Origin of the sequence: Croceibacterium selenioxidans (genome assembly GCF_018599195.1) — a bacterium.
GTDB lineage: Bacteria > Pseudomonadota > Alphaproteobacteria > Sphingomonadales > Sphingomonadaceae > Croceibacterium_A > Croceibacterium_A selenioxidans.
The window spans coordinates 1,303,728-1,418,332 of sequence record NZ_JAHFVK010000002.1 but is presented as its reverse complement, the minus strand read 5'-3'; the positions used below and the strand labels follow the sequence as shown (position 1 = coordinate 1,418,332).

The following is a 114,605-nucleotide window of genomic DNA, read 5'->3' as shown; positions in this document are numbered from 1 at the left end:
GCCTCTTCGCCGAAGCGCTCAATATCACCAACGAAGTGCAGAGCACGCACGGCCGTTTCGACAACATGCTGCTCGACGTCTTCGCTTACGGGCGGCGCTTCACGGGCGGCGTCCGGTATCGTTTCTAGATCCTCCCCTGCCGGGGTTGTCTCCACGGCAACCCCGGGCTTTATGGCTGTCCGATGAAGCCGATCAAGAACATCGTAATCGTAGGCGGCGGCACGGCCGGCTGGCTGACTGCCGGAGTCATCGCCGCAAAACACCTCTCGCGACGGGAAGGGGGCTTCTCGGTCACGTTGGTCGAGTCGCCCAACACTCCCATAATCGGGGTGGGAGAAGGGACGTGGCCGACCTTGCGCACGACCCTTGCCAAGATCGGCGTTTCGGAGACCGACTTCTTCCGCGAGTGCGACAGCGCCTTCAAGCAAGGAGCCTACTTCGCCCGCTGGACCACGGGCGAGCCGGACGACGGATACTATCATCCCCTGGTCTTGCCGCAGGCGTTCTCTCGCTTGAACATGGTGCCTCATTGGCTTGCGCGGGGCGGCACGGACAGCTTCTGCGATGCCGTGTGTCCTCAGGGCCGGATCTGCGATGAGGGGCTGGCGCCCAAGACGATAACGACACCCGAATTCGAAGCCCTGGCGAACTACGCTTACCATCTTGATGCGGGCAAGTTTGCCGGGTTCCTCCAGCGCCATTGTACCCAGAAGCTGGGCGTCCGCCACATTCTGGCCGACGTTCGGTCGGTCGACCTGGCCGAGGATGGTGACATACACAGTGTCGTGACAGAGCAGGCAGGCCCCATCGAAGGCGATCTGTTCGTGGATTGCTCCGGGTTCAGGTCTCTCCTCCTGGGAGAGGCGCTCGGGGTGCCGTTCAAGGATTGCAGCGACGTGTTGTTCTGCGACACCGCCCTTGCGATCCAGGTACCTTACGAAAGCGAGAACAGTCCCATCGTCCCGCACACGGTGTCGACGGCCCAATCGTCCGGCTGGATCTGGGATGTGGGCCTCCCCACGCGGCGGGGCGTCGGCCACGTGTTCTCCAGTCATCACATTTCCGATGAGATGGCGGAGCGTGAATTGCGCGCTTACCTCGGCGCGGCGGGCGCTGACCTTCCGGTGCGCAAGATTCCGATCCGTTCCGGGTACCGTGAGACCTTTTGGAAACGGAACTGCGTGGCCGTCGGCCTGGCCGCCGGTTTTCTCGAGCCGCTCGAGTCATCGGCGATCGTTCTTATCGAACTGTCAGCAAAGCTCATCGCCGAGCAGATGCCGGCCTGCCGAGAAGTGATGGACGTCGTAGGCAAGCGGTTCAATGCCACGACCCACTACCGGTGGGGACGGATCATCGACTTCCTGAAGCTGCATTATGTGCTCAGCAAACGCACCGACAGCGCCTTCTGGCGTGACAACCGGCGCCAGGAATCCATCCCAGAGCGGTTGCAGGAGCTTCTGCTGCTGTGGACGTACCAAGCGCCCTGGTTCCATGACGAATTCGACCGGGTCGAGGAGGTCTTTCCGCCCGCGAGTTACCAGTACGTGCTCTATGGCATGGGTTTTCGGACCAAGGTCGAGCCCGAGTCGTTGAGCGCGGAGACGCAACTGGCGGAACGGGCGTTGCGAGAGAACTCCGCGCAGACAGAACGGCTCTGCAGCGGACTTCCCCGCCATCGCGACCTTATCAACAAGATCCGCGAACATGGCCTCCAGCCGATCTGAGTTCGCAGTCGAAGCATTCTTATCGCGCAAGCGCTGGCAGAACGCCCGGCTTGGGCTGATCATCGGTGCCACGCTGATGGCGGTTCCGGCCACTGCCGCCGCTTCGCTGCCGCCGGCTGTGGACATCCCCGACCTGGAGCGAGGGGATAGGCCTGACTCCGAAGCCGCCTTCGCCAGCGTTGAAATCCATCCGCGGCCGGAGCCGGTACCCGTGGTGTTACACGTATCGCCCAAGGGCTCGACAAAGGCGGATGGCAGTGCGGACCAGCCCTTTTCGATAGAGCAGGCCCAGCAGGCCGTACGGGAGATGGCCGGGACGTCTTCCGTGAGGATCGAGCTCGCCGACGGAACTTACTTCCTGCCACGCCCCTTGCGTTTTTCTTCGCTCGATGGTGGCCGCGACGGACATTTCGTCGAATGGCGAGCGGCCGAGGGCGCCCAACCGGTCATCTCAGGTGGGACGCTAATCACCGGCTGGCGCCTGCTCGATCAAGCGCGGAACATCTGGTCCGCCGAGCTGCCCAGCGGGCTCGATCCGCGCCAACTGTGGGTCGGCGACAAGGCCGCGCATCGCGCTGCGGTAGAGGCCCCCCGTTCATCGTTCTCCTTTCACGATTGGGGTATCCGGATCGTCGATCCAGACTGGGCCTTCCTGGCCGACTTGCCAGGTAAGGATCGCCTGGAGATCGAAAACACCGGATTTTTCACCGACCGTCGCGCCGTAGTGGAACGGATCGAGGGCGACCGGATCATTCTGCGGGAGCCCGGTTGGCGCAATAACATCATCGGTTATGACACCTTCGCTCGCCCCGTCTCGGGCGACCGTGCGCGGCTCTTCATCGCGAATTCCGCAGCCTTCCTGCGGCATCCTGGTGACTGGTTCGCCGACCCGGTGAAGGAATTGATCTACTACATCCCGCGTGACGGAGAAGACATGTTGCGCGTGGCGACGGTAGCGCCGCGCCTCGAATACCTCTTGTCGATCGCAGGTAGTCATGACGACCCCGTCAGCGACCTGCGTTTCGTGGGTCTGTCATTTCGTCACAGTGGATGGCGCGGGCCTTCCGGCCCGGAGGGATACGTCAGCCAGCAGAGCGGAGCCTATCTGGCCGGCACCATTGAGGGATATCCCGAGGACCCGATCCGCGATTGCAGCTGGGGTTGCCGTGCGTTCGAGCGGATGCGCAACAAGTGGCGCCAACAACCGGCGGCAGTCCAGGTGGCGGCCGCCCGGCGCATCACTTTCAAGGCGAACAGCTTCTCGAATATCGGTCAAGTTGCACTCGGAATCGGTAACAACGCCGATGCCAATGCCGCCGGGGTCGGCCTGGGCGTGCAGTCGGCCGAAATCACCGAGAATGTCTTTCAAGACCTATCCGGGGGCGCGATCATGGTGGGAGGGATCACTCCCGACGCACATCATCCGCCCACACCGGAGATGGCCGTCCGCGATATCGTAATCCGCGACAACACGGTGCGCTCAGTTTCTCAGGACTATCGCGAGCAGGCTGCGATCCTGGTGACCTATGCCAGCGCTCCCATCATCATTCACAACGAGGTTTTCGACACGCCTTACGACGGGATCGATGTGGGTTGGGGCTGGGGCATCAACGATCCAGGCGGGAACACGGACTACATGAGCTGGCAGCGCGGGTACTACGACCAGCCCGGCAATCTCGTTTACGACACACCCACGATCTTGCGCGACGCGGTGATCGTGGCGAACCGAGTCCACGGGGTCAAACGATGGTTTCCCGATGGCGGCGCCATCTACCACCTATCGGCGGATCCTGGCGCGCTGATCGCCGAAAACCACGTGTTCGACGTGCCCGGCGGCATCGGCGTGTATCTGGACGAGGGCTCTCGATACGTAACGGTACGCGAGAACGTGTTCGACGGCGTCGGCCTGTGGGTCAACCTCAACGCCCTGGACGGCGCCTGGCCGCGGCGTACCGCGATGGATAACGCAGCCCGAGGTAACTGGTACAACTCCGGCAAGGCCAACGGTAACTGGAGCGACTACGGCAATAACCGGTTGATCGATAACTCCGAGGTGCCGGACGGAAACTGGCCGGAGCGGGCACGGGCCATCATCGAAAACGCGGGGCCGCGCAGGGCCCCCAAGCCGACCCCTTGAGGATGCGGCGCGTCAGGCCGCGTGTCGGCAAAAGGAAAGAGGATGATCGAATGCTAAAGATCCGTTTGCGTTCAGGCTCGACCGCGCTGGCGTTGGCATCGGTCCTCATTTGGGCGGTCGGCGCTGGACCAGGCGAGCCACTTCATGCGCAGTCGGTGAGCGAGGTCACAACTGTCCGTGATCAGGCCGACGAACGTGCCGCGCAGATAGTGTCGCAGCTGACGCTCGAAGAGAAACTGCCGCAGTTGCTGAATACGGCTCCCGCGATCCCCCGGCTCGACATCCCGGCCTATAACTGGTGGACCGAATCCCTGCACGGCGCGATGGGGGCGCTTCCAACCACGAACTTCCCCGAACCGATCGGGCTTGCCGCAACTTTCGACGCCCCGCTGGTCAAGGATGTGGCCCGGGCCATCAGCACCGAAGTGCGGGGCCTGCATGCGTTGGCCCGGCAGACCGGCCGGATGGGCCGCATCGGCACGGGTCTGGATACCTGGTCGCCCAACCTGAACATTTTCCGCGACCCGCGCTGGGGACGGGGACAAGAGACCTACGGCGAGGATCCGTTCCTCACGGCGCGCCTGGGTGTCGCTTTCGTTGAAGGGATGCAGGGCGACAACCCCGCACTCCCGGATGTGGTGGCGACGCCCAAGCACTTCGCGGTGCATAGCGGACCGGAGTCCACGCGGCATCACGCCAACGTCTTCGTTTCCCGCCATGATCTGGAGGACACCTACCTTCCCGCATTCCGCGCCGCGATCGTCGAGGGGCGGGCCGGCTCGGTCATGTGTGCTTACAATCGGGTCGATGGACAGCCAGCCTGCGCCAGCGACGACCTGCTCGAAGACATCCTGCGCGGGGCCTGGAAGTTCGACGGATACGTCGTCTCCGATTGTGACGCGGTGCGCGACATTCACACCCAGCACAAATTCGCCCCGGACGCGGCCGCCGCCGTAGCCGCGGCGCTGCGTCTGGGCGTGGATCTAGAGTGCCATACCGCGACTTTGTCCGATACGGCCGGGCTCGAAGACCGTTATCGCGAGGCACTGGAGCGCGGCCTGATCACCGAAGCAGACGTGGACCGTGCCTTGGTGCGACTGTTCTCGGCTCGCCTGCGCAACGGCGACTTGCCCGGCGTCCGCGAACCGAGCGTGGGCGCCCCCTCGCCGGCCTCCTTCGAGAGGCCCGAACACGCGATCACCGCATTGACGGCAGCGGAAGAAAGCCTTGTCCTGCTCAAGAATGATGGCGTGCTGCCGCTGCGCACCGATGGGCTCAAGATTGCCGTGATCGGTCCCTTCGGCGACGCGACCCGCGTGCTGCGGGGGAACTACTCCGGGACCATCTCGGCCCCACCCATCTCGGTGGTCGAAGGACTGCGCTCGGTCATGCCGAAGGCGCAGGTGACTCAAGTCCCGTTCGGTGAAAGCTTCACCGACGGCGACCCGGTGCCCGAATCCGCGTTGCAGGACGAGGACGGCCAGCCGGGACTTACGGCTCGCTACTACAACGCGCTCGGATATCCGCCGCGTCTGTTCGGTCCTGGGGAGCTAGAGGCGTTCAGGCAGCAAGTCCGCTACGCGCAAGAACCCATCGTGACGAGGCGGGAGCGCAGCGTCGACGGGCGAAGCCTCGACCTAGGTGAAGTCTCAGACCATCATCGCGTGGTCTGGTCGGGCTACCTCGTCCCACCCGAAACGGGCCTCTATCGGCTCGGCCTGGCGGGGTTTCAGACCGGTAGCCTGTCGTTCCAAGGCAAGCCTTTCGTCGATCTCAAGGGCGTCCCATGGGGCAGCTTGCCCACGCTTCGGACAGTCCACCTGGAGAAAGGGCAACGCTATCCGATCGAAGTCATGGGGGTGTCCGAAACAGGCAACGCCGGCGTCGGTCTAGCCTGGAAGCGGATCAGCGCGGATCCCGTTGCAGCGCTGCACCAGATGGCCGCTGACGCCGACGTGATCGTTGCGGTGATGGGGCTGACCTCCGACCTTGAAGCGGAGGAATCCCCGGTAGCTATTCCCGGGTTCGCGAGAGGCGACAAGACCACGCTGGACATTCCGGCCGACCAACAGGCCTTGCTCGAAGCCGCCCAAGCGATGGGCAAGCCCCTGGTCCTCGTCGCGATGAATGGCAGCCCGATTAACCTGGCGTGGGCGAAGGACAAGGCGGACGCGATCATCGAGGCGTGGTATCCCGGCCAAGCGGGCGGTCTGGCTATCGCTAACGTGCTAACCGGCAAGGCCAATCCCTCGGGAAAGTTGCCCCTCACGTTCAATCAGAGCCTCGACCAGCTACCGCCCTTTGACGACTATCGCATGACAGGGCGCACCTATCGTTATTACGAAGGTGAGGCGGTGTATCCCTTCGGTCACGGGCTCAGCTACACGACATTCGCCTTTGGCCCGGTCACCGTCACGCCGGCCGCCGGAGGGGCGATGAACGGCGCGCGTGTCGAGGCGGAGCTGCGAAACACGGGTGACCGCCCGGGAGACGAAGTCGCGCAACTGTACCTCACATTCCCCTCTCTGCCGGGCGTGCCGAACATTGCGCTGCGCGACTTTCAACGTGTGCGCCTCGCGCCAGGAGAGTCCAGGCGAGTAAGCTTTGATCTCTCGCCACGCGATCTCAGCGCTGTGGATCCCGAGGGCGTGCGTCGCGTCATGGCAGGGGATTACCGGGTCTTTGTCGGCTCCGGCCAGCCCGAGACCGGCGCACCCGTTTCAGCAGGTGCGTTCCACGTCGAGCAGGCGGTCGAATTGCCGCGCTGATCAGCGAGATTCTACATGGAGATCAGGGCCGGAAAGGCGGAGGGCGCGGCCGGGTTCAAGCCAAACGACCCGGCTCTGCGCGCCCAGTGTCACCCGACGTTCGCCCGCAATGCCTGAGGTCAGGGTAGCGTGGCGGAGCTCCCCTTCGCGCCAGGCGAGGTCGACCTGGCAGGCTCCCCTCACGCGCAGACCGAGGACCCGGCCCTTGGGCCACGCGGTGGGAAGCGCGGGAAGCAGAAGAATGTCCTCGCCGTGACTTTGCACCAGCATTTCCGCCATCGCGGTCAAGCCGCCGAAATTGCCATCGATCTGAAACGGAGGATGGGAATCGAACATGTTGGGATAGGTCCGCGACGGACCCAGCAGGAATTGCAGGATGCGGTGTGCGCGATCGCCTTCCCGCAGCCGCGCCCACAACGCGATGCGCCAAGCGGTGGCCCAGCCCGTGGCTTCATCTCCGCGCATTTCCAGCGACTTGCGCGCCGCGCGCGCAAGCTCCGGGGTCGTGTCCGGATGGATCTGGTCGCTGGGGAATAGCGCGTAAAGATGCGACACGTGACGGTGATCCAGTTCGGGCGCCTGCGCGTCCCAGTCCTGCTGCCATTCTTGCAACTGGCCTTGCGCTCCGACCCTGTCGGGGGCGAGCCGTTCGCGTTCTGCCAGGAGCTCCGCGGCAAAGTCGGCGTCGATGTCGAGCAGCCGAGCCGCGCTGGCGGTCTGCGCGAAGAGGTCCCGCAGGATCTGCTGGTCTACTGCAGGGCCGGCGCAGACCGAGGCCCCCTTCGGATGGACGTTCTCGGGCGAGATCGACGGGCTCGTCACCAAATACCCAGTGACCGGATCGGTCTGCAGCGTGTCCACGAAGAACAGCGCCGCACCCCGCATCAACGGATAGACGGAGCGCAAGAGTTCGAGGTCGCGCGTGTAATCGTAAAAGTCCCACAGATGCGTGCAAAGCCAGGCCCCTCCGGTTGGCCACAATCCCCATTGCGCGCCGTCGATCGGCGCTGTCGCCCGCCACAGGTCGGTGTTGTGATGGGCCACCCAGCCCCGCGCGCCGTACATCGTCTTTGCCGTGCGAGCGCCCGTCACCGCGAGGTCCCGCACCAACTCGACCAGCGGCTCGGCGCACTCGGACAAGGCGGCCATGTGCGCTGGCCAGTAGTTCATTTCGGTGTTGATATTGATGGTATATTTGGAGCCCCAAGGTGGATCGGCATGCTCGTTCCAGATTCCCTGCAGGTTGGCGGGCTGGCTGCCGGGACGCGAGGAAGCGATCAACAGATAGCGCCCATAGTTGAAATAGAGTGCCGCCAACGCCGGATCGTGACTGGCCTGGTTCATGACAAGCCGCTCGTCGGTGGGAGACGTTGGAGTCTGGGCCGGCCCGAGATCCAGCGACATCCTCCTGAACAGGCGCCGGTGGGCAAGCTTCGTGTCTCGCACGAGTTGCGCAAAGCCGAGGGGCTCGGCCGCTGCGATCCGGGTCTGGGTTGCTTGCAGAGGATCGCCCGAGACATCGTCGAAACGGCGATAGCTGGTGGCCATGGCGATCAAGACAGTGACCTCGTGCGCTCCCTTAAGCACTACCCGATCGCCATCGGCCCGCAGAGTTCCCCCCCGAGGCAATACCTTGACCCGCGCCGCGAATGTAAGGGCCCCTTCGACACCGTGCGAGGCGCCGTTGCGGCCTGCGAGCAAGAGTTCGCCGCCGGCGACCGTAAGCTTGGCTTCGTGCGGCGACTTGATCGCGATGGCGCAGGATAGCGCCGCGGGCCGATTGGCAGACAGATGCAGGGCGATCACTTGATGATCGGGTGAGACAATGACGTCGCGACGGTAACCGATGCCCCCGAGTACGAACCGGGTCGAAGCCATCGCCGCATCGATATCGAGCTCGCGGCAATAGGAGCTCCAGTCCGGCTCCCCTTGACCGGCCATCGTCAAGGTCAGGTTTCCGAGCACCTGATAGGCCATCTGGGATAACGGCCTGGCCATGACCTGCTCGTCGGCCAGCGCTTGAGCTCGGGCGAATTCCCCCTGTTCGATCAGCCGGCGCACTTCGGAAAGCGCTGCGTGCGCCTTCGGATTTACCGGGTCATAGGGTCCACCGCTCCAAAGCGTGTCTTCGTTCAGCTGGAGACGTTCCTCGGCCACGCCGCCGAATACCATCGCGCCGATCCTGCCGTTTCCGACCGGCAGCGCTTGTTCCCAGGTCGCTGCGGGCTGCCGGTACCACAGCCGCGTGGAAGCGCTGTCCGTCTTTGCAGCGCCCGCGTTGGATATCCCGCCCGCGGCGTCCGCCACCGCGAGTGCCGCCGACCCCACGATAAACCCGCGCCGTGAACACCTGGGATCGAGACCCGATGTCGGCCCAGGCACGAAAGGGTCTGCCATTCGGTTGGTTCGCCTTCTTGCGATTATGTCGGAGTAATACCCGCGTTACGCCGGGCGGGAAAGGGGCCTGCGTCAGACGCGACTGCTGACGGCTCGATACGAAACGACCTCGGCGCACTTATCAATTGGCAATAAACGCTCTATTCCGAAAGCGTGTCAGCTAGGCAACGATCAAAGGGGTATGATGACCGAAACCGTGAAGCCCGACACTGCGAGCGACCCTGGGGTCTTGTCGACACCCACGACGGCCGGGCGGGGCTCCGGCAGGCGGTTGCGCGGTGCGATTGCTCACTATCTCGGAACAGCGATCGTCTCGGGTCGCATCCAGCCCGGTGCGCGCCTGACCGGCGAGGTCGCGAACTCCGAGGCCCTGAATGTGTCTCGTGGAGCCTACCGAGAGGCGGTCCAGGTGCTGACCGCGAAGGGCCTTGTCGCCAGCAAGCCCAAGGATGGCACACGGGTCTTGCCTCGGAGCAACTGGAATCTCCTCGATCCGATGGTCCTGGCCTGGGCTTTCGCCGGGGAACCCGATCCCGGCTTCGTCCGCGACCTGTTTGAGCTGCGAGCCGTAGTGGAGCCTGCGGTCGCGCGTATGGCGGCCGAGAGGCGCGACAAGGACGACATTCGAAAGATGAAGAGGGCGCTAACCGGGATGCGGCGGCACACCTTGGCGACCGAGGCAGGCCGGGCAGCCGACCGCGAATTCCACGACGCGCTGCTCCGCGCCGCGCACAACGAGGTCATGATGTCCCTGGCCGCGAGCATAACTTCGGCCGTAAACTGGACGACCATCTACAAGCAGCGATCACGAGCCCTGCCGCGCGATCCTGTTCCCGACCACGTGCGGGTGTTCGATGCGATCGTCGAGGGTGACGGCGAGAAAGCCGTGAAGGCGATGCAGACGCTCGTCGACCTTGCGCACGAGGACACGACCGCCGCGATGGAGGACGACGATCACCGTCGGATTTGAGGCTTGGGTGCGACGCTCGAACTTAAGAAGTTCGGCGGCTAGATGATGTCCGATCAACCGCGCCGAGTATCGCCCTTACAACTCAATCGTGATTTTCACGCTATCTACGGCGACGCCCGCCGCTGCCGCAATCCGTTGTTTTGCTGAGCGGATGAGGCCGTCGAGCGTCCTGGCGTTGTCGGGATCAACCTGATCCCGCTCGCTGAAAAGCGGGGCTCCGTCGTCTTCGGGAAGAAGTTCCCGTTCCGAGACGTCAAGCGCTCGAGCCAAAGCGAGCAGGTTCTTGCGACGGGGCGACACCCGTCCGGTCTCCCAAGCCCATAAGCTCGGCGCGCTGAGGCCGGCTCTCTCGGCCAAGGCGGTCCGGCTCAAACCCCGGCGACGGCGCAAATCCAGCAGGCGATCGGCCAGCATCTGGCGCGAAGTCGCGTCATCGGCTTCGTCGAGCGGGTGCGCTTCCAGCGAAGAGGGACTGCGCAACAGGGCCGCGCTCAGGACCGCTTTTCGAAGCGGCTGATCCAGGCGGCAACCCGAAATCCTCCCACTGGTCCAGACGACTGTCGCCCCAACCTGACCCGCTTCCGGCAGGTCGACCGCAATCCGCTGGTCGAGCGACAGCTCCTCGGTGGTTTCGATCAGGATGCCGGTTGCGGACAGATTGTGGATCAGTGCAGTCGTCTGACCGCCCTGCTCGAAGGAGCCCGAGACTTCCAGCTGCAATCGAACACGATGCGCGCCTCGAACTGGAGACGCGGCCTGCGGCTCAACGGGAGTGCGATTGGGCATAACCGAGCCCTCGCAGCGCTTGGTTGATGAATAGTTAAACGAACCCGGTCTCCGTCCTTTTTTGTGAGAGCGCGGGCAGGTCCGTGATTTCTTTGCGAATCTACAATGTACCGATGAAGAAGTCGAGAGTCCTCGATGCCCTTGAGCCGTTCATTAAAGTTAGTGAAACGAGTCCCTTCTCATTAAGATTCTTAACTTCAGCGTCTCGATTCAGGACGGATAGGTCTGCGAGGGACCCGCTGCACGACAGCTATTAACCATTAGCAGCCGCGGAACTCCTTGGATTACCAGCATTGCCTCCGTCGCAGAAGACTGCCTCAAAACCGTACAACTCGATTTTGGGACTACCCGTCGCAACTTAATGATGTACTAACTTTTTTTCATTGAGGGGGTTGAGTCGTAAGGGCTCTCCCATAGTTGAGAGGTCGTTGGGGCAGCGTTTGCGCAGCCCTGGCGTATGGGGTGGAGGGGTCAGTGCGGTTCCTGCTTATGGCGCTTGTCGCAACGGCGTTTGCGACGCCGGCAAGTGCGGACGAAATCCAGAACGTGCGTTCACTCGATGTCGCGGTAAACGGCTCGATCCGTGAGCATTGCGCGATGGGCAGTGTGGCCGACATGGACTTCGGTAACATCGAGCGCCGCGGCCTTGGATTCCAGACCCAGGTCGCGTTCGACTGCAACGTTCCCTTCACGATGACGATCAAAGGGGCGCAGGGCGCTCTCACTCATACGACGATGCCGAATGGCCAGGGCCCGTTCGGCGGCAAGCTGCCCTACTCGCTCGCGGTACAGATGCCCGTTCGGTATCCCGCGACCCAGGTCGTCAGCAAGACTTTCGGCAGCCAGCAGCTTCAGGCTGGCGGCATCATTTCCAGCAACGGCGGCATCGCCACGGACGGAATGGTCCTGGCGGTTCAGCTCGGCACGCCTTCGGGCGAAGCGGGCCTGCTCGCCGGAGAATACGCGGAGACGATTACGATCACCGTCTCCCCCATCTGACTGGAATCATGAATTCGGTCGCGGACCCATCCGCGGACGTAACCCCGGGGGAGCAGGCACCGATGCCCTCCCGGTCCCCACTACTACGGTGCAGATATCCCGCCGTTACCCTCGAAAGTGGGTGCGGCAACAACAGAGGAAAGTAAGCTATGAAGACGATCCTTAGCGGCGCTGTTGCCGCCATCGCCCTCGTCGGTATCGCCGCTCCGGCTGCCGCCCAGACTGCTGAACTGCACTATGCTGGCGGCATTGTCTCGCCGCTGACCAACCCGACCGGCCTTGGACTGCTCGGCGCGGCAGCCAACGAAGGCGCGATCCTGGCCGGCATCGGCACGCGCTACACCGCGCTTGGCGGTTCGCTCTCGGGCGACACCACCCCGGCGACGACCCGCGTCGACGTTGAATTCACCCTCAAGGGCAAGGTCAACAAGGACTGCTCGTTCTACGCCGGCAACACCGCCAGCGCGCGGACCATCGACCTGGGCGTCATCGGCGTTCAGACCGGCAACAACGTGAACGTCCAGTCGGCGTTCGAAATGGTTGCTCCGGCCGGCGCGCTCATCGACACGCTGACCGCTGGTTGCAACACCAACAACGTCGTCGAGATCAACAAGAACGACATCCGCGGCCTCGTGAACAACAACCCGGGTGGTTATGACACCAACCAGTTCCAGGCGAACATCCCGTACAGCGTCGAAGCCAGCTGGAACGGTGTTGCCCTGAACGCCCAGACCACCGGCACGACCCAGTCGCTGACCGTCGACACCGCTTCGAACGCTGCTCAGAAGCAGCAGGGCGCGTGGCGCTCGGCCATGTCGATCGACATCGTCGTCCCGACCGTGACCAACAAGGGCCTGGTCGCCGGTAACTACGAAGGCAAGACCACGATCACGCTGCGCGCGATCTAAGGTTCAACCTTAAGTTCGGAGAAAGGGGGAAGAGCAATCTTTCCCCTTTCTTCACGAACGCACCCTAATTTGCCGTCATTGGGTAGTGGGCAGGATACCATGACAGTGTTGAAGATGTTGAAGAGCCGCGCTTGCGCGCTCGCGGCGGCTCTTGCCGCTTTTGCCGCGCTGAGTTCACCCGCGGCAGCGATGCGCGTTTCGCCGATGGTAGTCGAAATGGAAACGCGCGGCACCGATGCCATCGCGCGTGTCGAGGTCCAGAACATTAACCAGGGCAACCTGGCGTTCGAGACCCGGGTCTTCCTCATGAACATCGACGAGAACGGAAACATCGTCGAAACCCCCGCTGACGACAAGTTCCTGATCTTCCCGCCGCAAGGCGTCCTGCCGGCAGGTGGCCGTCAGGTCATTCGCCTGCAATGGGTCGGAGAGCCCGACCTTGCGGCGTCCGAAGCCTACTATGTGTCGGTCCAGCAATTGCCGGTGTCGTTCGAACCGAACTCGACCGAGGGCGTCGCGGCGCAAGTGCAATTGCTTTACAACATGCGCGCTCTGGTCGTGGTCGCTCCTCCCGGGGCCAAGCCAAACGTAAGCGCGACCTCTGTTCACCAGCTCAATTACCAGCCGCCCGCCGCGCCGGGCACCGATGCCCTCCCGCCGATGCAGGATGGCGTCGAGATTACCCTGAAAAACGAAGGCCGCCGTCACGCGATGATGTCGAACTTCGGCTGGCGCCTCGAAGGCCTGGATACCAACGGCCAGCAGCTCCGCGTCGACATCTCGCCTGAAGAACTTAACCAGGCCGTGGGCACCGGCTATGTGCCCGCGCTCGGTGAGCGCACCTTCCGCGTCCCGGTTCCCGGCTTCGGCCAAGGCCCGATCTCACTGTCGTTCATCCAGTGAGACTCGGTTACGTCCTTTGTTCGGTCGCGCTACCGGCCCTATGGGCCGGGACCGCCTTTGCGCAGGCCCCGATCCCGCTGCCCCAGCGATCGAGCGCCGTAACGCAAGGCGCTCCGGCGACGATCCCGCTGCCCGGACATGAGCCGGTGCCCGCTCCCGCTTCAACGCCACTGATGCCTCAAGTGCCGATCGGACCTCACGGCCGCCCGGACATCAATCCCTACGACCGCGACATCGACATGACGGTGCCGCTCACGTTCCAGAGTCGCAGCTTGGGCGAAATCCCGATGCGACTCACGGCCGATGACCGCTTCCTGCTGGACTCTGAGACCTTCGTTCGTTTGATGCGGCCGATCCTCAATGACCCGGCCCATCAGACCCTGTCTGCCCGACTGCAAAACCTGCGGACTTTCGGTCCCGCGGATCTGGAGGGCGCCGGCGTGGAGCTCACCTACGATCCCAGCTCGCTGGCGGTCGTAGTGGTCGAAGTCTCGCCCGAGCAGCGCGCGATCCAGAACCTGTTCGCACCGCCCCAGGAAGACCGGAACGACGTCACGGTTCAGCCGGCAGACTTCTCCGCCTACCTCAACCTCAACGCGATCCAGTCCTATATTTGGGAGGACGGCGACACCAATCCGCCCACGATCAATTTCGACGGCGCGATGCGCTTCGGGAACGTGGTCTTCGAGGGCGATGCACAGTTCAGCCAACAGTTCGAGGACGCGGGCGAGAAGTACGAGTTCGAGCGTAACTATGCCCGCGTGGTCTACGACGAGCCGGAAGATTACCGACGTTGGATGGTGGGCGATCTCGATCCAGAGATCCGCGGTCAGCAATCATACGTCCAGATGGGCGGCGTCGGCGTGCTCCGCCAGCAGCGCCGGTTCAACACGTTCCGTTCGGCGATTTTGCAGGCCAACCGTCAATTGGTGCTGCAGCGGGAATCGACCGTTCGCTTCATTCGTAACGGCGCGCTCTATCGCGAAATGCGCTTGCAGCCTGGCCGCTACGATTTCAGCTCGTTGCCCCTCATCGCAGGCAGCAATGACATCGATATCCAGATCGAGGACAATACCGGCAGCCTCCAAAGCCTGTCCTTCCAGCAGTATCTTGATCCGATCGACCTCGATCCGGGTGACTACGAATACGGCGCCTTCCTGGGCCCGACGAACAGGAACTTCAGCACGGCACCCGACTACAAGGGGCCGGTCGCCTTCACGGGCTTTTTCCGCAAGGCATTCTTGAACAAGCCGGCACTTGGCGTCGGGCTGCAGTTGAGCGAGGACGTGCAGACGCTCAACGGGCAGGGCCAATTCGTGCTTGGCAACGGCGGCCGCATTCTTCTCGATGTGGCCGGAAGCAACTCGGAAACTGCCGACCAGGGCTTCGCCGGTGGCGTGAGCTACGAACAGTTCATGGATCGGGGAGGCCTGGCGGACAACTTTTCGTTACGCGCGGATTACGTCTCTTCCGGCTTTGCAACGCTGGGAAATCCGGAAGCGATCAACACGACCTCGTTCTCGTTTTCCTCTCAGTACACGCGGCAATTCAGCTTCCGCTTTCTCGCAACCGCGACCGCCTCGTACCTCAAGGGTCGCGATGCAGTGGGCGACAGCTATCGGATCGGGGCGAGCGGATACTATCGCCTCAACGACCGCTGGACGTTCCGCGCGGGAGCCGACTACGCCAAGTTCCCGTCAGCCTTCTCGGGGAGCGACGGCTTCAGCGTCAACGTTGGGCTGATTTTCCAGCCCGACTACCGGCGCCGGGCTGAGGCACGGTACGAAAGCCGCGACAACCTGGGCGAGCTTTCGTACAATCAGAGCGGCCTCAACGAGATCAACAGCCTTGGCTTCGGTGGCGTGGTCGCCCATCAGGACGACAGCGTCCGGGCGCAAGGCTATGCCTCCTATTCCGCCAATCGCTTCGACGCGGCGATCAGCCATGCGACTTACGGTCCGAGCTTCTCGAACTTCTCGGACGTCAACGCCACCTCCGTTCGCGTCGGCACGACCCTGGCCTTTGCCGACGGCGAATTCGGTATCGGCCGCCGGATCAACGACAGCTTCATGCTGCTTCATCCGCACGAAAACCTTGGCAAACGCAGTGTCGTGGCCGGCCAATCCCTGGCCGAGAACAACTTTATCGGCCGCAGTGGCGCACTCGGAGCAGCAGTGAACAATTTCCTCGCATCTTACGTCGTCCAGTCGGTCCAATACGACGTGGAGGACCCGCCGACCGGATACGACACCGGGCCGGGCGTGCTGCGAGTCAACCCGCCGTACAAGAGCGGCTACGTCTACAAGGTCGGGACCGATGCGTTCGTCAGCGCGATGGGTACGCTCGTCACCGCGCCGGATCGGCCGGTCGCGCTAATCGGCGGGCGGGTCACCCTGCTCGACGTGAAGGAAGGCGACACGCCCGAGCCGACGCCGTTCTTCACCAATTCGGTTGGACGCTTCGCCATTGCGAACCTGCTGCCCGGCCGACGTTATCTTGTGGAAACCTATGGCCCCAATGGTACTATCGACCGGAGCTTCGAATTCTCCGTACCGAGCGATACCGACGGCCTCGTCAATCTCGGCACCGTACAGCCGGGTTTGGCCAACTAGGAGACAAGCAATGCTCCGTCCCGTTTTATTCCTGGCCGCGGCCGCACTCGCTACGCCGGTGCTTGCAAAGGACAACCCCGGCTCCCCGGCGGAAACCGGCTGCATCGTTCGCATGAACGCCGTGCCCTCGGCCTGGATGATCCAGGGCTATGATCCGTTCGGCGGCTCCGTGCCGGAAGGCACGTTTGGCGTCACCTTCATGAATGAGGGTTCGGAAGATTGCCGCTTCACGCCGCACTTTGAGCTGAACCAGCCGCCTTTCGGCCTGTCGAAGGGAACGGGCAAACCGATCCAGTACGCGCTTCTCAATCTCACCGACACCGCGGACGTGACGCCGCGCGCCGGGCGTTCGCTGCGCAATTCCTCGCAGCGCGACATGGTTCTCGGCGCGAATCAGACGCGTACGGTCTTGTTCAAGCTGGTCGCGGACCCTGACGACGTGCGCGACGCAGGGACTTTCACGCAGGACGTGACGCTCGAGGCGCAAGACGATAACTTCAGGGCGCTGGCCGGCGCCCGGCTTGTCCTCGGCATCAACGTCCTTCCTTCCGCCCGCCTCGGGCTCGCCGGTGCCTATGCGATGCAGGACGGGCACGCGGTGGTCGACCTGGGCGAACTGAGGACCGGTGTCGCTCCCGTTCCGCTCCAGCTTCGGGTCAACAGCACGGGCCGTTACGACGTCAGTGTCAGTTCCGCCAACTCAGGCCGTCTGCGTCTCGGATCGAGCGAGTGGTACGTGCCGTACTCGGTCGCCATCGGAGGCAATTCCGTGAATCTCCTGGGCCCCAGTACGATTGCTGGCTCGCCGGAATCGGGCTTCCGCCGGGAGGCTCTGCCGATCCAGTTCGTGATCGGCGACGTCTCCAACCGCCGGGCCGGCACTTACAGCGATGTACTCTCTATTTCCGTTACGGCGAGATAAATTCCAGACAAATGGAAGTCATCCAGAGAACTCCCGATTGCCTGTTAACCGCAACTTAGCTATCGCCAACTAATCACTGCCCTCGAAGCCTTTGAGAAAAAAGGCGGAAGGGGTAGTTATGGTTAACAAGTTCTCGCTAAGCCTTGCAGGTGCAGCACTGGTGGTGGTGCCGACTGTTGCCTATGCGGCTTCGTCGTTCAGCTACAATCTGCGGGCAACTGTCCCGGTCCACTGTTCCGTGCAGCACAGCGCCGCGGGATTCGGCGGTGGCTCTGAAGGTAGCGGAATTTCGCTCGGGACGTTCCGCGAATATTGCAACGCGCCGGGCGGTTATGAGCTGTTGGTCAGGTATACGCCGGGCACGCTGCGCGGGGCCAGGATCATCGCTGGATCCGATACCGTCGTGCTAGACGGATCGGGTCAGGCAGTCCTCAGCCGTTCGACTGGACCGCGCATTCGCGAGCGGACGATTTCGGCCATTCCCGGCGAGCGGGGCTTCGACACGCAGCAGTTGCAGCTGGATATCCTTCCAACTGTGTGACGACGGCCCGTCGTTGACGAGCCCGCAGCAGCCTGTGAGCAAGCAACCGGAACGCCTTAAGCGCGAGGCCCGACCCTTCCCCAGCGGATCACTTTGCGCAGTTCGACGTGCCTTCCTGCCGCCGAAGGAAACCTCTCGTTGAACTTTCGGGACAAGACCAGCCAGGCGATTTCGTCGTCCGGAAATTCGCCAGACTCAAATCCGCGAATCTCATTGCCCAGCTCGTAAGAGACAAGGTCGTCTTGGCTTTGCACCGATGTAGACACGGCTCGATCCTCAATCCTGCAAGTCGCCGGCAAGCGACGCCAGAATGAGAAAGCGAAGCCCCGGTGCATCTTCTTCACGCCCTATCCCTTCGACAGAGCATGATTGGGATATCTCGCTCGACGGCGAGTTTCTCTACGCAAATCCCCCTAGAACAAAGCGTTATGTAACTTTCCCTACACACCACCTTTCAAAAGGCTGGTTCGGCCATCCGATGACTCTACACGGATGAAATGCCGCGACGCCCTTCTGAAGGGCGCCGCGGCGGACGACCGCACGCTATCAAGTCAGGCGCTGTTCGCCCCCCTCGGGCAGCGGGACACGCGTCGGTGGCCTGATCGGCCTAACCGACCGTCACGACTTGGCACGCGCGGTGGAGAGGCGTCCTCCCTCGGGATGAGGTCTGGATCACCGTCTCAACGCTCAGAAGCGCCAACCCAGAGTGCCGACAACCTGATTGCGCGAGATATTGGCTTCATAGTTCGAGTAACGATATTCCGCGCCAAGGTAAGCACCGCCATTCAACTGGTACTGCGCACCCAAGGCGCCGCGGACACCATCTGCGTGAGCGGTCGTCGTTGTCGTCGTGTTGCCTTCTTTGTCGCGCAACTTGAGCCCAAGATTGGTGTAACCAACCTTCGCATAGAGCGCGACGTCTTGCGCCACCTGCGTCGTAAAGCGCGCACCGACGTAGAGATCGCGAGTTAGATCGAGAGAGCTGCGAACGCCGTCTTCCCTGTAATTCCATCCCGACGTGGAATTAGTGCCCTCAACGTCGATACCAATGGCCGAGCGCCCGCCAACCGCGAGGTCGTATCCGGCACCGAAACCGTAAGCCATGCCGGACGCGCTATCGTCACCTTGGCTCTCAAGGCTGACGCTGTCCCAGCCGATGACGGCCTCGACACGCGGGCCGGAAACGGAGTTGGCATTTGCAGGCGTGGCAACAACAGCAGCAAAGGCGACTGCGGCGACAAAAAGCTTCGTATTCATGAACTTCCCTTACAATTCAGTCCAGCACAACCGACGCTGGAAAAAGCGATGATCTGGTCACCATCGCGCAAGCGATATGGTTTCTCTCAAATCCGACACCAATAAGGATAGTTACCTAGACTAATACAGTTCTAGATCTTGTCTTGAGCCCTATTGAACTTTCCTGGTCCAAATTGAACCGACTTTAATCGATCAATGACTTAGGAATGCAGGACGACTGAGGCGCCTTCTTCTGTAAATCGCATGGCAGCGGCCAATACGCCCTCCCCAACGCCGGGCTATGGCCGGCGTCGGATTGGCATGCCCCATCTGGACTTCCGGGTTTGCGACGCAACTAGATCAAGGGTCGCTGGGCCATAATACGTAAGCCTACTGAGCCCCGCTTATGACAGGTCTGGTCCGCTTCCGATTGGCCCAGGTCCACCGGCGCGACGTCGCGTCGGCGCGGCAACCCGGGCCACTCAAGCCTAATTTGTCTCGAACTTGTCGTTGGCAGCGAAGGCGAGGCGCAACGCTTCGGACAGGCTCTTGACGCCGAGCTTGGACATCACGTTCGCTCGATGGATCTCCACCGTTCGCGGACTGATGCCGAGATCGTGGGCGATGGCCTTGTTCGGTAGGCCTTCGACCATGCCATTGAGAACATCACGTTCGCGAGGAGAGAGCACCTCCAGCTGAGCAGCCGCCTCGCTAGACCTCAGCCGCATGCGATCCGATTTCTCGAGCCGCAGCCAACCTTGCTCCAACGCGCTCACCAGCATGGCTTTCTCGAAAGGCTTCTCGAGAAAATCCACTGCGCCAGCTTTCATGGCCTCCACGGCCATTGCAATGTCGCCGTGGCCAGTCATGATCACGACCGGCAAGACGTTGTTCCTGGGCGAAATAACCCGCTGGACTTCCAATCCGTCCATGCCCGGCATCCGCACGTCCAACAGGACACAGCCCGGGGAAAGGCTATCCGCCTCTTTGACGAATTCGTTGCCGGACTTGAACGTGGCTACTTCATAGTCGGCAGTACGCAGCATGAAAGATACGGCCCGGCGAACCGCGTTGTCGTCATCGACCAGATAGACCAGTCGCTTAGTCATGAGTCACCTCGGGAAATGTTCCTGTAAGTAGAGTGAAATGAAATGCGGTCCCCCCTAGATGAGACGGCCCCACCCACAGTCTGCCCCCGTGAGATTCGACGATGGCACGGCAGATCGGCAGCCCGAGCCCCATGCCGTGACGTTTTGTAGTGTAGAACGGCTCGAACAGGCGCTCCCGAGCGCCGGCCGCGAGGCCCGGGCCGCTGTCGGCCACGGTCAGGCGAAGACTCTGATCATCCACCTTGCGTGAGCTGATCTCCAGGCGCTGGACCGGTGAGTCCTGCATCCCCTCGATCGCGTTGCGGATCAGGTTCTGCAGCACCTGATGGATCTGTGTTCGATCGATCACGACGCGATCGACCTCCGGGTCGAGCTTGAGCTCCAGGCTGACGTTCTTCGTCGCGGGGCCAAACTGCCCCAGGACCGTCACTTCGTTGACGACATCCTCGATGCTTTCGACGCCCTTTTCGGATTCGCCTTCCATGATGAAGTCGCGCATCCGGCGAATGATACGCCCCGCACGCACAGCCTGCGTGGCAGCATCGTCCAGCGCCTCGCGCAATAGTGCCCGATCGATCTCCGCCGCGCCGAGCATGTCGCGCGAGGCTTCCATGTAGCTCGCGATGGCGGTCAAAGGTTGATTGAGCTCATGCGTCAGAGACTGCGCCAGTGTGGTGACCGCGCTCATCTTCGACACCTGCTCGAGCTGATCGCGCAGCTCGTAGAGTTCCTGCTGGGCCTGCTGTCGCGACGTTATGTCGTGCAGAAACCCGGTGTAGACGCTTCCTTCGGGGGTACAGGCTTCCCCAATCGTCAACTGGACCGGGAAAACCTTGCCGTCACGACGCTGCGCCACGTCGACGCGACCCAGCACCCGGCCCAGGCCGATACGGTTGGGCCATCCGACGCGAATGTTGCGTCTGAGGTATGCGGCATGCCGATTACGATCGGCTTCCGGAAGAAGAACCCTGACATGCCTGCCGACGACTTCAGCTTCACTGTAGCCAAACATGGATTCGGCCACGCTGTTGAAAGAAACGATGAGCAGGCGCCGATCAAGCACGATCATCCCTATCGGCGCGCTAGCCAATATAGATCTCAAGTAATTCGAATTATTCAAGCGCTTCATGGGAACGGCCATTGAGCGCCCTCATGCAAAGATGAATTGAGCATTTGCAGTATCTCTTTGGTTTTCCCGAAGATGTTCAATCAAGCGCCGGGCGCTCAATCGAATCAGGCAGCAAGAAGTCGGCCGAGCGCCACGCGTGCGCGCGCCATATCTTGAGGCCAGCCTCGCTGAATATAGGCATTTTCACGTATGCCGGACGAATAGTGAGCAACGCGATAAGGTCAGATCGAACTCGTGCAGCCGATTCAACGATCATCAAGGGATGATCGTTAGTTTTTCAATGATCTGCTAGCTACTTTATTCGAACTTATGAGATCGGTCGTTACGAGCTCTTTATTTCAAGATCGACATTAACGCCAGATTATCGCGCAGCGTCAAACTCATTACGAATAGTTAATAGGCATGTAATGAGGACAACTGCGTGTGTCATAGAGGATTGCGTCCGTGCGGGTGCCCTGTGGCAGCGCGAGGTGAGACGCCGCCCCAACCCCTCCGCGGTGCCCGCCGGAAGTGGTTGGATTGAGCGGGGACGCTACTACGTAGCCGGCGGCTACGTAGTAACACCTTACGTATCATCACTTATTGAGCGATCAGGGAGCCCCGGACATAACGACCAGGCATCCCCTTCGACCCCAAGACCCGGGGGGTGCACTACCCCTGGGGCGTCGCCGCGAGACCATTTTGGCGGCGCCCCAATTTTTGCCGACCCCTCGGCTGAGATCGACACTGCCGCGATTTATTGGCTTTGGCAATTGGTTTTGCCGAGCAAGCTGGGGTTTGTGGCGTAATCTCAGGATGTTAGGGCGCTTCCCGCGGGTTGTGTCGGCTTGAGGCCTGCAGAGATCGCGGCCCTACAGGACAACTGGATGAAGGTCTGCCTACCCACCTGGGGTTTGGCTCCTCATCGGGCAAGGCGGACAATTTTCGGCCTGCCCCTGCCCCTCAATGCTAGGGAAGATGGAACATCAACCTCCCGATGCAGCCGATGCCGTTTCCGGCAAGCGCGTCATGCGGATCGGCGAAGCGAGGTCCCGGCTTTCCCTCTCGGCTCGGTGATGATTCACCCCGACTTCCGCGCTAGCAACCCATGCCGCCGGTCGGGGAAATTCCTTCAGCCGGTCAGGGAGTTCACTGATGCCTTGAAGACAAAAAGGGGCGTAGGCCAACTCATGCGGAAAGTCGTCTTTAACCAGGCGACTTCAGGACCCATCATGCCGGAGCCTCCTCCCAACTTCTCGCCGGCATGAAGTACCGCCCCGTCGAATGGCCTATTGCAGGACGGCCATGAGACGGGGCGGTGCACTTTTCAGCTCTTGAGAACCGATCGGACGGCCTAGTGCAGGGTCACGACAGATGGCTGCGCAACGGTTCGCGTCCGGCCGGCTAACAGCGCGAATACGCACAGCAGCAGGTAGCACCCGCCCGGCACCACGAAGGCGGCGACATACCCGGCCTGGTCCGACACGGCGCCGACGAGCAGCGGCAGAAAGGCCCCGCCCACGATCGCGGTGCAAAGGAGGCCCGAAGTGGCCTGCTCGCTCGCCGTCGAACGCTCGAGCGTCAGGGTGAAGATCACCGGAAACATGATCGAGTTGAACAGGCCGATGCTCAGCGCCACGAACCCGGCGGTAACGCCACCCATAGCGAAGACATAGGTGCACATGCCGGTCGCGATGGCCGTGAACAGCGCGAGCAATCGCCAGGCGGAGAAGCGCGCGAGCAGCACCGAACCCACCGCCCGGCCGACCATTGCCCCACCCCAATAGAACGCCACGGCCTTGCCCGCTTCCTGCAGGCTGACGCCGGGCACGCCGTCACTACCCATGGCATGCCCGAGCAAAGGCACGCCAAACGGCGCGTCCGAGTTGCCCCAGATACCATCGGAATTGAGAAACAGCGCCATCTGGGTGCCGATCGACACCTCGGCCCCGACGTAGAGGAAGATCGCCGCCCCTCCCAGCAAGGCCCACCTGGACGAAACCGCATCCGAGATCATTGCCCCGATGCCTCGAGGCGCAGGCGGTACCGGCGCGGCCGCCGCCACCGTCTTGCGATTGAACCAGAAGAACGCGAGCAGCAGGAGCAGCAAACCGCAGATCCAGAAGTAGGCCCGATCGATGCCCGCCAGCGCCGCCGCACGCACGTCGGGCGTAATCGCGGTGCCTTCCTTCACTTCCACTCCCTCGAGGAACAGGACGGCGCCGAGGAAGGGGCCAATGAAGGTGCCGAAGCTGTTGAACGTCTGCGACAGGGTGAGGCGGAAGTGGCTGCGCTCTGGCGGTCCCAGGGCCGCAGCCAGCGGATTGGCGGCTACCTGCAGGACGGTAATCCCGCTCGCCAGCACGAACAGGCCGACAAGCACGAGAGTGTAGATCGCCAGGTTGGCCGCGCCGAGCATGATCAGGCAGGCGATCGCCATCATGCCGAGCGCGAGCAGGATCGCCGGCACCGGCTTCACCCGCGAGATCAGCGCGGCGGCGGGAAACGAGACGAGACCATAGGCGATGAAGAAGGCGAAGGCGGATAACTGCGCCTGGACGTCGGTGAGGGTGAAGATGCCCTTCACCGCCGCAACCAGCGGATCGATCAACGAGGTGATGAAACCCCAGGCGAAGAACAATGTGGTCACGGCAATGAAGGCCGCGCGCACTGTGGACTTGTTTCCCATCATTCCTCCCCAAGGCGGACGGCCTTCCCTACGCGCGTCGCGCACGATCCGCTGCTTCAGCCCGGCGCTTTTCCCCGGAGTCGGAGAGCGCGCCGGCTGTTACTGCCCCATGTTGACCACGATCAGCGGACCGAGATCGACCGTCTGCGCCGCGGTCGCCAGGTGAATGGTCGCGTTGAGCGATCCGGCGGCCTGATCGCTCGCCGCCTTGCCCTTGACCTCGAACATCTTCCACTCGGGCCCGATGGTAACCGGCTGGCTGAACAGCGCCGTGTAGGGTGCCGCTGACATCTGCACCGCATTGTAGGGCAGCACCGTTTCGGTTGCCCCGCTCTCGCCTTTCTCGAGGCGCGCCCAGAACGCGAAGATCAGCGCGTCTCCAGCCTTGACCGGCTTGTCGATCGTCGTCTGCACCGCCGCATCCCAGGGGTTCGCGCCCTTGCGGCGCACGGTAATCCGGAGCGCTTGCCCGCCCTGCACCGCGGGATCTTCCCGCAGCTTGGCGGCCGCGCCCATGACTTGCGGATTGCCCGGGTCGTTGACGATCCTCGAAGCCAGATCGTCCTGAGCCGTCGCCGGCCCCAACATCAATAACGCCAGCGCGCAGCCGACGATGGCAGCCCCTCGTTTCATGATCCCCTCCTCCTCTAGGAGGAGTAAATCACGAATGGGTAGCGCTCACAACGCCTTGATTGCGGGAGTTGTCTCCCGCGGGAGAGAGCGCCCTGGGCCTATTCGTCGTCGCGCCTTAGGAACTCGACATGGAAGCGGACCGGCCCGAGCGGTTCGACACGATGGAGGATCGTCGGCTCGACAAGCCCAGGCTGGCCCTCCGGCGTCAGAATCAGTTCGGTTGGCGTGCGGCGTTCGTCCGTTACGAGGTAGCGGAGCTTGCCCTGCTCGACGTGAATCAGCCCCCAAGTCCCCTCCTTGGTCGAGTGATCCTTGAGCAGGTTTTCCGGAATGCTCTCTTCAGTGAAGCTCGCGGTGCGCTTGTAGGAACGAAGCCCTTCTGGAGGCCCCAGGATTCCATGCTCCCGCAGCACACCTTCCTCGTCGCCCGTGACCCAACCGAATACCTTCGGCTCCTCGTCGAGATGCCGGACGAAGTAATGGACATCGAATTCGATCGCCACGTCGGCCTGGTCCCAGCGCGAATAGGTCGCCGTCCAGGCGACATGAGCCAGGCAGTGAAACTCGTCGATCGGCGCAATCCGGACCTCGCGCAGGCGCATGTCCTTCATCCCAATGTTCCGGTAGTTCGCATATCCAAGCGCCATGGCCTGGGCGAAGTATTCGTCGTTCTTCCCGGTCATCACTCCGCCGGGCGCGGCGCCGATGAACTCCGGCGCATAGAGCGAGGCGACTTCGTCGAGATCGACGACGCCGCTCAGGGCCCGGTTGAACAGGCGCTCGTAGCGCTCGAAGAGCTCCCTCACACTGGCTTCCATCGTCCTCCTCTCGGGCTGTCATAGCCGGGGGAAAAGGGGGCGTGATCCCGGTACAGTGGCGCAACTGCACGGCGACGGCAATGGACTTGAAGCGGCGCCGGGTTGGAGAGCCCCTCGTTCCTGGCTGTCGAGCCTGCAGGAGGATCTGTTCAAGAGCCGCAGGCTGAGCCCTGACATCGGAACCTGTGGAATGGGTGGAAGGCGGACGCTAACTCTCACCGCCGCCTTGCAAGCACACAGCCTTGTCACCGCATTGCAGGTGCCTTCTCATCAGCTCACGAACCTCGTCGATCAGGGGGCATGGCGTGCCAGCATCGAAGTCCAGGGTCGTGAGAGGAACGGGGTAAAACTGGGGGACCACCCGGAGTTTGGCTTCCAGGACAGATTTGGAAACTTCTTCACCGTTCCAGGTGATTGACCGATCCGCACGAATCTTGATGAGGTTTTTCAACTCCCTACTGGGAGGAGTTGGGGGGTTGCTGGCAAACTCCCGCGATGACCGAAAATCAGCAGGTATTGTGGAACAGTTACCCGAGCTCAGCTTAGCATCGGAGCCCCCTTCGTCACTCGCCAGCGCCTGTGGTTTGCGCTCCTCGCTGTCGGGTGAGCAAGCGGCAGTCAGGCAGATCAGCGACCCCAGCCAGATCGAGCGCATCATGAGCCCGAGTATCGCACGCAGCCGCAGGCCCGCCAAGCGTCGAATGCCCCCGGTCGCCTGCCGCGCAGGCCACACTTGACCAGGTCCACACCAAACCATTTTCCTACTTGCGAATGATCGGCCACAAGACCGGCCGATGACTGCCCGATTCACTCGCCGCCCAAGCGCCAGTTTGCGCGAAAATCGCTCCTCGGAAGGTTACACGCCGGGCGCGCCAGGCTGCCGCAAAGCCGCGCAACTCCTGTGAAATCCCGCAAGTTGACACTTTTCGAGGGGGCCGAGATGCGTGTGCGCAAAGGTGACACGTCCTGGTCGTTGCTGCGCTGGCTCGTGGCCCTGTTGGCGCTGCTGCTTGCTGTGCCCGCCTCGGCGCATCCGGTGCCGTTCAGCTACCTCGACCTGGAGGTCCACGACGACGCCGTCACCGGCAGGGTCAGGGCGCACCTCACCGACATCGCGCCGGTCCTGGGCATCGCCGATCCGCAGACCCTGCTCGACCCGCAAGTGCAAGCCGCGCATCAGGCGCAGATCGAGCGTTACATCGCGTCGCGCATCTCGTTCGAGAACGGCGGTTTCGCGCGCGCCAAATGGGGGGGCCTCGCAGTCGTCGACGAGGACGAGGCGCTGGAGCTGACGTTCACCATCGAGGGCAAACCGCCCGGCGCGCTGCCGATCCGCGCCCATCTGTTCGCAGCCGATCCCAACCATCAGACTTTCGTCAACGTCTACGAAGGCGACGGCATCCCGACGCAATATATCTTCTCGAGCGCCAGCGAACCGAAGACCTACTATCGCGGCACCTCCGCAGGCGCCGTGGCGGTGGTCAAGACCTTCATCCCGTCTGGCGTCCACCACATCATGATCGGGCCGGACCACATCCTGTTCCTGATCGGCCTGCTGCTGCTCGGCGGGAGCTTGCGCCAGCTGATCACGATCGTGACCGCCTTCACCATCGGTCACAGCATCACGCTGTCGCTCGCAAGCCTGAACATTCTCACTCCGCCGTCCTGGCTGATCGAGCCGGCGATCGCCCTCAGCATCGTGGTCGTGGGGGTCGACAACCTGCTCCAGCGCAAGGGAGAGGGGCGCGACTTGCGCGCCTGGGCGGCGCTGTTCTTCGGGCTGATCCACGGCTTCGGCTTCGCCAACGTGCTGAAGGAGTTCGGACTTCCGCAAGAAGCGCTTGGTTGGTCGCTGTTTTCGTTTAATGTCGGCGTTGAATTGGGGCAGCTGGCAATCGTCGCCGTAGTCGGGGCGTTGCTGGAAGTGATCCGCCGGCGGCGTCCGGCGTTGAGCGGGTGGATCGTGGTAATCGGCTCACTCGTGGTGATCGCGGCAGGCGGCTACTGGTTCGTCGAGAGGGTGTTCTTCGGAGGCTGAATAATGAAGCGGATCGCAATCCTGGCAACGATCGTGGCTGGCGGCCTTGCTGCTGCGGGGCTCAACGCACAGGGACTGCCCGGGATCGGTGCGACCGAGAAGGTCTCCGACAACGTCTACAAGATCTTTGGCGCGGGCGGGAACACGACGTTCTTCGTCCGCAGCGACGGGGTGGTGCTGGTCGACACCAAGCTCGCCAACAATGGGGAGGCGATCCTCGCCAAGGTGCGCGAGGTGACCGACAAGCCGGTGACGATGATCATCAACACCCACTCGCACCCCGACCACATGGGTTCGAATGCGGAGATCAACACCGCGCGCGGCAGCGTGCAGATCGTCGCCCACGCGAACAGCGCCACGCGCATGGCCCAAATGCCCAACACGCCGAAGGTGACGCAGACCTTCACCGACAAGCTGACGCTCGGCAAGGGCGGGGACCAGATCGACCTCTACTGGTTCGGTCCGGCCCACACCGATGGCGACGCCTTCGTGGTCTTCCCGAAAGAGAAGGTCATGGCCGCGGGTGACGTGATGGCCTGGGACATGGGCCTGTTGGTCGATCCGGGCTCGGGCGGCAGCATGCTGGGCACGGCGGATACGGTCGGCAAGGCCGTCGCGGGGATTCACGGCGTCGACAAGGTGATCGAAGGCCACGGCAACGTGAACACCTGGGACGGCTTCCTGCGGTACCTCGCCTACACTCGCAAGGTGGTGGACGTGGCCAAGCGCGCGGTGGCCGAAAATCTCAACTACATCGAAGCCTTCGACAAGTACTTCGCGACCGATCCGGCGATGTCGCCCTATATCGGTGAAGCGCTGAAGCCAGGTCTCGAATACGGCGGCACGCCGAAGTCGCGCTCGCTCAACAACATCTTCATCGCGATGATGGAGCTGCGGGGCGAAAAGCCGCCCTTGATCATGGGGGCCCCACCGCTCCCGGGCCAGCCGCTCCCGACCGGCCCCGGCGGCGGCGGCCCGCGCCCGGCCGGAGGCGGCGGGGCGCCGGTGGACGAACACAACCACCTCTGAGGTCAGACCAAGGGGATGTCGCTAGTATTTGGCGACATTCCCTTGGCATTTATAACCATATTGGTTACACGCCCCGCCGTCAGAATGCCACTGACACCAGCGACGGGTGCGGGAGCGGTTAGCGCTTCGCTTTCTCTCCCGCGCAAGGCCGGCGCCCTTCCGACATCGTCAGAGGGTGTCCGCAGGATACGGGGATGACAACCGCTGGCGGGACCTGCGAGCCCTAACCGCCAGCGCCTCGGGTCCGACAGGGCCGAGCAGCGAGGTTTGCCGCAGCCCTCGCCGCCGTTCGCACTCCATGCTCGCGCAAGGCAATCCTGTGACGCCCAGGACGCGCCGGCCTTTGCCCGTCCGCGGTTTTACTCTTCCGGCGTTAGGCCCGCATTCGCCCGCGGGGGGTTGGCTGTGCCTGCTCCCCTCCCGCAAGCGGGAGGGGGGATACCTCCAAATCCTCCCTGTCGCGCAGCGATGGGGAGGTGGCAGGCGCCGCAGGCGGCTGACGGAGGGGCTAATGGCACTCCGCCAGCGCCCAGCCCCCTAGGCCAGCATCACCACCTCGCCGGCCAACCGCTCGACCTCGCTTCGGTCGTGGCTGACCAGCAGGATCGGGATCTCCAGCTCGTCCCGAATGCGCTCGACCAGCTTCATCAGGGTCTCGCCCCGCTCGGCGTCGAGCGAGGCGAAGGGCTCGTCGAGCAGCAGGAAACGCGGAGCCGACAGCAGGGCGCGGCCGATCGCCACCCGTCTTGTCTCACCGCCCGAGAGCGTGGCGGGCCAGCGGGCGAGCAGATGGCCGATGCCGAGAAACTCGACCACTTCCTCTTGCCCGATCCAGCGGTCGGCTGTCGGAGCCAGGCGCTCTCCGTAAGTGAGGTTCGCGGCCACCCGCATATGGGGAAATAGCCGCGCGTCCTGGAAGACGTAGCCGGCTCGGCGAAGCTCCGGGCGCAAGTTCACGCCAGCCGCGGCATCGAAAAGCAAGTTACCGGCGACGGCGACACGGCCGCTCTCGGGCCGCCGCAGCCCGGCAATGCAATTGAGGACAGTGGTCTTGCCGACACCCGATGGCCCCACCAAAGCGGTCAGCCGGGCTTGTGAGGCAAATGCCAGTTCGATGGCCCGTTCTCCGACGCGGCAGCTCAGGCTCAGATCAAAGAACATGAGCGCGGCTCCCCGCCGATCGCCGCACCAGCAGCTCGGAAATGACCAGGGCCGCCAGAGAGAGCACCACCGAAATCAGCGACAGCCGCGCCACCTGCACCTCCGCCCCCGGCAGTTGCAGGCCGCTATAGATCGCGAGCGGTAGGGTGCGCGTCTGCCCGGCGATGTTGGAGGCGAAGGTGATGGTAGCGCCGAACTCACCCAGCGAACGGGCAAAGCCGAGCATCGCCCCCGCGGCGATGCCCGGCGCGCTCAAGGGCAGGGTTATGCTCAGGAAGGCCCGCCAGGGGCTGGCTCCGAGAGTGCGGGCCGCATCCACCAGGCGCCGGTCTACAGCTTCGATCGACAGGCGCATTGCCCGCACCATCAGCGGCAGCGCCATGACCGCCGCGGCCAGCGCCGCGCCGCTCCACCGGAACACCAGCACGAGCCCGAACTGACTTTCGAGCCACGCGCCGATCGGACCATTGCGACCAAACAGCACGAGCAGGATCCAGCCCGTCACCACCGGCGGCACGACCAGCGGCAGATGCACCACGGCGTCGAGCAGTATACGTCCCGGAAAGCGCCGGCGCGCGAGCAGCCAGGCCAGTGCGTAGGATACCGGCAACGTCAGGGCGACCGCCACCAGGCTGACCTTGAGCGAGAGGGTAACCACGCCCCATTCGGCGGGCGTGAGCCATTCACTCATTCAGCGATTCCGAATCCATGCGACGCGAATATCTTGTTCGCCTCGGCTGAGGAAAGGAACTCGAGGAAGGCCTTGCCCTCGGGGTTGTCGGATCCGGCCAGCAGCGCCGCGGGATAGCGGATCGGCGGGTGGCTGCTTGCGGGAAACTCGCGCACCACCTCGACCTTGTCCGATGCCTTAGCGTCTGTGGCATAGACGATCCCAAGCTGCGCTTCGCCCCGCTCCACCAGCGCCAGTGCGGCACGCACGTTCTCCGCCGGGACTACCTTGTTTTCGACACCCTGCCACTCTCCGAGGCTTTCGAGGGAAGCCTTGGCATAGCGCCCCGCCGGGACCGCCTCAGGGTCGGCGAGCGCCAGCTTCCCCTCTCCCAGCGCGTCGAGACCGCGCACAGCCGCGCCTTTCGGAGCGATCAGCACGATGCGGTTGGTCAGCAAGTCGATGCGGGTAGTCGGCTGGATCAGGTTCTTCCCGGCGAGGTAATCCATCCATTCCTGGTCGGCCGAAATGAACACATCGGCTGGCGCGCCTTGCTCCACCTGGCGCGCCAACGCGGAGGACCCCGCAAACGACAGGACGGGCGCGGGATGGCCTTGGGCGGCCCACGCCTTTGCCGCTTCCTCAAGCGACTCCTGCAAGCTTGCCGCGGCGAGCACGGTAGGTCCCTTGGCCGGCCCGGTCGGGCTTCCACAAGCCGCGATGAGGGGCAAAAGGAGCGCGAGGCAAATCCAGCGCAGCGTGGCGGAGAAGGTCTTGGTCATCGCGCTGCTGTATCGGCGGGAACATAGCACGTCCAGTGCGCGAGTGGCCTAGGCTTCGGTCGAACTCGCGTTCGGCGCGGCGTCTCGCGACGGTCCGCGGCTGGCGCGCATGATGAACTCGCTCGGACGGCGGACCGGAATTCTGAGCACGCAGCGAACCCCTGCCGGGTCGAAATCCAGGTCGACCGGGTTCTTGAGCTCGTGCGCCACGATGCGTTCGATGAGATCGGTCCCGAAACCACGGCCGCGCTTGACCGTCACTGGCGGACCGCCACTCTCGCGCCATTCGATCCGCACCAGCGAGTCCGACACCAGGTTCCAGTGCACCGCCACTTTGCCGCCCGGCTTACTTAGCGCGCCGTACTTGGCGGCATTGGTCGCCAGTTCGTGGGTCGCCAGGCCGAGCGACAGGGCATCGTTCGGCGCCAGCGCGATGTCCGGGCCGAGCAATTCGATCTCATGATCGGTGTCCTGCGCGTAGGGCAGCAGCTCCGCCTCGACCACCGCGCGGATGGGCGTGGTGCCCCAGTCCGACTTGGTCAGCAGGTCATGGGTGGCCGACAGGGCGCGAATGCGGCCGTCGAGGCCATCGGCGAATTCGTCGAGGTTGCCGGCCCGGCGCCGTGTCAGGGCGATGATCGACAGCACGTTGGCCAGCGTGTTTTTCACCCGGTGGTTCAGCTCGCGCGTCAGCGAGTTGCGGATCGAGGCCTGCTCTTCAAACCAGCGGAGCGAAGCTTCGTCCTCGATCGCCTGCTGGGTCAGCATGCGAACCAACAGCATAAGGAGGCTGGCCACCAGCATGCCGAAGATCATCGTCACCATCGACAGGCCCGACAGGCCCCCTCCGTAAGAGGCCGTGACTTGCAGGGTCCAGATGTTGTCCGCGATCGACAGCTCCTCCGCGACGGTATCACCCTCGCCGGCACCTCCGGTGATGGCCGCCATCAGGTTCTGATCACTGATATCGCCGTCATAGAGCCTGACCGAATAGCTCCCTCCGTCTTCCAGCTCGAGCGCGGACAGCAGGAACTCGCGCGCGTTGAAGGGACTGAAGATATAGCCCTTCAGGCGCCGGCCGCCCGGGGCAGGCTCGAACACCGGCATGACGATAAGGAAACCCGGCTGTCCGGTATCGAGATCCTGGCGCAGCACGATCCTGCCCGTGGCGGTCGGGCGTGCCGTTCGCTCGGCCTCGACAAGCGCCGCGCGCCTGACGGGTTCCGAAAACAGGTCGAATCCCAGAGCCAGCCTGTTCCGCTCCGTGTCAGGCTGGAGATAAGTCACCGGGACCGAATAGGGCTGGCCACCCGAGGGCCGGGGATAGAGCCGAACGGTGCCCGTGCCCACTTCCGACATCATCTGATCGAAGGCATCAATCTCGTCAGGCAGGACGACTTCGGCCCAGCCGATCCCCTCTGAACCCCGGTAATCTTCGTCGAGCTGGAGTTCGCTGACGAACCGACGAAAACCGGCCGCCGGGACATCGTCAAGCGTGGCAAGGAGGGCGGCGCCAGCCCGGAGGTAGGCGCTACTGGCGTTTGAACGACGCTCCAGCGCAGAAGCGACGGCGGCCGCGCGGCTGCGCAACTGCACGGCACCGCGCGCGTCTTCGCCCCGCTCGATCGCGAACACGCTCAGGACGGTTATGGCGGCAATCAGGACGAAGATCGCTACTGGAACGGCCCGCGGGTAGCGGACCAGCCAGCGCTTGGTTTTGCTTCGCCCGCCGGTAGCCTGCTCCAATATCTACTCCCCTGAGGCGGTTGTCAGCCGCCCGCCCCCATCGCACAGGCATCCCCCCGCTGGTCCGGACCAACAAAGAATTCGCGGTTGGCCGTTACGAGTGGGAACCGGATGTCCCCGCTTTCGTTCCGAACAAGCGCAACAACGCCGAAGCAGATGCACACTTGCAACAGGGGTCGGTGTCAAGGCAATTGCAAGGACGCAATGTGGAGCTGGTGGAAGCATCGATAATGGCTGGCGCTGACGGGACGGGGAAGCCTGTGAAAGGCAAGAAGCAGCATACCAGAAAGCAGGGACCGGAATGGGCTTCCGGGCTCAAGCAACTCTACGACTCCGTGATCGAGGAACCTATCCCCGACGCGTTCAAGGATTTGCTCGCCAGGCTTGACGACGGCAAACGATGAGCAACGAACAGCGTGTGACGCCCGAACGCAGCGCCGACGAAAAGCGCGCGTTCAAGCGCGACCTCACCGAGGTTGTCCCGCACCTGCGCGCATTTGCTCGCGGGTTGTGCGGCCGGCCCGATATGGCCGACGACCTCGTGCAGGAAACCCTGCTCAAGGCCTGGGCCGCGCAAGACCGGTTCGAACCCGGCACGAGCATGCGGGCCTGGACCTTCGTCATCCTGCGCAATGCCTATCTGACCGATATGCGCCGCAACCGCTTCCGCGGGGAATATGACGAAACGGCCGCAGAGCGCATCCTGACCGCGCCCGCCGCCCAGGAAGAGCCGATTCACCTTTCCGACATGCACCGTGCCCTGCTGACCTTGCCGCCCGAACGGCGCGAGGCGCTGCTGCTGGTGGGCGCGGGTGGCTTCTCTTACGAAGAGGCTGCGCAGATCTGCGGTTGTGCCGTGGGCACGATCAAGAGCCGTGTGGGCCGGGCGCGCGCCGCGCTGACGGTGATGATAGAGGAAGGCTCAATACCCGAGCGTTCGATTGACGACCCAGCCGCGCATCGCGCAATCCTGCAGGAACTCGACGATGTCGCGTCAGGCAAGGGGATCAGCATAGCCACCAAATAAGGGGGATGCGGGGGCGCCGGAATGACCAATGGAACCGAGGCCGAAAAGGCCGGTCCACGAAGCGGTGAAGCCACTCCCAGACGCAAGCGCCTGGCGTTTGCGGAAGAAGAACTGCGGCTAATCTCGGCGTTGGTGGTGTTGATTGCCATCGGGCTGTTCCTGGCTCTGCCTTTCGTGCTTTCGATCGGCTCGGTCGTATTCCTCCCACTCGTCACCGCTATAATCCTGACCATCATCCTCTCGCCGGTGGCGGACCGGCTGGCTCGCTTCGGGTTGCCGAACTTCCTGGCCTCGCTCGCCGCCCTGGCGATTTTCCTCGCCGTCGTGTCCCTGGCACTGACCGCAGTCCTGCGCCCGGCGCTGTCCATGTTCGACGACGTCCCCGCGATGGTCGATCGCATCGGAGAGCATTTCAACGCACTGCAGGGGAACCTGGCGTGGATCTCGCGGCTCAACGACAAGGTCGCTGGCCTGGTCGGGTCGGCCGGCGGTCAGCGCGTGGTGCTGGCCGAACCGACAATGCTCCAGCAGTTGGCGTTCGCAACCCCGACGGTCGTACTGGAAGTGCTGCTTACCCTGCTGATGGCGTTCTTCATGATCGAAGCGAGGGTACGCATGCGGCGGCGCCTTCTGCTCGATCGGCAGGAGTTCGGCGCCAGCCTGAAAGCCGCACGTGTCATGCGCGACGTGCAGGACCGAGTGGCCGCTTACATACTAACGGTCGGCCTTATCAATCTTTGCATCGGGATCATCGTGACCCTCGGCGCCTGGGCGCTGGGGATGGATTTCCCGGTCATGTGGGGCGGCCTTGCCGCGCTGCTCAACTTCCTGCCCTACGTCGGTCCCCTCGTCATGATCGGGCTTCTGACCTTGTTCGGGCTGGGAACGGCGGAGAGCCCGGTGGTCGGGCTGATCCCGGCAGCGGCTTATCTCGGGCTCCATGCCACCGAATCAAATGTCATCACACCAGCCATCCTCGGCGCACGGTTCACGATGAACCCTGTCATGATCCTGCTGGCCCTAAGTTATTTCAGCTGGATCTGGGGCGTGACCGGAGCCTTGCTCTCAGTACCGATCCTGCTGACCGTGACCGCACTGATGGAGCATCTCGGGCGGCCCAACATAATAGGTTTTCTGTTCGGGGAACCCCTTTTCGCGGCCAGCACGCTCGAACCCCGGGAGCCTGAGTAGGATCAGCGTCCAGATCGGCGGCTGAGCGAAATCACGGTCGGCCCCGGTTCGACGGTGCGCACTTGCTCGATCACGTCGTCATAAAGCGGTGTGTCGAACTCTATCCCGACCGACCCGTGGCGGGCCCATCTGAGCTTTCCTGCGATGGGACCGATATCTCCCAGCCACAGTTGCAGCGGATCCGACTTGGTCACCCCGATCGCCGAGCCGCGCATCATGCAGCCATGGGCATCGAGGTCGGTCAGGAGAACCTCCTGGACCGCCCCATCGCCGATCTGGCATTTTCCTTCGGTTGTCAGGGCATTACGCTTGCCCAAGCGCGCGGTTTCGGTGTTGTTGACGAGGGAAGCGCGCTTGATAGCCATTGCCGGACGCTAAACCGGGATGATTAAGGTTTCCTTCCAGATCATGGTTGCCCGGGCCGGATTTTGTCCGGCCCGGGGCAGCCCTTGCCGCCGTCAGGCGTATGTGGGCGCCGGATAGCTCCAGGTCCCTTCGCGAGCGAGGTTCTCGGCCGCGAAATCCCAGTTGAGGTGCTTTTCGATCACTTCCTTGAGGTAGACCGGACGCTGGTTCTGGTGATCGAGATAATAGGCGTGTTCCCACACGTCGATCGTCAGCAGCGGGCGGAAGCCCTGGTCGGCCAGGGTGTCGCCGTCATGGGTTTCCTCGATCGACAACTTGCCGTCCTTTTCGGCGAGCCAGACCCAACCGCTGGCGAAGTGGCCGACACCGCGTTCGGCAAACTGCTTGTTGAAGTTGTCGAGCGAGCCGAAAGCCTCGTCGATCTTGGCCGCGAGATCGCCAGTCGGAGCGCTCGCATTCGGCGAGAGCGAGTACCAGTAGAAGCCGTGGTTCCAGCTCTGCGCAGCGTTGTTGAACAAGCCCTGGTTGCTACCCCGCGCCTTGGCGATCACGGTCTCGAGCGAAGCGCTGTCGAGGTCGGTGTTTTCGATGGCGGCGTTGGTCTTGTCGACATAGGCCTTGTGGTGCTTCCCATGGTGGAAGCTCAACGTCTCGGCGGAGATCGCCGGCGCAAGCGCCTCGCTGTCATAGGGCAACTGGATCAGTTCGAAGGCCATGGGAAATCGTCCTCTGATGGAATGGGTCCGACCCCCTAACGCTCGATTCCGATTCAGGTTCGCGTAGAAATGTTAGCGCGTCCCGAAGATGCGCTAGGGTCAGGGCCCCGGGGCTTGTTCCGGTCGACCGTGGCCGTGACCGCCACGTCCATCACGACATTGCCGAGCGTGCGCATGATGTCGGGCAACATCTCGACGGCGACGAGAATCGCCAGCGGCTCGATGGGAACTCCCATCGCGAGCGCGATCGGTCCGATCGCGGTGATAAAGCTGATCGCGCCGGGGAGGCTGACCGATCCGATGGTCGTCACCAGCGCCACGGCGATGCCCACCGCCATGAGTTGCGGGGTCAGTTCGACCCCGGTCAGCTTGGCGACATAGATTGCCACACCAAGGTTCATAACGGGGCCAGTGGCACGGAACAGCGCAACGGCCAGGGGGAGCACGAAGTCCGCCGTCGTCTCCCGCACCCCGAGCAAGCGGCACGACTGGAGCATGGCCGGCAGGCTGGCGAGCGAGCTCTGGGTGGAGATCGCGACGGCCAGCGAGGGCACCAAGGCCCGGGTGAATCCGATGGGGCCACGCCGGGAGGCAAGGATGCCGAGGAGGAAACCGGCGAGCAAGATCACCAGGCCGAGGCCCGAGATGATCAGGATGTAGTGCCCGAGCGCGGCGAACGCCCCGCCCCCGCTTGCGAGCCCCACGCTGACGGCCAGCGCGAAAACGCCTATGGGCGCGACCCGCAGGACCCAGCCGATGATGATCAGCATCGTCTGCCCGATCGCCTCGAACAGCCGCAGCATCACGTCTTTCTGCACCCCTTCGAGACGCGAAATGGCCGCGCCGAGCGCCACGAAGAAGACCACCAACGGAAGCATCGCCGTCTCGGCCGCGGCCGCGATCACGTTGTCGGCGACCAGCGACTCGATGAACTCGCCGATGCCGGGCACGGGTTGGGCTGTGGCGCTTTCCGCCGCCAGCGCCGCTTCGGCGCGGCCCGGGATGGGAAACACCTCGAGGAGAGCTGGCGTCGCAAAGGCGGCGAACAGCGTTCCGGCGAAGAGGATGATGAAAAACGTCAGCAGAGTGCGCCGCGCAACCGGTCCGGCCCGCGCTGTCGCCACCATTTGCGTGATCCCGGTGACCAGTAGGGCAGCGACCAGCGGAACGATCGTCATCTGCAGGGCCCGCAACCAGACCGAGCCGACAGGTCCGGCGATGGCTAAGGCGGTGGCGCTGGCGGCCGTCTCGGAAAGCAGCCAGCCGAGCGCCAGGCCAGCTATCAGCGCGGCGAAAGTCCATCCAGCTGGCAGCTTGATCTGTGTCACCGCCGCGTGACATTGCAGTCCGGAAGCGCCATGGCAATCGCCAGCAGCGAGAGGGATGAATGGGCAGACACTATTTCGGCACCGACGGCATTCGCGGACGGGCCAATGGAAAGGTGCTTAACGCGGCGACGGCGATGAAAGTCGGCCAGGCAGCCGGGCGCCACTTCCTGCGCGGCTCGCACAAGCACCGGGTAGTGATCGGCAAGGACACCCGACTGTCGGGCTACATGATGGAAACAGCCCTCGTGGCCGGGTTCACCAGCGTCGGCATGGACGTGATCATGACCGGCCCGCTGCCCACCCCCGCGGTGGCGCTTCTCACGCGCGAAATGCGCGCCGATCTCGGCGTGATGATCTCGGCCAGCCACAATCCCTACGCCGACAACGGCATCAAGCTGTTTGGCCCCGACGGCTTCAAGTTGTCCGACGCGGACGAGGAAGCGATCGAGGCGGCGATGCTGGTGGAGCAGGAACTGGCGCAGGCCGACGCCATCGGCCGCGCTCGCCGGATCGAGGATTCGCGCGGCCGCTATATTCACGCGATCAAGCAGTCGCTTCCCTCGGACACCCGGCTCGACGGGCTCAAGATCGTGGTCGATTGCGCCAACGGCGCCGCCTACACCGTAGCGCCGACTGTGGTCTGGGAGCTGGGTGCCGAAGTCATCGCCATGGGCGTGTCGCCCGACGGCCTCAACATCAACGACGGCGTCGGCTCGACCTCGCTCGATGCCATCAGGGCACGCGTGCTCGAGGAGGGGGCCGATATCGGCATTGCTCTCGATGGCGATGCCGACCGGTTGATTGTGATCGATGAAAAGGGCCAGGTCGTCGACGGGGACCAGATCATGGCGCTGATCGGCCTGCGCTTGGCTGCGAGCGGGGAACTGCGCGGGGGCGGCGTGGTCGCCACCGTCATGTCCAATCTCGGCCTCGAACGGCTGCTCAACGACGCCGGGCTCAACCTGGTGCGGACCAAAGTCGGCGACCGTTACGTGCTCGAAGCCATGCGGGCCGGCGGCTACAACGTCGGCGGCGAACAGTCCGGCCACATGATCCTGCTCGACCACGCGACAACCGGCGATGGTTGTATCGCCGCGCTGCAGGTGCTGGCCGCGCTCGTCCATACGGGCAAGCGGGCGAGCGAGCTGCTGCACCTGTTCGATCCGGTTCCCCAATTGCTCAAGAACGTGACCTATTCGGGCGGCGATCCGCTGGCGGACGCGCAGGTCAGGTCGGTCATTGCCGATGCGGAAGCGAGGCTCTCGGGCCGCGGCCGGCTGGTGATCCGAAAGTCGGGAACCGAGCCCAAGATCCGCGTCATGGCGGAGGGAGACGATGCCGGCGAAGTCGAGCAGGTGGTCGACGAAATCTGCGCCGCCGTGAAGGCTGCGGCATGAGCCTCGAGATGCGCCCCGACTGCGAACGCTGCGGTGCCGACTTACCCGCGGAAGCGCCGGGCGCGTTCATCTGCAGCTTCGAATGCACCTTCTGCGCCGAGTGCGCCGACGCTCTCGACGATCGCTGCCCCAATTGCGGTGGCGAGCTGATGGACCGGCCTACAAGAGCCAAGGCCCTGCACGCAAAACATCCGCCCTCGCCAGAGCGGCGCTACAAAGGCGGATGACTACTCCGCCCCGCATCCTGGCGATCGCCGGTTCCGACAGTTCCGGCGGCGCCGGCATCCAGGCTGACATCAAGACCGTGACGATGCTCGGCGGTTACGCGATGACCGCGATCACCGCGATCACCGCGCAGAATTCTCGCGGGGTCACGGCGGTCGAGGCGCTTTCACCGGACATGGTCGGAGCGCAGATCGACGCGTGCCTGTCCGATATCGGCGCCGACGCGGTGAAGATCGGCATGCTCGGCTCGCCTGAGATTGCCCATGCCGTCGCGGATCGGCTCGAAGCGACAGGGCTGCCGGTGGTCTTCGATCCGGTCATGGTCGCGACGAGCGGAGCGGTGCTGGCGGATGCGGGCACCGTGGCGGCCTTCGAACGCCTGATGCGGATCGCCACACTGACCACGCCAAACGTGCCTGAACTCGAAGCGCTGGGCGGTGCCAAGGCGATGGCCGCGCGCAAGATCACCTACCTCGCAAAGGGCGGCGACGCGGAGGGGCCTGAGGTTGAGGACCGCTTGGTGCGTACCAACCAGAAAGACATGATCTGGCGCTCGCCGCGCATCGCGACCCGCCACACCCACGGCACCGGATGCACCCTGTCGAGCGCGATAGCTACGCAGCTCGGACGGGGCGTGCTTCTGGAGCAGGCGGTCGCCGAGGCTCGCGAATTCGTCCGCGCTGCCCTCCTCGCCGCGCCGGGCTTCGGAGCCAGGCACGGACCGATGGGGCACCAGGCCGTCCGCTAGCGCATGCGCCCCGGGTTGGGGTTGATGTTGTAGAATTCGGCGATGTGGCCCCAGGCTTCCTCAGCCGTCTCGCACCAGGTGAAGAGCTTGAGATCTTCAGGCGAAATCACGCCTTCGCGCGCCAGGGCGCCGAAATCGATCACCCGGGTCCAGAATTCCTTGCCGAACAGCAGCACCGGGATCGGCTTCATCTTGCCGGTCTGGATCAGGGTCAGCAGCTCGAACATCTCGTCGAAGGTTCCGAACCCGCCGGGGAACACCGCGACAGCCCGTGCGCGCATGAGGAAGTGCATCTTCCGCAACGCGAAATAGTGGAACTGGAATGACAGGTACGGGGTGACGTAGGGGTTCGGTGCCTGCTCATGCGGAAGGACGATGTTGAGCCCGACCGATTCGGCCCCCGCGTCCGAGGCACCCCGGTTAGCCGCTTCCATGATCGAAGGCCCACCGCCCGAGCAGATCACGAACTGGCGCTTGCCCTGCTCGATGATGCCCTTCTCGCTCACCAGCCGGGCCAGCTTGTAAGCCTCACCATAGTACTTGGCTTTCTCGGCCAACCGCTCGATCACCAGCCGCTCTTCCACCGGGAGGTCCTTCGCGCCTTCGAGCGCGACAGCAGCGGCTTCGGGCGGCGGAATGCGCGCCGATCCGTACATGACCAGCATGGAGCCAACCCCGGCTTCGTCGAGCAGCATCTCCGTCTTGAGCAGCTCGAGCTGGAAGCGAACCGGTCTAAGCTCGTCACGCAGCAGGAATTCGGTGTCGTGAAAAGCCAGGCGATACGCGGGGTGCAGCGTTTGAGGTGTTTCGGTCGGAGCCGACTCGACGAACCCGGCTTCCTGTTCCGCTCGGTAAAACTTGCGATCCTCGATGTTCGCGTCGTTTTCGAGGTCGTCCGGTCCGCTCACATCTCTCTCCCAGCAATCCTACCTCGCGACCTAGGCATTTGCGGCGCGGAAAGGAAGCAGCGGCTGGAGTTTTGGGCGTCCGGGAAAGCGGATGACTCGATGTCGAAGGGGAGCTAACAAGCCCTCGCGATGGTCCGTCGGCTTTCCCTTGGCAGCGCTCGACGCTTTGTAGCCCTGTTGCTGCTCCTGGGCGTAATGCTGGGCGGAACGGTTGACGCGGTCGCCTGCGAACCGACCACCGAAGCCAGCGCCGTGGTCGCCGCCGCAGCGGAAGAATCCGGGGATCACCAGTTGCCCGGCGGGGACCACGATGGCGTGTGTATTCACGGTCATTGCCATCACGGTGTTCCCTACATTCAGTCGATGACGGCCCTCTCGGACTTGCCGGTCTATCACGGCGAGCATCCCCGGCCGCACGACCGCATTCTTACCTCGATCGTTCCCGACAGGCTGAAGCGCCCCCCTCGCGCCTGATTACTTCGCCGCCTTGTGGCGGTTCGTGATCAATGGACGAGAACGGGATGAATCATGAAATCCTCAATATTGTTGGGTGCCCTGTTGGCGGGCGCCGGCTTCGCGGCTTTGCCGCTGCCGGCGGCTGCCCAGGAGACGGTGACCCTTGAAGAGGCATTGGCGCTCGCCGGTGCGACCGATGGCGTTTCGCCAGGCTCGCAGAACCCCCGAACCATCGGCCCTCGCGCCGAAGTCGAGGCCGCGCAGGCGCTGCTGACGCAGGCGGGGCTGCGGCCTAACCCTGAAGCGTCGCTGGAGGTCGAGAATGTGGCCGGGAGCGGACCCTACTCGGGGCTGAGCGCTGCCGAATACACCCTCAGCGCAGGGCTTCCGCTTGAACTGGGCGGCAAACGCGGCGCGAGGCTGGCCGCGGCACGCGCCGATGTCGATGTCGCGCTTCTGCGCGAGAAGATGGCGATCGCCGATCTCGCGATGACCGTGCGCCAGCGATATGTCGGCGCGGTCGCTGCACAATCCCGGGTCGCCCTGGCTTTGAACGTGGTCGAGCGGAACCGGGAACTGGCCCGGATCGCGGCCGAGCTTGTCGCCGCCGGTCGCGAACCGCCGCTTCGATCCCTCCGGGCTCAGGCCGAGCTGTCGGAGGCCGAGGCGGAGTTGAAGGCCGCTCAGGCGACGGCGCTAGCCTCCAGATTCGTGCTGGGGATGCTGTGGTCCCAGGACCCGGCCCCGCCGCCCGCGGAAGGCTTCCCCAGATTGGAGCCGCCCCACGAGATGCTGGCGGAATACCAGGGGCTCGAACCGCGCCTGGCTGCCGCCGAGCGGATCGCGGCCCAATCGCTGGTCGGCCGCGAGCGCGCGTCGGGCATTCCCGATCCGAGAGTTTCCGCTGGCGTGAGGCGGTTTGAGGAAAGCAACGACAACGCTCTGGTCCTCGGCGTCACCCTCCCCTTGCCCTTCCGCGATCGCAACCAGGGCCATGTCGCAGCGGCGCGGGCGCAGGCCCGCGGAGCCGCGGCACGAGAGACGGTTGCGGTGTCGGAGTATCGCCAGGCCGTGGCGGAAGCGCGGGCAGACTATCTCGCCGCTGAAGCCAAGGCCGATACGCTTGAAGCGGAGTCCCTGCCCCAGGCCGAAGAAGCGCTGAGGCTTGCCGACATCGGCTACCGCAACGGCAAGTTCGAACTGATCGAAGTGCTGTCCGCGGCCGAAGCGCGGGACGGCATCCGGCGAGCTCTGATCGACGCGCGGGAAGCGCAAGGCAAGGCAGCCGCCCTGCTCATCAGGCTGGCCACGCAGTGACCCCCACCATTCGCGCGGATCGCGCAAGAAGGACTTTCCGCAAATGGAACTCCAATTGAACCGACTCCAGCTGATTGCCGTGGGCGCGGCCGGTGCTCTCGCGCTTACAGCCGGCGGATATTTCCTCGGCCGGACGCTTTCGTCGGCGCCTCAGGTCGAGGCAGCCGACAACCACGAGGAAGAGGAAGGGCATGGGCCTGAAGGCTTCATCGCCATGACGGCCGATAGAGCCCGGACTGCGGGCATCGCCGTAGAGCAGGTCAAGGCCGGCGGGCTCGCTTCCGAGATTCTCGCTCAGGGCATTGTCGCCCCCACCCCGGCGGGCGAGGCGGTCCTGACCGCTCGTGCCGACGGTGCGATCGTGCGCATCAATCGCCGCCTGGGTGAATTTGTCCGCGCAGGGGATTCCGTCGCGATCATGGAAAGCCGAGATGCGGCCGCCCTCTCTTCCGAGCGCTCCAGTGCCGAAGCGCAACTTGCGCTGGCTCGTTCGGCCTATGAGCGCGAGCAGCGCCTCTACGAAGCCAGGGTTACCGCCCGGCAGGATCTCGAAGGCGCCCGCGCGGCGCTGTCCCAGGCTGAGGCCGAAGCTCGTCGCGCCCGTTCCGCGGCCAGCGCTGCAAAGCTTAGCGGCGATGGCCGCACCTTGTCGGTCGTAAGCCTGATTTCGGGGCGGATCACCAGGGCCGACGCCAAGCTTGGCGCCTTCGTCCCGGCGGGTACCGAGCTGTTCCGGGTGGCAGACCCGAGCCGGATACAGATTAACGCGTCGGTTCTCGCGACCGATGCGCGACGCATCCAGCCCGGTGATCGGGCGGTCATCGAGCTCCCCGACGGCGAGGGGCGAGGAGCGGTCGTGCGATCGATCACACCGGGCCTCGACCCCGAAAGCAAGACGGCGACGGTCGTGCTGGAGCCTGAAGGTTCAGGCGGGCTTAGCCAAGGCCAGGGGCTACGAGCCCGAATTCTACCCGTGACCGCCGACACCAGCCGCATCGCTCTACCCGAGGAAGCGGTGCAGAGCTTCGAGGGCCGTGACGTGGTGTTCGTCCGTACCCCGAACGGCTTCCAGGCGGCGAACGTCGCAGCGGGTCAACGCGGCGGCGGGCGCATCGAGATCATCGAGGGCCTTCGTCCCGGCACAGTGGTGGCGACGCGCGGGGCTTTCCTGCTCAAGGCCGAACTCGGCAAGGGCGAGGCGGAGCACTGAGATGATCACACGCATCCTCGACGCCTCGATCCGCTTCAGATGGCCGTCGTGATCATAACCATGGTCATCGCGGCCTACGGTGTGTTCCAGCTCCTCAAACTACCGATCGACGCGGTCCCTGACATCACCAACAAGCAGGTGCAGATCAACACGGTCGCGCCCAACCTCGGTCCGCTCGACATGGAGCGGCTGGTCACCTTCCCCGTCGAAACCGCCATGGCGGGCATTCCGGGGCTGGAGAGTTCTCGCTCGATCTCGCGCAACGGTTTCAGCCAGGTTACAGTCGTCTTCGAAGACGGCACCGATCTCTATTTCGCCCGGCAACAGGTGGCCGAGCGGCTGAACCAGGCCAAGGGCACCTTGCCTGACGGAGTCGAACCGGAGATGGGTCCGGTCTCGACCGGACTGGGCGAGGTCCTGATGTATGTCGTGGACTTCGTTCCGGCCGGTTCCAAGGACGTCCGGCGGGTTGCGGGTCGTCCGGGCTTCCAGCCAGACGGGAGCTACGTGACCCCCTCTGGAGAAATCCTCAGGGACGATGTCGCCAAGCAGGGTTACCTTCGTTCGGTCCAGGACTGGGTGATCAGGCCACAGCTACGGTCGGTGCCCGGCGTTGCCGGAATCGACTCCATCGGCGGCTACGAGAAGCAGTTCGTCGTCCATCCCGACACAACGCAGATGTCCAGCTATGGAATCTCGTTCTCCGAGCTCGCTGAAGCCCTAGAAAGTGCAAACGTCTCGGTCGGCGCAAACTTCGTCGAGCGCGGCGGCGAGGCGTTCCTCGTTCGCGCCGACGGCCGTATTCGCAAGCTCGATGAGATCGAGCGGGCAACCGTTGCTTCGAGGGGCGGCGTGCCGGTTCAGGTGCGCGATGTCGCCACCGTCAGTGTCGGCGGTGATCTTCGTACCGGCACGGCCACGCAGAACGGCAAGGAGGTCGTGGTCGGCACGGTGCTCATGCTGGCGGATGGCAATAGCCGTATCGTTGCGGCCGCCTCGGCCGAGCGCCTTGAGGAAGTTGCCCGATCGTTGCCACCGGGGATTCAAGTAAAGACCGTTCTCGACAGGTCGCATCTGGTGGATGCGACGATCGGCACCGTCGAGGAAAACCTGTTCTTTGGAGCGCTCCTCGTCATCGGCGTGCTGTTCTGGCTGCTCGGCCACTTCAGGGCGGCGGTCATCGCCGCGCTGGTCATACCGATCTCGTTCCTGATCATGGCCACGGGCATGAATGTCACCGGTACGTCAGGCAACCTCATGAGTCTCGGGGCGCTGGACTTCGGGCTCATCGTCGACGGGTCGATCATCATTATCGAGAACTGCCTGAGACGCCTAGCTCACCGTCAGAAGCAGGAGGGCCGCGTTCTCACGCGCGATGAACGTCTGCACGAGGTGTTCGAAGCCTCGAAGGAGATGATCCGGCCAACGCTCTTTGGGCAGGCGATCATCTTCCTCGTCTTCATTCCCTTGCTCACGTTCACGGGGGTCGAGGGCAAGACCTTTTCCCCGATGGCGATCACGGTGCTCCTCGCGCTCGCGGGGGCGTTCCTGGCGTCACTCACCTTCGTGCCCGCAATGGTCGCGCTGCTCATTCGCGGCGAAGTGGCCGAGAAGGACGTAAAGGCCGTCGCCTGGGTGAAAGCGCGTTACGAGCCGCTGTTGGGCCGCGTCATCGCCCGGCCCTGGCCCTGGATCGGCGCCGGCGCCGGAACTTTTGCGGCAGCAGCGCTCGTCTTCACCATGCTAGGCAGCGAGTTCCTGCCGGTGCTCGGCGAAGGGAACCTGGCGATGCAGGCGGTGCGCATTCCTTCGACGTCGCTGGCGCAATCCACGCGAATGCAGGAGCAGGTCGAAAGGACTGTGGCCGAATTGCCCGAGGTGGCGTTCGTCTTCTCGAAGACGGGCACCGCCGAAGTGGCCAGCGACCCCATGCCGCCCAATGCCTCGGATACCTTCATCATCCTCAAACCCGATGACGAGTGGCCCGCCGGCGTCCACACGAAAGACGACGTGATCGAACGCGTCGAGAAGGCGCTCGAACCGCTCGTCGGTAACGCCGTCGAGATCAGCCAGCCGATCCAGTTGCGCTTCAACGAGCTCATCGCAGGAGTCCGGGGAGACATTGCCGTGAAGGTCTATGGCGACGACCTTGAAGCCATGGGCCGCACGGCGAACGAGATCGCAGCGGTGCTCAACACTGTCCCCGGCGCCGCCGACGTCAAGGTCGAACAGACCGAGGGCTTCCCTGTGCTCGACGTCCGGTTCGATCGCGACGCGATCGCTCGCTATGGCCTCAGCCTGAAGGATGTCAGCGACACCGTCGCGGCCGCGATGGGAGGGCGTGAGGCCGGGATCGTGTTCGAGGGTGACCGTCGGTATGACGTGGTCGTTCGACTGGATTCCGCCACCCGCAACGATCTCGACGCTGTGGGCGCGCTGCCGGTCATGCTCCCCGGAGACGACGTCCATCGCGGCTCCGTCCCCTTGCGCGAACTGGCCCGGTTCAGTTTTTCCGAAGGCTTGAATCAAGTCAGTCGCGAAAACGGCAAGCGTCGCGTGGTTGTCCAGGCGAATGTCCGGGGCAATGACCTCGGGTCATTCGTGGCCGAGGCCCGCGACAAGGTTGCCCGCGAAGTGACGCTGCCGCCGGGCAGCTTCCTCGAATGGGGCGGTCAATTCGAAAACCTCCAGGCGGCCTCGGCACGGCTCTCGTTGGTGATCCCGCTGATCTTCGCGGCTATCTTCGGCCTGCTGTTCCTCGCCCTGCGCGGGATGCGGCAGGCCCTGGCCGTCTATTCCGCCATTCCGCTGGCCCTGGCGGGCGGCGTGTTCGCGTTGCTTCTCACGGGGCATCCATTCTCGGTGTCGGCCGCGGTTGGTTTCATCGTGTTGTCCGGTGTTACGGTCCTCAACGGACTGGTCGTGATGACCAGCATCAACCAGCGTCTCGATGCTGGAATGGCAGTCGATCGAGCCATCAAGGAAGGAACGATGGAACGCGTGAGGGCGGTGCTGATGACGGGCCTCGTCCCGGCCGTCGGTTTCGTGCCCATGGCCCTGGCGACCGGCACCGGGGCCGAAGTCCAGAAGCCGCTCGCGGTCGTGGTGATCGGAGGATTGATCACCTCGACCCTGCTGACCTTGTTCGTCCTTCCGGCCATCAGCCACCTGCTGCTTCGGGGAAAGCCCAAGCACCACGTGACGGGCGATTATACCGACGTCGACAGGCTCGGTTCGGAGCTGTCGGCGACCTGACGGGGAAAGGACCGGATACGGCAAGACCCTCGCCCAGGCGTCCGTGAGCCAAGTGGAGCATATTGTCTGGAACGCACTTGGTCACGGATCATTGGCAGCATGGACGCGCCCGTACCCCCCAAAAGTTGGGCGCGTCCAACCTTCCCCGCCTTTCGCGCGCCGTGACCTGCCGCAGACTAACTGCTACGCAAGGACCATCGACAGGGGGGACTCATATGAGCCGTCAAATTTGCTGGCTTGCCATATTCGTTGCCGGACTTTTCGCCGGTGCCCCCGCAATGGCCAAAGTCGAGCCCTTTCCTTCGACCTTCGAGACACGAGATATCGCTGTCGACGGGACGACGATCCACACACGTATCGGCGGACACGGGCCCGTTGTCCTTCTGCTGCATGGGTTCGGCGATACCGGAGACATGTGGGCGCCGCTCGCGGGTCGTTTGGCCGCCGATCACACGGTCGTCGTCCCGGACCTGCGCGGCATGGGCCTCTCGTCGCATCCCGAGACCGGCTACGACAAGAAGAGCGAAGCCGGCGATATGGCGGCCGTGCTTCGTGCGCTCGGGCTCGACGGCCCGTTGGCGCTGGTCACGCACGATATCGGCAACATGGTCGGCTACGCCTTCGCCGCCCAGAACCGCGACCGGGTCACTCGCTGGGTGGTGATGGACGCACCGCTTCCCGGGCTTGGCAATTGGGACACCGTGATCAAGGACCAGCGAACCTGGCACTTCGACTTCTTCGGACCTGACGAAGAACGGCTCGTAGCCGGTCGAGAGCGGATCTACCTCGATCGCTTTTACAATGAACTATCGGCCGACCCGAAGCACATCGACGAAGAAACTCGCGCCCATTATGCCGCGCTCTACTCCCGCCCCCATGCGATCCATAACGCGTTCGCGCAATTCGCGGCCTTCCGCCAGGACGCCGTCGATAACCAGACGTTCCTCGCAGAGGGCAAGCTCGCCATGCCGATCCTCGCGATCGGTGGAGAAAAATCGTTCGGAGAGGGCTTTGCGAACGAAATCGCCTTCGCCGCAACCGATGTCCGCGGGCTCAGCATACGCGATTCCGGTCACTGGTTGATGGAAGAGCAACCCGAGGCGACCATGAGCGCGATCCTGGCTTTCATCACCGAACCAGCCAGCTCGGGCCAATAGCACCCAGGACAGGAGCGCGAGCCCGCAAACCGCTGCGAGCCAGGGTTACTCAGGTGGCCCTTCAGAACGGCAGATCAGCGATGATATGGGGAGCGATCTAGCCGCGATCCCGCGCTATTCCGCCAAGATCTGGCCGTGGAATGGATGCCCCGTGAGGATTCGAACCTCAATTGACGGAGTCAGAGTCCGTAGTCTTACCATTAGACGACGGGGCAACGCGGGAGCGGCGCATCTAGAAAGGCCGGACGCTCTCGTCAAGCGGGCCACACGCGTCTCGTGACACGGAATGCGCTCGCCGGGTCCGCGGCCCCAAACTTGCCCCGGCGAAGCGCTTTCGCTAGCCTGTGCCCAGGTTCCGCCTTCGAGCGGGTAAGAAATACGAGCGAGTTAAGAGAAAATGGCGGATTTCAATCCGCCGGATGAGCGGCGGAGTACCGCGGGTTCTGAGGGGGATGTGCCGAATTTGGCCAAGCTCCCTCGGTCGGGCCACTCCGGCACCGCCGGCGAAAGGCAGGCAAACGGCAGCGCCAACGGCGCTGACTTGCGCGAGCAGCCTGTAAGCCTCCCCCTTGGCCAGTCGCGCCAGGCTTATGCGGCAATCGATCTGGGTACCAACAACTGCCGGCTGCTGATCGCGCGCCCGGCGGACGCGAATTTCGTGGTCATCGACGCGTTCAGCCGTGTCGTGCGCCTGGGCGAGGGTCTGGCCCAGACCGGCCGGCTGAGCGACCAGGCCATGGACCGCGCCGTCGGGGCGCTGAGGGTCTGCTCCGAAAAGCTTAAGCGGCGCAACGTGCGGCTCGCCCGTTCGGTCGCCACCGAGGCGTGCCGGAGGGCGACCAACGGCGCCGAATTCATCGAGCGGGTGCGGCACGAAACGGGAATCCGGCTTAACGTCATCTCCGCCCAGGAAGAGGCGCGCCTGGCCGTGCTCGGCTGCCATATCCTGCTCGAGGACGGGATCGGACCAGCGGTGATCTTCGACATCGGGGGCGGCTCGACCGAGTTGGTCCTGATCGAGCCTGGCGCCCCGGTGCCGCATATTCTCGATTGGCAGAGCGTACCCTGGGGCGTGGTTTCGCTTACCGAAACCGTGGGTGACGAGGGCACCGATGCCGCCTCACGGCTCGCGCGCTATCGCAAGATGCACAAGCTCGTGGCCGACAGCTTTGCCGGATTCGCGGAGCGCATCGCCCCCTTCCGTTTGCCCAACCTGCGCCTTCTGGGTACCAGCGGCACCGTGACCACCCTCGCCAGCTTGCATCTCGATCTTCCGCAATACGACAGGAAGGCTGTCGACGGTCTGGTCGTGCCTTCCGAATCCATGCGCGACATCGCGACCCGGCTTTCCACCATGGGACCCGAAGAACGCCGCCGGCTCCCCTGTATCGGAAACGAACGTGCCGATCTGGTAGTCGCGGGATGCGCGATTCTCGAAGCCATTCTCGACATCTGGCCGGCCACACGACTCGGCGTGGCCGACCGCGGAATTCGTGAGGGCATCCTGCGAGGACTGATGTCCGCCGACGCGCTCGGTATCGAGGCACAGGCCGCGCTCCGGCGACTCAAGCAGACCATCCGGTGAGCCGCTCAGGCAAGGACTCCGACCGGCGGGTTAAGACCGCCCGCGGCCGCACGGCTTCGTCGACGCGCTGGCTCGAGCGCCAGCTCAACGATCCTTACGTCAAGCAGGCCAAGGCCGAGGGCTACCGCAGCCGGGCGGCATACAAGCTGCTGGAGCTCGACGAGCGATTCGGTCTGCTCAAAGGCGTGCGCCGGGTCGTTGACCTGGGCATCGCCCCGGGCGGCTGGAGCCAGGTCGTACGCAAGCGGGTTCCCTCCGCCGCGGTCGTCGGCATCGATTTGCTGGAAACCGAACCGCTTGAAGGCGTGACGATCTTCCAGATGGACTTCATGGCCGACGAGGCCCCGGCTGCGCTCGAAGCCGCGCTAGACGGGCCGCCGGACTTGGTGCTGTCGGACATGGCTGCCAATACCGTGGGACACAAGCAGACCGATCACCTGCGGACCATGGGACTGGTCGAAACCGCCGCCCACTTCGCGGTCGATGTGCTCGACAAGGACGGCGCCTTCGTGGCCAAGGTTCTGGCGGGCGGGACCGACGCCGATTTGCTCGCTCTGCTCAAGCGACACTTCCGCGCGGTCAAGCACGCCAAGCCGCCGGCCAGCCGCAAAGGCTCGTCCGAATGGTACGTGATCGCCCAGGGCTTCAAAGGCCGCGACTAAGTTGATCTGATGACCGCAATCCTTCCTGTGGCGGCGCAGGCGTCGTGGGGAGGTGGCAGTCGCAGCAGGTGACTGATGGAGGGGCCATCGGTCCAACGCCTGCCCTCACCATCCCATCGCGGCACGACAAGACGGATCAATGAAAAACGGCCGCAGAAGCGGCCGCCTTCCCATCCTCAATGACGCGGCGGCCGAAGCCGCCGGGTCTTAGTGAGCCGCAACTGCGGCGGCTGCCGGTTCCGGAGCAGCAGTGGCACCCGCTTCTGCAGCCGGAGCGGCAGCGGCATCGGCCGGAGCTGCGGCTGCATCGCCAGCGGCCGCATCAGCAGCCGGCGGCGGCGGCAGCGGCGGTCCACCACCGTTTTGCAGCAGGAACAGAATCACGTTGGCGCGATCTTCGGGCTTGCCGAGGCCGGCGAAGCTCATCTTCGTGCCGGAGGCGAAAGCCTTCGGGCTCTTCAACCAGTGGTCGAGATTCTCGAACGTCCAGTCACCACCATGACCCGAAAGATCGCTCGAATAGGCGAATCCCGGCTCATGCTTGCCGATCGGCTTGCCGACGACACCGTAAAGATTCGGACCGATACCATCACCACCGCCCTGGGCGATCGTGTGGCACGAGGTGCACTTGGCGAAGATCTTCTCGCCGGCAGCCGCGTCGCCCGTGGCGAGAAGGGTTGCCAGCGGCGGCCCTTCCTCGGCGGCGCCCGCTTCCACCACGCCTTCGATGGGGAAGCCCATCTCGTGCGGACGGTGGGGCTTGTCAGCCTGGAAGTACAAGCCGCTCGCAATCGAGCCGCCAAGAGCGACGATGCCCGCGAATAGGGTCCAGCCGGCGATGGTGTTGAAACGATCAGTCATCGATGGATTATCTACCAGAGTCAGATTTGCGCGCCGCTCTAGTAAGGCGGGTTCAAAGGCGCAAGTCCGATAGTCACTTGTCGGTCGCAAGTTGCGTCGTTACCCGCGTCGCCTGAATGGAAAGCTATCCCACTCCTGCCCTTGCCCTCGTTGAAGAGATGCACGCGGCCGCCGCCGCCGACCCCTCCCGCGCGATCGCCTTTCAGGGTGCGCCCGGCGCCAATTCGCACCGTGCTGCGATCGAATGGTCGCCGGACTGCCTGCCACTGCCGTGCTTTTCGTTCGAGGATGCGCTCGACGCGGTCAGCGCGGGGCGGGCAGGCAGCGCGATCATTCCGATAGAGAATTCGCAGCACGGGCGCGTGGCAGACATCCATTTCCTCTTGCCGGGTAGCGGGCTCTCCATTGTCGGCGAGCAATTCCTGCCGATCAGCTACGCGGTCATGGGGCTTGGCAAAGGGCCTTACAGATCGGCTCACAGCCATCCCCAGGCGCTCGGGCAGACACGGAAATACTTGCGCGATCGCGGTATCGTGCCGCTCGCCTACGCCGACACCGCCGGTGCTGCCGCGCTGGTGAAGGAGATGGGCGATCCCGAAGCTTGCGCGATCGCGCCCGCGCTCGCGGCCGATCTCTATGATCTGACGATCGCCGAACTGGGCGTTGAAGATGCGCCGGACAACACCACCCGATTCGTAGTGCTTTCACGCGATGCGCTCGATCCGGCGACGCTCGCAGGTCAGGCAGCGATGACCACGTTCGTGTTCGAGGTGAAGAACGTGCCCGCGGCGCTCTACAAGGCGCTCGGCGGGTTCGCGACCAACGGCGTCAACATGACCAAGCTGGAAAGTTATCAGCAAGGCGCGAGCTTCTCGGCCACCATGTTTTTTGCCGACATCCTCGGCGCGCCGGGCGATCCCGCGATCGACCGGGCGCTCGAAGAGCTCGCTTTCCATAGCAAGGAGCTGCGCATGCTCGGCAGCTACCGCCAAGCCAGGGTTCGAGGCTAGGACCCCGCAAAACCACGGGTTGCACCGCCGCGGTGGCCATGCCACCTCCTGACATGTGACAGTGCAGACGGGGGATAGCGCCGCGCAAGCGGGCGCAGGCGATTTCGCGCGCGACTGGGAAGCGGTGCGCGCGGCCTCCGATATCCAGTTTGACCCGGTGAAGATGCCCGAACGGACCCCGCCGCCGGATTGGCTGCAGAGGTTTTTCAAGTGGCTGGGCGAAGCGCTGCAGCCGGTGAGCGACGCGCTGGCGAGCGTGTTCGGAGCGATCGGCCGGTTCCTGGGGGTTTCGGGACAAGTGATCATGTGGTCGGTGCTCGCGCTCGCCGCGCTGCTGATCCTCTATCTGCTCTGGCGCACCCTCGCGCCCATGCTGGCGAACGCCCAGCTTGGCGGGACGAAGGAGAGTGCGCCTGAGTGGACGCCCGACACCCAGGAGGCGCTCGCGCTGCTCGAAAACGCTGACGGCCTCGCCGCCGAAGGACGGTACGAAGAAGCGACGCACCTCCTGCTCAAGCGCAGCGTCGGTCAGATTCGCGAGTCTCGGCCCGGCTTGCTCGAACCGTCGAGCACCGCCCGCGAGATCGCCGAATTGCCCGATCTCTCGCACGGCGCGCGCGGCGCTTTCGGCGTGATTGCCGAGCGGGTCGAACGCAGTCTGTTCGCGCTGCGCAGCCTTTCGGCGGAAGACTGGCAGGCGGCACGCGCCGCCTATGCCGAATTCGCGCTGGCGGCGCCGAAGCTGGGATCGACCGACCGATGAGCCGGAGTGCCTCGCCCTTCTCCCCGAAGCTTATCCTCGCGGTGCTGGTGATCGGTGCCGGGGCCTTCCTGCTGTTCCTCTACGCGATCGGGGCCGGTTGGGACGGGCGTGAAGACCGTAACGGCGGCTCCCACGCAGCGGCGAACGGGCTCAACGGCTTTGCGGGACTGGCGCGACTGCTCGAAGCGCGCGGCTATGACGTTTCGCTTTCGCGCTCCCAGGCGCGCCTGCAGGACAAGGCGCTGCTGATCATCACGCCGGACGTCTTCAGCGCGGACGGAGAGGAAATTGCCAAGATCATCCAGGCGCGGCGCTACGCTGGGCCGACGCTGCTGATCCTGCCCAAGTGGACGGCAGGCCGGGCCGATTCGGTCCGCAACCTCAACGTGCCGCGCGGCTGGGTCGTGCTGGGCTCGGGAGTCGCGCCGGACTTCGTCGGCCAGATTCCGGGCCTCAAGAACGACGAGATCAAGCTCGGGAAGCGCGATCGCTGGCACGGACTCGATCTCCAAGGAACGCTGCCCGTTCCCGAGCAGACGCTCGCCATGCATGGCGCGGGGCTGGCCCCGCTGATCAGTGACAGGACGGGCGACTCGCTGGCCGGTTACCTCAACGATGCGGGCGTCTACCCTTACCTCGCCCAGGCTGCCGGGATTTCGCCCAATGACGGCAACGACAGCCGGACAGACGATTCGCTCTGGCCTGTCGTGGTCGTGGCCGAGCCCGACCTCATGAACAACTACGGCCTCGCCGACGCTACCCGTGCCGAGGCGGCGGTCGCCTTGATAGAGGTGACGCTCGAGGATTACGACCTGCCGATCGTGTTCGACCTCACGGTGGCCGGACTTGGGCGCAGCGAGAACTTGCTGACGATGGCCTTCCGGCCACCTTTCCTCGCCGCCACCCTGTGCCTGATCCTGGCCGCGCTGGTCATCGCCTGGCGCTCTTTCCGCCGCTTCGGTCCGCCGGTCGCAGAGGCGCCGTCGTTCGCAATGGGCAAGGAGCAGTTGGCGCGCAACAGCGCCGCTCTGGTCGAGCGGGCGCGCAGGCTGCACCTGCTCGGCCCACCTTATGCCGCGCTGATTTCCGCCCGCGTCGCGGTCGCGCTCAATATTCGCGAGGCCGACCTCGGCGCTCGGGAAGCTGCCATCGCCCGCGTCCAGGCCGTTCGCGGACTGCCTGCCGATTTCCCCGAACGGGCCGAGGCCCTGCGCAACGCCCGCCGCCCCGCCGACCTGCTGCGCGCCGCGGGCGCTCTGAAATCCATCGAAAGGACCCTTGTTCAATGACCCTATCGCTCGCAGAGACGCGCGCGCTGGCCGACGCCATCCGGACCGAAATCGGCAAGGCGATCGTCGGCCAGGAAGAGACGATCGAGCACTTGCTGATCGCGCTGGTGGCGCAAGGCCACGTTCTGCTCGAAGGCCCGCCGGGCACGGCGAAGACCTTCCTTGCGCAGTGCTTCGCCGCTTCGACCGGGCTCGAGTTCGGGCGAATCCAGTTCACCCCTGACCTGCTGCCGGGCGACATCCTGGGTTCTAACCTGTTCAATTTCCAGACGAGCCAGTTCACCTTGACGCGCGGGCCGATCTTCCACGAGCTGCTGCTGGCCGACGAGATCAACCGCACCCCGCCCAAGACCCAGGCGGCTCTGCTCGAAGCGATGCAGGAACGGCGGGTCACGCTCGACGGGCAAACTCATGCGCTGTCCGACCACTTCATGGTGGTGGCCACGCAGAACCCGATCGAGAACCAGGGCGTCTACCCGCTGCCCGAGGCGCAACTCGACCGCTTCCTTTTCAAGCTGCTGGTACCTTATCCCAGCGCCGAGGAAGAGGCGGCGATCGTCCGTCGCTTCGGCGAGCGCAGCGGACCACCGAATCCCGCGGAATTCGGAATCGGCACGGTCGCCGACGCCGCCACGCTCGCCGCGGCGCAGGAAGCCGTGAAGTCGGTCAAGCTGGCCGACGAAGTGATCGGCTACACGGTCGCGCTAGTGCGAGCGACGCGCGAGAGCGCCGATATCGCCAGTGGCGCTTCGCCGCGTGCGGCGGTGGTGCTCGCCAACGCCGCGCGGGCTCGCGCCGCCCTTCAGGGCCGCGACTATGTGCTTCCGGATGACGTGAAGGCCCTGGCCACCTCGACGCTGCGCCATCGCCTGCTCCTGTCACCTGCGGCAGAGATCGAGGGCAAGCTGGTCGAGAATCTCGTCGCCGGCCTGATTGAGCAAACCGAGGCGCCGAAGTGATCCTCCTAGGAAGATCCTCCTTGTGGCGGCGTAGCCGTAATGGGGAGGTGGCAGGCGCCGTCGGGCGTCTGACGGAGGGGCAAGCGGCACGACGCCAGGCCCTCCACCACCGGCCTGCGGCCGGCGGACCCTCTCCCCATCGGCTGCGCCGACAGGGAGGATCAGTTTGAAATCGCGCATCGTCCCCTCGGGCAGGGCCCTGCTGCTGCTGGCGCTGATGGCGCCAGTGGCGGTACTGATCGGCGCGCTGGCTCCGAACGCCTGGATCGTCGCGCCCGCCGCCGCGCTGGCGCTGCTGGTGGTGACCGCGCTCGACGGGCTGATCGCGGGGCGGCTGCAGGATCTCAAGCTGACTTATCCCGCCGATGTCGAAGTGGGCCAGCCGATGCGCCTGGTGCTCCATGCCGAGTTCGGCGCCCGCGCGGGTAGCGGGGCCCCGCAAGCGGCGCTGGGCTTCGATGCTCGGCTCGGTGAACGCGGGACCGCAAGCGTTACACTGGCACCCGGCCCGCTGCCTGACATCTGGTCGAGCGCCTCGGACATTGTCCCGGTGCGCCGGGGTACCGGGACTTTGCACGAACTCTGGCTCCGCTGGCCGGGCCCCCTGGGTCTCGCGCATCGCCAAGCTCACCGCGTACTGGGGGAGCCGGTGCGCGTCTGGCCCGACCTTTCGCCGGTGCGCTCTCCTGTGCTCCAGGCTTTCCTGCGCGACGCGCAATTCGGCTTAATCGCCCGCCGCATCCGAGGCGAAGGAACCCAGTTCGAGGCGCTGAGCGAATACGAGCCGGGAATGGACCGCCGCCGGATCGACTGGAAGGCGAGCGCGCGCCACTCGCGTCTTTATGCGCGTGAGAACGAATCCGAGCGAGACAACCAAATCATCTTCGCGTTCGACTGCGGCCAGTCGATGAGCGAGCCCGTCGACGGGCTGCCGCGGATCGACCGGGCGATCTCCGCCGCTTTGATGGCCTCTTACGTCGCACTCAAGGGCGGTGACCGAGTCGCGCTTTTCGCATTTGCCGACAAGCCCGAGCTCATGACTCCCTTCGCGCTCGATTCCCGGGGCTTCAACCGATTGCAGCGGGCCGCGGCCGAGCTCGACTACATTCCGCGCGAGCCGAATTTCACGCTCGCCCTCGCCACCCTGACCGCCCGGCTCAAACGCCGATCCTTGATCGTGCTGTTTTCCGATTTCACCGATCCCACTTCGGCCGAAATCATGGTCGAAAGCGTCGAACGGCTGGTGCGCCATCACCTGGTGATCTTTGTCACCATGGCCGATGAGGAGCTGTCCGACCTGACCGGCACGGAACCCTCGACTGTGCGTGACCTAGCGACAGCCGTCGCGGCGGACGGTCTCGCCCGCCAGCGCGCCCTGGTGCTGCAGCGGCTGCGGCGGCTGGGCGTCGATGTGATCGAGGCGCCCTGGCAGGCCATCGGCTATCGACTGCTCGACCGTTACCTTGAAGCCAAGCGCATGGAGGCGGTCGGCTGATGGCGCTGGCCTTGTTCAAGAAATCGGAGATCGCGCCGCTGCCGGACATCGAGGCGGCCTCTCTCCGTTCGGACCGTTTCCGGCTCGAGCGTGAGGCGGATTGGCGCCGATTGGAAGCGATCGTCATCTCGCTCGAGACAAATCGCCTGCGGCGCATCTCGGATGAGGACTTGCTAGCCCTGCCCGTACTCTACCGGCAGGCCGCTTCGAGCCTCGCCGTCGCGCGCGAGACTTCGCTCGATGCGGCGACGCTCGCTTATCTCGAGGCCCTGGTCCGGCGCGCGTGGTTCCAGGTCTATGGACCTCGCACCTCGCTATTTGGCTGGCTTCGGCTGTTCCTCGGCGGCGGCTGGAGTATCGCAGTGCGGTCGATCTGGCTCGAAATCGCCATCGCCCTGGCGGTGATGGTCGCCGGGACCGCAGCCGGCTGGGTGTTGGTGTCGCAGGAACCGGAATGGTATTACGCGCTGGTTCCCGGCGAAATGGCCGGCGGACGTGAGCCGGGGGCCGATCGGGCAGCGCTGGCCGAGACGCTCAAGGGCACGGGCGACAGCGAGGGGCTGACGGCTTTCGCCACTTTCCTCTTCTCCAACAATTCCGCTGTCTCGATCCTGGCCTTCGCGCTCGGCTTTGCCTTTGGCATCCCGACGCTGCTGCTGCTGGTCTACAACATGGCCTCCCTAGGGGCGATGCTGTGGGTCTTCTTCAAGGCCGGACTCGGGTGGGAGTTTGTCGCCTGGCTTTCGGTTCACGGGACGACGGAGTTCGGCGCCATCCTGCTGGCCGGCGCCGCCGGACTCCACGTCGGGCGGTCCATGGCTTTTCCCGGCGACAGGTCAGTCATGTCCGCGGCCGCGGACAGCGGACGCCGGGCGGCGCAAGTCATGGCGGGCGTCGTGTTCATGCTGGCGATCGCCGGCCTTCTCGAGGGGTTCGCCCGTCAGCTGGTTGAGCAGCCGGGGGCTCGCGGCGCCATCGGCAGCGTAATGCTGCTGCTGTGGCTGACCTACTTCACTTTCGCCGGACGGCGAACGGGCAGGCTGGGAGCGGCTTCGTGAACGCCGTCACTGCCGCGCGCAATCCGAGCGAGGCCAAGCGCCGCCGTGAGCTTGTGACGCCCGAGGGGCTCTCGCTGCCGCTCACCTTGGCTTCGAAAGGCGCCCGCGCAGGCGCGCTCATGCTCGACCTCGCCCTGATTTTCCTCGGGCTGGTCGTGTTTTCGCTGATCCTCGCTGCCCTTGGCATCGGTATCTCGCAAGTCGAGGGTGAGCAGGTGGCGCCGGGCATCGAAGTCGTACTCGTCCTTGTCATCCTGCTGCTGTTCCTGGCCCGCTATGGATATTTCCTGTGGTTTGAGATCGGTCCGCGCGGTGCCACGCCGGGCAAGCGCGCGCTCGGCATCCGCGTCGCGGCGCGGGGCGGCGGACGGCTGACGGCGGAGGCGGTGATCGCGCGCAACCTGATGCGCGACGTGGAAGTGTTCGTGCCGCTGGTGTTTCTGTTGTCGGGAGGGGCTAGCGGCGTGGCCGGGATCGCGGCGGGCGTGTGGCTGGCGATATTCGTGCTGTTCCCGTTCTTCAACCGCGACGCCTTGCGCGCCGGGGACCTGATCGCGGGCACCTGGGTGGTCGAGGCGGAGCGGCGCAAGCTGCCCCAGGCCCTGTCGCTCACGCCGCGCACGCCGGGGACCTATCGCTTCGGCGAGGCCGAGTTGTCGGTCTATGGCGAGCACGAGTTGCAGGTCCTCGAAGGCGTTCTGCGGCACGATAATGCCGAGGCGCAGCGCAAGGTGGTGGAGGCGATCTGCCGCAAGATTGGTTGGGAGCCCGGCCATGGCGACGACCGCCAGTTCCTCGAGGCGTTCTACGAAGCCCTGCGCGCCCGGCTGGAAAGCGGCATGCGCTTCGGCAAGCGCAAGAAGGACAAGTTCGATCGCTGAAATCCTCCCCGTGACAGCCACGGGGAGACTCTGAAGGCTCATCGCAAAGTCTGCGTCGCGACGGGCTTGAGACGCCGGCGCAAGGACGGTCTTGTCAGCACGGGGCTTGGCGTAGCAGAGAGCGGACATGACCGACTACGACATCAGGCTCGACGACCTAACCGGCGCCGAGGTGACCAACCTGCTCCAATTCCACCTTTCCGAGATGCACCGCTGGTCCCCACCTGAAAGCGTGCATGCCATGCCGGTCGAGCGGCTGCGTCAACCGGACGTTACCTTCTTCAGCGCCTGGGACGGAGACAATCTGGCGGCGGTCGGTGCGATAAAGGAGCTCGACGCGGCGCATGGCGAGCTCAAGTCGATGCGCGCCGCACCGGAGTATCGCGGCAAGCGCGCGGGCGAGGCGATTCTGCTCCGCCTGATGGCCGAAGCCCGGCAGCGGGGGTACCGCTGGCTTGGTCTCGAAACCGGCCGGCCCGAACCCTTCCAGCCGGCGCAATCGCTCTATCGCAAGCACGGCTTCACCGAATGCGAGCCCTTCGGGGACTACGTATCGGACGACTTCTCGATGTGCATGGAGCAAACGCTGTGAGCGCCCTTCTCCGCCCCGCCACGGGCGACGACGCCGAGGCGCTTGCCAAGCTCGGCCGCGAGAGTTTCATTGCCGCCTTCGGCCATCTCTACCGGCCCGAAGACCTGGAAAGCTTCCTCCAGGAATACCGCACGCCCGAAGCATTTCGCGCTCACCTGGCCGATCCGCCGACCTTGATCCAGGTGGCCGAGATCGACGGCAGGCTGGCAGCCTATTCGCTGATCGTCCGTGGCCATCTCATGGGTGGACGGCCCGATCCTCAGCCGGGCAAGCCGGTCTACCTGAGCCAACTCTACTGCGCGGGCGACATGACCGGCCACGGCCTCGGCGCGGCGCTGATCGAATGGGCTATCGCCGCCGCGCGCGACTGGGGCGCCGACGCTCTCCAACTTTCGGTGTTCAGCGAGAACTTCGGCGCCCAACGGTTCTACCAGCGCTACGGCTTTGCCAAGGTCGCCGATATCGACTTCTGGGTCGGCAACCAGCGGGATGACGAGTTCCTCTACGAGTTGCAGCTTTAGGCCGGATCGTTAGCCGCCGGGTCACGAACCTGCGGCTCGGTGAGCACGTTCTCGCGCGCGGCTCGCAGGTCACCGGCGGCGATCTGCTTTGACAGGCGCTCGCGATCGGTTGCGCGGTAGAGGCTCTCGGCCCGTTCGATCGCCTCTTCGCTGAGGCCCATTTTCTGCAGCGCCATCCGCGCCATGCGGAGAGCGGATTCGAGCACCTCGCGCACGACGTATTCCGCCGGCGTATCGCTCAGCTTGAGCACGCTGCGCCGGTCGAATCCGCGGATGTAGATCGCGGCTTGCGGGAAGCTCTTGTGGACCGCGTGAACGAACTCCGGCTCGATCTGCTCCTGGTCGATGCAGAACATGATCAGTTCGGCCTCCGCCGCACCGGCCTGTCTCAGCAGGTCGAGCCGGGTGCCGTCGCCGAAGTAGACCTTGGCGCCGAATTGCTCGGCCACGTCGATCATCTCGACATCGCTGTCCACCAGCGTCACCGTGATGCCGCCCGCCACCAGCGTCTGCGCCACCGTCTGCCCGAAGCGGCCGTAACCCACGATCAGCGCGCCTGCGGTCTGTTCGGAGGGCGCCTCGCGCGATTCCTTCAGCTGCTCCGGGTTTCGCCGGAAGCGCTTGGTCACCGACATGAGGAACGGCGTCGTCGCCATCGACACCGTCACCACGGCACCGAACAGGCTGGCGGCCTCGTCGCTGATGAGCAACGCATCGTGGGCCGCGGCGAATAACACGAACCCGAACTCGCCGCCCTGGCTCAAGAGCAGCCCCATGCCGAGCGCCGGACGCCAGTGCATTTTGAACGCCAGACAGATCGCGAAGATCACCAGCGCCTTCACCGCCACCAGCACCATCGCGAGCCCGAACACGAACAGCGGCCGCTCGGAGATGGCGTCGAGATTGAGCAACATGCCCACAGACAGGAAGAACAGGCCCAGCAGGATCGATCGGAACGGTTCGACGTCCGCCTCCAGCTCATGCCGATAGGGCGAATCCGCCAGCATCACGCCCGCGACGAAGGCTCCGAGCGCGGTGCTGGCGCCGATCGCCTCCATCACCGCCGCCGAGGCGACCACGGTGAACAGCGCCGCCACGATGAACATCTCGCGCTCGCCCAGCCCGCCGATAAGGCGAAACAGCGGCCGGATCAGGAAGCGTCCGGCCGCAATGAGGCCGAAGACGGCCGCGACCGTCAGCAAGGCCGTCTGCCAACCGGGCGGCCCTTCGAGACTCGCCGGGTTGCGGCTGAGCGCGGCGACGATCGTGATCAGCGGGATGATCGACAGGTCCTGAAACAGCAGGATCGCAAAGGCCCGCTCCCCGAACGGCGTACGCAGACGCCCGGCCGATTGCAGCATCGGGAGGACCTGCGCCGTCGAGGACAACGCCAGCGGCAGGCCGATGACGAGCGCCGCGGCGGGTGAGAATACGGTGCAGAGGAGAATGACGCCCGTCAGCGCCAGTCCGCAGAGCACAACCTGCAGCAGGCCGAGTCCGAATATCTCCTGCCTCATCCGCCACAGCCGCGACGGGTTCAGCTCCAGCCCGACGATGAACAGCAGCAGCACGATGCCGAGCTCGCCTATTCCGCTCATCTCTTCGGCATCGCCGACCAGGCCCAGCACGTAGGGGCCAATCGTTACCCCGGCTAGGAGGTAGCCCAAGGTCGCACCCAGCCCCAGGCGCCGGAACAGCAGCACGAAGAACAGCGCGAACCCGAGCATGACGAAACCGTCACGCAAGAGGAAACCGGTCCCCGAATGCTCCATCGTTCCTCCTTGGTTACGGCAGCCTCTAGAGCCTCTTCGTCGCGCTTGCCAGCGTTCCACCTTGGCCTAGGATGCCTTCGGGGAAGAGGAGAAATCAAATGGCGGCGCGGCCCGATGAGCTTTGCGACGTGCTGATTGTCGGCGGCAGCCTGGTCGGGCTGTCGGCGGCGGCGTTTCTGGGGGCCCATGGGATAGAGGCCCGGGTGATCGAAAAGCACGCGGGAACCTCGATCCACCCGCGCGCCGGATACTTCCACATCGGCACCATGGAGGCCTATCGAAGGATCGGGCTGGAGCCCGCGATCCGCCAGGCATCCGAAGCGCAGTTCGGACCCGGCGGCGGGATCAACGCGGTGGAATCCCTCGCCGGGCGGGAGCTCGCCCGCCACGTCGACAGCATCAACGCGGGGGTGGAGCCCTACAGCCCGAGCCGCCGCTTCTTCATGACCCAGCAAAGTCTCGAACCGCTGCTGCACGGGCGCGCGGCGGAGCTTGGCGCCAAGCTCGCCTATCGTTCCGAACTGGTCGGGTTCGGCAATTACGATGACCACGTCCTGGCCGAAGTACGCAATCTCGAAACCGGTGACCTGCGGACCATCCGGGCAAAATACATGATTGCCGCCGACGGAAACCGCAGCCCCGTGCGCGAAGCACTTGGCATCGGCATGAGCGGGCCGGGTTTGCTGTCCGACAGCATCACGATCTACTTCAAGGCCGATTGCCGCCCCTGGCTGGAAGGACGCCAGCTCGGCGTGATCTACGTAGTCAACGCCGACCAGCGCGGCTTCTTTCGCTTCGAGGCGGGGGGCACGCGCGGGTTCCTGGCGGTCAACACGCTCGGCGACTTGTCGCTGCCCGGTGCGAAGGACGTCGCGGGCGACCTTTCGCCGGAACGCTGTATCGCCCTGGTGCGCTCGGCGGTCGGGGTGCCCGACCTCGAAGTCGAGATCGAGGACGTCGCGACATGGAAGGCCACCGCCGAATGCGCGGATGCCTATCGCGCCGGCCGGGTCTTCCTGGCCGGAGACGCCGCGCACGTGGTCCCGCCTACCGGCGGGTTCGGCGGCAACACCGGGGTGCAAGATGCCGCGAACCTCGCCTGGAAGCTGGCTGCGGTACTCAAGGGAGAGGCGGGCGAGGCGCTGCTCGACAGCTACGAGGCCGAACGGCGTCCGGTCGGGCAGCTCACAGTCGAACAAGCCTACGCCCGCTATATCCGCCGAGTGGTGCCCGAAGAGATTGCGCCCGACACGCCGGAGATGCGCGACGAACTGACCATGGAGATCGGCCAGTTCTACCGCTCGGGGGCGATCCCGGGCGGACGAAGCGAACGGGAGCCTGCCTGCGTCCATCCCGACTTGACGCGCGGCCATCCCGGCGCCCGGGTTCCGCACGCGTGGCTCGGTAACGGCCGCTCGACTATCGATTGCGCGGTCAACGGCTTTGCGCTGATTGCGGGGCCGGCTGGAAAAGCGTGGGTGGAGGCTGCCGGGGGCCTGCCGCTGGAAGTAGCCCAGCTGGAGCGCGATGAATGCGGTACCGGCCCGGAGGGCGCGCTGCTGGCTAGGCCTGACGGGTTCGTGGCCTGGCGGGCCACCGATGACGCTGGCGCCTCTCCAGAGACACTTGAGCGAGCGCTAAAGACCGCACTTATGAGCCGCTGATTGAATCCTCCCTGTCGGCGCAGCCGATGGGGAGGTGGCAGGCGCCGAAGGCGGCTGACGGAGGGGCCAAGGGTCGCCCGCCAGCCCCTCCACCATCCGCTTCGCGGACGGTCCCCCTCCCCATCGGCTACGCCGACAGGGAGGATCTTTTCACCCGCACTGCGCGCGGTGGAGCAGCTTGTGGTCGGCCAGCACCAACGCCATCATCGCCTCAACCACGGGGGTGCCGCGAATGCCAACGCAAGGGTCATGGCGGCCTTTGGTGACGAGTTCGGTCGCCTCGCCTTCGCGAGTGATCGTTTCTTGCGGGATGAGGATCGAACTGGTCGGCTTGAACGCCACCCGCACCACCACCGGCTGCCCGGTCGTGATTCCGCCCGCGATACCACCAGCGTGGTTGGCGAGGAATTCCGGACCGTCGGCGCCGGGCCGCATCGGGTCGGCGTTCTGCTCCCCGCGCAGGGCAGCCGCGGCAAAGCCGTCGCCGATCTCCACGCCCTTGACCGCGTTGATGCCCATCATCGCGGCGGCGAGGTCGGCATCGAGCTTGCCGTAGATCGGCGCGCCCCAGCCCGCCGGCACGCCCGTGGCCACGCATTCGACCACCGCACCGAGTGACGAGCCGTCCTTGCGCGCATCGTCGACGAGCGCCTCCCAGCGTGCCGCGGCGGCGGCGTCGGGGCAGAAAAACGGGTTCTGGCCAATCTGCTCGGCGTCGAACGCGGCATGATCGATGCGGTCGCCGCCGATTTCGCTGACGTAGCCGATGATCGTCACCTCGGGGATGACGAGCCGCGCGACAGCGCCAGCGGCCACTCGAGCTGCGGTCTCGCGTGCCGACGAGCGCCCGCCGCCGCGATAATCGCGGAAGCCGTACTTCGCGTCGTAGGCATAGTCGGCGTGGCCGGGGCGATAGGCCTTGGCGACTTCCGAGTAGTCCTTGCTGCGCTGGTCGGTGTTCTCGATCAGGAGGCTGATTGGGGTGCCGGTAGTCTTGCCCTCGAACGTGCCCGAGAGGATCTTCACCAGGTCAGCCTCGCGCCGCTGGGTGGTGAACTTGCTCGTGCCCGGCTTGCGCGCGTCGAGGAACGGCTGGATCGCCTCTTCGCTGATGGAAAGACCCGGAGGACACCCGTCGACGACGGCGCCCAGCGCCGGCCCATGGCTCTCGCCCCAGGTGGTAAAGCGAAGGACGCGGCCGAAAGTGTTGACGCTCATGGGGCGCAGGCATTGGCGCAAGATGCGACGGCTGTCCATATTGGGGCTGTTTGAGCGCGCGGTGAGGGGGCTTTGCCGTCCCTACTCCTGCCCTGTAGCGGCGCTGCCGTCACGGAGAGGTGGCAGACGCCGTATGCGGCTGTCGGAGGGGCCGTAGCGCCAAGGGCCCCCTGCCTATCGGCTTCACCGACAGGGAGGATTTAGAAGAACCATTTTCCTACATGCTCACGATCTGCCATATCGTGTTCATGCTTTGTTTCAAACTCGATCCGCCCCAATTGACCCACCGCCAAGTTGACACTTTTTGGCCAAGTTGACGGTTTTGCGCTCAAGTTGACGCTTTTCAGCGCAAGTTGACAGTTTCGCCAGGAACCGTGTCACCCCGTCACCCCTATCACCGCGCCGGTGGATGCCGGCCGCTTGCCCCTAGCCAAACCCGCCACGCTCGGGCAGGAACAAAACATGATTGCTAAGCTGACGGGACGGCTGGACGAAAGCGGGGCGGACTGGGCGGTGATTGACGTCCGGGGCGTGGGCTATCTGGTGCACTGCTCGAGCAAGACCCTCGCCGCGCTGGGCATCGCGGGCGACGATTGCACGGTCTTCACCGACTTGCAGGTGAGTGAGAACGACATGCGCTTGCTCGGCTTCGCCGAAGCGGGAGAGCGCGACTGGTTCCGCTTGCTGACCACCGTGCAGGGCGTCGGCAGCAAGGTGGCACTGGCGATCCTCTCGGCCCTCTCGACCGAAGAATTGCAGCGGGCCTGCGGGGCGGGCGATGCCGCGCAAGTGGCGCGGGCGCAGGGTGTCGGGCCAAAGCTCGCCGGGCGGATCGTCAATGAGCTCAAGGACAAAGCTGGCGCGCTGCCGGGTGGCTCGGGCGGCGTAGCGGTTGCGGCGATCTCGCAGCCGGGGAGCGCGAGTGCGGACGCGGTCTCGGCGCTGCAGAACCTCGGGTTCAAGCCGGCTGTCGCGGCGAGCGCCGTGGCGCATGCTCAGGCGGAACTAGGCGAGGATGCGGGCTTGAACGAACTGGTGCGGGTGGCGCTGAAAAGGGCGACGGGGTGAGGGTGAAAAAGGTTTCGGGTCGAGCTGATTATTGAGGCAACTGAAGCGGAGGTCGAGATGACGGAACAAGACATCAATCGAACGGTCACCGTGAAGTTTGAAGCCCTCGAGAACTCGCTGAAAGAGAGGATCGATCAGACGATTGCAGAAGGCCTTAAAAGCCAGATCAAGCAGAAGGAGTATTTGGAGGAGCGACAGAAGCTGGATCTGGCCAGATTCGCCAGCTCGTCTCAGTGGCTGATTGCGTCGCTTCTTGCCGTCAATACCGCCGGAGCCGTCTTTGGCGGCGGCCAGGAGGACCTCACCCATGGCGAGACAATCTGCGTCATGATTCCCTTCCTGCTTGGCGTGGTTCTCGCCCTATTCTCCGGTTTTTTCTATCGCCGGGCCACAATCTGGCACGTGCGAGAGGCAGCCTTGGTCGTAGGGGGAAAGGCGCAAAAGAGGCCCCGCCTCTTTCGAGGCCAAGATTCGGATTCGAGAAGCGAAATCAAGAGCGCCGCGGAGACTTGGGACAAGCTCACCGAAACTCTGGGCTGGCTGAGTTTCGCAAGTTTTCTGGCAGGCGTCTGGTTTGCCTATCGCATTTTGATCTAACACTGAAGATTGTCGACTGAATGAACGATAACCCCACCCTCACGCCCCAGCGCCAGCCGGAGGACCAGGACGCCGCGCTGCGGCCGAAGTCGCTCGGCGAATTCGTCGGGCAAGAGGCGGCGCGGGAAAACCTGCGGGTGTTCATCGAAGCCGCGCGCGGACGGGGCGAGGCGATGGACCACGTACTGTTCTTCGGCCCGCCGGGCCTCGGCAAGACGACCCTGGCGCAGATCGTCGCCAAGGAGCTGGGGGTCGGGTTCCGCGCCACCAGCGGGCCGGTGATCGGGAAGACCGGCGACCTTGCGGCACTGCTGACCAACCTAGAACCGCACGACGTGTTGTTCATCGACGAGATCCACCGCCTCAATCCGGTGGTCGAAGAAGTGCTCTACCCTGCGATGGAGGACCGCGCACTCGACCTCATCATCGGCGAGGGACCCTCGGCGCGCTCGGTGCGGATCGACTTGCCGCCGTTCACGCTGATTGGCGCGACGACGCGTCAGGGCCTGCTGACCACCCCGCTGCGCGACCGCTTCGGCATCCCGGTGCGGTTGAATTTCTACACCGTCCCTGAGCTGGAGCGGGTGGTGACGCGCAGCGCCTCGCTGCTCGGCATGGCCATCGACCCTGCGGGGGCGCGGGAAGTCGCTCGGCGTTCACGCGGCACCCCGCGCGTTGCCGGGCGCCTACTGCGCCGGGTGCGCGACTTCGCTCATGTCGCCGGGGCCCCGCTGATAACCTCCGAGGTGGCGGACAAGGCGCTGACCCGGCTGGAGGTCGATTCGCTCGGGCTCGACGCGATGGACCGGCGCTACCTCTCGATGATCGCCGACATCTACAAGGGCGGTCCGGTCGGAGTGGAAACCCTCGCCGCCGGCCTCGCCGAACCGCGCGATACGATCGAGGACGTGGTCGAGCCGTTCCTGATCCAGCTTGGCCTCGTCGCCCGCACCGCGCGCGGGCGCTGCCTCAACGATGCGGGGTGGAATCACCTGGGAATCACCCCGCCGAGCGGCTCGCAAACTGGCCTGTTCGATCCGGGAAAGTAGCAGGAGGTGTTAACGATCGTTGGGATTCGCACGCAGTTCGGTTCCAGATCGGGACAGAGCCGCTCGCAGGCCCGGGAGACTTAGCAAAAAACGACATCGCGATCCCGAAATCTTGGTTAATCCGATTGCCGATCCCTCGCCGGCGCGTGTTCTTGGCAGTGGAGGAGAAGGGCTGGAGGTCCAATTCGGACTGGCAGCACTCCTGGCCACTGAGAGAGAAAACGCATGTCGGTACGCACAGCCCTCGCCAAACTGGCCGCTCTCGCGGCAAGTGGAGCGCTCGTCGGTGGCGCGGTCCACCAGGCCGAACCGCAGGCGCGGACGACGGACTACAAGTCGGGCAAGTCGGTTCCGATCGAACGGCCGATCAAGCAGGTTAAGGCGCGGCCGCCGCGTCCCGTCGTGGTAGCCGAGGCTCCTCCGCCCGAACTCCCGCCGATCGAGCGAGTCATCGACGCACCGCCGATCGCTCCGGTACCCATCCCACCCCTGCCGCAGGCGCCCGTCGTGGCCACGGGCAGCCCACCTCCCGTCGTAATCGGGGGTTCGAGTGGTGGAGGTTTTGGCGGGGGCTTCTTCGGCGGCTTCTTCGGTGGCGGCAGCAGCGGCGGCAGCATCACCGTCTCGACCACGACTTCTGGTTCTAGCTCGGGCAGCTCGAGCTCCAGCTCATCGAGTTCCTCCTCGTCCAGCGGTGGCGATACGCCGTCCTCGACCACGACGACAACCACCACGTCAGGAAACGTCTCGACTACGACCTCGGGGAACATCACCACGAGCACGACGACGTCGGGTAACATTTCGACCAGCACCACGACGTCCGGCAACGTCTCAACGACAACCACGACGTCGGGCAATATCTCTTCCACGACGACATCCGGAAATGTTTCGACCACCACGACGTCGGGCAACGTTTCAACCACGACGACGTCTGGTTCGACTAGCACCACGTCGGGTACCGAAGTTCCAGAACCGCCGATGATGGTCCTGTTCGGAATGGGCGCCGCCGCCGTGTTCATGCGACGCCGCAGGAAGGTGTCCGCCCGGGCGGCCTGAACCCACCACCTTCTTGTGGTGAAAGGGCGGTTCGGGGGGGGCCGCCCTTTCGTTTAGGGGGCGTTCGAAACCCAGCTAACGCCCGGACCGTCAGTCCGGATCACGTCCGCCAACTCCCAGACGTTTTCGTATCCATAGCCGACGAGATTGATGAAAGTCGGTATGTTGAGAGCTAGCTCGACCTTTTTGACCGCTACGGGCGGGCGGTCGTCTGCGAAGTTGTTATTGCAGTAGATGTAGACCGGCCGATCCGCATCCGGACCCAGGACTTGGGCCAGGCGCTCTGCGGTGAAGTCAGGCAACGGAAGATTGATGGCGCCGGCAAGGTGCCCGGCCGCGAACGCACTTTCCGAGCGGGCGTCGAGCAAGATCGCACCGCCGTCTCGGGCGCCGCGGGCGAATTCCTCCCAGCCGATCCGCCGACCCTCGCGATAGGCTCCAAGCCTGCCGGCCAGTTCGACGAAGCCTTCGTAATCGACCTGCGGATTGGCCGGGATCGGAGCCTGAGCGTGCAGTGGCAGAGCCAACAGCGAGGCTGCGAGGGCGCTCGCGACAACAATAGAGCGGATGGGGCGCATGAACTTCTCCCTTCGCCGAAGAAGCTGCGCCCCGATCCTAAAACCGCGAATGAACGAACTTAAGCGGCCAGCTTCCGCAAAACGTAATGGAGGATGCCGCCGTTGCGGTAGTACTCCATCTCGTTCGCGGTATCGATGCGGCAGCTGGCGGTGAACGTGAAGCTCTCGCCGTTCGGGCGAGTGACGTCCACTGCGACGTCCTGGCCCGGTTCGAGCCCGGCAAGTCCGCGAATGCTGAACTTGTCGTCACCCGTGAGACCAAGGGTCGCACGGCTCTCTCCGTCCTTGAACTGCAAGGGCAGCACGCCCATTCCGACGAGGTTCGACCGGTGGATACGCTCGAAGCTCTCAACGATCACCGCGCGCACGCCCAGCAAGTTGGTGCCCTTCGCCGCCCAGTCACGGCTGGAGCCGGTGCCGTATTCCTTGCCGGCGATCACAACCAGGGGGGTGCCGTCGGCCTTGTGCTTCATCGCGACGTCGTAGATCGCTCCGACCTCTTCACCGTAACGGCTCATGCCGCCTTCGATGCCGGGCACCATCTCGTTCTTGATGCGGATATTGGCGAAAGTGCCGCGCATCATGACTTCGTGGTTGCCGCGACGGCTGCCGTAGGAGTTGAAGTCGCGCTTATCGACCTGATGCTCGATCAGGTAACGGCCCGCTGGGCTGTCCGCCTTGATCGAACCCGCGGGGCTGATGTGATCGGTCGTGACCGAATCTCCGAGGATCGCCAGCGGCAGGGCACCGACAATGTCGGTCACCGCGGCCGGCGTCATGCTCATACCTTCGAAGTAGGGCGGGTTGGCGACGTAGGTGCTGCCCGCGCGCCACTGGTAGGTGTCGGAACCGACCACGTCGATCGCCTGCCAGTGCGTATCGCCCTTGTAGACGTCGGCATAGCGAGCTTCGAACATGGTGCGGTCGATGCTGCTCGCGCGGATGTCGGCCACTTCCTGGTTGCTTGGCCAGATGTCCTTGAGGAACACGTCCCGACCGTCCTTGCCGGTGCCGATCGGAGTCGCGACGATGTCCTCTGTCACCGTGCCCTTGAGCGCGTAGGCAACCACCAGCGGCGGGCTGGCGAGGAAGTTCGCGCGTACGTCGGGGCTGACGCGGCCTTCGAAGTTGCGGTTACCCGAAAGGACGGAAGCGGCGACGATGTCGTTGCCGTTGATCGCCTTGCTGATTGGTTCGGCCAGTGGGCCAGAGTTGCCGATGCAGGTGGTGCAGCCGTATCCGACGAGGTCGAAGCCGATCGCGTCGAGGTGCTGTTGCAGTCCAGCCTTCTCGAGGTAGTCGGTGACCACCTGCGATCCTGGGGCGAGGCTGGTCTTGACCCACGGCTTGGGCTTGAGGCCCTGCTCGTTCGCCTTCTTCGCGACCAGGCCGGCTGCGATCAGTACGTCGGGGTTGGAAGTGTTGGTGCAGCTGGTGATCGCGGCGATGACCACGTCTCCGTCACCGATGTCATGGCTCGCGCCCTCGACGGCAGTACGCTTGGGCGAAGTTTTGCCATAGAGCGACTTGAGCTCACCATTGAACAAGTCATCCACGTCCGGGAGCGCAACCTTGTCTTGCGGACGCTTCGGCCCCGCGAGCGAGGGTACGACGCTGCCGAGATCGAGTTCGAGCGTGTCGGTGAAGACCGGATCGGGCGCGTTGGGATCGAGCCAGAAGCCCTGTTCCTTCGCGTAAGCCTCGACCAGGGCGATCTGATCCTCGTCACGCCCAGTCAGTCGCAAGTATTCGAGCGTCTTGCCGTCGATGCCGAAGAAGCCGCATGTCGCGCCGTACTCGGGAGCCATATTGGCGAGCGTCGCGCGGTCGGCGAGGCTCAGTGAAGCGAGGCCCGGGCCGAAGTATTCGACGAACCGGCCGACCACGCCGCGGGCGCGCAGCATCTGAGTGCAAGTCAGCACGAGGTCGGTCGCGGTCACGCCTTCCTTGAGCTGGCCGGTCATCTTGAAACCGACGACCTCCGGAATCAGCATCGAGACCGGCTGGCCCAGCATGGCCGCCTCGGCCTCGATCCCGCCAACGCCCCAGCCAAGCACGCCCAGGCCGTTGATCATGGTGGTGTGGCTGTCGGTGCCGACGCAAGTGTCGGGATAAGCGACCATCGCGCCGTCCTGGTCGAGGCTGGTCCACACGCCCTGGGCAATGTGTTCGAGATTGACCTGATGGCAGATGCCGGTGCCCGGAGGCACGGCCTTGAAGTTGGCGAGGCTCTTCGATCCCCATTTGAGGAAGTCGTAACGCTCGAGGTTGCGCTCGTACTCAAGTTCGACGTTCTTCTCGAACGCCTTGGGGTGGCCGAACTCGTCGACCATGACCGAGTGATCGATGACGAGGTGGACCGGCACCAACGGGTTGATCTTGGAGGTGTCGCCGCCGAGCTTGGCGATCGCGTCACGCATCGCGGCAAGATCGACTACGCAGGGCACGCCAGTGAAATCCTGCATCAAGACGCGCGCCGGGCGGTACTGGATTTCCTTGCCCGTGACCGGGTTCTTCTGCCAGTCCGCAATCGCCTGGATATCGCCGACCGAGACGGTGAACCCAGCATCCTCGAACCGCAGGAGGTTTTCGAGCAGGACCTTCATCGAAAACGGCAGGCGGCTGACGTCGCCGATCTTCTCCGCAGCCTTGCTGAGCGAGTAATAGGCGAAGTTCTTGCCCGCGACGTCCAAAGTGCTGCGGGTATCGAGCGAATTCTTGCCGACCTGGGTCATGGGCGAGTGGACCTCCTGAGAATGCTGATTCCGACCCCAAGAAGGGCCGGTTTGCGCTGGCGCTTGCGCGTTCAGGCGCGCTAGGTCAAGGCACGGCGGTAATCAGGAGCGCGTCATGACAACAGGACCTTCGGGCAGACGGCAGGAGCCGCTTTACGTGATACCGATGGCTCTGGCGCTGATTCTGGCGGCGATCTTCGGCGCCGCATTCGGCCTGGTCTGGCACGCGGCAGGCTTCGGGGCGAAAGCAGAGAGCGCAACCGCCACCCCCAAGACGGATACCTAGGCAGCGGCCTGCTCGGGATGCTTGCGCGGCGCGGCAATCCAGCAGGCTGCCACGATCAATCCCGCGCCGAGAAGGACTGCCACTCTCAAGGTCTCGTCAAAGAGCAGCCAACCGAATAGCGCGGCCCACAGGAATCCTGAATATTCGAGCGGGACCAACGCCTGCGCTTCGGCCCGGGCATAGGCCCAGGACAGCAGCAGAACCGCCACAACAGCCAGAACCGCCGACACGCCGATCACGGGCCAGGTACCCAACTCCGGCATCTCGAACATCCACGGGGCGAACAGAAGCAACACGAGCCCCATTCCAGCGTTCTGAAAAGTGGCGATCTCGACCGGCTTTGCCACCAAGGACTGTTGCCGTTGGAGAATCAGGTTCCACGCATAGAGCACTGAAGACAGCAAGATCGAGGAAACGCCCCAGGTGGCGTCCGCATTCGCCGGGGTACCAGGTCCAACCCGTTCGAAGGCGATGACCGTCACTCCGACCAGGCCGAGCAGCGAGGCCCCTATTGCGCTCCGGCTGATCCGCTCTCCGAGCACGATTGCCGCCAGATAAAGCGCAATCAGGGGCGCGACGAACGACAGGGCGATTCCTTCCGCCAGGGGGATTCGTTCGAGGCCCCAAAAAAAGGTGAATGCCATCCCCGAACCGACGACGGCTCGTAACAGGTAGAGCCGCATGACCGATTTGCTCGGCCAACCCGCGCGGGTCGCCAGCCAGACGGGACCGATCAGGAGCGTTCCCAGCGCGCACCGAAGCAGCAGGGCGCTGTAGGCACCGACCGCGGTTGCCGCCCCCTTCATCAGCGCGTCCATCAGCGAATAGAGTGCAACGGCCGCCAGAGTGATGGCAAAAGGCAGCAAGGGTCGCTCTAGCTTCATGCTGCCAGGTTTACCCAGCAAACCGTTGCGGACAATCCGCATGGTCGCACGATTCACCGTAGAGTCAGCCGTCCTCCTTGATAGCTGGGCGCGAAACGGGAACAATACCGATCGCGTTGTCCTCACGGGCCCCGCATGGCAGGGGCTTCCGATGACTTATAGGGGCATGGAATTTACGATGAAGGCGTGGCGCAAAATCTTGCTGGCTGGTGTGACCGTGGCGCTGGGCGCTCCGGTTGCGGCCCAGCAGATCCCGACACAGCGGGTGCTGGATCAGGACGCCGAGGTCGTCACCGCGCCGATGTCGTCGGCGCTGACCCTGCCACCGGCGGTGGTCTATCCGGCCATAATGCATTGGTCCGCCGATAGTGCCAGCAAACTGCTGGCTTTTGCGGAGCGTATTGGGACCGAAGGCCTCGATCCGTCGGACTATAAGATCAAGGAGCTCCGCGCCGCGATTCTGGCCGGCGAAGGCGCTCAGTTGGACGAGGCGGCCAGCCTCACGTTCACCTGGCTGGTGGAAGACCTTCGCGATGGCCGCACTCCGATGGATGCGCGCCGGCAGTGGTTCGTGATCGATCCCGACGCAGACCTGATGCCGACCGGGGAGCTCATGCAAAGGGCATCGCAGACGGGTATCGTCGCCGAGACGATCCAGGCCGTGCTGCCGACCCATCCGGACTATGCTGCCCTTCGGGAAGCTTTGGCCGTCACGCCGCAGAGCCAGACCACGAAGCGCGATCTCATCCGAGCCAACATGGACCGCTGGCGGTGGCTGCAGCGCGATCTCGGCGTGCAATACCTGCTCACTAACGTCCCCGAGTACCAACTGCGGCTGACGGTGAACAACAACATCATCCGCAGTTATCGCACCATCGTCGGCAAGCCGGGTCGCACGGCTACTCCGCAGCTGGCGGAAACCGTGGAAGGGGTGATCTTCAACCCGACCTGGACCGTGCCGCAGTCGATCGTGAAGGGTGAAGGCCTCGGTGCCAAGGTCCTCGGCAATCCTGGGTGGGCGCGCGCCAACGGCTATCGTGGCAGCCGCGCCGAGAACGGCTTCGTCACGGTCGTGCAGCAGCCGGGGCCGGGGAACTCGCTCGGGCAGATGAAGCTCGACATGCCCAATCCGCATTCGATCTTCCTGCATGATACCCCGTCGCGCAATCTGTTCGCTTCGGACAATCGCGCCTTGAGCCACGGCTGCGTCCGTGTCGAGCGGGCGCTGGAGCTGGCGATGACGATAGCGATCCTCGGGCAGGGCGCCACGCGCGAGGAAGCGGTGACCATTTCCACCTCGGGAGAATACACGCGGGTTCCGGTGCAAAAGTCGATGCCGGTTTACATCACCTACTTCACCATGGCGCGCGACATCGATGGCCAGTTGCGGACCTTCAACGACATCTACGGCCGCGATGCGCCGGTGGTTGCCAGTTTCAAGGCGCCGCGGGTGGGCAATCGTTCGCGGGTGACCGACGAGGAAGTCATCGAGATCGTCGACGATCTCCAGACTTCCTGAAGCGTCAGATAAAGCCCAGGCGGTCGGCGAAGATCAGCCGTCCGCCTGAGAGCTGCGCCAGGATTTCGTAGAAGTCGTCCGGCGAGAAGGCGAAGCAGCCGTTGGATCGGCCCAGCTTGCCCCAATGATCGAGGTGGGCCTGCGTTGCGTATTCGGCCGAGTGCATCACGATTGCTCGGTCGAAAGCGTTCGAATTGTCCGGATCGAGGCCACCCAACCGCACCGAGGTGCCGTACTTGCCCGCGTACCACTCCCAAGTGATGTACGATCCGCGGCTGGTGGCGTTTGAGCCCGGCACGTTCGAAAACCACTTGAGCCAGCCGTCATGCTCGGGATCCGAGCCGGCCCCATGCGCCACTCGAAACGAGCGGACTGTGCCACTCTCGAGGTTGGCGACGTGGAAACGGGGGTAGGCCGAGTGTGCGGCGAAGTCGGCGACACCGACTATGTCGCGACGCCAAAGCTGGGCGGCAGAGCGATTCATTTCGGCGCGCGCCGAATCCAGGATTGCGCTCGTGCGGAGGTCGGGCCCGACTTGCGCGGCCACGCGTGCAGGCAAGGCCAGCGATCCCGCCGCCAGGCCAGCCGAAGCAATGAATTCCCGCCTATTCACTAGCCCTATATTGCTCCTTTCGACCCAGACCTGTCCAGCCCGATGCGACCGGAGGGTTTTTCCACTGCATCTAACCCCCCAGAATCATTCGACCCGTCTCGATCTGCACCTTGCCGATGCGGGAGAGGAAGGATTGGCCGAGCAGTGAAATATCGAGGCCGTCAGGCACGACGATCGCTTCCACCCCGCGAACCTCCAGATCGCCGATGCGCACCGTGTCGAGCAGCACCGGCACTCCATAGACGTCCCCGCTGGCCCCGCGAGCGACGGGCCGGACTTGTGCCTGGTCCCAGGCGATGCCCATCGAGTTGGCGTCCTCGTCGGTCAAAGCGATGACCGTGGCGCCGGTATCGACCAGCATCTCGCTCGACGCCGCGTCGACGATTACGTCGGCGTAGAAATGCCCGTCTGCCTCTCGCGGCAGGACGACGGGACCGGGCTCTTGCCGCACCACTTCGACTGCCGCTGCGCCAGCCTTGTGTTCACCCGGCGGCGGCGGACCGTCGCGCGCCCTGTCGGGGGCGAACCAGGCGATCACCATGCCTGCGGCGAGCAGGGCGAAGAGCGGTTCGACTTTCATCGGTCCGCCATAACCCGGGCATGCTTAAATGCCCGTAAAGCTAGTCAGCCCCCCGGGACGCGGCGAGCTCGCCCAGCGCTTCGCCATCGACGCGCATGACCGTCCATTCGTCCATGGGCCTTGCGCCGAGCGACTTGTAGAACCCGATCGACGGCTCGTTCCAGTCGAGCACCCACCATTCTAACCGGGCACAATCGCGCTCCCGCGCCAGCCGCGCCAGTTCGACGAGCAGCGCCTTGCCGAGCCCGACACCGCGCGCCTCGGGCCGGACGAACAGGTCTTCGAGATAGATCCCGGGCTTGCCTTCGAAGGTCGAGAAATTGTGAAAGAACAGTGCGAAGCCCTGCGCCACGCCGTCCACTTCGCCGATCAACACCTCGGCGTAGGGCCGTGGGCCGAACAGCTTTTCGCCCAGCACCGCCTCTTCGAAGCGCACTTCGTGGGCGAGCTTCTCGTACTCGGCCAGCGCGCGGATCAATTCGGCGATGAGCGGCAGGTCGGCAGGCGTAGCCGACCGGATCGAAAGGCTCACTCCTTGCCCTCGTCCCTGTCCAGATCGAGCAGGGTGATGCGACCGACTTCCAGCTCGTCGATCCGCAGCTTCTTGATGCGGGCCCTTCCGACGCGGAGGCGTCCGATCGCAAGTGCCCCGATCGCGAGCGCGCCCAGCGCAAAGGCGCCGAGGGCTAGCGCACCAATGGCTCCGCTGCCCAAGGCGGCGGTCCCCGTGGCGGTGGCGCCTGTGGCAGCGGCCCCGATACCGACGCTCTTGCGCGACAGAGAGGGCGTGTAAGTTGCGACGTGGGCCTTGTGTTTCATGCCGCCTTCCCGTGCAGCGTATCCATGCTCACCGAGGTGCCCGCCTCGATCTCGGCCGCCTTGGCTTCGACCAGGCTGACGATGTGGTCGAGCATACGCTCGCTCTCGACATGATGATCGGTCACGCCAGATAGGAACACCATGTGCTTGCCCGCGCCGCCGCCGGTAATGCCGATGTCGGTCTCGCGCGCCTCGCCTGGACCGTTGACGACGCATCCGAGTACCGAAACGCTCATGGGTGTCTTGATATGCTGCAGCCGATCCTCGAGCGCCTGGACGGTGCGGATCACATCGAACCCCTGCCGCGCGCAGCTCGGGCAAGAGACCACGCGCACGCCGCGGGTCCGCAGACCCAGGCTTTTCAACAGCTCATAACCGACGCGGACCTCTTCCTCGGGTTCCGCCGAGAGCGAGACGCGGATCGTATCACCGATCCCGGCCCACAGGAGGTTGCCCATGCCGATCGCGCTCTTGACCGTGCCGCCGATCAGCCCGCCCGCTTCGGTAATGCCGAGGTGCAGCGGGCAGTCGACCGTTTCCGCCAGTTGCATGTAGGCGGCGACGGCGAGGAAGACGTCGCTCGCCTTCACGGCCACCTTGTATTCGTGGAAGTCGTGGTCCTGCAGCAGCTTGATGTGGTCGAGCGCGCTTTCGACCAACGCCTCGGGACAAGGCTCGGCGTACTTTTCGAGCAGGTCCTTTTCCAGGCTTCCCGCATTCACGCCGATACGGATCGCGCAGCCATTGGCCTTGGCCGCCCGAACCACTTCGGCGACCCGCTCCGACGAGCCGATATTGCCCGGATTGATCCGCAGGCAGGCGGCCCCGGCGTCGGCCGCTTCGAGCGCGCGCTTGTAGTGAAAGTGGATGTCGGCAACAATCGGCACACTGGCAGCGCGGACGATCTCCTTGAGCGCGGCGGTGCTCTCTACATCCGGACACGACACGCGGACGATGTCCGCACCGGCATCCTCGCAACGGCGAATCTGATCGATCGTCGCCTTTGCGTCGGACGTGAGCGTGTTGGTCATGGTCTGCACCGAGATCGGCGCGCCGCCGCCAACCGGGACCTTGCCCACCATGATCTGCCGGCATTCGCGCCGCTCTATCGTACGCCAGGGACGGATTTCGTTCATCTTAGGCAGCCATTCCCTGACAGGCAGGAGGGTAAAGTGACAGGGGGTGACGGGGTGACACGGTTCCTGAGGTAAGTGTCAACTTGGACCCCGCAAGTGGCAGCTCACAGCCCAAAAGTGTCAACTTGCCGGCGAAAGTGTCAACTTGCGTGCGAAAAGCGTCAACTTGCGCGCGATGCAACGCATGCGCGCGGAAATTGATGATGGTCGCGAGGTCGGTCATCGTGCGGGGCTCTAGCAGCTTTGGCTCGTGTAGGAAAATGGCGGCGTAGTCCAACGCAGGTCGATCGACCAAACCCTTGCAATTATCGCAACACCTGTTGCGCTTTTCGAAAGTGTCGCTTGGTTGATCGATTATGTCGATCCCACCAATCGCTACAAATCGCTTTTTTGCATCGCAACATCGCCTATCTGGGCGACACAAGAGTTTTCAACCCACCAAAACAACGGAGAAATCATGGGTATCATCGGCAGCACCATCAAGCCGTTCAAGGCGACCGCTTTCCAGGCAGGCAAGGACTTCTTCGACGTGACGGAGCAGGACCTGGCCGGAAAGTGGGCGGTGTTCTTCTTCTATCCGGCGGACTTCACCTTCGTCTGCCCGACCGAGCTCGAAGACCTCGGCGAACACTACAACACGCTCCAGAAGCTGGACGTCGACGTCTATGCCGTGTCGACCGACACCCACTTCAGCCACAAGGCCTGGCACGATACTTCGGAGAAGATCGGCAAGCTGAAGTACGCTTTCCTGGGCGATCAGCTGCACACGCTGTCGAAGAACTTCGGCGTGCTGCGCGAAGAGGCTGGCCTGGCTGACCGTGCGACTTTCGTGGTCGATCCGGACGGCGTGATCCAGATCATGGAAATCACCTGCGAGGGTGTCGGCCGCAACGCCAACGAGCTGGTCCGCAAGATCAAGGCGGCCCAGTACGTCCGCGCTCACCCGGGTCAGGTTTGCCCGGCCGCGTGGGAAGAAGGCGCCGAGACGCTTGCCCCTTCGCTCGACCTGGTCGGCAAGATCTAAGAGTTCGCAACCCGCGCAAGCGGGCTGCAAGGCGGCCCGGGGCTCCTCCCCCCCCTCGCCCCGGGCCGTCTTTACCTTTCAATCACAGGGAGTTTTCGATGCTGGACGCCACGATGAAGGAACAGCTCAAGCAGTATCTCGGCAATCTTCGGGAGCCGATCGAGCTTGTCGCTTCTCTCGGTGAGGGCACGAAGTCCGACCAGACGCGGGAGCTCTTGAGCGAGATCGCGGAGCTGTCGGACAAAGTTTCAGCCCGCTTCGACGGCGACCACGAACGCAAGCCCAGCTTCATCATCCGTCGCGCGTCAGACGCGGAAGTTTGGGTGCGCTTCGCCGGCCTGCCGATGGGCCACGAATTCACGAGCCTGGTGCTCGCCCTGCTGTGGACCGGCGGTCATCCCCCGAAGGTCTCCGACGAGGTGCTCGAACATATCCGCCACCTCGAGGGCGACTATGCGTTCGAGATGTACTTCTCGCTGTCGTGCCACAACTGCCCCGACGTGGTGCAGGCGCTGACCCTGCTCGCGCTCTACAACCCGCGCATCACCGCGACGCTGATTGAAGGCGGCACCTTCCAGGAGGAAGTCGACGCCCGCAACGTCATGGCCGTGCCCGCGACTTTCCTCAACGGGGAGATGTTCGCCAGCGGCAAGATGAGCGTCGAGGAAGTGTTGGCCAAGCTCGACACCAACGCCGTCGCGCGTGCCGCTGCCCGTATGGGCGAGAAGGAACCGTTCGACGTGCTGATCGTCGGCGGTGGTCCTGCGGGCGCCGCGGCCGGCATCTACACCGCGCGCAAGGGCTTCCGCACCGGTATCGCGGCGGAACGCTTCGGCGGTCAGGTGCTCGACACCATGGGCATCGAGAACTTCATCTCGGTTCCTTACACCGAGGGGCCGAAGCTCGCGCGCGCGCTCGAAGCGCATGTGGCCGAGAACGGCATCGACGTGATGAATCTGGCCGAGGCCGAGCGCCTCATCCCGGCGAAGAAGCCGGGCGGCTGGCACGAGGTCGTTCTCAAGAACGGCGCGACGCTCTCTGCCCGCGCGGTCGTGCTCGCGACCGGGGCGCGCTGGCGCAATCTCGGGGTGCCTGGCGAGTTCGAATACCGCAACCGCGGCGTGGCCTATTGCCCGCACTGCGATGGCCCGCTGTTCAAAGGCAAGCGCGTGGCGGTGATCGGCGGCGGCAACTCCGGCGTCGAAGCGGCGATCGACCTCGCCAACATCGTCGGCCACGTCACCCTGATCGAGTTCGACAGCCAGTTGCGCGCCGACCAGGTACTGCAGGACAAGCTGCGCAGCCTGCCCAACGTCGACATCCGCATGTCGGCCCAGACGACCGAGATCACCGGCAATGGCGAGCGCGTCAGCGGCCTGCTCTACAAGAACCGCGTCTCGGGCCAGGAGCAGAAGATCGAGCTGGAAGGCGTGTTCGTTCAGATTGGGCTGGTGCCGAACACCGAATGGCTCAAGGACTCCGGGCTCGAACTGTCGAGCTACGGCGAGATCGTGATCGACCACAAGGCGGCGACCAATCTTCCCGGCGTGTTCGCCGCGGGTGACGTGACCACGGTGCCTTACAAGCAGATCGTGATCGCGATGGGCGAAGGCTCGAAGGCCGCGCTAAGCGCGTTCGACTACATCATCCGGAATGCGCCTGCCGAGGACGTGGCCGAAGCGGCCTGATAAGCGCGCTCGCCTAGCCCTTCCGTCAGCCGCCTTCTGCGCCTGCCACCTCCCCGAAACAAGCTCGGGGAGGATCAAGCAGTCCCCCCTCCCGCTTGCGGGAGGGGTTAGGGGTGGGCGAGTGAGCGAAAGCTCATCCCCATCCGGACAGACCCACCCCCCGGCCCCTCCCGCAGGCGGGAGGGGAGAACCTCACCGTCTCCGTTTCAGCACCAGATAAAGCGCACCCTCACCCCCATGGCGTCGGTGCGCTTTGCGTATCGCGGCGATATCGGCGGCGTGCGGCCCCGCTGCCAGCCAGTCGAGCACCTTGGCCCGGATCGCCCCGCGCTTCTCGCCGCGATCGGCCGCGTGCACAGGGCGGGACTTGCCGGTGATCAGCAGCACCAGCCGCGCGCCCATCGACTTCGCCTGTATAAGGCCCATGTCGAGCCGGTTGTGCGCCTGCTCCAGGTTATGGCCGTGCAGGTCGAGCGTGAAATCCGGATCGATCGCCGCTTTCGCCAGCTTGCGTTCCCAGGAGGAATCGAGGCCCGGACCCGGCGACGGCGGTGGAGCCTGCAAGCGAGGCGCGGGCAATGGCGGAGGGATCCGTCCCTTCAGCGCCTTCTTGGGCAGAGCCGGAGGCGTAGGAGGAAGGTCCGGCACAGGTAATGGCGGTTTTTTCACCACCGTCTTCTTCAGCGGCGTGACGGTACTCGCTACCCGTGCCCAGAGCGCCGCTTCATCCGCGCTCAGCCCGCGCGGGGCTTTCATTGCGACCTCAAGCGCGCCAGCGTCCCCTTCGGCAACAGGACGAACGCCTTCCCGCGCGAGTTCATGCCGCCGGCAATCGTCTGGGCATCGTTGCCCGCGCCCCAGAAAGTGTCGAAGCGGTTGGCCCCCTTGATCGCGCCGCCAGTGTCCTGGGCAATCCACAATCCGTTGGCTTGCCTGTGCTCGACATTGATGAACACCGGAGCGCCCAGCGGCACAAAAGCCGGATCGGCGGCAACGGAATTCTCGCGCCGCACCGGCACCTCGAGCGCGCCGAGCGGACCGTCACCGGTCAGCTCCCGGAAGAACACCCAGCTCTGGTTCTCGCGCATCACGGCGCGGCCTTCCGCCGGGTGATCGCGCAAGTACTGCACGATCCCTTGCATCGAGCCCGAGTACTGGCCCGGACCGCTGCCGATCAGCCCGCGCTGGCGCATCAGCGAACCGATTGCGACGTAGGCGCGCCCGTTCTGCCCGGCGTAGCCGATGCGGATCACCTCCCCTTCCGGCGTGCGCAAGCGGCCCGACCCCTGGATCTGCAGGAAGAAGAACTCGATCGGATCGGCGGCCCAGGCAATCTCAAGTCCCTTGCCCGCCAGCGCGCCGTCCTCGATCTGCCCGCGATCGAAATAGGGACCGACCACCCCGCGCTCGTCGCGCCGGCCGAGGGGCGGACGTCCGTTGCGTTCACCGGCGGGCGTGCCTGAGGGCCAATCGCGCACCAGGTCGGGCGGCATGCGGTAGACGGGAACCTCGAAGCCCGGACGGCGCTGGCGGCTGCCGGCGATCTCGGGCTCGAAATAACCGGTGACGTGGCTCGCCCCTTCGCCGACGATGACGGCCTCGAACTGGGTTTCGAAGAATCGCGGGGCTTCGCTCACCGACCAGCCGCTCGCGGCCGTGCAGGCCTCCTGCCAGTCTTCCTTCCGGGTCAGCCCGCTGCCGTCAGTGCGGGCGAGGAGTTTCGGGCAACTCTCGCGAAACGATGTGAGCGCGCCGCGCGCATCGGAAGCGCTCAGCTGCAGATCGGAAATCGCGGGCCCGGCCCTGACACCAGCGGCGTAGGCATTGGTCGCGACGGGTGGCGGCGAAGGTGTCGGCCGCGGCTCGGAAGGCTTGATACGCGGCGCCACGCACCCAGCGAGCAGGGCAAGCGTTGCCAGCCCGGCGAAACGGTAACGCCCTCCCCCCGGCACCCGGGATCAGCCTTCGTCGGTTTCGTCGAGCAGCCAGTCGGGATCGGCGCTGTGCACGTCGCGGGAGAATGTCCAAACGTCGATGCTTTCGATCGCATCGTCGAGCGAACCGGCAACCATGTTGCCGTCCTTGTCGCGCGTGACCGCGGCGATGTCGGCCGTGAAGCGCACGGCGATGCGCGCCATGCGCCCGTCGAGGCGGGCCATGTGCACCACGGTGTCCTCGATCCGGATCAACCGGTTGTCGAGCGTCTCGCCCGCAGCCTCGCGCTCGGCGATCGCAGCAGCAAAGCTCTCGTACACGTCATCGTCGCACAGCTGGCGGAGTTCGTCCTTGTCACCGCGCCAGAACGCTTCGAGCACCATGCCGTAGGCCGCCTTGGCGCCTTCGAGGAAGCTGAGCAGGTCGAACCGGCGATCGGCCACGCTGATTTCACGCAAGCCCTGTTCGATGGCGGGCGGGAAACCGGCGATCTCACGGCTGTTGTTCGGGATCTCGGCGGCGGAAGTGGTCACCTGGCGCGGCACGTTGCCGGCCTCGCCCCGCTCGAAGCGAGTCGGCACCGGCTCCTCCTCATGCTCGGCGCGGCGGCCGAGCACCGAATAGAGCCGCAGCCCGAGGAAGGCTGCGATCATGGCCAGAATGACAATTTCAATGATCACTACGCTTGTCCGATCTGCGCCCGGCAATGTCCGCTCACGGATCACCCCAAGCCTATTTGTGCATTAGATAGTTGCCATACACAAATGAACAACACCTGTCAGGCCCACTGGCTCCTGAGAGATTACGCTTTTTAGGCAGCCGTTGCGGCGGCGCAATGGCGGTGCTAGCGCGCGCCGAACCCATTTTTCGAAAGTCGAATACGATCATGGCCGAACAGGGCGACGTCCTCACCAACCTCGATTCCGATCCCGCTGGCGCCGGCAATGGCGCGGATACCCTGCCTGTCGCGGGTCTCCTGACGCAGTACGTGAAGGATCTTTCGGTAGAGAATCCAAAGGCTCCCGAGAGTTTCCAGTGGACCGACCAGCCGCAGATCGACGTGCAGTTCAACATTGCCGCGCGCAAGATCAACGAAGAGGTTCACGAGATCGAACTGAAGATCTCGGTCACCAACAAGTCGAGCCAGGGCACCGCCTACATCGTCGAGCTGTCCTATTGCGGCCTCGTCGGAATGCGCAATATGAGCGACGAACAGAAGCACGCCTTCACTTACGCCGAAGCTCCGCGCATCCTGTTCCCCTTCGCTCGCCGCATTGTCGGTGACGCCGTGCGCGACGCGGGCTTTGCTCCGCTGCTGCTCGATCCGGTCGATTTCAACGGCCTCTACGTACAGCAGCTCCAGGCACAGGCGCAGCAGGCCGGCCAGGGCGCTCCTGGCGAAGCTTGATCTTAGGGCCAGTTGAATTTTTTGGGCGATCCCCCGTTCGTGGTGAGCTTGTCGAACCCCATTGGCGCGACCCGGCTGGGTAGCGCCAGAGGGTCCACCAACAAGCTCAGGACGAACGGAAAGGGAGGGGCCCACCGTACATGAGCCTCGTCAAGAACGTCGGCACGATCGGCGGGCTGACCGCCGTGAGCCGTGTGTTCGGCTTCATCCGCGACATGTTGCTCGCCCGGGTCCTCGGAGCCGGGTTGGCGGCCGACGCGTGGCAACTCGCCTTTACGCTGCCGAACACCTTTCGCCGGCTGTTCGCCGAAGGGGCGTTCTCGGTCGCCTTTGTGCCGATGTACTCGCGCGCCCTCCATGGCCACGGCGGGGACGAGGCGGCCGACCGCTTCGCCAACGACGTGCTGGCGGTGTTCGTCTGGGTGCTGCTCGGCTTTTCGGCACTGGCCATGCTGGCCATGCCCGGCATCGTCTGGTTGCTCGCGCGAGAGTACCAGGATGTCCCCGGCAAGTTCGAGCTCGCCGTCAGCCTCTCGCGGATCACCTTCCCCTACCTGATGCTGGTCAGCCTCGTGGCGATGCTCTCGGGCCTGCTCAACGCCCGCTCGCGTTTCGCGCCAGGCGCCTTCGTTCCGGTGCTGCTCAACGTGGTGCTGATCGGCGGCATCGTCGTGGGTTACTACTTGCGCGAGAACTTCACCGGCAACGATGTGACGGTGGCCTATGCCCAGTCGGTCGCCCTGGCCTTCGCCGGCGTGGCTCAGCTCGCCTACATGTCCTGGGCGACGCACAAGGCCGGCGTGCACCTCAAGGTGTCGTTCCCGAAATTCACGCCCGAGGTGAAGCGCCTCGGCATGCTGATCCTTCCGGCCACGTTCGGCGCGGGCGTCTACCAGATCAGCCAACTGGTCGACACGTTCTTCGCCACCAGCCTGCCGCAGGGTTCGCTGACACTGCTCAAGATGGCCGACCGGCTGAACCAGATGCCGCTCGGGATCTTCGGGATCGCGCTGGGCACGGCGATCCTGCCGATGCTCGCTCGCCATATCCAGACCGGTGACAGCAAGGAGGCCCAACGGCTGCAGTCAAACGCAGTGGAGGTCGGAACCCTGCTCACGCTCCCCGCCGCCGCCGCGCTCGCTATCTGCGCTCCGGCCTTCGTGACCGCGTTCTTCGTCGGCGGCAAGATGACCGAGGCCAATGGGGCGCTCATGGCCAATATCGTCGTCGCGCTTGTCGCGGGCCTGCCATCCTACGTGCTGGTGAAGGTATTCCAGCCGGCGTTCTTCAGCCGCGAGGACACTCGCACGCCGGTCTACGTCGCAGCCTGCGTGCTGACTATCAACATCGCGCTCAACTTCTGGGTCGTGCCACGCTTCGGCATCGTCGGCCTGGCAGCGGCAACCGCCTTTACCGCCACGCTCAACGTCTTGACGCTCTACACCCTGCTGCAACTGCGCGGCTGGTTCCACTTCACCGGTAAGCTCGCCGGCCGCATCGCCCGGCAACTGGTCGCTACGGCAGTGATGAGCGCCCTGCTCTGGTGGCTGACGCCGGCCCTCGCCGATCACTATGGCGGCAGTGTCGTCGAGCGCGTCTGGTCGCTGTCCGTCCTGGTCGGCGCCGGTGGCGTGGTGTTCTTCGCCGTCGCCTGGCTCATCGGGGCGATCGACAAGGACCTGATCGCCCAACTCCGCCGCAAGCGCCCGGCCCAATCGGTCAACCTTTCCGAGTAGGGCTGTCCCTCGCCGCCGATTGTGCTATCGGCGCCCACGATGGACCATCCCACCGCCTTTTCACGTAAGTGCTCGCGCCGCTTCATGGCGCGCGGCCGGGCGGCCTGGCGATGGCGGAGCCGCGCCTCGATCTGAGCGCCTGCTGCCCCGCTTTTCGGGCGGCCTCCCCTATCAATCCAAGTTCTGAGAGACTCTCATCATGCGCGTTGTTTCCGGCATCCAGCCCACCGGCTCCCTTCACCTCGGCAATTACCTCGGCGCGATCCGCAACTGGGTCCGCATGCAGGACGATCTCGAGCCGGGCAGCGAGTGCCTGTTCTTCCTCGCCGATCTTCACGCCATCTCTATGCCGCACTCACCGGCCGAGCTGAAGGCGGCCACCCTCGAAATGACCGCGGCGCTCGTCGCCTGCGGCATCGACCCGGCTCGCTCCATCCTGTTCAACCAGGCCCAGGTGCCCGCCCATTCCGAACTGCAATGGTTGCTCAACGGCACGGCCCGCATGGGCTGGCTCTCCCGCATGACTCAGTTCAAGGACAAGTCGGGCAAGAACCGCGAGGGCGCCAGCGTTGCGCTGTTCACCTACCCGGTGCTGCAGGCGGCGGACGTGCTGCTTTACCAGGCAACCCACGTGCCCGTGGGCGAAGACCAGAAGCAGCACCTGGAGCTGGCGAGGGACATCGCGCAGAAGTTCAACAACGACTTCTGCCCCGAAGATGCCCCCGTCTTCACCCTGCCCGACCCGATCATTCCGCCCGGCGCGGCACGGATCATGTCGCTTCGTGACGGTACCGCGAAGATGAGCAAGTCCGACCCTTCGGACATGAGCCGTATCAATCTTGCCGACGATCCGGACGAGGTGATGAAGAAGGTCAAGAAGGCCAAGACCGATCCGGAACCGTTGCCGAGCGAGGAAGCGGGGCTGGTAGGCCGGCCCGAGGCGCTCAATCTGGTTTCGATCTACGCCGCGCTGACCGACAAGTCGGTGGCCGATGTCCTGGCCGAACACGGCGGGCAAGGATTCGGGTCGTTCAAGCCCGCGTTGGGTGAATTGCTGGTCGAGACCCTGAGCCCGATCACCGCGCGCTTCACGGGTTTGCTTGAAGACCGGGAATCGCTCGACGCGATCCTCGCCCGCGGCGCCGCCAAGGCCCGGCAGATCGCCGGTCCGACGCTGGAGCAGGCCTACCGGGCGTTGGGGCTGCTGCGCGGCTGAGGGCCCAGGCCCGGAGTCGCCTGACTATCCAACAAGTTATCGTCCGACCCGGAAGGTCCTGTATAAAACAGGCCGTCCGGGCGGCGATTTTGCCCGATTGGCGGGACATCGACACGTCTCCCAATTGAAAAACCACGGTTTTTCCGCCGCTTGTGTTCAACGGCTATTCAGCCCGCCCTTGATATGACACGTTCTATCGTTCTGGAACTCGCACCCGATCGAACGAGTTCGAGTTGCACGTGGTTTTCGAAAGAGAGTTTTCGAGATGAGCAACCTGTCCAAGATGGCACGAGGTCTCAGACTGGTGCTGGTGCCGTTGGCTCTGGCCGCCCTGGCTGCCTGCGCCACGCCTTTCAAGGCGGATGTATCGCGCTTTGAATCGCAATTGCCGGCGCCCGCCGGGCAGACGTTCTATGTCGTTGCGCTGGATCCGGCGCTGGAAGGCGGCATCGAGTTCCGTACTTACGCGCAACTCGTGTCCAACCACCTCACCAATCTTGGCTACCGACCGGCTACTGCACGGGATGGGGCCGACCTCATCGTCAGCTTCGACTACGGCGTCGACAACGGGCGCGAGCGTATTCGCTCAACCGGTTTTTCCGACCCCTGGGGCTCATGGTACGGTTACCGGCCCTACTGGCGCGGCGGCGGCTTCTATCGCCCGTACGGAGCGTGGGGCTGGGGTTGGAACTCGGCGTTCTTCAACGACGTCTACAGCTACACCGTCTTCACCAGCGGCATCGACCTGAAGATCGACCGCGCGGCTGACGGCGTGCGGCTGTTCGAAGGCAACGCGCAGGCGCTGTCGACTTCGAACCGGCTCCAGTACCTCGTGCCGAACCTGGTCGACGCTATGTTCGTGGGCTTCCCGGGCAATTCGGGCGAGACGGTGCGCATCTCGATCGCGCCGGAAAAAACGGCCAGCCGCGACTGATAGCGACCGGCGGGGAGCGCTAGACCAAGGCGGAATGCCCGCCGGTCGAGCCGAACCCGCCGGCACCGCGCGCGGTGTCGTCCAGTTCATCAGCTTCCTGCCACGACGCCAGCGTCACCGGCGCGAGCACGAGCTGGGCGATGCGGTCGCCGCGAGCGATCGCAAAGCTTTCGCTGCCGAGGTTGATCAGGATGACCTTCACCTCGCCGCGGTAATCCGAATCGATCGTCCCGGGTGTATTGGGAACGCTGATCCCGTGCTTGAGCGCGAGGCCGGAGCGCGGGCGGACCTGGATTTCGTACCCGGCGGGGATGGCTACGGCGAAGCCCGTCGCGACCGCGTGGCGCGCACCTGGCGGGAGGGTCAGGTCCTCGGCGGACAGCACGTCCATTCCGGCGGCACCCTGGGTCGCATAAGCTGGGAGGGCGAGGCCTTCTCCGTGGGGCAAGCGTTTGATCCGCACGCCAACTGTCGCGTCACTCACTAGTCAGAACCTCGGTCATTCTCTCCACCAGCCGCCGTGCGACCGCTTGCTTGCTCATCGGTTCCCAATCCTCGACCTTGCCTTCGCTGATCAGGTGGACGGTGTTTTCGTCGCCGCCCATTACGCCGCCCTTGCCATCGGCCTGACCAACATCGTTGGCGACGATCCAGTCCACGCCCTTGCTCTTGCGCTTGCGAGTGGCGTTGTCGACCACGTTCTCGGTCTCAGCGGCAAAACCGACCAACAGCTTGGGCCGCTGACGGCTCCCTGCGACCGAGGCGAGGATATCGGGGTTCTCGGCCAGGATCAGCGCCGGTGGCGCCGAGCCGCGCTTTTTGATCTTCTCCTGCGCGAAGTCCTTGGTCCGCCAGTCGGCGACCGCGGCGACCATGACCGCGGCATCGGCCGGAAGCGCCGCCTTGACCGCTGCCGCCATTTCCTGAGCACTTTCCACGTCGACGCGGTCCACGCCTGGAGGCGTTGCCAGCGCCACGGGTCCCGCGACCAATGTCACCCGCGCACCCGCGGCGGCAGCGGCCGCGGCGATCGCGAAGCCCTGCTTGCCCGAGGACCGGTTGGCGATGAACCGCACCGGGTCGATCGGCTCGTGCGTCGGACCAGCCGTCACAAGTATGTGCTTGCCGAACAGCGGACGGTGTTCGGGATCGACGTCGAAATCGGGCTGCCCGTCGAGCGGATCGAAAGCCGGGGGTTCGGGCGGAGCCTGCCGGTCGTTGACGTGATGGTTGAGTGCCGCGGGGTCGGTCGGCGGCGCAGACCTCGCCTGTCCCTTCTTCACGATCAGCGGGCCGGCCGTCAGATCGGGCGTCGGCAGCGGCGGACCTTCCGGCATGAGTTCGTCGAGCGGTGCGTCGGCGAACGGCTCTTCCACGTATCTCACTTCGTCCGGCTCGATCCGGCGAGGCGTGCTCCGCGGGATAAGCGAGGCGAGGAGGCCTGCCAGTCCGCCAGGCTTGCCATCTTGCGCACCAAGCTCGCTTTCGGGCTCGTCCTCGGGCTCGAGCGCTTCGAGATAGCTCGCCACCTCGCGCGATCCGGCCTCTCCGGGATCGAGGCCGAGCTTCTCAGCAATCTCAAGCCAGATCATTTCCGGCTCGGGCAAGCGACCGGGGCCGTATTCCCCACAGGCCATCTCGCCCTCGTCGGGCTGCATCACGTGCACCCCGGCCTGTTTGAGCCAGGTGACGTTGCGCTGCGTCGCTTCGTGCTCCCACATGCGCACGTTCATCGCCGGAACGGCCATGACCGGCTTATCGGTCGCGAGGATCAGCGTGGTTCCGAGATCGTCGGCGATGCCCGCTGCCATCTTGGCCAGCAGGTCCGCGGTCGCCGGGCACACCACCACCAGGTCCGCCTGCCGACTGAGCTGGATATGGCCGATCTCGACTTCGTCCTTGAGATCCCACAGCGTCGAGTGGACCTGGTTGCCGCTGAGCGCGGCTAGGCTCATCGGCGTAACGAACTGCGCGCCGCCTTCGGTCAGGACGCAGGTTACGTCGCCCCCGCCCTTCTTGATCAGGCGGACCAGCTCGCACGACTTGTAGGCGGCAATGCCCCCGCCCACGACCAGCAAGATACGCGGTTGTGCCATGGTGGCGGTGATGCTCTCTCCAGCCCGGTTCAACGACCAAGACCTACATTTAGGACCACTTCAACACCAGCCTTGCCGCGCGATGGTTAAGTTTTGCCTAGCGCGGCGCGCCACAGATCGCGAAGCGCACCCGGCATGAAGGCGAGGCCGAGGAACCACGTCGGGATCACCACCAGCGCCCAGTAGAAGTTGTTGTCGCGCCCCGCGAGCATGAAGAACAGCCCGTAGCCGCTGTGCAGCAGAGTGCCGAATATCCCGGCATCGCTTCGCCATGAGATCCAGCCGATCAACGGCAGCAACGCCAGCGGGGCCGCCAGCCACGCTGGCAGGTATTGCAGGACACTGTTGAGCTGAAGGTTCGAAGTCCACCCGCGCAATCCGCGCAGCACCAACCAAGCCGGCGACGCCGGGTCTTCCGGCGACACGACTTGCGAGGCCTGCGAGAGATGCAACACCATTCCCGCGACGAACAGGCCAACGAGCCCTGCCCAGGCCGCCGCCTCGCGCCAGTCGCGCCGCCAGAGGGCCAGCGCGCCCATCAGCAGGACGAACGGCAGCGCCAACTCGCGCAGGGCCAGCGCAAGAGCCGCGGCCACCCAGGCGCCGATCCATCGCCCCGGACGGTGAAGCGCAAAACTGAGCGCCAGCAGGAGACCCGCCCAGAGCTCGTGCAGGACCAGGTATTGCGGTTTCAGCGCCAGGCTGCTGCCGATCACCAGCAAGAGCATGCAGATAACCCGCTTGTCGCCTGACCCCGGCTCGCTGCCCAGCCTGCGCCACCACGCGGCGAGCACGGCCAGGCCCAGGAGCGCAGCAAGAGCGACCATCCCGGGCTGGCCAAGCGTGGCGGTGAGCAACGCGAGCGTCGGCAAGCGCACCGTGAGGCCGGGGCGGACGGGAAAGCCGCGTGCCCGCTGTTCCTCGACGGCGGCCTGGTAGTAGTCCTCGCCCGCCGCCACCCGCTCGGCGATACGGTCATAGAGGCGCAAGTCCTCGTCCCGTTCGATGGTGTCGGCGGCGCTGACCTGCGCGGGCCCTGACAAGGCCGCGTCAGACTGGACATGTACGGGCTGGCGGGCGGTGATTACCGCGAGGCCGAGCAGCAAGGCGAATGCCGCAAGCACCCCAAGGGCGGCGCCTCGTGGCCAATGGGCAAAGCGGCGCCAATCAGGCGCCGTGCCGTTCAACCGAGCCACCCCATCATCTGGCCCGCCAATACGAGTCCCCCACCCACCAGCACAGCAACAGCATAGCCAAGCCAGCGCGAACCACTCTCGACCGAGCCTTCCCAGACCAGATCGATGTCCGGCAAAGGTGGCTGGTCGGGCGCGCCTCCACGAGCGGGGAAGCGCTCTTCGATGCGGCGGACGATTTGCGGCAGGCGCAACAGCGTTCCGACGTCTTCGCGGATGCGGTCGGCGAGGGCGGCTTCGGGCCCGAGCTCGTCGCGGATCCAGCTGCGGACGTACGGGGCGGATACGTCCCACATGTTGATCTTGGGATCGAGCTGCGTGGCAATGCCTTCGACCATGACCATGGTCTTCTGCAGCAGAAGCAGGTGCGGCTGGGTCTGCATGTCGAAATCGCGAGTGATGGCGAACAGGCTGTCGAGCATCATGCCGACCGACAGCTCGCTGACCGGCTTGCCGCGCATCGGCTCTCCCACCGCCCGTAGAGCGGTCGCGAATTCCTCGACCGAGTGATAGCTCGGCACGTACTGCGCCTCGAAGTGGATTTCGGCCACGCGGCGATAGTTGCCGGTGGTCAGGCCATAGAGGATTTCCGCCAGCCATTGCCGCGCGCGGCGGTCGATGCGGCCCATGATGCCGAAGTCGATCGCCACGATCGTCCCGTCGGGCCGCACGAACAGGTTCCCCTGGTGCATGTCGGCGTGGAAGAACCCGCCACTGATCGCCTGGGTCAGGAACGCGAGCACCAGGCGGCTGGCGAGTTGCGGCAGGTCGTGCCCGGCGGCGCGCAGGGCTTCGACATCGCCGATCTTGATGCCGTCGACCCATTCGATGGTCATGACCCGGCCATTGGTCCGGTCCCAGTCCACCGCGGGGACCGTGTAGCCTTCGAACCCCTTCATCGCCTCGGCCAACTCGGACGACGAGGCGGCTTCGCGGCGCAAGTCGAGCTCGCGATGGGTCCAGCGCTTGAAATTGGCGATGGTCATGCGCGGACGAAGCCGCCGCGCTTCGCCGCCCAGCGCTTCGAGATGGGCCGCAGCCCACTCATAAGTCTCGATATCCCGTGCAAACTTCTCGCGGATACCGGGCCGCAGGACCTTGATCGCGACTGTGTGCCCGTCGACGGTCACGCCGCGATGAACTTGCGCGATCGAGGCCGAGCCGACCGGCACAGGGTCGATCTCAGCAAACACGGAGGTTAGCGGCACCCCGAAGCTGCGCGCCATTTCCGCCTCGACCTGATCGAAGGGAAGGGGCGGGAGGCTATCCTGAAGGGTCAGCAGATTATGCGCCGCTTCCTCGCCGACGATGTCGGGCCGGGTGGCGAGCGTCTGCCCGAGCTTGATCGCGGCCGGGCCGATGGCCTGGAAGGCGGCGGCATAGTCTGGCACGCGGGGCTGGAGGGTGCCGAACCGCGCGATGCGGACCAGGCGCTTTACCGGGGGCGGCGTGTTGGGATCGCCCTCGATCCCTCGGAGCGCGCCGTGCCGGGCAAGCGTGCGCCCCCACTTGAGCAGGCGCAGAATATGGACTGTCGGTCGGGTCAGATCTTCCACCCTGAATGAATGGCGACCAACCCGCCCAGAATCGGCTCCACCTTGGTCTTTTCGAAGCCGGCCTCGCGGATCATCCGCTCGAACTCCGGCATCGGCGGGAAACGGCGGATCGATTCGATCAGGTAGCGGTAGCTGTCCTCATCACCCGCGATGGCCTTGCCTACCTGGGGCACGATCTTGTGCGAATAGAAATCGTAGACGTCCTTGAATCCCGGCCATTCGGTCGTCGAAAATTCCATGCAGAAAAACCGTCCGCCGAACTTGAGCACGCGGAAGGCTTCGGCCAGCGCCTTGTCGATATGGGTTACGTTCCGGATGCCGAACGCGATCGTATAGGCGTCGAAGCACCGGTCGGGATAGGCGAGCTGCTCGGCGTTCTGCCGCGACCACACCAGTGTGTCGATTCCGCGCTCGACCGCCCGCTCCAGGCCGACGTCGAGCATTTCCTGGTTGATGTCTGCCACTGTCACGGCAGCACCGCGCGCGGCCATGCGGAAGGCTATGTCACCCGTGCCGCCCGCCATGTCGAGGATGGCCTCACCCGGCTGCGGCTTTACGCGGCGAACGAACTGATCCTTCCACAGCCGGTGCAGGCCGCCCGACATCGCGTCGTTCATCACGTCGTACTTCGACGCCACGCTGGAGAACACCGCGCCGACGCGGCGGGTCTTCTCCTCCGCTTCGACCGTCTCGTATCCGAAGGAAACCTGATCGCTCATGCCCGGTCCTCTAGCGACGGGGCAGGCGCGGCGCCAGCGGGCTCTTTCCTCGTTCCTGAAAGAAGGCTCAGGCCGATCCCGACCAGGATGAAGACCATGCCTACGAAGTGGAACGGATGGAGCCGCTCGCCAAGCAGCGCGGCGGACAGGAACGCGCCGAACAGCGGCATGAGCGTGATCGCCTGTCCCGCCTTGGCCGGGCCGACCACGCCGGTGGCCTGGTTATAGATGAAATAGGACAACAACGACGGCAGCAGCGCGACGTAAAGAAACGCGCCCACCACCTGCGGGCTCCAGGCAATGGTCCGGCCCGACTGCCACTCGAGCGCAGCCGGCACCGCCATCGTCACCATGGCAATGAAGAACGTCACCGCGATGAAACTCACGGGCGAGATCGGCGGACGGAGGCGCAGAAACACCGTGTAGAACGACCACACCACCACCGAGCACAGGATCAGCGCATCGCCCTTGCCGAAATGCAGTCGCAGGGCCGCTGACGCGTCACCTTCGAACACGATGACAAGCACGCCGAGCATCGATGCTGTTACGCCGATGATCTGCCACCAGCCGTGCCTGACGCCGAACAGCAGCCGGTCGAGCAGCACCATGAACGCCGGGGTCGCCGCCTGGAGCAGCAAGGCGTTGGTCGCAGTAGTGTATTGCAGGCCGGAATAGAGGAACGCATTGAACGCGGCGACGCCGACGAGCCCGAGGAATAGGAGCGGCTTCCACCCCTTCACGATCTCGGGCCAGTCGCGCTTCAGCGGGCCGATGGCGAAGGGGGCGACGGCCAGGCACGCCCCGGCCCAGCGGATAAAGGCCAGCGTGAACGGCGCCACGTCGCCCCGTACCGCGCGGGCGACGATCGAGTTCCCGGCCCACAGAATCATGACAAGTCCGAGCAGGGCGAAGGCGCGAGCCTGATTGCGATCGATGGGCATGGGCGGGGCTTTAGTCAGCCCTGTCGCGCTTGGCGATGACAGAGTGAGCCCGGGCGGCTAGGTACTTTCCGCAGATGCCCGAGCTTCCCGAAGTCGAAACCACTGTCCGCGGCCTCGCCCGCTTCCTCGATGGCGCCCGCATCGAACGCGTGGCGCTTTATCGGCCGGACATGCGCTTTCCGTTTCCCGAGGGGCTCGTGCAGTCGCTGGCCGGGGCGCGGGTTACCGGCATGGGACGGCGGGCGAAGTATGGCCTGATCCATACCGACCGCGGGACGACGCTGGTGTTCCACCTGGGCATGAGCGGACGCTGGCGAATCGACCCCGAAGAGCTCGGCAAGCACGACCATCTGGTGCTCGAGACAATCGGCCATCGATTTGCCCTCAATGACGCGCGGCGTTTCGGGTTCGTCGATCTGGTAGAGACCGAAGCGCTGGATCGCTGGCCCGCATTCGCTGCGATGGGCCCTGAGCCGCTCGGTCCGGGTCTGACCGTAGATCATCTAAAGGGGGCTCTGCGGGACCGGAAGCAGGCGGTGAAGCTCCTGTTGCTCGACCAGAGGATCGTTGCCGGACTCGGCAACATCTACGTCTGCGAGGCTCTGTTCCGCGCCCGCATCGACCCGCGCAAGGCCGGGGGAAAAGTGACACGAGCTGCGCTCGAGCGGCTGGTCCCGGCGATTCGCGCAGTCCTCGAACAATCGATCGAAGATGGCGGCTCCAGCTTGCGCGACTACGCCCGCCCCGATGGCGAGCTCGGCTATTTCGCCAGCCGCTTCGCTGTCTACGGTCGGGAGGGAGAACCTTGCCAACACGAGGACGGCGGGGCGATCCAGAGAATCACCCAAGGGGGTCGCAGCACTTGGTTCTGCCCCACTTGTCAGAAGTGAACTCGTTCCGTCCGCACAGCGGACGGCAAGGCCGATCGGACGCCCGAGCTTATGCGAGGAAAGCCAAGGGCCGGGATGGGCCCGCCGGCGTTTGAGGCTACACAGAGTGTTGACGATTCGGCGCCTCGTGGGTAAGGGCGCCGCTTTCCGGCGGGAAACTGCCGTTTCAGCAATTTTAGACAGAGCTTCCGGTCGCTCGTCAAACGCGGCCCGATGTAAGGACAAAAATGGCCAATACGCCCCAAGCCCGCAAGCGCATCCGCCGCAACGACAGGCGCGCCGAGATCAACGGTGCGCGCATCAGCCGCATCCGCAGCTTCGTGAAGAAGGTGGAAGTCGCGCTCGACGCCGGTGACAAGGATGCCGCCCAGGTCGCGCTGAAGGCCGCGCAGCCGGAGATGGCCCGCGGCGTGGCTCGCGGCGTGCTTCATAAGAACACCGTGGCCCGAAAGATGAGCCGCCTGAGCAAGCGAGTCGCGGCTCTCTGATTCGTCCCGTTTCGGGATTTGCCAGGAACGAAATTGGAACGGGCCGGTGGGTTTTCCACCGGCCCGTTTTCGCGTCTGCGAGACAGTAAATACTGACTTACTCGAAAGTGCAGGATTTCTGCCGATTCGCAAAACTGTCACAAGAATCTGAAGTCGATTCAGCGACTTGAACGCAAGGCTGCGGGGTCCACGCAAGTCAAGCCGATATATTTCACTTTTTTTAGGTGCGCAGACTTGCGAGCCCGGACGAGGGGCGTTCATAACGGCCTTCCGGTTGGCGACTGACTCGCCCAGCCGAAACAATTCGAGATGACGTACGGGGGCACTTGCGATTCCGCTGGATTCGCGAGGGGGGTCTTTTGTGCCCGACGTCTTCAGTGTGAAAAGCCTTCGGGGAGGGAACGGATCAATGATTCGGATGGGACCGCACGCCGGCCGATCGGGGCCTGCCAAGAACGATGGCATTGAGGGGGATATGGAAGAACAGGAAGCCGTCGATCTTGCAGCGGACTGGGCTGACATCAGCCAGGGCCTGCGCAAGGATCTGGGCCATCAGCTCTTCAGCCAGTGGATCCGTCCGATTCAGGTTGGCAGCTTCTGCAAGGACACCGGCACACTCCATCTGTTTCTGCCGACTGAGTTCTCCGCGAATTGGGTGCAGGATCGATTCCATGATCGCCTTTCGCTCGCGTGGAAGATCGCCCGCAGCGAAGTCCGCAACGTCAAGATCGGAGTCCATCCGGGCCGCCGCAAGCTGGCCGACCTCGACTTCCGGGGTGAGGACGGCTTCGGTCACCGTGCCGCCAACGATGGCGCTCTCGCCGGCGGCCGGGCTATGGAATCTATCGGCGACGACGGCTTTACTTCGTCAGTTGGCCTCGATCCTTCGCTGACCTTCGCTGCCTTCGTCACCGGCACGACCAACGTGCTGGCGAAGAACGCGGCGGAGCGCATGGCGCAGGCGGAAAAGCCGCAGTTCTCTCCGCTCTACCTCAAGGCCGCGACCGGCCAGGGCAAGACTCACCTGCTCCACGCGATCGGTCACGCCTATCTCCAGGCTCATCCCCGCGCCCGCATCTTCTATTGCAGTGCCGAGCGCTTCATGGTCGAGTTCGTCTCGGCGCTGAAGTCGAACGAGATGATCGAATTCAAGGCGCGCCTGCGTGGCTTCGACCTGCTTCTGGTCGACGACATCCAGTTCATCATCGGCAAGGCGAGCGCCCAGGAAGAGCTGCTTTATACGATCGATGCGCTGCTGGCCGAAGGCAAGCGGCTGGTCTTCGCTGCCGACCGTGCGCCGCAGGCGCTCGACGGTGTCGAGCCGCGTCTGCTCAGCCGCCTCTCTATGGGCCTGGTCGCCGACATCCAGTCGGCCGACATCGAGCTGCGCCGCCAGATCCTGCAGTCGAAGCTGGTGCGTTTTGCCCCGCTCGACGTGCCGTCGGACGTGATCGAATTCCTGGCCCGCACAATCAACCGCAACGTGCGCGAACTCGTCGGCGGCCTCAACAAGCTGATCGCCTATGCCCAGCTCACCGGGCAGGACGTCTCGTTGCAGCTGGCCGAAGAGCAGCTGACCGATATCCTCTCGGCCAACCGCCGCCGGATTACGATCGACGAGATCCAGCGCACGGTCTGTCAGTTCTACCGCATCGACAGGGCCGAGATGTCGAGCAAGCGCCGCGCCCGTGCGGTGGTCCGTCCCCGTCAAGTCGCGATGTACCTCGCCAAGGTGCTGACGCCGCGCTCCTATCCGGAGATTGGCCGCAAGTTCGGCGGTCGCGACCACTCGACGGTGATTCACGCCGTCCGCCTGATCGAGGATCTGCGCCAGCGCGATTCCGACATGGACGGCGATGTGCGCAGCCTGCTGCGTCAGCTCGAGAGCTGAGCTTCTGACGGGAGGGTGCTTCGACAAGCTCGGCACGAATGGGGTTGGGATCCTGACTTCGTTTGGCTGAGCTTGCCGAGGTGCGTGTCCGGCCCTAGCTGCAGGGCATGAACCTCACTCCTGAACGCCTGGAACGTTTCGCCCGCCACATCGTGCTGCCGGAGATCGGCGGCGCGGGACAGGCCGCCTTGGCGAACGCGAAAGTCGTGCTGATCGGTGTCGGCGGGATCGGCTCACCCGCCCTGCAGTACCTTGCCAGTGCCGGAATCGGCTCGCTGGTGCTGATCGATGACGATACCGTCGACGCGACCAACCTGCAGCGGCAGACGATATTCCGCGAACACGAGGTCGGCCGGGGCAAGGCGGACCTTGCAGCCGCTTGGGTACGCGAGTTCGATGCCCATCTCGACGTTCGCTGGATCAGCGACCGGATCACTTCCCATAATGCAGGCGAACTGATTGCGGGCGCCGATCTGGTACTCGACGGGTGCGACAACTTCGCGACCCGGCTGGCGGTCTCCGATGCCTGCGTTGCCGCCGGCATCCCGCTGCTCTCGGCCGCCGTGGGCCGCTTCCAGGGCCAGGTCGGCGCTTTCGCCGGACACCTCCCGGACCAGGCGTGCTACCGCTGCTATGTGGGCGATGCATTCGACGCCGACGATTGCGACACGTGCGCCGAAGACGGCATGCTCGGCGCCATGGCTGGCTGGACGGCCACATTCGCTGCGCTCCAGGCCATCCGCGTGCTGCTCGCTCCGGTGGGAGGACTGGGGGATCCCCAGTGGGGCAAGCTGCATCTGCTCGATGGGCTGGCGCCGGGAATGCGGACGCTCAACATTGCCAAGGATCCGGCGTGCCGGGCCTGTGGCTCAGGAGCCTAGCAACTCATCCACCCACTGGGGCACCAACTCACTTGCCGGGCCCAGCCGCGTCTCGTCGAACCACCGCGAGCCCTGGCTCCGCTCGAGATTGAGCTCCAGCGCCCTTGCCCCATGGCTTTTAGCCTCCTGTACGAATCCCGCCGCCGGATAAACAGCGCCCGAGGTCCCGATCGACACGAACAGGTCCGCGCGAGCCAGCGCGCCAAATATTTCGTCCATCCGGTAAGGCATCTCCCCGAACCAGACGATGTCGGGCCGCAGCGCCACCTCCCCGCACGAGGGGCAAGGCGGTCCATCGAGCAAGGTGCCGGTCCAGCGATGCCGGGCGTCGCAAGCAAGGCACCAGGCCGACAGCCCCTCCCCATGCATATGCAGCACCCGCTTTGCCCCGGCACGTTCGTGCAGATCGTCGATGTTCTGGGTGACGATCAGCAGGTTTCCGCCGAACTCCAGGTCGAGCCGCGCCAGTGCCTGGTGCGCGGCGTTCGGTTCAGCAGCGAGGATGTTGGTACGGCGCTCGTCATAGAACCGCTGCACGAGCTCGGGATCGCGCCCGAAGCCCTGCGGTGTGGCGACGTCTTCGACGCGGTGATCCTCCCACAGCCCGTCGTCGGCGCGGAACGTCCGCAGCCCGCTCTCTGCACTAATTCCCGCTCCGGTGAGGATCACGATGTTGCGAATGGCGTCCATTGCTCGCATGAAGCACGCGCACGAAGGGAGGCGCAATGGCCCGCATTGGCATTATCGGCAGCGACGGACGCATGGGACACGCTCTCACGCGCGCCATCGAGGCGGCCGGACACGAGGTTTCCGGCGGTATCGACCGGGGTGGTGACGCCGGCCGGTTGGCCGATCACAGCGACACGCTGGTGGACTTCTCGGCCCCGGCCGCGCTCGAGAACAATCTTCACGCCGCGGTTGGCGCGGGCATCCCGATCCTCGTCGGCACGACCGGACTGGGTGAGACGCAGCAGGCCTTGATCGAAAGCGCCGCGCTGGCCGTTCCGGTACTGCAGACCGGCAATACCTCGCTCGGCGTCACCCTACTGGCTCACCTCGTCAAGCAGGCGGCCGCAAGCCTCGGACCCGAGTGGGACATCGAGGTTCTAGAGATGCACCACCGGATGAAGGTCGATGCGCCGTCTGGCACCGCGCTACTACTGGGTCAGGCGGCGGCTGAAGGTCGCGGGATCGAGCTGGCCGGCAACTCCGAGCGCGGCCGCGACGGGCACACCGGCGCACGGGCGGAGGGCGCGATCGGCTTCGCCTCGCTCCGCGGCGGCACGGTGGCGGGTGAGCATTCGGTGATCCTCGCCGGACCGCAAGAGCGCCTGGTGCTGTCGCACAGCGCAGAGGACCGGATGATTTTCGCCCACGGCGCCGTTCGCGGGGCGACCTGGCTGATCGGCCAGCCGGCCGGCCGCTACACAATGGGACAAGTGCTGGGGCTTTGACCAAGGACCAGATCTTCGAGTTCTTCCGCCGCCTCGCCGAGGACAACCCGGCGCCGGAGACCGAGCTCGAATTCGGCAACGTCTACCAGCTGCTGGTCGCGGTCGTCCTGTCCGCGCAGGCAACCGACGTGGGCGTCAACAAGGCGACGCGGGCGCTGTTCCGCGAGGTGAAGACGCCCGCCCAGATGGTCGCGTTGGGCGAAGAGGGGCTCAAGCAGCACATCAAGACGATCGGCCTGTTCAACGCCAAGGCGAAGAACGTTATCGCGCTGTCGGAAATCCTGGTGCGCGATTTCGCGGGAGAAGTGCCCCCGGACCGGGACACGCTGGTGACCCTGCCCGGTGTCGGGCGCAAGACCGCCAACGTGGTGATGAACTGCGCTTTCGGCGAGGAGACCTTCGCGGTCGACACTCACGTGTTCCGCGTCTCCAACCGCACCGGCCTGGCCAAGGGCAAGACGCCGGAGCAGGTCGAAGCCAAGTTGGACAAGCGCGTGCCGCAGCCGTTCCGGCGTCACGCGCACCACTGGTTGATCCTCCATGGCCGCTATATTTGCAAAGCGCGCCAGCCAGAGTGTTGGCGTTGCGCCGTAATCGACTTATGTTCCTATCGGGATAAGGTGCTCGAGAGGCCCACCGCAAAGAGAAGGCGGGCAGCGATTCCCTCTACTTAACGCCCCCGGCCTGCTTCCGGAGCGCAACAGAGGGAGTATGTGCGATGACCATGAAAGGGGTTGCGCCCGCGCTGGCCTGCGCGGGTTTGCTGTCCTTGGCAGCTTGCGCGGACAACAGCGGAACCGATCGAACTCGTCAGACCCGAGCTCCGGCGGTCGAAGTGCTGGGTGAACCGGTCAATTGCATCAACACGATCCGCGTCCGTAACACGCGAGTGCATGACGACTTCACCATAGATTTCGTGCTGGCCGGCCGCGAGATGTTCCGCAACACCCTGCCCAACCGCTGCCCGGGCCTCGGGTTCGAGCGGCGCTTCGCCTATCAGGGCACCGGCGGCAGGCTTTGTCACACCGACATGATCACCGTTCTCCAGGCCGGGTCCGCGCGCGGACCTCGTTGTCGCCTAGGCCGGTTCGTGCCGGTTCGGCTGGCAACGGAAAACCCAGACACTTCGAGCAGTTCCGAGAGCTCGGATCCGCCAGAGCCGCCAGCCGACTAAGCAGCGGCGGCGGTGTCCGCCGGCTCGCGGCTGAGGCTGCTGATGACCTGGGCGGCAACCAGGTCGCCGACGACATTGAGCGTCGTGCGGCACATATCGAGGAAGCGGTCGACGCCGAGGATCAGACCGATTCCCTCCGGCGGCACGCCCACGCCCGAGAGGATCAGCGCGATCACCGGCAGCGACCCTCCGGGCACACCCGCGGTGCCGATACCGGCGAGGATGCAGACGAGCATGACGAACAGCTGATCGCCCAGCGACAGGTCAACGCCGAAGAACTGGGCGAGAAATAGCACCGTCACGCCTTCGAACATCGCCGTGCCATTCTGGTTGGCGGTGGCGCCGATGGTAAGGACGAAGCGCGAGATCTTGGGCGGCAGCTTGAGCTGGGTTTCGGCCACCCGCAGCGAGGTCGGCAGCGTCGCGTTGGAACTGGCGGTGGAGAACGCCATCACGCTCGCCTCGCGCGTCTCGCGGAAGAAGGCGATCGGGCTCTTCCCCGCCACGAACTTGAGCAGCGCGGGGAACACCACGAACATTTGCACGCCGAGCGCCAGCAGCACCACACCCACGAACGCTGCGAGCCGCGGCAGAAGGTCCCAGCCGAACTGCGCCGAGAGGTTGAACATGAAGCAGAAGATCGCGATCGGCGCGAGTTGGATGACGAGGCCGATCAGCTTCATCGCCACTTCGAACACGCCCTCGATCGCCTCTTTGAGCACCTGGGTGCGCGCCGTGCGGACCAGCAGCAGGCCGATGCCGAACATCAGCGCGAAGAACATCACCGCGAGGATGTCGTTGTTGCTCATGGCCGAGACGACGTTGCTCGGTACGATTGCGACGAAGGCGTTGACCCCGGCCTCGCTCTCCGCCGAGGCGGCGACGATACTGGCGGCGCTGGCGCTTCCCTGGGCAAGCAGTTCGCTGGCCGCGGTGGGGTCGACACCTTGGCCAGGCTTCAGGACATTGACCAGCAAGAGCGACAGGGCAACCGCGATGCTGGAAACGATCACGGTGTAGGCCAAGGTGCGCAGGCCGATCGCTTTGAGCGCGCGGATCTCGCCCATCTCGGCGATGCCCACGACGAGCGCTGAGAACAGAAGCGGAAGCACCAGCATGAACAGCAGGCGCAGGAAGATCTGGCCGATCGGTCCCGTGATGTAAGTCACCACCCACTGCAGCCATGCGGCGTCAGGCGCGACGGCGTAAGTGAGCAACCCAGCGGCCAGGCCTCCGATGAAGCCCATCAGGATGCGCCACTGCAACTTGCTGTGGCCGGCGGGCGCGGCTTCCTTGGCGATCTGCTCTGCGTCAGTGCTCATGCCTACCCCGTTCCCCTGGTTCTATCCGCGAAGGTAGCGAAGCAATCCCGGTCGGTCGAGCATCCCGCGGGCGAGGTGCCAGGATATATCCTCCATGACGCCCCCTTTTTTCCACGGCGGTCGTCCTTCCCCGCGAATCCCGGGGATCGGGACAAGCCTACCGGAGCCGACTGCTTTTTCACCATCGCGCGTTTGATGAACACACCCACCCCCCACCGTACGCCCTGAGCCTGTCAAAGGACACGGGCCCAGCGCCGGCGCGGCTCGACAAGCTCACCACGAACGGAAGAGGTATGCCCTCATCGCCATCGAGAGACGCCAGGTTTGGCCGATGACCTTTCGAAGCTGCCGCACCAGGTTTGGCGCGCCGAAGGCGGGAAGGGTCTGGAAGCATGCGAGGCTTCAAAATGTTCCGCGAACGCCCACCAGAACCGTCCGCCCGGGGTTGTACTCGTTGAACGTCGCATTCGGGAACTGGAAGTAGCTGCTCTGGACTTCCTTGGTGAGGTTGGTCGCGTTGAGCACCAGGGTCGGCAGCCGGTCGTTGTCGAACACGTAACCCAGGTCCAGGCTGCCGGAGAAGTCGAGCTGCGAGTAGCCGCGCCCGAATATGGCCGCCTCTGGAATGCCGTTCTGGTTGTTGCCCGAACCCTGCGCCCCCTTGTTGCGCGTGTAGGTGAGGCGCGTCGAGAGGGCTCCCTTTTCATAATAGCCGGTCAGTGTGTAGGTGACGGGAGCGACGCCAAGCGCGACGGCGGCCCCTTCGCCTTTCTGATCGATCAGCGTCAGGTTGCCCTGCACACCGAACCCCGAGATGCCGACCTGTTCGGTCAGGAAGTCGAGCGGTTGGGTAAGCTGGAACTCGAGACCGTTGATCTTGAGCTTGCCGTCGACATTGACCTGCTGTTGCACGGCCACTTCGACATCTCTGAGCGCCTGCCCAGGTTTTGCCCGGGATGCCAGGGCGTCACGCTGGTCCTGCGACAACGAGTCGGTGGTGATGCCATAGGGCTCGAAGAACGAGAACGGCACGTTGGTCAGCCGATTCTGGGTGAAGCCGGTGATCTCCTTGCGGAAGGCCGCGAACGCAATCACGCCTTCGCCACCGGTGTAGTACTCGAACCCGAGGTCGATGTTGTCGGACATGTAGGGAGCGAGCGCGCTATTGCCGATCGTGCCCACGTCGGCCGAAGGCTGCACGAAACTCGCGCCGGGAAGCAAGGCATTGGGATTAGGCCTGGTCATCGTGCGCGAAATCGAGGCCCGCGCCACGGCCTTGCGGTCGAACTCATAGGCGACGCTCGCCGAAGGCAGGAGGTTCGAATAGGTCGTCCGCAGCGTCGGGTACGTAATCGTGTTCGGATAGCGGCCGCCGTCGAGCACGGGAGGAGCGCCGGCCGGCGTGTTGAGCTGGCTGGGCAAGCTGACGAGACCGCCGACCAACTGCTCGGTCCACACGATCCGCACGCCGCCGTTCAGTCGCAGGGTATCATCGCCGATATCGAAGATGCCGTTGCCCTCGATGAAGCTGCTGGCCACTTTCTCGCGGATCAGGCCGCCGTTGGCACCGGTCGCGCTCGCGCCGGTCTCTGCCGCCTGCGCAAGATGACCCGCATAGTCGGTATCGGCTTTGACCCTGTCCCAATCGACGGTGACGTAGCCGTTGGGACCAGGCAGCAGATAGCTCGGTACCCCGCCGTTGGGGATGAGCGAGCCGGCATAAGTGATCGGCGGCATGCCCGTCGTATGATGGGTCCCAAAGCCGGGAAAGGTCGGGAAGCCGGCCGGAGTCGCGTCGCCGGGTTCATTGAGGCCGGTGCAAGGAGTGGTCACGGTGTTCGGAGCCAAGAACGTGACGCTCGGCCCATTGCCACAAATCGCGTTCTGCCAGGGGTTGGTATTGTCAAACGGCGCGATGCGGCGGCTGGTGTCGTCATAGGCGCCGCCCACGCGCACGCTGAAGCGCCTTTTGTCGCCGAACAACAGGCTGCCGCGCACTCCCTTGGTCTCGGTCTCGCGATCTTCGCCATTGAGGTTGACGCGGCCGCCGCCGACCCAGCCGAAGTTGGCCGGGTCGTTGAGATCGATGTCGGTCTCGATCGAGGGAATCCCGCCGCCGTTGCGATAAGTTACCGTGGCGCCGCTGTTGGGCGCAGTCGTAACCAGGAATGTCGGGTTTTCGCGGCGGAAGGTGCTCCTCGTGTAATTGAGGTGGAAGTCGCCCTGCAGCCAGTCGTTGAAGGTAAACTCCATCCCCGGATTGATGCCCCAGTAGTCCTGCGTGTCCTTGTACTGGCGATATTCGAGGAAGAACTGGGAGTTGGCGTAAGTGCCGCCGGTGACCACACAGCCCTGGGAGCAATCGTCGCGGTCGTAGGTCGTGTTGAGTGGAATCGCCGCGCCGTTCCGAACGGCCCAGTTCATCGAGGTGCGAGTCATGTCGGTGTCGCGGCGCGCGTACATCCCGTCGACGTAAAAATGGAAGTTGTTGCTCGGCCGCCATTCGAGCGAGACCAGCCCGTTGTAGCGCTGGCGTTGCCCCGTCTCGGAGCGCGGACGGGCAAGACGGGGAAGAAGGCCGTTGTCGATCTGGTCGATCGTCGCGCCGGGATTGTTGGCGAGCAGGAAGGCCTCGTCGATAGCCTCACCTGAGGTGAGACCATTCCCCGCATGGCTCGGCACGGTCGAGGGAATGGTAAAATTGCCGCCACCTGTTGCATTGCGGAGGCCGCTGGTGCGTTGGCTCTCGGTCAGGTTCGGATTGGTCCAGCCGATCGTCTCGAAACCGTCGACATGGAAGTTGTTGCGAACCGCGGCCCCGCCGACAAGGATGCCGAAGTCGCCGAAAGTCGCGCTCGCCAGCACATGGCCGCGATAGCCCCATTTGCCCGTACCGCTCGCCTTCGAACCCTGGAAGCCGTAGCTGACATAGGGCTCGGGATTGTCGAACGGACGCGCGGCACGCAAGTTGACGGTTCCGGCCGCGCCGCCTTCGACCTGACTGGCGACCGGCGACTTGTTGACCGTAAGTTGGGTGAAGAGCTCGGTCGGCAGGAGATCGAGATCGACTTCGCGATTGGTCCCCTGCGCATCGAACCGCACTGAGGCGATTGCAACCGGCGCGTCGTTCAACAGCACCCGGGTGAAGTTGCTGCCAAGACCGCGGATGGCGATCGTCACGCCCTCGCCGGTAACCTCCCGGCCGATGGTGATGCCAGGGATGCGATTGAGCGATTCGGCGATGTTGGTGTCAGGAAACTTGCCGATGTCTTCAGCAAAGATCGTGTCGGTGAAGCCAGTCGAATTGCGTTTGGCGTTGGTCTGGCTCTGAAGCGACGCGCGGTAGCCGGAGACGAGGATCATGTTCTCTTCGCTCGCGGCGTCGGAGTCGAACTCGTCAGCCGGCCACTGCTCCACTTCAGCAATCTCGTCGGCTTCGGAGGTCTGGGCGTTAGCCGGTATCGGCAGCATCAGACTGGAAAGGCCCACAACACCTAGCCATTCACGGCGCACGATCTCAAGGCGTGAAATCAACGCTAACCTCCCTGTTTTATCTCGACTTTTGTCGGTGGTAGACGTTATGGTAACGCTACCATCAGGGAGGAAAACTCCGTGATTTTACGTAAGCAGGCCTCCGCTCCCGCAAGCGGGGCGGGCTGTCGACAATCGGCTAGGCCAGCGCCGCGAGGGCGATCCGTCGATAGATCCGCACCAGGGTTTCGAGGTCCTCGAGCGCTACGGCCTCGTCGCGCTTGTGCATAGTCGCGTTGGGAAGGCCGAATTCGATCACCGGGCACAGTGCCCTCAAGAACCGTGCGTCGGACGTGCCGCCGCTGGTCGAAGCTTCGGGCGCAATGCCGGTCTCCGCCTCGACCGCGCTGCTGACGATCTCCGAGAAGGCCCCTGGGGGCGTCAGGAACGGCTCGCCGGAGATAATCGGTCTCGCCATACCACCATGCTTGTTGGCGATCTCAGTGACCTTCTGGGCCAGCTCCGCGCCCGTGTGCGTGTCGTTGAAGCGTATCGAGATACGCGCCTTCGCCCGGGCGGGGATGACGTTGGTGGCCGGGTTGCCGACCTCGAGTTCGGTGATCTCGAGGTTCGAAGGCTGGAACCACTCGGTCCCCTGGTCGAGTTCGAGTGCGTCCAGCTCCGCCAGCATCGCCACCAGCCGCGGGATCGGGTTGTCCGCCAGGTGAGGATAAGCGACATGGCCCTCGCTACCCTCGACCTCGAGGAATACGTTGACCGAACCGCGCCGGCCGATCTTCATCATGTCGCCGAGGCGATTGACCGAAGTGGGCTCTCCCACCAGGCACAGGTCCGGGATTTCGCCACGCTCGCGCATCAGGTCGATAAGGGCGCGCGTACCGTAGACCGCGGGCCCCTCTTCATCGCCGGTGACGATGAAGCTCAACGTCCCTGCCTGCGCCGGCACTTCCGCTGCTGCCGAGACCATCGCCGCGATTGCCCCCTTCATGTCGACCGCGCCGCGGCCGTAGAGCAGCGCCCCGCGCCGTTCCGGAGTGAAGGCTCCGCTAGTCCATCCCTCACCTTCCGGAACCACGTCGACGTGGCCGGCGAAGGCCAGGTGGCGGCTGCCTGGCAGACCGCGCCGAATAGCGAAGAGGTTCTCGACCGGTCCGTCCGGCGCTCCGCCGGCGACGAAGCGGTGAACCGCGAACCCCAACGGCGCGAGCATCGCCTCGAGCGTGTCGAACACGCTCCCGCGGGCAGGAGTGACGCTCTTGCAGGCGATCAGCTGCTCGGCGTAGCTTACGACGTCGCTGGAATTTCCCATCGCTCGCGGGTTAGACGAGCCATTGGCCTCTTTCCAGCCGGAGATGAAGATCATGCCCAAGCTCGATCTCGACGCCATCCCGCAGTCCAACCGGACAGGCTATCCGCATCCTTATGACCGCGACGTTCAGGGCCGCTGGTGGCGCCGGCTCGCTCCGGCCGGCGGGCTAAGCGAGATGGGTGCCAGCCACGTGGTTCTTAAACCTGGCGCGTGGTCCTCCCAGCGTCATTGGCATGCGGAAGTCGACGAGCTGCTGGTGATGATTTCGGGCGAAGCGGTGCTGGTGGAGGACGGCGGAGAGACCGTGTTGCGCGCCGGAGATGTCGCGGCCTGGCCCAAGGGGGCGACCAACGCGCATTGTCTGCAGAACCGAACTGATTCCGACTGCAGTTTCGTCGCGATCAGCGCGGGTGATGACGATAACGACCGGGGCGACTACCCCGACATCGACCTGAGGTTCGAGGCCGACGACTACTTACACAACGACGGGACGCCCTATCCGCCGAAAGGCTGACCAGTCCTAGGCCACCTCGAACTGTTCGATGACCCACTGCTCGTCTTCGGCACCCTGAATCCATTCCTGCATCCACGCGTGCTCCCAGATCGCCTCCATGTAGGCCTGGGCGAAGCCGGGCACGCCGATGCCGTAAGTGACGAGGCGCGTCACGATCGGAGCGTAGAAGATATCAGCGGCCCCGAAGGTGCCGAACAGGAACGGCCCGCCCTTCCCAAAGCGCGCACGCGCTTCCGCCCACAAGCCGAGGATGCGGACGATGTCATGGCGCGCATCGTCGGTCAGCTCCAGCCCTTCGATCCGTTTGCGGATGTTCATCGGGCACTGGCGGCGAAAGGCGAGGTACGAGCTGTGCATTTCCGCCACCATCGCCCGCGCCATGCCGCGCGCGGCATCGTCTTTGGGCCAGAAGCGATCGCGCCCGACCTTGTCGGCAAGGTATTCGAGAATGGCGAGCGAATCCCACACCACCACCTCGTTGTCCCACAGCACAGGGACCTTGCCGGCCGAGGGCTGAAATTCGTCGTCGGTGCGTTTCGTCGCCTGCCAGTCGTCACCGTCAATGTGAACGGTCAGCGCCTCGAACGAGAGACCCGACTGCTTGGCCGCAAGCCAGCCCCTAAGCGACCAGCTCGAGTAGTTCCTGTTACCGATTATCAGCTTCACGCTCGGCACCCTGTCTGCCCGCTGCGCGCCCTAGAGCCTATCCCGCCGGGTTGGAAGCGCAATGATTGCGCTGGGAAGCGGTGGAACAGGCTGACGGCGTTCATTCCAGTTGCGTCGAGACTGAACCGGAACCAAAAAAATCAGGTCCGCTGCACGCTCCCGATCACCGCGGTACCGGGCGATAGCTTGCGCACGATGAGACGGCCCCCGAGTTCCGCCAGGCGTGCGCGCATGCCGAGAAGACCGACGCCCGGTGAAACATCCACTGGCATGCCCCGGCCATTGTCCGCGACGATCAGGTGGATCATCGACTTGCGCCCAATCAGCCTTACCGACAGCTGCGTCGCATGAGCATGACGGTGAACGTTGGACAGCGCCTCTTGCAGGACGCGATAGATCGCCACGCGAGCGTTCTGCCACTGCACATCGGTCTCGCCTTCGACCTCGAACGAGGTGATCAGCCCGGCCCGCCGCCCGAATCCCTCGACCAGGGTACGAACAGCCTCGGATAGATCCATCCGGCTCAGTTGAGGAGGATGGGCGAGGTAGGCAATCGACCGGAGTTCGCGCTGCGCGTCGAACAGCAGTTCCTCGATGTCATCGACCAGCGCAAGGGATTCGCCGGGTAAGCGCGTGCGCTTCAACTGGCTGACGGCGAGACCCAGCGCGGAGAGCTGCTGCATGGTGGAATCATGAATCTCGCGCCCCATTCGGCGGCGCTCTTCCTCCTGGGTGTGGATCAGGGAGGTGCTGAAGCCCTGGCGCAGGCGGCGGAGCTGGACCAGTTCGGTGACGTCGATCCGGGTGACCGTGAAGTACTTCCGGCCGCCGATCTCCATGCTGGCGATGCGGATTTGCGTTTCCTGCCCGTCGCGCGGACCGCTGTAGACGTGCCGGTACATACTCGGGCGTCCCTGCTCGAACTCCTTGATGGCGGCGATGACAGCGTCCGTCGCTCGCGCGGCCTCCCGCTTCTCCTCGTTCAGGCGTTCGAGTTCTTCCAGATAGTTATGGCCGACCTGGAACACTTCGAACCCGTGGGCCGCGCAATAATCCGTCCAGGCGTCGTTGCTGGCGATGATGTTCCAGCGGGCATCGAGCAGGGCGATCTGGTCCGGCAAGCCGTTGACGAGCTTTTCGAACACGTCGATCGCCGTCGAAGCGCCGGTGGCATCGACCAGGTTAGCGATAACATCACTTGATGCGAGAATTGGACCGTCATCGTGGGACGTTCGTTGCCCAAAGGCTTGTCCATGAGCGTATCGAGAACCCACTTGTTTTCCCGAACCTAGCCTCGAAGGACATTTGCCCAGCAATTCCGAAGCGAGTCAACGCTGTTCACATTTCGCGCCGCGAGCAAGGGTCTGGGCGAATCGTCGCCGCAGCCGGTCCTCGGGGTTATTCAGAGGGCCGGTGTTGCCTGTTAAGACGCTCTCCGAGCTCCAGCTGCTGGAGGAAATCGCGCATCATTGCAGCGACTTCGGCGACCTCACCAAGACGCACTGCGCCTGGGTCGTCGGGCCAGCTGGCCCAGACTTCCCCGTCCTTAAGGCTGAAGATGACGCCGCTCATGACTGGGCATCCGGCGGGAGGTTGCGTGACTTCGCGACGCGCCAGGAATGCGGGGACATGCCGAATTCGCGCGCAAACCAACGGCTGAAGGAGCTGAGGCTCGCATAGCCCGTGAGTTCCGCCACTGCGGTGATCGACCGGGTCGAATTGGTCAGGTAGCGCTTGGACAACTCCCGTCTGGCCTCATTCAGAAGGAGCGCGAAGCTCTGCCCTTCGTGTTCGAGGCTGCGCTGCAGCGCGCGGGTGCTGATCCCGAAATGACCCGCGACATGTTCGACACTCGTGATTCCCTTCGGGAGGAGCTGGATGACCAGCCGCTTCGTCCGTTCGCTGATGGGCGCATCCTCGGGCCCGAGCGGCACGAGCGCCAGCAGGCTCTCCGCGTGGTGGGCCATCTCGGCGTTGGCCAGCGGCAAGGCGATCGTCAACGAATCCGCCGGACACGATAGGCCGTTGAACGTGCTCTCGAACTCGACAGGGACGCGAAACAGCCGTCGCGCCACCGACAGGTCCGACGGCGCCTTTCGTTCGAGGTGGATCATGGAAGGCTCCCAGCGCCCTCCCGAGACACAATGCAGGATCTTGGCCACGAACCCGAGCGAGTAGTCGAGGACCTGGGTCCGGGCGTACTCGGGGATCAGCTCGACGCGGATCAGGCTGGTGCCGTCCTGCTCTTCCACCGCCAGGTTCAGAACGTCGTTAAGATGCCGGCGATAACGGCTCAGGGCGCCTAGCACCTGGCCGACATTTTCCAGCCTTTCCAGCAAGAGCGAAAGCGGACCCAGGCTCGAATAAGGCCGGGCTTCGCCCATGAGCAGCCCGAAGCTATCGAACCCCGAACGCTCCGCCGACATTTCGAGTAACCGGACGGCCGCGCCGGCGGAAATGCGCATTTCCGGGTCGCTCAAGCCCGAGAGTTGCAGGCCCGCCTCGCGCAGCATGGCCGGACCATCGAGCCCAACCTGGCCGGCTACCTGGGCGTAACACGCCAGCGAGGCCACACGAACCTGGTGCACTGCTTACCCTCCAAACGGCACCATCTCGCCGCATCGACCCCTTTCGCGACGGTAGCAAGGTAGCGGATTCTGGCTTTGCAGATGACGCCAAGAAGTTTCCATCTGGGCGGATTGTCCTATTTCGTTGATTTTATCCGGTCAGAGGCGATCAGCGGAGCCCTCTGACCCGACAAGGCGCGTCAGCAACTTGTCTCACGGCGACGGCGATCGCCCGTGCCCAAGGTTCAGCGGGTCGCGTCGGCGAGAATCGCGGCGCGCAGTTCCGGAATGCCCAGGCCCTTTTCGGCGCTGGTCACGTGGATCACCGGATAGGCCGCAACATGCTTGCGCGCCTGGGTTTCGACCTTCGCCAAAGTCGCGGCCAGTTCGCTGGCCTTGATTTTGTCCGCCTTCGTCAGGACCAGGCGATAGCCGACCGCCGCCTCGTCCAGCATTTTCATCATCTCTTCGTCCGGTGGCTTGATGCCGTGGCGGCTGTCGATCAGCACCAGCGTGCGCTGCAATGCCGCCCGCCCGCGCAGGAAGTCGCGTACCAGCCGGCGCCAGCGTTCAACCACTTTGACGGGAGCCTTGGCGAAACCATAGCCGGGCATGTCGACCAGCCGGAACCGCGTAGGCTCCCCCACCTCGAAGAAGTTCAGTTCCTGTGTGCGCCCCGGCGTCACCGAGGCGCGGGCGATGGCCTTACGCCCGGTGACGGCATTGATCAGCGAACTTTTGCCGACATTCGAGCGTCCAGCGAACGCGACCTCGGGCAGGCTGCCATCAGGCAGGAAGTCCAACGAAGGTGCCGACAGCAGGAAGTCCACCCGGCCGGAAAAAAGCCGGCGAGCCTCCTCGATCAGTGCCTCTTGCCCTTGGTCGGTCACCCCTTGGCCTTGTCACGTTCGGAAGCACGAGCCTTGTCGGTAGCGTCCTTCTCCGCCTGCGCCTTGAGCTGTGGATGCTTCGAATAAAGGTACTTCTGCTGCCCCAGCGTCAGGACGTTCGAGGTGATCCAGTAGAGCAGCAAGCCTGCCGCGAACGGAGCCATGACGAACATCAGCACCCACGGCATGATCATGAACATCTGCTGCTGGACCGGGTCCATCGCCGCCGGATTGAGCTTGAACTGCAGCCACATGGTCAGGCCGAGCAACACCGCCAGCACGCCGATGGCGAGGAAGCTGGGCGGGGTGAACGGCAGCAAGCCGAACAGGTTGAGGATCATCGCCGGGTCGGGAGCGGAAAGGTCCCGGATCCACAGGATGAATGGCTTGTGCCGCATCTCGATCGAGATCAGCAGCGTCTTGTAGAGGGCGAAGAAGATCGGGATCTGCAGGAAGATCGGCAGACAGCCCGCGAGCGGGTTGACGCCTTCGTCCTTGTAGAGCTTGCCCATCTCCTGCTGGAGCCGGACCTTGTCGTCCTTGTGGCGTTCCTGCAGCGCCTTCAGCTTGGGTTGCACCGCGCGCATCTGCGCCATGCTGGCGAACTGCTTTTGCGCGACGGGGAACATCAGCGCGCGCACGATTACCGTCAGCAGCATGATGGCCACGCCGAAGTTTCCAGTCACCGCGTAAAGCTGCTTCAGGAGCCAGAAGATCGGATACATGAGCCAGCGGAACCAGCCCCAGTCGATCGCCAGGCCGAAGTTTTCGATCCCGCCCTTTTCGTAGTGGTTGAGGACCGAACTTTCCTTGGCGCCCGCGAACAGGCGCGTCGTGCGCGTGGCCTGGGTGCCAGGAGCCAGCGTCACCGGGTCATAGACCACGTCGGCACGGAACAGTTCGTTACCGAGTGAGCGAAAACCACCCTCAATTCGCTGGCCGTCTTCCGGAACGAGGACCGAAAGCCAGAAGATATCGGTGAAGCCGAGCCAGCCGACCTTACCTTCCGGCGTGACGTGGCGCGCTTCGTCCACGTCTTTATAGTTCCAGCTGAAATTCACCTTACCGTTGAAGAGGCCGATAGGCCCGGAGTGAAGGTTCCAGCTACTTTGGCTGGCGGTGCGGCTGGTGCGGTTGATGAAGGCGTAAGGCCGCATCGAAACCGTACCGGTGCCGGTATTCGCCACGGTCTGTTCGACCGTGATCATGTAGAATTCGTCGATGGTGAAACGCTGGGTAAAGCGCTGGCCCTGGCCGTTGTCCCAGGTCAGCGTCACGGGCCTGCCGGGGGCCAGCGGACCGCCCGACACTTGCCACACGGTCTGCGGGCCCGGCAGAGCGACGCCCTGTCCGACCCAGCCAAACTGCGCGAACTGCTGCGCCGGGGTTCCGTTAGGTGAGAACAGGCGGACCGGACCGCTGTCCTTTTCGACCGTCTGGCGATGCGTTGTGAGCGTAATGTCGTCGACTCGCGCGCCGACCGGATTGATCGAGCCGGCAACCTTGGGCGCGTCGATCGCGACGCGGTCCGGCGCGGCGAGCGCGGTCTTCAGGTCCTTGACCTCTTCGGCCCATTCGGCAGGGTCTGTCAGACCGCCTTCGCGGGTGTGCTTGGCCGCGGCGCGCTGAGTCGGCGTATCGGCCTTGGCGGCGACCTGCTCGGTCGGTGACGGTTGCGGATAGAGCCGGCCCATCACCAGATCGAAGCCGAGCAAAAGCGCCATGCACAGCACGACAGCGACAATAAGGTTACGCTGATTGTTCAAGATGCGATCCTAGATCCGATTACCGTGCCACTCTTCAGGGCACCGGGTCATAGCCGTGTCCCCCCCATGGGTGGCAGCGCATTAGACGCTTGGTAGCCATCCATCCACCCTTGATCGCGCCATGCCTTTCGACCGCCTCGATAGCGTACTGGCTGCACGAGGGTTGATAGCGGCACGAGGGCGGCAGGACCCGTGAAGGCCCGAGTTGCCAAGCCCGGGCGACGAGGATGAGAACCTGCTTCATTTGCGCGGCGGTCCCCTGCGGCGCGGTGGGTCACCCTTGCCAGCGGCGGCGCGCGAAAGTGCAACGGCAAGCTCTTCGCGCAGCTTGGAAAAGTCGCGCTCTATCCCACCCTCGCGGCCGATCAGCACGTGGTCGTGATCGGGCAATCCCTCTCCGGGCAAGGCCTCTCTCAGCAGCTCGCGAAAGCGGCGCTTCATGCGGTTCCGGACGACGGAGTTACCGATCTTCTTGGTGACGGTGATGCCGTAGCGCTTGCCTTGCCCGCTGTTCGCCAGGGTCAAAAGCACGAAACCCGGACGTGCGACTCGCAGGCCACGATTGGCGGCGACGAAGTCTGCTCGTTTGCGGATGATCTGGATGCCGGCACTCATTGCGGCCGCCTATCTAGGTGGTGATTCGGCATACCGCCAGAGCAGCACCGACGCAAAAACGCCCTCCGGACGACAGTCCGAAGAGCGCGAATGCAAAAAACCTCAGAGGGTCTCGCCGGAACGAGCCCCGGTTTGCTGCCCTGGTGTTTAGGCGCAGAGCTTCTTGCGGCCACGCTTGCGGCGGGCGCGAAGCACCTTACGGCCACCCACGGTCGCCTTGCGGGCGAAAAAGCCATGCCGCCGGGCGCGGACGAGGTTGCTCGGCTGGAAAGTGCGCTTCATCGTCGTAAATCCTGAATCAACAAAAAGGGCCGCCAGCTCGGGCGGCCTCGGTATGGGGCGGGCGGTTAGTGGAGAGGCGCGCCCAAGTCAAGGCGGCCCAGTTGCTGGGGCGATCGAATCAGCGCCGGATCGCCCTGGACCCACGCCCGCATCGCTGAGCCCGACATCCAACGCGGGCTTTCGTGCGGCGCCGAATTAGTCATCGCATAGAATGCCTTCGCCTGCGGCAGCGTCATGCCCATTTCCCGGTAATAAGCGAGATATTTCGTATGCTCCCACGAATCGGCCGGGACTTGCCCCGCCTCGCGCCCGCCGCGTTCACGCCAGGCGTGAACGGCAAATACGGCGCTGTCGTCTATGACCAGGTTGGTGCCGGCCAGCATCAGATCGATCGCGCCCGAGCGGACCGAGCCGCCCGGTGGGACATAGACCGCCAAGCCCGCCAGGCGGATCAGGCGGCCGAGTGCGAGGTTGGCACGGTCGTCGTAGGTACCCGGGCATTCGATGAACACGATTGTGTCGATCGCCGGATAATCGCGAAGCATCGCGCGGAAGGCGGCTGGGGAGCGGGCATCGGTGCTGCCAAGCAGCGCCGCGGTGCGCTTCTCGATAACCGCGAACGGACCGTAGCTGGCGATCGGCGTCCAGGCGCTCCGGACAAAGTTAAGCGTGGAAGATTGTCCGCCAGCGGCAGCAACCGGCTGGGCGGCGGTGGCCATCT

At 64.5% G+C, this 114,605-nt stretch carries 108 protein-coding genes, 1 tRNA gene and 1 pseudogene (2 of these 110 cut by a window edge); 57 read left to right on the top strand and 53 right to left on the bottom strand.

Going from position 1 to position 114,605, the window contains the following annotated elements:
• The 4 genes in view from KK137_RS15655 to KK137_RS15640 are tightly spaced (at most 54 nt apart) and all read left to right on the top strand, a layout consistent with a single transcriptional unit that may run on beyond the window.
• On the top strand, positions 1-128 hold the 3' portion of the coding sequence (locus KK137_RS15655; protein WP_214537444.1) for a TonB-dependent receptor. Its footprint begins 2,755 nt before the window's first position; the window shows 128 of its 2,883 coding nt (coding positions 2,756-2,883); the start codon falls outside the window, past its left edge; the stop codon is at positions 126-128.
• Positions 129-182: 54 nt separating this feature from the next.
• On the top strand, positions 183-1,724 hold the full coding sequence (locus KK137_RS15650; protein WP_214537443.1) for a tryptophan halogenase family protein: 1,542 nt from the start codon (positions 183-185) through the stop codon (positions 1,722-1,724).
• Positions 1,705-3,861 carry a right-handed parallel beta-helix repeat-containing protein gene (locus KK137_RS15645; RefSeq protein WP_250893877.1) on the top strand — a complete coding sequence of 719 codons (2,157 nt, stop codon included), beginning with the start codon at positions 1,705-1,707 and terminating at the stop codon, positions 3,859-3,861. The genes KK137_RS15650 and KK137_RS15645 overlap by 20 nt, the downstream gene beginning before the upstream one ends.
• Before the next feature lie 50 nt (positions 3,862-3,911).
• Complete coding sequence (locus KK137_RS15640; RefSeq protein ID WP_214537442.1) at positions 3,912-6,629, top strand: glycoside hydrolase family 3 protein; 2,718 nt, start codon at positions 3,912-3,914, stop codon at positions 6,627-6,629.
• Here the strand turns inward: KK137_RS15640 and KK137_RS15635 are convergent, their stop codons facing one another.
• On the bottom strand, positions 6,630-9,026 hold the full coding sequence (locus tag KK137_RS15635; protein WP_214537441.1) for a glycoside hydrolase family 95 protein: 2,397 nt from the start codon (positions 9,024-9,026) through the stop codon (positions 6,630-6,632).
• Positions 9,027-9,210: 184 nt separating this feature from the next.
• Here KK137_RS15635 and KK137_RS15630 point away from each other — a divergent pair, with 184 nt between their 5' ends.
• On the top strand, positions 9,211-9,996 hold the full coding sequence (locus tag KK137_RS15630; protein ID WP_420829330.1) for a FadR/GntR family transcriptional regulator: 786 nt from the start codon (positions 9,211-9,213) through the stop codon (positions 9,994-9,996).
• Positions 9,997-10,071: 75 nt separating this feature from the next.
• Here the strand turns inward: KK137_RS15630 and KK137_RS15625 are convergent, their stop codons facing one another.
• The gene (locus tag KK137_RS15625) at positions 10,072-10,782 is read right to left on the bottom strand and encodes a helix-turn-helix domain-containing protein (protein WP_214537439.1); all 711 of its coding nucleotides are present in this window, start codon (positions 10,780-10,782) and stop codon (positions 10,072-10,074) included.
• Positions 10,783-11,256: 474 nt separating this feature from the next.
• On the opposite strand from KK137_RS15625, the gene KK137_RS15620 reads away from it, so the two are divergent.
• From KK137_RS15620 to KK137_RS15595, 6 genes are all read left to right on the top strand, one after another.
• On the top strand, positions 11,257-11,781 hold the full coding sequence (locus KK137_RS15620; protein WP_214537438.1) for a hypothetical protein: 525 nt from the start codon (positions 11,257-11,259) through the stop codon (positions 11,779-11,781).
• A gap of 149 nt (positions 11,782-11,930) precedes the next feature.
• Positions 11,931-12,689, top strand: a complete 759-nt coding sequence (locus tag KK137_RS15615; protein ID WP_214537437.1) for a hypothetical protein — start codon at positions 11,931-11,933, stop codon at positions 12,687-12,689.
• A 99-nt stretch (positions 12,690-12,788) separates the two neighbouring features.
• The gene (locus KK137_RS15610) at positions 12,789-13,592 is read left to right on the top strand and encodes a fimbrial biogenesis chaperone (RefSeq protein WP_214537436.1); all 804 of its coding nucleotides are present in this window, start codon (positions 12,789-12,791) and stop codon (positions 13,590-13,592) included.
• A 173-nt stretch (positions 13,593-13,765) separates the two neighbouring features.
• Positions 13,766-16,204, top strand: a complete 2,439-nt coding sequence (locus KK137_RS15605) for a fimbria/pilus outer membrane usher protein (protein WP_250893876.1) — start codon at positions 13,766-13,768, stop codon at positions 16,202-16,204.
• A gap of 10 nt (positions 16,205-16,214) precedes the next feature.
• Positions 16,215-17,126, top strand: a complete 912-nt coding sequence (locus KK137_RS16700) for a hypothetical protein (RefSeq protein WP_250893875.1) — start codon at positions 16,215-16,217, stop codon at positions 17,124-17,126.
• A 118-nt stretch (positions 17,127-17,244) separates the two neighbouring features.
• Positions 17,245-17,667, top strand: coding sequence for a hypothetical protein (locus tag KK137_RS15595; protein WP_214537435.1), 423 nt, complete (start codon positions 17,245-17,247; stop codon positions 17,665-17,667).
• A 56-nt stretch (positions 17,668-17,723) separates the two neighbouring features.
• Here KK137_RS15595 and KK137_RS15590 read toward each other — a convergent pair whose 3' ends face one another.
• From KK137_RS15590 to KK137_RS15560, 7 genes are all read right to left on the bottom strand, one after another.
• On the bottom strand, positions 17,724-18,011 hold the full coding sequence (locus tag KK137_RS15590; protein ID WP_214537434.1) for a hypothetical protein: 288 nt from the start codon (positions 18,009-18,011) through the stop codon (positions 17,724-17,726).
• 343 nt (positions 18,012-18,354) lie between these two features.
• A complete protein-coding gene (locus KK137_RS15585) occupies positions 18,355-18,924 on the bottom strand; it encodes an outer membrane beta-barrel protein (RefSeq protein WP_214537433.1) in 570 nt (189 codons plus the stop codon).
• Positions 18,925-19,391: 467 nt separating this feature from the next.
• Positions 19,392-20,012 (bottom strand): response regulator transcription factor, encoded by a 621-nt coding sequence (locus tag KK137_RS15580; RefSeq protein WP_214537432.1) that lies wholly within the window; start codon positions 20,010-20,012, stop codon positions 19,392-19,394.
• Positions 20,005-21,153, bottom strand: coding sequence for a sensor histidine kinase (locus KK137_RS15575; RefSeq protein ID WP_214537431.1), 1,149 nt, complete (start codon positions 21,151-21,153; stop codon positions 20,005-20,007). The genes KK137_RS15580 and KK137_RS15575 overlap by 8 nt, the downstream gene beginning before the upstream one ends.
• Positions 21,154-22,474: 1,321 nt before the next feature.
• Positions 22,475-23,809: an MFS transporter gene (locus tag KK137_RS15570; RefSeq protein WP_250893874.1), complete on the bottom strand. Its 1,335-nt coding sequence runs from the start codon at positions 23,807-23,809 to the stop codon at positions 22,475-22,477.
• Between the two features lie 99 nt (positions 23,810-23,908).
• The gene (locus KK137_RS15565; RefSeq protein WP_214537429.1) at positions 23,909-24,442 is read right to left on the bottom strand and encodes a carbohydrate binding domain-containing protein; all 534 of its coding nucleotides are present in this window, start codon (positions 24,440-24,442) and stop codon (positions 23,909-23,911) included.
• A gap of 98 nt (positions 24,443-24,540) precedes the next feature.
• Positions 24,541-25,248: a TehB-like domain-containing protein gene (locus KK137_RS15560; RefSeq protein WP_338028107.1), complete on the bottom strand. Its 708-nt coding sequence runs from the start codon at positions 25,246-25,248 to the stop codon at positions 24,541-24,543.
• A 67-nt stretch (positions 25,249-25,315) separates the two neighbouring features.
• Between KK137_RS15560 and KK137_RS15555 the strand changes: the two genes are divergently transcribed.
• The 3 genes from KK137_RS15555 to KK137_RS15545 all read left to right on the top strand — a co-directional run bounded on the left by KK137_RS15555 (position 25,316) and on the right by KK137_RS15545 (position 28,327).
• On the top strand, positions 25,316-25,678 hold the full coding sequence (locus KK137_RS15555; RefSeq protein WP_214537428.1) for a hypothetical protein: 363 nt from the start codon (positions 25,316-25,318) through the stop codon (positions 25,676-25,678).
• A 522-nt stretch (positions 25,679-26,200) separates the two neighbouring features.
• Complete coding sequence (locus tag KK137_RS15550) at positions 26,201-27,298, top strand: HupE/UreJ family protein (protein ID WP_214537427.1); 1,098 nt, start codon at positions 26,201-26,203, stop codon at positions 27,296-27,298.
• Between the two features lie 3 nt (positions 27,299-27,301).
• Positions 27,302-28,327, top strand: a complete 1,026-nt coding sequence (locus KK137_RS15545; RefSeq protein ID WP_214537426.1) for an MBL fold metallo-hydrolase — start codon at positions 27,302-27,304, stop codon at positions 28,325-28,327.
• Positions 28,328-28,864: 537 nt separating this feature from the next.
• Here KK137_RS15545 and KK137_RS15540 read toward each other — a convergent pair.
• The 4 genes from KK137_RS15540 to KK137_RS15525 are packed head-to-tail and all read right to left on the bottom strand — an operon-like array spanning position 28,865 to position 32,686.
• On the bottom strand, positions 28,865-29,488 hold the full coding sequence (locus KK137_RS15540; RefSeq protein ID WP_214537425.1) for an ATP-binding cassette domain-containing protein: 624 nt from the start codon (positions 29,486-29,488) through the stop codon (positions 28,865-28,867).
• The gene (modB, locus tag KK137_RS15535) at positions 29,478-30,179 is read right to left on the bottom strand and encodes a molybdate ABC transporter permease subunit (RefSeq protein ID WP_214537424.1); all 702 of its coding nucleotides are present in this window, start codon (positions 30,177-30,179) and stop codon (positions 29,478-29,480) included. The genes KK137_RS15540 and modB overlap by 11 nt, the downstream gene beginning before the upstream one ends.
• A complete protein-coding gene (modA, locus tag KK137_RS15530) occupies positions 30,176-30,940 on the bottom strand; it encodes a molybdate ABC transporter substrate-binding protein (protein ID WP_214537423.1) in 765 nt (254 codons plus the stop codon). Before modA ends, modB begins: the two co-directional genes overlap by 4 nt.
• Positions 30,941-30,988: 48 nt before the next feature.
• Positions 30,989-32,686, bottom strand: a complete 1,698-nt coding sequence (locus KK137_RS15525) for a CHASE domain-containing protein (protein WP_214537422.1) — start codon at positions 32,684-32,686, stop codon at positions 30,989-30,991.
• Between the two features lie 20 nt (positions 32,687-32,706).
• On the opposite strand from KK137_RS15525, the gene KK137_RS16695 reads away from it, so the two are divergent.
• From KK137_RS16695 to KK137_RS15510, 3 genes are read left to right on the top strand one after another with little or no spacing between them, the layout of a single operon-like run.
• Positions 32,707-33,090 (top strand): NepR family anti-sigma factor, encoded by a 384-nt coding sequence (locus KK137_RS16695; protein WP_250893873.1) that lies wholly within the window; start codon positions 32,707-32,709, stop codon positions 33,088-33,090.
• Positions 33,087-33,713, top strand: coding sequence for a sigma-70 family RNA polymerase sigma factor (locus KK137_RS15515; RefSeq protein ID WP_214537421.1), 627 nt, complete (start codon positions 33,087-33,089; stop codon positions 33,711-33,713). Before KK137_RS16695 ends, KK137_RS15515 begins: the two co-directional genes overlap by 4 nt.
• A gap of 21 nt (positions 33,714-33,734) precedes the next feature.
• A complete protein-coding gene (locus KK137_RS15510) occupies positions 33,735-34,904 on the top strand; it encodes an AI-2E family transporter (RefSeq protein WP_214537420.1) in 1,170 nt (389 codons plus the stop codon).
• Positions 34,905-34,906: 2 nt separating this feature from the next.
• On the opposite strand, the gene KK137_RS15505 is transcribed toward KK137_RS15510, so the two are convergent.
• From KK137_RS15505 to KK137_RS15495, 3 genes are all read right to left on the bottom strand, one after another.
• Positions 34,907-35,269, bottom strand: a complete 363-nt coding sequence (locus KK137_RS15505) for a hypothetical protein (protein ID WP_214537419.1) — start codon at positions 35,267-35,269, stop codon at positions 34,907-34,909.
• Between the two features lie 93 nt (positions 35,270-35,362).
• On the bottom strand, positions 35,363-35,986 hold the full coding sequence (locus KK137_RS15500) for a superoxide dismutase (protein ID WP_214537418.1): 624 nt from the start codon (positions 35,984-35,986) through the stop codon (positions 35,363-35,365).
• Positions 35,987-36,039: 53 nt separating this feature from the next.
• Entirely contained in the window at positions 36,040-37,314 is a 1,275-nt protein-coding gene (locus KK137_RS15495; RefSeq protein ID WP_338028106.1) for a dicarboxylate/amino acid:cation symporter, read from the bottom strand.
• 59 nt (positions 37,315-37,373) lie between these two features.
• On the opposite strand from KK137_RS15495, the gene glmM reads away from it, so the two are divergent.
• From glmM to thiD, 3 genes are read left to right on the top strand one after another with little or no spacing between them, the layout of a single operon-like run.
• Entirely contained in the window at positions 37,374-38,711 is a 1,338-nt protein-coding gene (glmM, locus tag KK137_RS15490) for a phosphoglucosamine mutase (protein WP_214537417.1), read from the top strand.
• Positions 38,708-38,938, top strand: a complete 231-nt coding sequence (locus tag KK137_RS15485; protein WP_214537416.1) for a DUF1272 domain-containing protein — start codon at positions 38,708-38,710, stop codon at positions 38,936-38,938. The genes glmM and KK137_RS15485 overlap by 4 nt, the downstream gene beginning before the upstream one ends.
• On the top strand, positions 38,935-39,684 hold the full coding sequence (gene thiD, locus KK137_RS15480) for a bifunctional hydroxymethylpyrimidine kinase/phosphomethylpyrimidine kinase (RefSeq protein WP_214537415.1): 750 nt from the start codon (positions 38,935-38,937) through the stop codon (positions 39,682-39,684). The genes KK137_RS15485 and thiD overlap by 4 nt, the downstream gene beginning before the upstream one ends.
• On the opposite strand, the gene KK137_RS15475 is transcribed toward thiD, so the two are convergent.
• Complete coding sequence (locus tag KK137_RS15475; protein ID WP_214537414.1) at positions 39,681-40,592, bottom strand: LOG family protein; 912 nt, start codon at positions 40,590-40,592, stop codon at positions 39,681-39,683. The genes thiD and KK137_RS15475 overlap by 4 nt on opposite strands.
• Before the next feature lie 177 nt (positions 40,593-40,769).
• On the opposite strand from KK137_RS15475, the gene KK137_RS15470 reads away from it, so the two are divergent.
• From KK137_RS15470 to KK137_RS15450, 5 genes and pseudogenes are all read left to right on the top strand, one after another.
• On the top strand, positions 40,770-41,066 hold the full coding sequence (locus KK137_RS15470) for a hypothetical protein (RefSeq protein WP_214537413.1): 297 nt from the start codon (positions 40,770-40,772) through the stop codon (positions 41,064-41,066).
• 54 nt (positions 41,067-41,120) lie between these two features.
• The gene (locus tag KK137_RS15465; RefSeq protein ID WP_214537412.1) at positions 41,121-42,365 is read left to right on the top strand and encodes a TolC family protein; all 1,245 of its coding nucleotides are present in this window, start codon (positions 41,121-41,123) and stop codon (positions 42,363-42,365) included.
• A gap of 43 nt (positions 42,366-42,408) precedes the next feature.
• The gene (locus KK137_RS15460; RefSeq protein WP_214537411.1) at positions 42,409-43,575 is read left to right on the top strand and encodes an efflux RND transporter periplasmic adaptor subunit; all 1,167 of its coding nucleotides are present in this window, start codon (positions 42,409-42,411) and stop codon (positions 43,573-43,575) included.
• A 1-nt stretch (position 43,576) separates the two neighbouring features.
• A pseudogene (locus tag KK137_RS15455) lies at positions 43,577-46,830 on the top strand (efflux RND transporter permease subunit).
• Between the two features lie 215 nt (positions 46,831-47,045).
• A complete protein-coding gene (locus KK137_RS15450) occupies positions 47,046-47,987 on the top strand; it encodes an alpha/beta fold hydrolase (RefSeq protein ID WP_214537410.1) in 942 nt (313 codons plus the stop codon).
• Between the two features lie 141 nt (positions 47,988-48,128).
• On the opposite strand, the gene KK137_RS15445 is transcribed toward KK137_RS15450, so the two are convergent.
• Positions 48,129-48,202: transfer RNA gene (locus KK137_RS15445), tRNA-Gln, on the bottom strand.
• Between the two features lie 248 nt (positions 48,203-48,450).
• On the opposite strand from KK137_RS15445, the gene KK137_RS15440 reads away from it, so the two are divergent.
• Both KK137_RS15440 and KK137_RS15435 read left to right on the top strand, forming a co-directional pair.
• Complete coding sequence (locus tag KK137_RS15440) at positions 48,451-49,572, top strand: Ppx/GppA phosphatase family protein (protein WP_420829329.1); 1,122 nt, start codon at positions 48,451-48,453, stop codon at positions 49,570-49,572.
• Positions 49,569-50,234, top strand: coding sequence for an RlmE family RNA methyltransferase (locus KK137_RS15435; protein ID WP_214537408.1), 666 nt, complete (start codon positions 49,569-49,571; stop codon positions 50,232-50,234). The genes KK137_RS15440 and KK137_RS15435 overlap by 4 nt, the downstream gene beginning before the upstream one ends.
• 207 nt (positions 50,235-50,441) lie before the next feature.
• On the opposite strand, the gene KK137_RS15430 is transcribed toward KK137_RS15435, so the two are convergent.
• A complete protein-coding gene (locus KK137_RS15430) occupies positions 50,442-51,095 on the bottom strand; it encodes a c-type cytochrome (protein WP_214537407.1) in 654 nt (217 codons plus the stop codon).
• A gap of 116 nt (positions 51,096-51,211) precedes the next feature.
• Between KK137_RS15430 and KK137_RS15425 the strand changes: the two genes are divergently transcribed.
• The 9 genes from KK137_RS15425 (at position 51,212) to KK137_RS15385 (ending at position 59,663) form a co-directional block, all read left to right on the top strand.
• Positions 51,212-52,105, top strand: a complete 894-nt coding sequence (locus KK137_RS15425; protein WP_214537406.1) for a prephenate dehydratase — start codon at positions 51,212-51,214, stop codon at positions 52,103-52,105.
• Between the two features lie 55 nt (positions 52,106-52,160).
• Positions 52,161-52,868 (top strand): hypothetical protein, encoded by a 708-nt coding sequence (locus KK137_RS15420; protein WP_250893872.1) that lies wholly within the window; start codon positions 52,161-52,163, stop codon positions 52,866-52,868.
• Entirely contained in the window at positions 52,865-54,157 is a 1,293-nt protein-coding gene (locus tag KK137_RS15415; protein ID WP_214537405.1) for a DUF4350 domain-containing protein, read from the top strand. The genes KK137_RS15420 and KK137_RS15415 overlap by 4 nt, the downstream gene beginning before the upstream one ends.
• A complete protein-coding gene (locus KK137_RS15410; protein WP_214537404.1) occupies positions 54,154-55,116 on the top strand; it encodes an AAA family ATPase in 963 nt (320 codons plus the stop codon). The genes KK137_RS15415 and KK137_RS15410 overlap by 4 nt, the downstream gene beginning before the upstream one ends.
• A 217-nt stretch (positions 55,117-55,333) precedes the next feature.
• Positions 55,334-56,611 carry a DUF58 domain-containing protein gene (locus KK137_RS15405; protein WP_214537565.1) on the top strand — a complete coding sequence of 426 codons (1,278 nt, stop codon included), beginning with the start codon at positions 55,334-55,336 and terminating at the stop codon, positions 56,609-56,611.
• Positions 56,611-57,669, top strand: coding sequence for a stage II sporulation protein M (locus KK137_RS15400; protein ID WP_214537403.1), 1,059 nt, complete (start codon positions 56,611-56,613; stop codon positions 57,667-57,669). Before KK137_RS15405 ends, KK137_RS15400 begins: the two co-directional genes overlap by 1 nt.
• Entirely contained in the window at positions 57,666-58,550 is an 885-nt protein-coding gene (locus tag KK137_RS15395) for an RDD family protein (protein WP_338028105.1), read from the top strand. The genes KK137_RS15400 and KK137_RS15395 overlap by 4 nt, the downstream gene beginning before the upstream one ends.
• Before the next feature lie 127 nt (positions 58,551-58,677).
• A complete protein-coding gene (locus tag KK137_RS15390) occupies positions 58,678-59,142 on the top strand; it encodes a GNAT family N-acetyltransferase (protein WP_214537402.1) in 465 nt (154 codons plus the stop codon).
• Positions 59,139-59,663 (top strand): GNAT family N-acetyltransferase, encoded by a 525-nt coding sequence (locus tag KK137_RS15385; RefSeq protein WP_338028104.1) that lies wholly within the window; start codon positions 59,139-59,141, stop codon positions 59,661-59,663. The genes KK137_RS15390 and KK137_RS15385 overlap by 4 nt, the downstream gene beginning before the upstream one ends.
• Here KK137_RS15385 and KK137_RS15380 read toward each other — a convergent pair.
• A complete protein-coding gene (locus KK137_RS15380) occupies positions 59,660-61,435 on the bottom strand; it encodes a cation:proton antiporter domain-containing protein (RefSeq protein WP_214537400.1) in 1,776 nt (591 codons plus the stop codon). The two genes, KK137_RS15385 and KK137_RS15380, sit on opposite strands and share 4 nt — an antisense overlap.
• Before the next feature lie 98 nt (positions 61,436-61,533).
• Here KK137_RS15380 and KK137_RS15375 point away from each other — a divergent pair, with 98 nt between their 5' ends.
• Positions 61,534-63,099: an FAD-dependent monooxygenase gene (locus KK137_RS15375; protein WP_214537399.1), complete on the top strand. Its 1,566-nt coding sequence runs from the start codon at positions 61,534-61,536 to the stop codon at positions 63,097-63,099.
• A 150-nt stretch (positions 63,100-63,249) separates the two neighbouring features.
• On the opposite strand, the gene aroC is transcribed toward KK137_RS15375, so the two are convergent.
• Complete coding sequence (gene aroC / locus KK137_RS15370) at positions 63,250-64,317, bottom strand: chorismate synthase (RefSeq protein ID WP_214537398.1); 1,068 nt, start codon at positions 64,315-64,317, stop codon at positions 63,250-63,252.
• A gap of 462 nt (positions 64,318-64,779) precedes the next feature.
• Between aroC and ruvA the strand changes: the two genes are divergently transcribed.
• From ruvA to ruvB, 3 genes are read left to right on the top strand one after another with little or no spacing between them, the layout of a single operon-like run.
• Positions 64,780-65,385, top strand: a complete 606-nt coding sequence (gene ruvA, locus KK137_RS15365) for a Holliday junction branch migration protein RuvA (RefSeq protein WP_214537397.1) — start codon at positions 64,780-64,782, stop codon at positions 65,383-65,385.
• 57 nt (positions 65,386-65,442) lie between these two features.
• The gene (locus KK137_RS15360; RefSeq protein WP_214537396.1) at positions 65,443-65,982 is read left to right on the top strand and encodes a hypothetical protein; all 540 of its coding nucleotides are present in this window, start codon (positions 65,443-65,445) and stop codon (positions 65,980-65,982) included.
• A 20-nt stretch (positions 65,983-66,002) separates the two neighbouring features.
• Positions 66,003-67,031, top strand: coding sequence for a Holliday junction branch migration DNA helicase RuvB (gene ruvB, locus KK137_RS15355; protein WP_214537395.1), 1,029 nt, complete (start codon positions 66,003-66,005; stop codon positions 67,029-67,031).
• Positions 67,032-67,360: 329 nt separating this feature from the next.
• On the opposite strand, the gene KK137_RS16690 is transcribed toward ruvB, so the two are convergent.
• Positions 67,361-68,050 (bottom strand): hypothetical protein, encoded by a 690-nt coding sequence (locus tag KK137_RS16690; RefSeq protein WP_250894011.1) that lies wholly within the window; start codon positions 68,048-68,050, stop codon positions 67,361-67,363.
• Between KK137_RS16690 and KK137_RS16685 the strand changes: the two genes are divergently transcribed.
• Positions 68,019-68,087 (top strand): hypothetical protein, encoded by a 69-nt coding sequence (locus KK137_RS16685; protein ID WP_420829332.1) that lies wholly within the window; start codon positions 68,019-68,021, stop codon positions 68,085-68,087. The genes KK137_RS16690 and KK137_RS16685 overlap by 32 nt on opposite strands.
• A gap of 53 nt (positions 68,088-68,140) precedes the next feature.
• Here KK137_RS16685 and KK137_RS15345 read toward each other — a convergent pair whose 3' ends face one another.
• The gene (locus KK137_RS15345) at positions 68,141-68,665 is read right to left on the bottom strand and encodes a rhodanese-like domain-containing protein (protein WP_214537393.1); all 525 of its coding nucleotides are present in this window, start codon (positions 68,663-68,665) and stop codon (positions 68,141-68,143) included.
• Positions 68,666-68,724: 59 nt separating this feature from the next.
• Entirely contained in the window at positions 68,725-71,400 is a 2,676-nt protein-coding gene (gene acnA / locus KK137_RS15340; protein WP_214537392.1) for an aconitate hydratase AcnA, read from the bottom strand.
• A gap of 115 nt (positions 71,401-71,515) precedes the next feature.
• Here acnA and KK137_RS15335 point away from each other — a divergent pair, with 115 nt between their 5' ends.
• Positions 71,516-71,686, top strand: coding sequence for a hypothetical protein (locus KK137_RS15335; RefSeq protein ID WP_214537391.1), 171 nt, complete (start codon positions 71,516-71,518; stop codon positions 71,684-71,686).
• On the opposite strand, the gene KK137_RS15330 is transcribed toward KK137_RS15335, so the two are convergent.
• Complete coding sequence (locus KK137_RS15330; protein WP_214537390.1) at positions 71,683-72,570, bottom strand: DMT family transporter; 888 nt, start codon at positions 72,568-72,570, stop codon at positions 71,683-71,685. The two genes, KK137_RS15335 and KK137_RS15330, sit on opposite strands and share 4 nt — an antisense overlap.
• 151 nt (positions 72,571-72,721) lie before the next feature.
• Between KK137_RS15330 and KK137_RS15325 the strand changes: the two genes are divergently transcribed.
• Positions 72,722-74,089, top strand: a complete 1,368-nt coding sequence (locus KK137_RS15325; RefSeq protein WP_214537389.1) for a L,D-transpeptidase family protein — start codon at positions 72,722-72,724, stop codon at positions 74,087-74,089.
• Between the two features lie 4 nt (positions 74,090-74,093).
• Here KK137_RS15325 and KK137_RS15320 read toward each other — a convergent pair whose 3' ends face one another.
• From KK137_RS15320 to ispG, 5 genes are all read right to left on the bottom strand, one after another.
• Positions 74,094-74,702, bottom strand: coding sequence for a murein L,D-transpeptidase catalytic domain-containing protein (locus KK137_RS15320; protein ID WP_338028103.1), 609 nt, complete (start codon positions 74,700-74,702; stop codon positions 74,094-74,096).
• A gap of 70 nt (positions 74,703-74,772) precedes the next feature.
• Complete coding sequence (locus KK137_RS15315) at positions 74,773-75,282, bottom strand: retropepsin-like aspartic protease family protein (RefSeq protein ID WP_214537388.1); 510 nt, start codon at positions 75,280-75,282, stop codon at positions 74,773-74,775.
• A 40-nt stretch (positions 75,283-75,322) separates the two neighbouring features.
• Positions 75,323-75,814, bottom strand: coding sequence for a GNAT family N-acetyltransferase (locus KK137_RS15310; RefSeq protein ID WP_214537387.1), 492 nt, complete (start codon positions 75,812-75,814; stop codon positions 75,323-75,325).
• Positions 75,811-76,101 carry a hypothetical protein gene (locus KK137_RS15305; RefSeq protein WP_214537386.1) on the bottom strand — a complete coding sequence of 97 codons (291 nt, stop codon included), beginning with the start codon at positions 76,099-76,101 and terminating at the stop codon, positions 75,811-75,813. Before KK137_RS15305 ends, KK137_RS15310 begins: the two co-directional genes overlap by 4 nt.
• On the bottom strand, positions 76,098-77,237 hold the full coding sequence (gene ispG / locus KK137_RS15300) for a flavodoxin-dependent (E)-4-hydroxy-3-methylbut-2-enyl-diphosphate synthase (protein WP_214537385.1): 1,140 nt from the start codon (positions 77,235-77,237) through the stop codon (positions 76,098-76,100). The genes KK137_RS15305 and ispG overlap by 4 nt, the downstream gene beginning before the upstream one ends.
• Before the next feature lie 457 nt (positions 77,238-77,694).
• On the opposite strand from ispG, the gene ahpC reads away from it, so the two are divergent.
• Positions 77,695-78,261 carry an alkyl hydroperoxide reductase subunit C gene (gene ahpC, locus KK137_RS15295; protein ID WP_214537384.1) on the top strand — a complete coding sequence of 189 codons (567 nt, stop codon included), beginning with the start codon at positions 77,695-77,697 and terminating at the stop codon, positions 78,259-78,261.
• 98 nt (positions 78,262-78,359) lie between these two features.
• Positions 78,360-79,949 (top strand): alkyl hydroperoxide reductase subunit F, encoded by a 1,590-nt coding sequence (gene ahpF / locus KK137_RS15290; protein ID WP_214537383.1) that lies wholly within the window; start codon positions 78,360-78,362, stop codon positions 79,947-79,949.
• Positions 79,950-80,141: 192 nt separating this feature from the next.
• On the opposite strand, the gene KK137_RS15285 is transcribed toward ahpF, so the two are convergent.
• The 3 genes from KK137_RS15285 to KK137_RS15275 form a co-directional block, all read right to left on the bottom strand.
• Positions 80,142-80,705, bottom strand: a complete 564-nt coding sequence (locus tag KK137_RS15285; protein WP_214537382.1) for a Smr/MutS family protein — start codon at positions 80,703-80,705, stop codon at positions 80,142-80,144.
• Positions 80,702-81,838, bottom strand: a complete 1,137-nt coding sequence (gene mltA, locus KK137_RS15280) for a murein transglycosylase A (RefSeq protein WP_338028102.1) — start codon at positions 81,836-81,838, stop codon at positions 80,702-80,704. Before mltA ends, KK137_RS15285 begins: the two co-directional genes overlap by 4 nt.
• A 69-nt stretch (positions 81,839-81,907) precedes the next feature.
• Positions 81,908-82,564, bottom strand: coding sequence for a Tim44/TimA family putative adaptor protein (locus KK137_RS15275; RefSeq protein WP_214537380.1), 657 nt, complete (start codon positions 82,562-82,564; stop codon positions 81,908-81,910).
• 206 nt (positions 82,565-82,770) lie between these two features.
• On the opposite strand from KK137_RS15275, the gene secB reads away from it, so the two are divergent.
• From secB to KK137_RS15255, 4 genes are all read left to right on the top strand, one after another.
• Positions 82,771-83,292: a protein-export chaperone SecB gene (gene secB, locus KK137_RS15270; RefSeq protein ID WP_214537560.1), complete on the top strand. Its 522-nt coding sequence runs from the start codon at positions 82,771-82,773 to the stop codon at positions 83,290-83,292.
• A 140-nt stretch (positions 83,293-83,432) separates the two neighbouring features.
• Positions 83,433-85,028 (top strand): murein biosynthesis integral membrane protein MurJ, encoded by a 1,596-nt coding sequence (gene murJ, locus KK137_RS15265; RefSeq protein WP_214537379.1) that lies wholly within the window; start codon positions 83,433-83,435, stop codon positions 85,026-85,028.
• 199 nt (positions 85,029-85,227) lie between these two features.
• Positions 85,228-86,244 (top strand): tryptophan--tRNA ligase, encoded by a 1,017-nt coding sequence (trpS, locus tag KK137_RS15260; protein ID WP_214537378.1) that lies wholly within the window; start codon positions 85,228-85,230, stop codon positions 86,242-86,244.
• A 265-nt stretch (positions 86,245-86,509) separates the two neighbouring features.
• Positions 86,510-87,178: a DUF4136 domain-containing protein gene (locus tag KK137_RS15255; protein WP_214537377.1), complete on the top strand. Its 669-nt coding sequence runs from the start codon at positions 86,510-86,512 to the stop codon at positions 87,176-87,178.
• 19 nt (positions 87,179-87,197) lie between these two features.
• Here KK137_RS15255 and dut read toward each other — a convergent pair whose 3' ends face one another.
• The 6 genes from dut to KK137_RS15225 all read right to left on the bottom strand — a co-directional run bounded on the left by dut (position 87,198) and on the right by KK137_RS15225 (position 93,683).
• A complete protein-coding gene (gene dut, locus KK137_RS15250; RefSeq protein WP_214537376.1) occupies positions 87,198-87,662 on the bottom strand; it encodes a dUTP diphosphatase in 465 nt (154 codons plus the stop codon).
• Positions 87,655-89,274, bottom strand: a complete 1,620-nt coding sequence (locus KK137_RS15245) for a phosphopantothenoylcysteine decarboxylase domain-containing protein (RefSeq protein ID WP_214537375.1) — start codon at positions 89,272-89,274, stop codon at positions 87,655-87,657. Before KK137_RS15245 ends, dut begins: the two co-directional genes overlap by 8 nt.
• Positions 89,275-89,360: 86 nt before the next feature.
• Positions 89,361-90,461, bottom strand: coding sequence for a hypothetical protein (locus tag KK137_RS15240; protein WP_214537374.1), 1,101 nt, complete (start codon positions 90,459-90,461; stop codon positions 89,361-89,363).
• The gene (gene ubiB / locus KK137_RS15235) at positions 90,458-92,014 is read right to left on the bottom strand and encodes a 2-polyprenylphenol 6-hydroxylase (RefSeq protein ID WP_214537559.1); all 1,557 of its coding nucleotides are present in this window, start codon (positions 92,012-92,014) and stop codon (positions 90,458-90,460) included. The genes KK137_RS15240 and ubiB overlap by 4 nt, the downstream gene beginning before the upstream one ends.
• Complete coding sequence (locus tag KK137_RS15230) at positions 92,011-92,742, bottom strand: class I SAM-dependent methyltransferase (RefSeq protein WP_214537373.1); 732 nt, start codon at positions 92,740-92,742, stop codon at positions 92,011-92,013. Before KK137_RS15230 ends, ubiB begins: the two co-directional genes overlap by 4 nt.
• Entirely contained in the window at positions 92,739-93,683 is a 945-nt protein-coding gene (locus KK137_RS15225; RefSeq protein WP_214537372.1) for a DMT family transporter, read from the bottom strand. Before KK137_RS15225 ends, KK137_RS15230 begins: the two co-directional genes overlap by 4 nt.
• A gap of 74 nt (positions 93,684-93,757) precedes the next feature.
• On the opposite strand from KK137_RS15225, the gene mutM reads away from it, so the two are divergent.
• From mutM to KK137_RS15205, 4 genes are all read left to right on the top strand, one after another.
• Positions 93,758-94,573: a bifunctional DNA-formamidopyrimidine glycosylase/DNA-(apurinic or apyrimidinic site) lyase gene (mutM, locus tag KK137_RS15220; RefSeq protein ID WP_214537371.1), complete on the top strand. Its 816-nt coding sequence runs from the start codon at positions 93,758-93,760 to the stop codon at positions 94,571-94,573.
• Between the two features lie 227 nt (positions 94,574-94,800).
• Entirely contained in the window at positions 94,801-95,061 is a 261-nt protein-coding gene (gene rpsT, locus KK137_RS15215) for a 30S ribosomal protein S20 (protein ID WP_214537370.1), read from the top strand.
• Positions 95,062-95,536: 475 nt separating this feature from the next.
• Positions 95,537-96,952 (top strand): chromosomal replication initiator protein DnaA, encoded by a 1,416-nt coding sequence (gene dnaA, locus KK137_RS15210; RefSeq protein WP_214537369.1) that lies wholly within the window; start codon positions 95,537-95,539, stop codon positions 96,950-96,952.
• A 107-nt stretch (positions 96,953-97,059) separates the two neighbouring features.
• On the top strand, positions 97,060-97,833 hold the full coding sequence (locus KK137_RS15205; protein ID WP_214537368.1) for a HesA/MoeB/ThiF family protein: 774 nt from the start codon (positions 97,060-97,062) through the stop codon (positions 97,831-97,833).
• On the opposite strand, the gene cobB is transcribed toward KK137_RS15205, so the two are convergent.
• Positions 97,822-98,523 (bottom strand): Sir2 family NAD+-dependent deacetylase, encoded by a 702-nt coding sequence (gene cobB / locus KK137_RS15200; protein ID WP_214537367.1) that lies wholly within the window; start codon positions 98,521-98,523, stop codon positions 97,822-97,824. The genes KK137_RS15205 and cobB overlap by 12 nt on opposite strands.
• Before the next feature lie 35 nt (positions 98,524-98,558).
• Here cobB and dapB point away from each other — a divergent pair, with 35 nt between their 5' ends.
• From dapB to KK137_RS15185, 3 genes are read left to right on the top strand one after another with little or no spacing between them, the layout of a single operon-like run.
• On the top strand, positions 98,559-99,287 hold the full coding sequence (gene dapB / locus KK137_RS15195; RefSeq protein ID WP_214537366.1) for a 4-hydroxy-tetrahydrodipicolinate reductase: 729 nt from the start codon (positions 98,559-98,561) through the stop codon (positions 99,285-99,287).
• Entirely contained in the window at positions 99,284-99,961 is a 678-nt protein-coding gene (gene nth, locus KK137_RS15190) for an endonuclease III (RefSeq protein ID WP_214537365.1), read from the top strand. Before dapB ends, nth begins: the two co-directional genes overlap by 4 nt.
• Positions 99,962-100,005: 44 nt before the next feature.
• Entirely contained in the window at positions 100,006-100,461 is a 456-nt protein-coding gene (locus KK137_RS15185; RefSeq protein WP_214537364.1) for a hypothetical protein, read from the top strand.
• Here the strand turns inward: KK137_RS15185 and KK137_RS15180 are convergent.
• The 3 genes from KK137_RS15180 to dapE all read right to left on the bottom strand — a co-directional run bounded on the left by KK137_RS15180 (position 100,458) and on the right by dapE (position 106,584).
• A complete protein-coding gene (locus KK137_RS15180; RefSeq protein WP_214537363.1) occupies positions 100,458-101,783 on the bottom strand; it encodes a dicarboxylate/amino acid:cation symporter in 1,326 nt (441 codons plus the stop codon). The two genes, KK137_RS15185 and KK137_RS15180, sit on opposite strands and share 4 nt — an antisense overlap.
• A 402-nt stretch (positions 101,784-102,185) precedes the next feature.
• Positions 102,186-105,317: a TonB-dependent receptor gene (locus KK137_RS15175; RefSeq protein WP_250893871.1), complete on the bottom strand. Its 3,132-nt coding sequence runs from the start codon at positions 105,315-105,317 to the stop codon at positions 102,186-102,188.
• Between the two features lie 136 nt (positions 105,318-105,453).
• A complete protein-coding gene (gene dapE / locus KK137_RS15170) occupies positions 105,454-106,584 on the bottom strand; it encodes a succinyl-diaminopimelate desuccinylase (protein ID WP_214537557.1) in 1,131 nt (376 codons plus the stop codon).
• Between the two features lie 52 nt (positions 106,585-106,636).
• On the opposite strand from dapE, the gene KK137_RS15165 reads away from it, so the two are divergent.
• Positions 106,637-107,098: a cupin domain-containing protein gene (locus tag KK137_RS15165; protein WP_214537556.1), complete on the top strand. Its 462-nt coding sequence runs from the start codon at positions 106,637-106,639 to the stop codon at positions 107,096-107,098.
• A gap of 6 nt (positions 107,099-107,104) precedes the next feature.
• On the opposite strand, the gene KK137_RS15160 is transcribed toward KK137_RS15165, so the two are convergent.
• The 10 genes from KK137_RS15160 to KK137_RS15115 all read right to left on the bottom strand — a co-directional run.
• Entirely contained in the window at positions 107,105-107,764 is a 660-nt protein-coding gene (locus tag KK137_RS15160; RefSeq protein WP_214537362.1) for a glutathione S-transferase family protein, read from the bottom strand.
• A gap of 140 nt (positions 107,765-107,904) precedes the next feature.
• Positions 107,905-108,909 (bottom strand): sensor histidine kinase, encoded by a 1,005-nt coding sequence (locus KK137_RS16850; RefSeq protein WP_214537361.1) that lies wholly within the window; start codon positions 108,907-108,909, stop codon positions 107,905-107,907.
• Positions 108,910-109,162: 253 nt separating this feature from the next.
• Entirely contained in the window at positions 109,163-109,336 is a 174-nt protein-coding gene (locus tag KK137_RS15150) for a hypothetical protein (RefSeq protein ID WP_214537360.1), read from the bottom strand.
• On the bottom strand, positions 109,333-110,352 hold the full coding sequence (locus KK137_RS15145) for an AraC family transcriptional regulator (RefSeq protein WP_214537359.1): 1,020 nt from the start codon (positions 110,350-110,352) through the stop codon (positions 109,333-109,335). The genes KK137_RS15150 and KK137_RS15145 overlap by 4 nt, the downstream gene beginning before the upstream one ends.
• Before the next feature lie 224 nt (positions 110,353-110,576).
• Positions 110,577-111,161, bottom strand: a complete 585-nt coding sequence (gene yihA, locus KK137_RS15140) for a ribosome biogenesis GTP-binding protein YihA/YsxC (protein WP_338028101.1) — start codon at positions 111,159-111,161, stop codon at positions 110,577-110,579.
• A 56-nt stretch (positions 111,162-111,217) separates the two neighbouring features.
• Positions 111,218-112,987: a membrane protein insertase YidC gene (gene yidC / locus KK137_RS15135; RefSeq protein WP_214537357.1), complete on the bottom strand. Its 1,770-nt coding sequence runs from the start codon at positions 112,985-112,987 to the stop codon at positions 111,218-111,220.
• Between the two features lie 34 nt (positions 112,988-113,021).
• Positions 113,022-113,231 (bottom strand): membrane protein insertion efficiency factor YidD, encoded by a 210-nt coding sequence (yidD, locus tag KK137_RS15130; protein ID WP_214537356.1) that lies wholly within the window; start codon positions 113,229-113,231, stop codon positions 113,022-113,024.
• Positions 113,228-113,602: a ribonuclease P protein component gene (gene rnpA / locus KK137_RS15125; protein ID WP_214537355.1), complete on the bottom strand. Its 375-nt coding sequence runs from the start codon at positions 113,600-113,602 to the stop codon at positions 113,228-113,230. Before rnpA ends, yidD begins: the two co-directional genes overlap by 4 nt.
• 147 nt (positions 113,603-113,749) lie before the next feature.
• Complete coding sequence (gene rpmH / locus KK137_RS15120) at positions 113,750-113,884, bottom strand: 50S ribosomal protein L34 (protein ID WP_214537354.1); 135 nt, start codon at positions 113,882-113,884, stop codon at positions 113,750-113,752.
• Positions 113,885-113,949: 65 nt separating this feature from the next.
• Positions 113,950-114,605, bottom strand: partial view of an alpha/beta hydrolase gene (locus tag KK137_RS15115; protein ID WP_214537353.1) — the 3' portion only. 67 nt of this gene lie beyond the right edge of the window; the window shows 656 of its 723 coding nt (coding positions 68-723); the start codon falls outside the window, past its right edge; the stop codon is at positions 113,950-113,952.

Coding starts and splice junctions, on each gene's coding strand:
- KK137_RS15650 (WP_214537443.1), top strand. CDS start 183: ATGAAGCCGATCAAGAACATCGTAATCGTAGGCGGCGGCACGGCCGGC.
- KK137_RS15645 (WP_250893877.1), top strand. CDS start 1,705: ATGGCCTCCAGCCGATCTGAGTTCGCAGTCGAAGCATTCTTATCGCGC.
- KK137_RS15640 (WP_214537442.1), top strand. CDS start 3,912: ATGCTAAAGATCCGTTTGCGTTCAGGCTCGACCGCGCTGGCGTTGGCA.
- KK137_RS15635 (WP_214537441.1), bottom strand. CDS start 9,026: ATGGCAGACCCTTTCGTGCCTGGGCCGACATCGGGTCTCGATCCCAGG.
- KK137_RS15630 (WP_420829330.1), top strand. CDS start 9,211: ATGACCGAAACCGTGAAGCCCGACACTGCGAGCGACCCTGGGGTCTTG.
- KK137_RS15625 (WP_214537439.1), bottom strand. CDS start 10,782: ATGCCCAATCGCACTCCCGTTGAGCCGCAGGCCGCGTCTCCAGTTCGA.
- KK137_RS15615 (WP_214537437.1), top strand. CDS start 11,931: ATGAAGACGATCCTTAGCGGCGCTGTTGCCGCCATCGCCCTCGTCGGT.
- KK137_RS15610 (WP_214537436.1), top strand. CDS start 12,789: ATGACAGTGTTGAAGATGTTGAAGAGCCGCGCTTGCGCGCTCGCGGCG.
- KK137_RS15605 (WP_250893876.1), top strand. CDS start 13,766: ATGCCTCAAGTGCCGATCGGACCTCACGGCCGCCCGGACATCAATCCC.
- KK137_RS16700 (WP_250893875.1), top strand. CDS start 16,215: ATGCTCCGTCCCGTTTTATTCCTGGCCGCGGCCGCACTCGCTACGCCG.
- KK137_RS15595 (WP_214537435.1), top strand. CDS start 17,245: ATGGTTAACAAGTTCTCGCTAAGCCTTGCAGGTGCAGCACTGGTGGTG.
- KK137_RS15585 (WP_214537433.1), bottom strand. CDS start 18,924: ATGAATACGAAGCTTTTTGTCGCCGCAGTCGCCTTTGCTGCTGTTGTT.
- KK137_RS15580 (WP_214537432.1), bottom strand. CDS start 20,012: ATGACTAAGCGACTGGTCTATCTGGTCGATGACGACAACGCGGTTCGC.
- KK137_RS15575 (WP_214537431.1), bottom strand. CDS start 21,153: ATGGCCGTTCCCATGAAGCGCTTGAATAATTCGAATTACTTGAGATCT.
- KK137_RS15570 (WP_250893874.1), bottom strand. CDS start 23,809: ATGGGAAACAAGTCCACAGTGCGCGCGGCCTTCATTGCCGTGACCACA.
- KK137_RS15565 (WP_214537429.1), bottom strand. CDS start 24,442: ATGAAACGAGGGGCTGCCATCGTCGGCTGCGCGCTGGCGTTATTGATG.
- KK137_RS15550 (WP_214537427.1), top strand. CDS start 26,201: ATGCGTGTGCGCAAAGGTGACACGTCCTGGTCGTTGCTGCGCTGGCTC.
- KK137_RS15545 (WP_214537426.1), top strand. CDS start 27,302: ATGAAGCGGATCGCAATCCTGGCAACGATCGTGGCTGGCGGCCTTGCT.
- KK137_RS15540 (WP_214537425.1), bottom strand. CDS start 29,488: ATGTTCTTTGATCTGAGCCTGAGCTGCCGCGTCGGAGAACGGGCCATC.
- modB (WP_214537424.1), bottom strand. CDS start 30,179: ATGAGTGAATGGCTCACGCCCGCCGAATGGGGCGTGGTTACCCTCTCG.
- modA (WP_214537423.1), bottom strand. CDS start 30,940: ATGACCAAGACCTTCTCCGCCACGCTGCGCTGGATTTGCCTCGCGCTC.
- KK137_RS15515 (WP_214537421.1), top strand. CDS start 33,087: ATGAGCAACGAACAGCGTGTGACGCCCGAACGCAGCGCCGACGAAAAG.
- KK137_RS15510 (WP_214537420.1), top strand. CDS start 33,735: ATGACCAATGGAACCGAGGCCGAAAAGGCCGGTCCACGAAGCGGTGAA.
- KK137_RS15505 (WP_214537419.1), bottom strand. CDS start 35,269: ATGGCTATCAAGCGCGCTTCCCTCGTCAACAACACCGAAACCGCGCGC.
- KK137_RS15500 (WP_214537418.1), bottom strand. CDS start 35,986: ATGGCCTTCGAACTGATCCAGTTGCCCTATGACAGCGAGGCGCTTGCG.
- glmM (WP_214537417.1), top strand. CDS start 37,374: ATGGGCAGACACTATTTCGGCACCGACGGCATTCGCGGACGGGCCAAT.
- KK137_RS15485 (WP_214537416.1), top strand. CDS start 38,708: ATGAGCCTCGAGATGCGCCCCGACTGCGAACGCTGCGGTGCCGACTTA.
- thiD (WP_214537415.1), top strand. CDS start 38,935: ATGACTACTCCGCCCCGCATCCTGGCGATCGCCGGTTCCGACAGTTCC.
- KK137_RS15465 (WP_214537412.1), top strand. CDS start 41,121: ATGAAATCCTCAATATTGTTGGGTGCCCTGTTGGCGGGCGCCGGCTTC.
- KK137_RS15460 (WP_214537411.1), top strand. CDS start 42,409: ATGGAACTCCAATTGAACCGACTCCAGCTGATTGCCGTGGGCGCGGCC.
- KK137_RS15450 (WP_214537410.1), top strand. CDS start 47,046: ATGAGCCGTCAAATTTGCTGGCTTGCCATATTCGTTGCCGGACTTTTC.
- KK137_RS15430 (WP_214537407.1), bottom strand. CDS start 51,095: ATGACTGATCGTTTCAACACCATCGCCGGCTGGACCCTATTCGCGGGC.
- KK137_RS15425 (WP_214537406.1), top strand. CDS start 51,212: ATGGAAAGCTATCCCACTCCTGCCCTTGCCCTCGTTGAAGAGATGCAC.
- KK137_RS15415 (WP_214537405.1), top strand. CDS start 52,865: ATGAGCCGGAGTGCCTCGCCCTTCTCCCCGAAGCTTATCCTCGCGGTG.
- KK137_RS15410 (WP_214537404.1), top strand. CDS start 54,154: ATGACCCTATCGCTCGCAGAGACGCGCGCGCTGGCCGACGCCATCCGG.
- KK137_RS15405 (WP_214537565.1), top strand. CDS start 55,334: ATGGCGCCAGTGGCGGTACTGATCGGCGCGCTGGCTCCGAACGCCTGG.
- KK137_RS15400 (WP_214537403.1), top strand. CDS start 56,611: ATGGCGCTGGCCTTGTTCAAGAAATCGGAGATCGCGCCGCTGCCGGAC.
- KK137_RS15390 (WP_214537402.1), top strand. CDS start 58,678: ATGACCGACTACGACATCAGGCTCGACGACCTAACCGGCGCCGAGGTG.
- KK137_RS15380 (WP_214537400.1), bottom strand. CDS start 61,435: ATGGAGCATTCGGGGACCGGTTTCCTCTTGCGTGACGGTTTCGTCATG.
- KK137_RS15375 (WP_214537399.1), top strand. CDS start 61,534: ATGGCGGCGCGGCCCGATGAGCTTTGCGACGTGCTGATTGTCGGCGGC.
- aroC (WP_214537398.1), bottom strand. CDS start 64,317: ATGAGCGTCAACACTTTCGGCCGCGTCCTTCGCTTTACCACCTGGGGC.
- ruvA (WP_214537397.1), top strand. CDS start 64,780: ATGATTGCTAAGCTGACGGGACGGCTGGACGAAAGCGGGGCGGACTGG.
- KK137_RS15360 (WP_214537396.1), top strand. CDS start 65,443: ATGACGGAACAAGACATCAATCGAACGGTCACCGTGAAGTTTGAAGCC.
- ruvB (WP_214537395.1), top strand. CDS start 66,003: ATGAACGATAACCCCACCCTCACGCCCCAGCGCCAGCCGGAGGACCAG.
- KK137_RS16690 (WP_250894011.1), bottom strand. CDS start 68,050: ATGAACACGGCGGCGGCGCCCATTCCGAACAGGACCATCATCGGCGGT.
- KK137_RS15345 (WP_214537393.1), bottom strand. CDS start 68,665: ATGCGCCCCATCCGCTCTATTGTTGTCGCGAGCGCCCTCGCAGCCTCG.
- acnA (WP_214537392.1), bottom strand. CDS start 71,400: ATGACCCAGGTCGGCAAGAATTCGCTCGATACCCGCAGCACTTTGGAC.
- KK137_RS15335 (WP_214537391.1), top strand. CDS start 71,516: ATGACAACAGGACCTTCGGGCAGACGGCAGGAGCCGCTTTACGTGATA.
- KK137_RS15330 (WP_214537390.1), bottom strand. CDS start 72,570: ATGAAGCTAGAGCGACCCTTGCTGCCTTTTGCCATCACTCTGGCGGCC.
- KK137_RS15325 (WP_214537389.1), top strand. CDS start 72,722: ATGACTTATAGGGGCATGGAATTTACGATGAAGGCGTGGCGCAAAATC.
- KK137_RS15315 (WP_214537388.1), bottom strand. CDS start 75,282: ATGAAAGTCGAACCGCTCTTCGCCCTGCTCGCCGCAGGCATGGTGATC.
- KK137_RS15305 (WP_214537386.1), bottom strand. CDS start 76,101: ATGAAACACAAGGCCCACGTCGCAACTTACACGCCCTCTCTGTCGCGC.
- ispG (WP_214537385.1), bottom strand. CDS start 77,237: ATGAACGAAATCCGTCCCTGGCGTACGATAGAGCGGCGCGAATGCCGG.
- ahpC (WP_214537384.1), top strand. CDS start 77,695: ATGGGTATCATCGGCAGCACCATCAAGCCGTTCAAGGCGACCGCTTTC.
- ahpF (WP_214537383.1), top strand. CDS start 78,360: ATGCTGGACGCCACGATGAAGGAACAGCTCAAGCAGTATCTCGGCAAT.
- KK137_RS15285 (WP_214537382.1), bottom strand. CDS start 80,705: ATGAAAGCCCCGCGCGGGCTGAGCGCGGATGAAGCGGCGCTCTGGGCA.
- secB (WP_214537560.1), top strand. CDS start 82,771: ATGGCCGAACAGGGCGACGTCCTCACCAACCTCGATTCCGATCCCGCT.
- murJ (WP_214537379.1), top strand. CDS start 83,433: ATGAGCCTCGTCAAGAACGTCGGCACGATCGGCGGGCTGACCGCCGTG.
- trpS (WP_214537378.1), top strand. CDS start 85,228: ATGCGCGTTGTTTCCGGCATCCAGCCCACCGGCTCCCTTCACCTCGGC.
- KK137_RS15255 (WP_214537377.1), top strand. CDS start 86,510: ATGAGCAACCTGTCCAAGATGGCACGAGGTCTCAGACTGGTGCTGGTG.
- KK137_RS15245 (WP_214537375.1), bottom strand. CDS start 89,274: ATGGCACAACCGCGTATCTTGCTGGTCGTGGGCGGGGGCATTGCCGCC.
- KK137_RS15230 (WP_214537373.1), bottom strand. CDS start 92,742: ATGAGCGATCAGGTTTCCTTCGGATACGAGACGGTCGAAGCGGAGGAG.
- KK137_RS15225 (WP_214537372.1), bottom strand. CDS start 93,683: ATGCCCATCGATCGCAATCAGGCTCGCGCCTTCGCCCTGCTCGGACTT.
- mutM (WP_214537371.1), top strand. CDS start 93,758: ATGCCCGAGCTTCCCGAAGTCGAAACCACTGTCCGCGGCCTCGCCCGC.
- rpsT (WP_214537370.1), top strand. CDS start 94,801: ATGGCCAATACGCCCCAAGCCCGCAAGCGCATCCGCCGCAACGACAGG.
- dnaA (WP_214537369.1), top strand. CDS start 95,537: ATGGAAGAACAGGAAGCCGTCGATCTTGCAGCGGACTGGGCTGACATC.
- KK137_RS15205 (WP_214537368.1), top strand. CDS start 97,060: ATGAACCTCACTCCTGAACGCCTGGAACGTTTCGCCCGCCACATCGTG.
- cobB (WP_214537367.1), bottom strand. CDS start 98,523: ATGGACGCCATTCGCAACATCGTGATCCTCACCGGAGCGGGAATTAGT.
- dapB (WP_214537366.1), top strand. CDS start 98,559: ATGGCCCGCATTGGCATTATCGGCAGCGACGGACGCATGGGACACGCT.
- KK137_RS15185 (WP_214537364.1), top strand. CDS start 100,006: ATGACCATGAAAGGGGTTGCGCCCGCGCTGGCCTGCGCGGGTTTGCTG.
- KK137_RS15180 (WP_214537363.1), bottom strand. CDS start 101,783: ATGAGCACTGACGCAGAGCAGATCGCCAAGGAAGCCGCGCCCGCCGGC.
- dapE (WP_214537557.1), bottom strand. CDS start 106,584: ATGGGAAATTCCAGCGACGTCGTAAGCTACGCCGAGCAGCTGATCGCC.
- KK137_RS15165 (WP_214537556.1), top strand. CDS start 106,637: ATGCCCAAGCTCGATCTCGACGCCATCCCGCAGTCCAACCGGACAGGC.
- KK137_RS15150 (WP_214537360.1), bottom strand. CDS start 109,336: ATGAGCGGCGTCATCTTCAGCCTTAAGGACGGGGAAGTCTGGGCCAGC.
- yidD (WP_214537356.1), bottom strand. CDS start 113,231: ATGAAGCAGGTTCTCATCCTCGTCGCCCGGGCTTGGCAACTCGGGCCT.
- rnpA (WP_214537355.1), bottom strand. CDS start 113,602: ATGAGTGCCGGCATCCAGATCATCCGCAAACGAGCAGACTTCGTCGCC.
- rpmH (WP_214537354.1), bottom strand. CDS start 113,884: ATGAAGCGCACTTTCCAGCCGAGCAACCTCGTCCGCGCCCGGCGGCAT.